The organism is Serratia sp. B501, from assembly GCF_051172315.1.
GTDB lineage: Bacteria > Pseudomonadota > Gammaproteobacteria > Enterobacterales > Enterobacteriaceae > Serratia > Serratia ureilytica.
Genome location: NZ_JBPIZB010000004.1, coordinates 397,632 through 509,493, shown reverse-complemented (window position 1 = coordinate 509,493; position 111,862 = coordinate 397,632). Strand labels below are relative to the sequence as shown.

The following is a 111,862-nucleotide window of genomic DNA, read 5'->3' as shown; positions in this document are numbered from 1 at the left end:
CGACATTCTGGCAATTGTTGAAGCGTAATTGCGCTTTATCTTCTGAACTGAACGAGTTGAAGGGAAATACCAATGGCAGCTAAAGACGTAAAATTCGGCAATGACGCTCGCGTGAAAATGCTCCGCGGCGTGAATGTTCTCGCTGATGCAGTAAAAGTGACCCTGGGCCCGAAAGGCCGTAACGTAGTGCTGGATAAATCTTTCGGCGCACCGACCATCACCAAAGACGGCGTTTCCGTTGCGCGTGAAATCGAACTGGAAGACAAGTTCGAGAACATGGGCGCACAGATGGTGAAAGAAGTGGCCTCCAAAGCGAACGACGCGGCGGGCGACGGCACCACCACTGCAACCGTACTGGCTCAATCCATCATCACCGAAGGCCTGAAAGCGGTTGCTGCAGGCATGAACCCGATGGATCTGAAGCGCGGCATCGACAAAGCGGTTGTCGCTGCGGTTGAAGAACTGAAAAAACTGTCCGTACCTTGCTCCGATTCCAAAGCTATCGCTCAGGTCGGCACCATCTCCGCCAACTCCGACGAAACCGTGGGTAAACTGATCGCGGAAGCGATGGAGAAAGTGGGCAAAGAAGGCGTCATCACCGTTGAAGAAGGCACCGGCCTGCAAGACGAGCTGGACGTGGTTGAAGGTATGCAGTTCGACCGCGGTTACCTGTCCCCATATTTCATCAACAAGCCGGAAACCGGTTCTGTTGAGCTGGAAAGCCCGTTCATCCTGCTGGCTGACAAGAAGATCTCCAACATCCGCGAAATGCTGCCGGTGCTGGAAGCCGTTGCCAAAGCAGGCAAACCGCTGCTGATCATCGCTGAAGACGTTGAAGGTGAAGCGCTGGCGACCCTGGTGGTCAACACCATGCGCGGCATCGTGAAAGTGGCTGCCGTTAAGGCGCCTGGCTTCGGCGACCGTCGTAAAGCCATGCTGCAGGACATCGCTACCCTGACTGCCGGTACCGTTATCTCTGAAGAGATCGGTCTGGAGCTGGAAAAAGCCACCCTGGAAGACCTGGGTCAGGCGAAACGCGTTGTCATCAACAAAGACACCACCATCATCATCGATGGCGTGGGCGACGAAGCGACCATCCAGGGCCGCGTTGCTCAAATTCGTCAGCAGATCGAAGAAGCGACCTCTGACTACGATCGTGAAAAACTGCAGGAGCGCGTAGCGAAACTGGCCGGCGGCGTTGCCGTTATCAAGGTTGGCGCAGCCACTGAAGTTGAAATGAAAGAGAAGAAAGCCCGCGTTGAAGACGCCCTGCACGCAACCCGCGCCGCAGTGGAAGAAGGCGTGGTTGCCGGCGGCGGCGTAGCGCTGATCCGCGTTGCAGGCAAAATCGCCGCGCTGAAAGGCGACAACGAAGACCAGAACGTGGGTATCAAAGTTGCGCTGCGCGCAATGGAAGCCCCTCTGCGTCAGATCGTGGTCAACGCCGGTGAAGAAGCTTCCGTTATCGCCAACCAGGTGAAAGCGGGCGAAGGCAGCTACGGCTACAACGCTTACTCTGAAGAATACGGCGACATGATCGCGATGGGTATCCTGGATCCAACCAAAGTGACCCGTTCTGCTCTGCAGTACGCGGCTTCCGTGGCTGGCCTGATGATCACCACCGAATGCATGGTCACCGACCTGCCGAAGGCTGACGCACCGGATCTGGGCGCAGCAGGCGGCATGGGTGGCATGGGCGGCATGGGCGGCATGATGTAATCATCCCCCACACGCTTGTGTGCTGAAAACCCCGGTCATTTGACCGGGGTTTTTTTTAGCTTAAAAATCAATAAAAAGAATGTTTATTTAGCTTGTTATTAGTTCACTGAATGAATTATTGCATTATTTTGCTTTTACCCTAAACCGTTGTCGTTTCGTACCGATATAGCCCTTACCGAGCGGGGAATTTCCCCTCGCCGGTGTGACTGTCAACGGAGACGACTTATGCTGAAAAATATGAAAATAGCCACCTGGCTGATGTTGATGCTGTTGCTGCTGGGCTTGATGCCCATGGGAACCGGCGCCATCGCCTTCTATTTCATGCAGCAAAACGGCCACAGCATCGACAGGATGAGCACCTTCTCCGACGAGGAAGCGGCGCTGAACCGCAGTTGGCGTGCTTTGCTGCAAACGCAGACGCTGATCGACAACATGGCGTTCGAGCGCTGGGCGCAGACCAGCAGAGCCGATATTCAACAGGGTATCGATGAGGCGCGCGGTGAGCTGCGCAGCGCCGACGTCGCGTTCAACCTGTTTTGGGAGACGCCGGGCCTGACGGTATCGCGCCCGGATCTGGGCGAGGCGATGAAAAAGGTCTACCTGGCGCAGCAGGCGGTGCTGAAGCAAGAACTGACGCTGTTGGCCGACACGCCGCAGGCGGCGCTGATCGAGCGGCTGCACGCCATGGCGGCAGAGAAGCGCCAGGTGCGCCAGCGGCTGGATAACCAGTTTGCCGACTACATGCGGGCCACGGTGGCTGCCCACCGTCTGGCAGTGGAAGAGGCGGAGCAGACCCAAAAAGTCTTCGCTCGCCTGCTAAGCGGCACCCTGGCGGCGATCCTGCTGCTGCTGGTCGCCGTGCAGCGTGATTTCCGCCGGCGCTTGATTCTGCCGCTGCGCCAGATCGCCGAACATTTGCAAAAGGTTGGGCGCGGCGATCTACGCAGCGAGATCGCGGTACGCAACAACAATGAGATCGGCATGCTGTTCGCCAGCCTACGCACGATGCAGCAGGAGCTGAGTGCCACCGTGCAGCAGGTGCGTGACGGCGTGGAGTCGATCAACCACGGTACGCACGAGATCGCCGTCGGCAACGCCGATCTCTCCAGCCGCACCGAAGAACAAGCCAGCGCGCTGACGGAAACCGCCGCCAGCATGGAGCAGATCACCGCCACGGTGCGGCAAAACGCCGATAACGCCACTCAGGCCGCCGGCATGGTCAATCAGACCGCCGCCATTGCCCGCAACGGCGAAACGCTGATGGCCAGCGCGGTCGACAAGATGCGGGCGATCAACGACAGCGCGCGTCAGGTGGGGGATATCACCAGCGTGATCGACGGCATCGCCTTCCAGACCAACATTCTGGCGCTGAACGCCGCCGTCGAGGCCGCGCGTGCCGGGGAGCAGGGGCGGGGTTTTGCGGTGGTAGCCGGCGAAGTGCGCAATCTGGCGCAGCGCTGCGCGACTTCGGCCAAGGAGATCAGCGGTCTGGTCGACGGCGTAACCGGCGATATCGCCGCCGGCGTGCGGCTGGTGGAACAGGCGGGCGAGACGATGAATGCCATCGTCGGCTCGGTGAACCAGGTGACGTCGCTGATGGATAACATCTCCTATGCGTCGGAAGAGCAAAGCAAAGGCGTCGAGCAGGTCGGGGTGGCGGTGACCCAGATGGATCAGGTGACCCAGCAGAACGCCGCGCTGGTGGAGGAGGTGGCGACCACCGCCGTCGGCGTGGAGGAACAGGCGGCCCTGCTGGCGCAGGCGGTGGCGGTATTCAAACTGGCGGAGGGGGAACCGCGCCAGGACGAAGAGCAGGCGCAGCCATCGGCGGCCGGTGCCGGTTGGGTATAACGCCGCCGCACTGTATTTGATGATATTTTTGCCGCCCGGGGCGATTTAGCTGGTAAACTGGTAAGTCATCAGCTGTCGCTCAAGACGTTGGCCCGCTCGCGTGGCAACGGATGCTTAAGAGATGGCATCGCTTTCTGATATACCCTATGAATTTCAAGTTGTAGCTAGGCGGCCAGCTCGTGAGTCCCCAGGCGCTTACTTGAGTAAGTAACTGGGGTGAGCTAGTGCAGTCAACAACGCTACAGCTTGAAAGGCGACGGGTAGAAGATTTTGCGTAATTCTCAACATCGAATGGGGAACAAGATGCGGATTAAAGCCTTACTGGGTCTTTCGGCAGCGATGCTGCTGGCGGGTTGCAGCACCACTCATGAACTGACCGCTGCGGGTCAGCAGATCAAGTTCACCGACAGCAAGCCGGCGGCGGAATGCCAGCTGCTGGGGGAAGTGACCGGCACCCAGAGCAACTGGCTGTCCGGCAACGGCGGTGAAGGCAGCTCCATGCGCGGTGCGGCCAACGATCTGCGCAACAAGGCAGCGGCGATGGGCGGCAACGTCATTTACGGCGCCAACAGCCCAAGCCAGAACCTGCTCTCCAGCTTCGCGCCGCTGGACAGCAAAATGGTCGGCCAGGTTTACAAGTGCCCGTAAGGCGCTGAGGCCTAACGCCGCGAAGAGATAAAAAAGAGGAATGCCACGGCATTCCTCTTTTCGTTTCGTCGAGCCCTGTGGCGCGCGTCACTCCTGCATCAGGCGCAGGTCGATCGGCGTTTTGCTCGGTTCGCCGCCCACTTCACGCGTCAGGCGCGGCACCAGATAACCGGACACCTTGCTCAGCAGCGCCTGCATGATGACGCGCGCTTCATCGTCGCTGACCATGAAATGCGCCGCGCCCTGCACTTTGTCCAGCACGTGGATGTAATAGGGCAGGATGCCGGCGTCGAACAGCGCGTTGCTGAGCGCCGCCAGCGTATCGGCATCGTCGTTGACGTCGCGCAGCAGCACGCTCTGGTTGAGCAGCGTGACGCCGGCGAGGCGCAACTGGGCCATGGCGCTCTGCAGCTCGCGGTCGATTTCGTTGGCGTGGTTGATGTGCGTGACCATCAGCACCTGCAGGCGCGAGGCCGACAGCAGGCGGCACAGCGCCGCCGTAATGCGCGCCGGGATCACCACCGGCAGACGGGTGTGAATGCGCAGGCGTTTCAGGTGCGGGATGGCCTCCAGCTCGCCGACCAGCCACTCCAGCTCGCTGTCTTTGGCCATCAGCGGATCGCCGCCGGAAAAAATGATCTCGTCCAGTTCCGGGTGTTGGCGGATATAATCCAGCGCCTGCCGCCAGTTGTTCTTGTTGCCCTGATTATCCTGATAGGGGAAGTGACGGCGGAAACAGTAACGGCAGTTGACCGCACAGCCGCCTTTGACCAGCAGCAGCGCGCGATTGCGGTATTTGTGCAGCAGGCCCGGCACCACGCTGCGCTGTTCATCCAGCGGATCGGTGGTGAACCCTGGGGCGTTGATGAACTCCTCTCTGGCGGTCAGCACCTGGCGCAGCAGCGGGTCGTTGGCATCGCCGGGGCGCATGCGCGCAGCGAAGGCGCGCGGCACGCGCAGGGCAAACAGCCGACGGGCATCGCGCCCCTGCGGCAGTTCCGGGTGCGTATTCAGTGACAAAAGCTGCAGTAATTCATCGGGATCGGTAATAACATCGGCGAGTTGATGCAACCAATCTTCTCTATGTGCCGTACTTTGGGTTATAATGTGTGCCATTTTTTTGGCTAAGCTACCAGTTCAAATATTCAGAGGGCCATCATGGCGACTTATTCTAGCAACGATTTCCGTCCGGGTCTTAAAATCATGTTCGAGGGCGAACCTTACGCCGTCGAAGCCAGTGAGTTCGTTAAGCCGGGCAAAGGCCAGGCGTTCGCGCGCGTGAAAATGCGCCGTCTGCTGACCGGCACCCGCGTGGAAAAAACCTTCAAGTCTACCGATTCTTGCGAAGGCGCAGACGTGATGGACACCAACATGAACTACCTGTACAGCGACGGTGAGTTCTACCACTTCATGCACCCTGAGTCTTTCGAACAGCATCAGGTTGACGGCAAAACCGTCGGCGACGCGGCCAAATGGCTGCAGGATAACGCAGAGTGCATCATCACCCTGTGGGATGGCCGTCCAATCGCCGTTCAGCCGCCGAACTTCATCGAAGCGGAAATCACCGATACCGATCCTGGCCTGAAAGGCGATACCGCAGGGACTGGCGGCAAGCCGGCTACCCTGAGCACCGGCGCCGTGGTAAAAGTGCCGTTGTTCGTCCAGATCGGCGAAGTGATCAAGGTTGACACTCGCTCTGGCGAATACGTCTCTCGCGTTAAGTAAGTTTCAAAACAGAGGAACCCCCGCGGTTCCTCTGTTTTATCCCATCCCCGTTCGTTGGCAGAAAATCCGCATGTTCAAGAAAACGCTGTTGGCCGTGCTCTCCCTGTTGTTCCTTTTCTCCCTCAGCAGTTGCAATACGTTTCGCGGTTTTGGCGAAGACGTTCAGCATCTCGGCGGCGCCATCTCCCGCACGGCCAGCTGATCCCGCCTTTAACCCGATGTATTTGCGCCACAAAGCCGGTCACGATCCCACACCCTCCGTCAATTTTGACTACGCTTAGAAAGCCGTACTTTTTCATCAACGACAAATAAGGACTTTCTTATGCTGAAGAAAAGTATTATCGCGATCTTCTCTTTGATGATTTTGAGCTCGCTGACCGCCTGTAATACCACCCGCGGTGTGGGTGAAGACATTCAGGCCGGCGGCAAGGCTATTCAGCGCAGCGCGGAATAATCCGCATTCCACCCGGCGGCGTTCCGGCTGCGGAGAGCCGCCACATTTCTATCCCTTGCCTGAGCGTTAACGCTGCTGCTATCCTGCCGCAGTGCGGGTGAGGTTACCCGTCATGCATCACCTCGCTAAACGGGACGACCCGTTTACGCGTCATTTTATCGGGGACGACCCCAGTGGTAGGGAGGCCGTCTCATGGCCTGGATTATTCTGCTTATCGCCGGTTTGCTCGAAGTGGTTTGGGCTATCGGTCTGAAATACACCCACGGTTTTACCCGGCTGACGCCGAGCATCATCACCATCGCCGCGATGGTGGTCAGCATGTTGCTGTTGGCCAACGCCATGAAAACGCTGCCCGCCGGCACCGCCTACGCGGTGTGGACCGGCATCGGCGCGGTGGGTGCGGCCATCATGGGCATGGTGCTGTTGGGCGAATCGACCAATATTGCGCGCATCATCAGCCTGTGCCTGATCGTGGTCGGCATACTCGGGCTGAAGTTCAGCAGTCACTGATCGGCGGACTGCTGCACCCAAATCAGCTTGTTGGTGGCGAAACCGTAGCCTTTGGCTGTCTGCAATAAGCGGTCGCGCACGGCGGCGTCAAGCGTCGGCGTGCGCGACAGGATCCACAGATAGTCGCGGTTCGGGCCGCAAACCAGCGCGTAGCGATACGCCGGATCCAGGGCAATCACGTTGTAGCCGCCATAGAAGGGGCCGAAGAACGACACTTTCAGCGCCGCGACCTGCGGTGAACCGATAAAGTAGGCTTTGCCTTCGCTTTCTTGCCATTGCTGTTTCTGCGGATTGAAGCCGCGATTGATGACTTTCAGCCCGCCGTCGGCGCGTGGGCTGTAGTGGGCGGTCACCTGCTGCAAACCGCGTTCAAAACGATGATCCAGACGTGCGATCTCATACCAGGTGCCGAGATAGCGCTGGCTGTCGAAATTGTTCACGACCTTGATGTCTTTAGCCGGAGAGACGCTGCAGGCGACGGAGATCAGGGCGGAAAGCATGACGCAACGCTTTGACCATAAACGCATCGGTGACTCCTGTTTACCGGGGGCGAGTAGACAGTGTAGCCGATGAGAAAAGGGCGGCCAACGGGCGTTGGCCACCTGAGCGGTTTACAGGGTGACGACGCCGATAACGGTGACCACGCTGAGGATCGCCGCCAGACCGTAGAACACCCATTTGCCGGCCGGTACGTGGATCTTCAGATCGTGCATCGCATGGTGGATGCGGTGCAGGCCGCACCACAGCGGCAGAATGATCATCAGCAGCAGGAACAGGCGGCCGATCAGGCTCTGGCAGAACGCCAGCACGCGCTCGTAACCCAGCGCTTCACCGGGGAACAGCCCCAGCGGCAGCAAAATGCCGATCAGCAGCACGATAGCCGGCGCGACGATCGCGCCCCACATGCCGCCGGCGCCGAACAATCCCCAGAAAACCGGCTCGTCGGAGCGTTTAGGTGCTTGATTTATCATGTTTCCTCCGGATTAGAACAGGGCCACGGCCAGGATGACCACGCTGACGACGATCGTGACGGCCCACAGCCCTTTCACGATGGGGCCCGGTCCCATTTTCTCGCTGTTGACCACGATATTGGCGGCCTTCGGCGCCAGATCGAACCAGGTTTTGGTGTGCAGCGCCGCCGCCAGCAATGCGACGACGTTGATTAACAGCACCAGCGGATTCTGCAAGAAACCGACGAAGCCGGCCCAGCTCTCGGCGCCGCCCTTCAGCGCGAACACGCCGTAGAGCAGCACGATGCTGAACCAGACGGCCAGCACCGAGGTGCCTTCGCGCAGCATGTAGAAACGGTAGAAGCCGAGCTTTTGCCACCAGGTGGGCGTCATGGTGTGCACATAGGGCTTACGTTGAGTTGTCATGGCAATTTTCTCCCTTATTGCGGCTTCAACATGGCGATCATGAAGTCTTTGGCGCTCTCCACCTTGCCTTGCTGGATAGCGGCGGCGGGATCGACGTGTTTCGGACAGACTTCGGAGCAATAGCCGACGAAGGTGCAGCTCCAGACGCCGTTTTGGCCGTTGAGCTGCGGCATGCGCTGTTTCTTGCCGTGGTCGCGGTTGTCCAGGTTATAGCGGTGCGCCAGCGTGATCGCCGCCGGGCCGATAAACTCGGGGTTGAGGCCGAACTGCGGGCACGCCGCGTAGCACAGGCCGCAGTTGATGCAGCCGGAGAACTGGTGGTATTTGGCCATCTGCGCCGGAGTCTGCACGTTCGGGCCATCCTCCGGTTTGCGATCGTTGCCGATGATGTACGGTTTGATCGCCTCCAGGCTTTCGATGAAGTGGGTCATGTCGACCACCAGATCGCGCTCGATCGGGAAGTTGCCCAGCGCTTCGACCTTCATGCCGCCGACGTAGTCGCGCAGGAAGGTTTTGCACGCCAGCTTCGGCACGCGGTTGACCATCATGCCGCAGGAGCCGCAGATCGCCATGCGGCAAGACCAGCGGTAGGAGAGGTCCGGCGCCAGGTTATCCTTGATATAGCCCAGCGCGTCGAGCAGCGAGGTCTGTTCGTCGTAAGGCACGGCGTAAGTGACGAAATGCGGCTCGGCGTCGCTTTCCGGGTTATAGCGCATGACTTCGATCTTCAGGGTTTGCATCTCAGCCATTTGCCTGCTCCTTATTCTTTTTCTCCTGCGCTTCGGCTTCTGCGCCGTAGACGCGTTTGGCCGGCGGCAGCTTGGTGATTTTCACGTCGCTGTATTCGAGACGCGGCGCGCCCTGCGGATTGTGGAACGCCAGCGTATGCTTGAGGAAGTTGACGTCGTCACGCTCGGTGCAGCCTTCGTCCAGGCGCTGGTGGGCGCCGCGCGACTCTTTGCGGTTAAATGCGGAGTGCGCCATGCATTCAGCGACGTCCAGACCATAACCCAGCTCGATGGTGTACAGCAGATCGGTATTGAACACGCTGGTGTTGTCGGTGATTTTGACGCGCTTGAAACGTTCTTTCAGCTCGGCCAGCTTATCGATGGTTTTTTGCATCAGCTCCGGCGTGCGGTAGATGCCGCAGCCTTCTTCCATCGACAGCCCCATTTCGTCGCGGATCTTCGCCCAGTTTTCGTTGCCTTCCTGCTTCATCAGGTTGCTCAGGCGGGTTTCGACGTCGCGGGTTTGCGCATCCAGCGCGCTGCCGTTGGCCGGCGCGGTTTCCAGCGCGCGGCGCGCGGCGTGTTCACCGGCGACGCGGCCGAATACCACCAGTTCCGCTAGCGAGTTGGAGCCGAGACGGTTGGCGCCGTGCAGGCCGACGGAGGAGCATTCGCCGACTGCGAACAGCCCTTTGATGCGGGTTTCGCAGTTCTGGTCGGTTTCAATGCCGCCCATGGTGTAGTGCGCGGTAGGGCGCACCGGGATCGGATCTTTCACCGGATCGACGCCGACGTAGGCTTTGGCCAGTTCACAGATGAACGGCAGCCGCTCCAGCAGCTTTTTCTCGCCCAGGTGGCGCAGATCGAGGTAGACCACGTCGCCGCGCGGGGTGGCGATGGTGCGGCCGGCGCGCCATTCGTGCCAGAAGGCCTGGGACACTTTATCGCGCGGGCCCAGCTCCATGTATTTGTTCTTCGGCTCGCCCAGCGGGGTTTCCGGGCCCATGCCGTAGTCTTGCAGGTAACGGTAGCCGTCTTTGTTCACCAGAATGCCGCCTTCGCCGCGGCAGCCCTCGGTCATCAGGATGCCGGAACCGGGCAGGCCGGTCGGGTGATACTGCACGAACTCCATGTCGCGCAGCGGTACGCCGTGGTGGAACGCCATGCCCATGCCGTCGCCGGTAACGATGCCGCCGTTGGTGTTGTAGCGATAAACGCGCCCGGCGCCGCCGGTGGCCATCACCACCGCGTTGGCGCGGATCTGCACGCGGGTGCCTTCCATCATGTTGAGCGCCACCAGGCCGCGCGCCTGGCCGTCATCCACCAGGATATCCAGCACGAAGTGCTCGTCGAAGCGTTGGATTTGCGGGTATTTCAGCGAAGTCTGGAACAGGGTGTGCAGCATGTGGAAGCCGGTCTTGTCGGCGGCGAACCAGGTGCGTTCGATCTTCATGCCGCCGAAGCGCCGCACGTTGACCGAACCGTCCGGTTTGCGGCTCCATGGGCAGCCCCACTGCTCAAGCTGGGTCATCTCGCGCGGGCACTGATGCACGAAGTGATCGACCACGTCCTGCTCGCACAGCCAGTCGCCGCCGGCGACGGTGTCGTGGAAGTGATAGTCGAAGGTATCGTGATCCTGGGTGACGGCGGCGGAGCCCCCCTCGGCGGCGACCGTGTGGCTGCGCATCGGGTAGACCTTAGAGATCAGCGCGATTTTCAGTTGGGGATTGGCTTCCGCTGCGGCTATTGCTGCACGTAAACCAGCGCCCCCGGCCCCAATAATGGCAAGATCGGCGTTAAAGGTTTGCACTGCATTCCTCCAATGTTCTTGTTAAGAACGGCAAGTTAAATATCTATGCTTAAAATTTAGCGAACTCTTCGGGTGCTAACTAATTGAACCGATTAATGTTGCTTAAAGGTTAAGGATAGATATCTCCCACCAATAATGGGGAATTAACTATACCTAAAGTTAAGTAGTCGAAATTTGATGTGATCGATTGTTTTGTCGATTAACGCCTGCCCGGCAGGCTTGTCTGTTTTTTTGCGCGTTCGGCCGGCTTTACCCTTTTTAACGCGCTTTTGCCGCCCTTTTATCGGAAATTGGCGTTATCGCCGGTTGCGCATCGTGAAGAATTTGTTTGGCTGCAAGGATGCGAGTAGACTGCATCCCCTGTTTGATTTCGGAGTTAATTACCATGAGCGAAACGGCAAGCTGGCAGCCTAGTGCACCCATCGCCAATTTGTTGAAACGCGCAGCGATTCTGGCTGAGATCCGGCGTTTCTTCGCCGATCGTGGCGTGCTGGAAGTTGAGACGCCCACCATGAGCCAGGCGACGGTCACCGACGTTCACCTGTTCCCGTTCGAGACGCGTTTCGTCGGGCCGGGAGCGGCAGAGGGCCTGACGCTATACATGATGACCAGCCCGGAATATCACATGAAGCGCCTGTTGGCGGCGGGCAGCGGCCCGATCTACCAAATGGGGCGCAGCTTCCGCAATGAAGAAGCCGGGCGGCATCACAACCCGGAATTCACCATGCTGGAGTGGTACCGTCCGCACTACGACATGTACCGCCTGATGAATGAAGTGGACGATCTGCTGCAACAGGTGCTGGACTGCGAGAGCGCGGAGACCCTGTCCTATCAGCAGGCGTTCCTGCGCCATCTGGACATCGATCCGCTGTCGGTGGAGAAGGCGCAGCTGCGCGAAGCGGCGGCCAAACTCGATCTGAGCAACATCGCCGATACCGAAGAAGATCGCGATACGCTGCTGCAGCTGCTGTTCACCGTGGGCGTGGAACCGCATATCGGCCGTGAAAAACCGGCGTTCGTGTACCACTTCCCGGCCAGCCAGGCGGCGTTGGCGGAGATCAGCACCGAAGACCACCGCGTGGCGGAGCGTTTCGAGGTGTACTTCAAGGGCATCGAGCTGGCGAACGGTTTCCGCGAGCTGACCGACGGCCGTGAACAACAGCAGCGTTTCGAGCAGGACAACCGCAAACGCGCGGAGCGCGGCCTGCCGCAGCAACCGATCGACTACAACCTGTTGGCGGCGTTGCAGCACGGCATGCCGGAGTGTTCCGGCGTGGCGCTGGGCGTGGATCGTCTGGTGATGCTGGCGCTGGGCGCCGAGAGCCTGAGCGACGTATTAGCCTTCCCGGTCGGGATCGCCTGACGTTTCAGGACGGGTCAAAAGCAAAAAAGGGGGTCGGCATTTGCCGGCCCTTTTTTTATCGCGAGAAACGCTTACAGCCCCCCGGCGTCGCGCTTGGTGTTCGGCGCCGGCGTGGACGGCGGCGTGCGGCCGTTGTTGGTTAGCCGCGACAGCGTCTCGGTACGCACCTGGAACGGCGGGTACGGCAGCGTGATGCCGTGCTCGCGGTAGCCCGCCAGGATCAGCTGATGGATCTCATGGCGCAGCGGCATACGGTGGCCCATCTCGGCGGCGTAAATACGCATCTCGAAGATCTGAATGCCTTGCTGCAGATCGACCAGATAGACCTCCGGCGCCGGGTTATCCAGCACCAGCGCGCAGCGCTCGGCGGCGTTCATCAGGATCTTGGTCACTTCTTCGCTGTTGGCCTCGCCCGGCGCCGGTACGGTCAGCACCACACGGGTCAGGGTATCCGACAGCGACCAGTTGACGAACTGTTCGGTGATGAACGCTTTGTTCGGCACGATGATCTCTTTGCGGTCCCAGTCCGAGATGGTGGTGGCGCGGGTATTGATCTTGGTGACGGTGCCGGTCAGGTTGCGGATCGTCACGGTGTCGCCGATGCGGATCGGTTTCTCGAACAGGATGATCAAGCCGGAGATGAAGTTGGAGAAGATCTCCTGCATGCCGAAGCCCAACCCCAGACTGAGCGCGGTAACCACCCACTGCAGTTTCGACCATTCGATGCCGATCCAGGCAAAGCTGAGCACCGCGCCGAACAGCAGCAGCAGGTACTTGGTGATGGTGGTGATGGCGTAGCCGGTGCCCGGGGACAGATCCAGGTGCTGCAGCACCGCCAGCTCCAGCAGCGCCGGCAGGTTGCGCACCAGCTGCATGGTGATGATCAACACCAGAATGGCGATCAGAACCGCGCCGAGGGTGATCGGATGGGCGGTTTCCACGCCGTTCACCGTCGAGGTTACGTCCCACAGCGAGATATTTTCCAGGAAGGCGAACGCGGAGTGGATCTCCGACCACAGTACGATCACCGACACCAGCGCGATCAGCGTCAGGATCGAACGCACCAGCCGCAGCGACTGGGCGCTGATGGTGTCCAGATCGAAGTCCGAATCGTCCGGATCGATGGCGCCTTCGGTGCTGTTCGGGGTATGTGAAGTTTCGTCTTCGCCGCGGGCGCGCTGGGCCAGGATGTCGGCGCGGCGCTGCTTGGCGCGATCGAAGGCGATGCGCCGCCGCTGGATCAACATCCAACGGCGGATGATGTGGTAGACGACCAGCAGCAGGAACCAGATCGCCACCGAAGTTTCCAGACGCGCCAACAGTGCCTGCGCGGTGGTGAGGTAACCGACGGTCGAGGCCAGCGCCGCCAGCAGCGGCGCCGACAGCAGCAGCCCCCAGAAGGCGCTGTTGAGCATGTTGTCGCCGGAGCCGTTTTTATCCAGATACAGCGGAATGCCGGCGCGTTTCAGGCTGTGGGTGACCAGCGCCAGCGCCAGACACAGCAGGATGAAGCACAGCCGCCCCAGGGTGTTGGCGAACTCGCGTTCTTTCAGGCTATCGAAGGTGATCAGCGCCATGATCAGCGGCACGATCAGCCAGATCGACATCTTGTAGTAGCGCATGGCGCGCGAAACCTGCTTCGCCGGCCAGCGGAAGTGCACGATGAACAGCCCCTGCGGGTGGGCGAAGGCGGCGCAGATCATGCAGATCCACAGGATCGGCAGCGTGGCGGTTACCCCTTTGCCGATCGCTTCCGCCACCGGGTAGTTCCAGGCGCTTTGCAGGCCGTAACCGAGCGCGGCCCACAGCACCGGCAGCGGCATCGCCACCAGAATCGACCAGAACACGGTGCGCACCGTCAGGAAGAATTCGTCCTGCGTCACCTTGCCGACGCGGCTGCTCGCGCGCTCGAGGAAGGCGTGGTAGTGCTTGCGCGAGCTGATGCTGAAAATCACCAGCAGCAGGGCGCCGAAGATCGGGATCAGCGTTTCGCGGCTGGTCACCATCATCATGAAGGCGCCGCCGAGTTGAGACAGCGTGTCCAGCGACAGGACGCGCGTCAGATCGTGCGCCACGTTGAGCGGGTAGGAGAAGTTGATCGGATTGACGTCCGGCACCCAGAACAGATAGCGGTGGGTGGCGTCGCGAATTTCGTTCAACGCTTCGATCAGCTGGGTGTTGGCCACCTTCAGCTTGGTCAGCTCGAGGATTTGGGTGTCGCACCCGGATAACAACGAGTTGAGCAGCTCGCGCTGGGTGCGCAGCTGGGCATCGACGATGCGTTGCTCCTGATTGGTCAGCGCGCTGCCGTCGTCGCGTTTGAATTCGCGCTGCGACAGTTTTTCCAGCTGGTTTTCAAACTGCAGGCGCTGCACGCGCAGCTGGGCCATGTCGCCGTCCAGCTGTTGCGGCTTGGGCATTTCCGGCAGTGTCGCCACCTGGGCGCGCAGGGTTTCCCCCAGCGCCGACGACGAACCGAGCCACTGGGCCTGCTCGATGATGGTGCTCAGCGCCTGGCGCACCTGCAGCGTCTGCGCCGCCGCCTGCCGCTGCTGCGATGAAATCAGATCCATGCGCTGCGCCTGGCTGTTCAGCGCGGCGGACAGTTCGCGGTTGATCTGCAGCTGCTGGCTGATGCTTTTTGGCAAATCGCCGTTCTGCTCGGCCAACTGCTCGGTTTTTTCCAGCGCCAGCTCTGCTTCGCGTTGTCGTTGGGCGTTGAGGTTGTTGCGCAGCGCCTGCAGCTGAACGTCTATTTTCTCGTGGCGCTTTTTATAGACCTCGGCGCGCATGCGCGCCAGCTCCTGACGGTTGTTGGCCGACAGCTGCGCCAGCTCCAGCTCGTCCACTTTGGCTTTGCGCGCCGCGGCTTCGGCCTGCAGCAGGGCCAGGGCGGCCTGCGCATAAGGCGTGGTCGGGTTGGCGGGCTGCGCCTGCAGGCGGCGCTGCACTTCCGTCAGCGCACGGCGGGCGTCGGTCTGCTGCTGCGGCAGCTGGCCGAGCGAATCGCTGATCTCCCGCGTGCGATCCTGTTCTTGCTGCAGCAGGCGCGCCTGTTCCAGCAGCAGGCTGCTGGTTTGCAGGATCTGCTGTTCCAGCTCGGCGGCCGGCAGATCGTCGCCGTTAGGCAAGATCTTGTTGCTTTCCAGCACCAGCTGACGGCGCAGCTCCTGCGTCATCTTCGGAAAATCGTCGATCACCCTCTGATACTGCTCGGAGCGAGTCTGCGACTCTTTGCGCTCCGTCAGCCAGTTGAGGGCGCTTTGCAGCGCCTCGGTGGTTTCCGCCTGATTCGGCGCGTTTTTGCTGCTTTCCGCCTGCTTCAGCTCCTGTTTGAGCTGGGTCTCGGTCGGCACGGGGGCGGCCAGCGCCGGTTGCCACAGCAGGCAACCGAGCAAAAGCGTGATGAAAAGGCGCACGGCGTCGATTCCTTTAGAGCGGGGTCTGTGGCGTTTCAGCGGCGGCCGGGATTTCGGCGAAGGCTTCACCCATGCGGGTGACGGTGCCGTTATGCAGCTGCGGCGCAAACTGCACGCTGCCTGCGGTAAACAGGTTGATCACCGTGGAGCCGAGTTTGAAACGGCCCATCTCGGCGCCTTTTTCCAGCGCGATAGCGCCTTCTTCGCCGGCGGCCGGGTAGGTCCAGCGCTTGATGATGCCTTCGCGCGGCGGCGTGACGGTGCCGTCCCAGACGGTTTCGATGCTGCCGACGATGGTGGCGCCGACCAGGATTTGCACCATCGGCCCGATGTCGGTGTCGAATACGCAGATCACGCGCTCGTTGCGCGCGAACAGGTTAGGCACGTTGGCGGCGGTGAGCGGGTTGACCGAGAACAAATCGCCCGGCACATAGATCATTTCGCGCAGCACGCCGGCGCACGGCATGTGTACGCGGTGATAGTCGCGCGGCGCCAGATAGGTGGTGGCGAACAGGCCGTTGCGGAACGGCTCGGCCAACAGATAGTTGCCGGCCAGCAGCGCTTCGAGGCTGTAGTGGTGGCCTTTGGCCTGGAAGATTTGATCGTCGCGGATCGGGCCGAGCTGGCTGATGGCGCCATCGGCAGGCAGCGCCAGCCAGTTGGCGTCGGCGACGATCGGGCGCGCGCCGTCGCGCAGCGGGCGCACGAAGAAGTCGTTGAAGGTGGCGTAAGACGCCAGGTCCGGATTTTGCGCTTCCTGCATGTCCACGCGGTAGAAGCGGGCGAAGGTTTTGACCACCAGTTGGGTCAGCCAGCCGGCCCGTTTGTCGGCGCCCCAGCCCGCCAGGCGGGTCAGCGCCAGCTTCGGCAGCCAATATTGCAGTTTAATCTTGATGCTATCCAGCACGTTAACCTCGTGAATCAGGGTAAAGGGCGCGCATTGTAACGAGGGCTCCGCCGTCGTCAATGCTCGCTCGTCAGTGTCAGTCTGCGGCGTCCGTGAAGTTCTTGCGAACCTTCACCTGCGCCATGCTTTCCAGAATACGGTGATAGTTGTCGAACCGCTCTTGCGCGATATCGCCTTTCTCCATCGCCGCGCGAATGGCGCAGCCGGGATCGGTATCGTGGCGGCAGTCGCGGAATTTGCAACCGCCTAAATAATCACGAAATTCGACAAAGCCGCGGGTGATTTGTTCCGGCTCCAGGTGCCACAGGCCAAACTCGCGCACCCCTGGGGAGTCGATCACGTCGCCGCCGTGCTGGAAATGGTACAGCCGCGCGGCGGTGGTGGTATGTTGCCCGAGGCCCGAGACGTCGGAAACCTGATTTACCAGAATTTGCTCTTCAGACGGCGGCAGCAGCGCGTTCAGCAAGCTGGACTTGCCGACCCCGGACTGACCGGCGAAGATGCTGATGCGCCCGGCCAGCGCCTGTTCGAACTCCGCCATGCCTTCCCGCGTTTGGCTGGAGACTTCCAGCACCCGGTAGCCAATCTTGCGATAGATATCCATCATGCCGTCGACCAGCTTGCGCGCTTCGGCGTCCAGCAGGTCAATTTTGTTGAGCACGATCAGCGGCTCGACTTCGAGCGTTTCGCAGGCCACCAGATAACGGTCGATGATGTTCAGTGACAGCTCGGGCAGGATCGCCGACACGATGACGATCTGATTGATATTGGCGGCGATCGGCTTCACGCCGTCATAGAAGTCCGGGCGCGTCAGCACCGAGGTGCGTTCGTGCACCGCTTCCACAATGCCTTTTACCCCTTCATGGGCGCCCAGGCCGGGGCGCCACACCACGCGATCGCCGGTCACCAGCGAACGCAATGTGCGGCGGATGTTGCAGCGGTGCTGAGTGCCATCCGGCGCCTCAACGTCGGCGTGCATGCCGAAACGGCTGATGACGACGCCTTCCTGCGGCTCGCCCAGCTGGGAATCATCCGGTTCCGGTTTGTTATCGGCGCGCTTCAGACGGCGCTGATGGTTCGCCTGCACGCGGCGTTGCTGACCTTTGGACAGTTTGTTCTTACTCACTGCGCCTCACTTGAATCGGTTTTATACCTTTACGTATACGCATAGCCGCGGCGGGGGACTTGCCCCGGGCGCAGCCTTGAACCCGTCAGGGTATATGTCGCCCATGGCGACCAAAAAGACTATGATACACGCTATTTTATATTAAATAACCGTTGTTAGCCGCCGGCTGCGGCGTGTCGCCATCGGCGGCGGCCGTCGTCTCGTCCGCACAGCGTTTTTCTCTCGGCTTTTAGGCAGGAAACATCATGACAGCAAACGAAAATAACCTGATTTGGATCGATTTGGAGATGACCGGGCTGGATCCCGAGCGTGACCGCATTATCGAGATCGCCACGCTGGTCACCGACGCCAATCTGAACATCCTGGCGGAAGGGCCGGTGATCGCCGTGCACCAATCCGACGAGCAGCTGGCCTTGATGGACGAGTGGAACGTGCGCACCCATACCGGCAGCGGGCTGGTGGAGCGGGTGAAAGCCAGCCGGCAGGACGATCGCGCCGCCGAGCTGGAAACCATCGCCTTCCTGCAGCAATGGGTGCCGGCCGGTAAATCGCCGATCTGCGGCAACAGCGTGGGCCAGGATCGCCGTTTCCTGTTCCGCTACATGCCGGAGCTGGAGGCCTACTTCCATTACCGCTACCTGGACGTCAGCACGCTGAAAGAACTGGCGCGCCGTTGGAAGCCGGAAATTCTCGGCGGCTTTAAGAAGCAGGGCACCCATCAGGCGCTGGATGACATCCGCGAATCGGTGGCCGAACTGGCTTATTACCGCGAGCATTTCATTCAGCTTTAAGGCGATGGCGGCCTCTGCGGGGAAAAAACGCCGTTTTTAGCCGCTTAATTCGCCAATCTGGCGCTTTAATCGGCAATCAAACAAAAATCGCGTTTTTTTGCTTTCAGGGGCTTGCGACAAAAAGGATTTCTCGTATAATGCGCACCCCGTACCGATGAAGAATTTCGTAAAGTTCCACCATCGATACGCCGGGCGGGAATAGCTCAGTTGGTAGAGCACGACCTTGCCAAGGTCGGGGTCGCGAGTTCGAGTCTCGTTTCCCGCTCCAAATTCAACAATGTCGCGATGCGGCATGATGAATAAATAAAGCAGTATCAAGCAGTACCTATGCGACGCGGGAATAGCTCAGTTGGTAGAGCGCAACCTTGCCAAGGTTGAGGTCGCGAGTTCGAGCCTCGTTTCCCGCTCCAAAAATTCAAAGGTCACGCCAGTGTTTGGTGACCGGATGCCAAAAGCATCTCAATGCGGGAATAGCTCAGTTGGTAGAGCACGACCTTGCCAAGGTCGGGGTCGCGAGTTCGAGTCTCGTTTCCCGCTCCAATTTTCTCTTCGTTTCAAACTCAAATCCAACGCCTTATCCGGCGCGGGTTTTTGTCCCGTTTTACACACCTGCTAAAAACGTTGTGAACAGAGTTATCCACAGCCTCTGTACATAAACCCGCCAGCCTGAAAAATCAACGTCATACAAATTAAATATTTATACATTTGATTTATAAGCTTATTTATTTATCCCAAAACGTTATGCCGATCACTTGCTCTTTTTGTTGCAGTTGAAAGACAACGTGTTTTTATTTTTATGCACAAATCCACAGAGTGAGATTTCGGGCGATACGCCCGTGCGGCGCACCCCGTCAGGCATCCCTTGGCAAACCTTTTTCCACAGCCCGTATCAACCGTTTTTTCTGCGCCGTTTGCACCTCGATGCCCTGCGCTTCACGGCGAGCGAGCTGTTGCGCCAGCGCCCAGTGGATATGTTCGTCCAGCATGGCGTCCTGGTCCAAACGCGTGCGCAGCGCGAGCACGATGCTGTCCTCATAAGGCGCATTGCCCAGCGCCACGGCGATATTGCGCAGCCAGCGCAGGTGACCGATGCGGCGTATCGCCGAGCCTTCGGTGATGCGCAGGAATTTTTCTTCCGTCCAACTGAACAGATCGATCAGCTGCGGCGCATGCAGCGCGGCGCGCGGGCTGAAATCGTCTTCGTCGGTGAGTTGCGAAAATCGGTTCCACGGGCAGATCAGCTGGCAGTCGTCGCAGCCGTAGATACGGTTGCCGAGCAGCGGCCGGAATTCCTCCGGGATCGCGCCTTCCAGTTCGATGGTCAGATAGGAAATGCAGCGCCGGGCATCGACGGTGTAGGGCGCGACGATGGCCCCGGTCGGGCAAGTGGTGATGCAGGCGACGCAGCGGCCGCACTGCTCTTCCTGCGGCTGATCCACCGGCAGCGGCAGGTCGATCAGCAGTTCGCCGAGGAAAAACCAGGATCCGGCTTCGCGGTTAAGAATTAGTGAGTGTTTACCAACCCAGCCGATGCCCGCCTTGGCGGCCAGCGCGCGCTCCATGACCGGCGCCGAGTCGACAAAGGGGCGGAAATTCAGTTCGCCGCAGTAGGCCTGGATCTGATCGCCCAACTTTTTCAGGCGCTGACGCAACAGCTTGTGATAATCGCGCCCCAGCGCATAGCGGCTGACGTAGCCCAATTGCGGGTTCTGCAGGGTGCTGGCGAACGCCGCCTTGGCCGGCAGGTAGTTCATGCGCACGCTGATCACCCGCAGCGTGCCCGGCAACAGCTCGTGAGGGCGTGCGCGCAGCATGCCGTGGCGCGCCATCCACTCCATCTCGCCGTGGTACTGTTTGTCGAGCCAGGCCTGCAGCTTCGGCTCTTCCAGGCTGAGATCGGTATCGCAGATGCCAACCTGCTGGAATCCTAGCGATTGCCCCCATTGCTTGATATGTTGGGCGAGTTGATGGAGATCGAGGGGGTGCGTCATGACGGGCCACAGTGAAAAAGCACACGCTGACAGTTTACCACACTCTGTCTGGCCTGCGGATTGGATCCGTCGTTCGGAACCTGCGGCGGCGGCCTCGCTCGGTCTTTCTCTTTACGATTTAATGCTGCGCGCCGGTCAGGCGGCCTACGTACTGGCGCGCGACACTTATCCCTCCTGCAACCACTGGCTGGTGCTCTGTGGCCACGGCAACAACGGCGGCGACGGCTATGTAGTGGCGCGTTTGGCGAAGGCGGCGGGCGTGCAGGTGACGGTGATCACCTGCGAAGGCGCACGCCCTTTGCCGCCGGAGGCCGCAGCGGCCCGCGAGGCCTGGCTGGCCGCCGGCGGCGATATTCTGCCGGCGAACAGCCGCTGGCCGGCGTCCGTCTCTCTTATTATCGACGGTCTGTTAGGCACCGGCCTGGGCAGCGCGCCGCGCGCGCCTTACGATGCGCTGATCGAGGCCGCCAACCGCCATTCGGCGCCGGTGGTGGCGCTCGATATTCCGTCCGGGCTGCTGGCGGAAAGCGGCGCGGCGCCGGGCGCGGTTGTGCGTGCCGCGCATACCGTCACGTTCATCGGCCTCAAGCCGGGTTTGCTGACCGGGCAGGCGCGCGACTGGGTCGGGCAACTTCATCAGAATACGCTAGGCTTAACGGATTGGTTGGCGAAGCAACCGGAACAGATTCAGCGGCTTACCGCCGAGGCGTTGCCGCGCTGGCTGCATCCGCGGCGCCCCTGCGCCCATAAGGGCGAGCATGGCCGTCTGCTGCTGGTGGGCGGCGACCGCGGATTCGGCGGCGCCATTCGCATGGCGGCGGAAGCGGCGCTGCGCAGCGGGGCTGGATTGGTGCGAGTGCTTACTCACATTGAGCACGTCGCGTCGCTGCTGGCGGCCAGGCCGGAGTTGATGGCGCAGGCGCTGGACGAGACGACCTTGCGGCAGGCGATGCAATGGGCGGACGTGCTGGTGATTGGCCCGGGGCTGGGCCAGGCTGAGTGGGGCAAAAACGCCTTGAACGTGCTGCAAACCAGCGATAAACCGGCCTTGTGGGACGCCGATGCGCTGAACTTGCTGGCATTAAATCCCGAGAAACGGCAGAATCGCGTGATGACTCCGCATCCCGGAGAGGCGGCGCGGCTGTTGAGCTGCAGCACTGCCGACATCGAGAGTGATCGCTTACTTGCCGTGCGTAACTTGACGGCGCGCTACGGCGGCGTGGCGGTGCTGAAAGGCGCCGGCACGCTGATCGCCGATGAGCAGGGCCAGATGGCGATCGCCGACGTCGGCAACGCCGGCATGGCCTCCGGCGGCATGGGCGATGTGCTGTCGGGCATCATCGGCGGTTTGCTGGCGCAAAAGCTCTCGCTGTATGATGCCGCCTGTGCGGGCTGCGTCGTACACGGCGCGGCCGGCGATCGCGTAGCGGAAAGACAAGGAACAAGAGGCATGTTGGCGACCGATTTACTGCCGGACATCCTTCATTTCGTTAACCCTGAGTGGGCAAAATAGACTTTATCGAATGAAAGAACTCGTTTTACCTCTGCCGGACGAGGCAGCGACTGTCGCTTTGGGCACCACTTTGGCCAAGGCCTGCGATCGCGCCAGCGTCATCTATCTCTACGGCGACCTGGGCGCCGGTAAAACCACCTTCAGCCGTGGCTTCCTGCAGGCGTTGGGGCATCAGGGCAATGTCAAAAGCCCGACCTACACGCTGGTGGAGCCCTATGCCTTGCAGCCCTTGGCGGTATATCACTTCGATCTGTATCGCCTGGCCGATCCGGAAGAGCTTGAATTTATGGGCATTCGCGATTACTTCGCGCAAGACGCCATCTGCCTGGTCGAATGGCCGCAGCAGGGCACCGGCGTGCTGCCGGAGCCGGATCTGGCGCTGCACCTCAGCTATCAGGGCGAGGGGCGAGAGGCGAAGATCGAGGCGATTTCTGCTTACGGCAGCCAGCTGTTAGACCGTATTCATGGATCACAGGGATGATGCTGCAATGACGCATGCGTTGAAAAAATTTGCGGTCATCATGCTGATCGCCGTGCTGGGGTCGCTCGGCGCGTTGAACGCGCTGGCGGCGTCCTCGCTGTCCGATATCAAAGTGTCCAACGCCCAGCGCGAAGCGACGGTGTCGGTGAGCTTCAATGGCCCGCCGGACTACGCGTTTTTCCCGCTGCACGGCCCGGAGCGCGTGGTGCTGGACGTCAACCAGAAAGGCAAGGTCGGCGGGCTGCCGCTCAATTTCAGCGGCCAAAACCTGGTGAAAAGCATTCGCTCCAGCGCGCCGAAAGACGCTCAGAGCGTGCGCCTGGTGTTTGATCTGACTCAGCGCGCTAAAACCCGCGTCTCCACCCGCCAGAACGGCGGCGTGCACACCGTGGTATTCACCCTTACGGCCGAAGGCGGCGTCAATACCGTGGCGCGTAAAGCGCCGGTCCAAACGCCTGCGCCGGTCGCGGTGCGTGAAGCGCCGGAGCCGCCGCTGCGCAAAGCGCCGACGGGATCGAATCCCTTTACCAATAAACAGAGCGTGGTCGCGGGCACCGCCACTGAGGTGACGCCGCGCAGCAGCCGCGTTTCCGCCGGTTCCGGCGATCGGGTGGTGGTGGCGATCGACGCCGGCCACGGCGGCCAGGATCCGGGCGCCATCGGCCCGAGCGGGTTGAAAGAAAAGAATGTCACCATCGCCATCGCGCGCCGCCTGCAGGCGATGCTGGACGCCGATCCGCAGTTCAAGCCGGTGCTGACGCGTAACGGCGACTACTTCATCTCGGTGATGGGGCGCTCCGACGTTGCGCGTAAACAGGGCGCCAACGTACTGGTCTCCATCCACGCCGACGCCGCGCCAAACCGCAGCGCCAGCGGGGCTTCCGTCTGGGTGCTGTCCAATCGCCGCGCCAACAGCGAAATGGCCGGTTGGCTCGAACAGCATGAGAAGCAGTCCGAGCTGCTCGGCGGCGCCGGCGACTTGCTGGCCAACAGCCAGGCCGACCCTTATCTGAGCCAGGCGGTGCTGGATCTGCAGTTCGGCCACTCGCAGCGCGTTGGCTACGATGTGGCGGTGAAGGTGCTGCAGCAGCTGCAGAGCGTCGGATCGTTGCATAAACGCCGGCCGGAACACGCCAGCCTGGGCGTGCTGCGTTCGCCGGATATTCCATCGCTGCTGGTGGAAACAGGATTTATCAGTAATAGCACGGAGGAGCGGCTGCTGGGCAGTAGCGCGTATCAGGAGAAGATTGCCAAGGCCATTCATAACGGCCTGCGCAGCTACTTCCTGGCGCATCCGCTGCAAGCCGACCCAAAGGTGGAAAACCGACCGCTGGACGTCGCAGCGGCGGTTAACACTTCAACACCAGACGTGCGCCAGCCTGAGCCTATCGTCAGCTCGGCCGGCGCGAGCCGCAGCGTAAGCGGCAAGACCCAGATCCACGTGGTGAAACGGGCGGAGACGCTGTCCGGCATCGCCGACAGCTACGGCACGACCATGGCGGCGCTGCGGGATCTGAACAAACTGAAGAAAGACGGCGTGTGGGTCGGGCAACGCCTGAAGGTGCCGGCGGGGAAAACCGCCGCCGTCACCGCCGTCGCCAAAGCGAAAACGCCGGCGAAGAAGCCGTCTAAACATAAAGTGGCCCGCGGGGACACGCTGTCCTCCATCGCTTCTCGCTACGGAGTCAGCGTCGGCGATTTGAAACGGGTCAATAATCTGAAGTCGGACGTCGCGCCGCTGGATCGGACGCTGACCATTCCGCAGGCCTAGCGCCACCGCTACAGGAGTCAGCATGCCTATCCAGGTGTTACCGCCACAGCTCGCCAACCAGATCGCCGCCGGAGAGGTGGTCGAACGCCCCGCGTCGGTCGTCAAAGAGCTGGTGGAAAACAGCCTGGACGCCGGTGCGACGCGCATCGATATCGATATCGAACGCGGCGGCGCCAAGTTGATCCGCATTCGCGACAACGGCTGCGGCATCGGCAAGGACGATCTGGCGCTGGCGCTGGCGCGGCACGCCACCAGTAAAATCAGCACGCTCGACGACCTGGAAGCGATCGTCAGCCTCGGTTTTCGCGGCGAAGCGCTGGCCAGCATCAGCTCGGTTTCCCGTTTGACCCTGACGTCGCGCACAGCAGACCAGAGCGAAGCGTGGCAAGCCTATGCCGAAGGGCGCGAGCAGGCGGTGACGGTCAAACCCGCCGCGCACCCGGTCGGCAGCACGCTGGAAGTGCTGGATCTGTTTTACAACACCCCGGCGCGCCGCAAGTTCATGCGCACCGAGAAAACCGAGTTCGGCCATATCGATGAAGTGGTGCGGCGCATCGCGCTGGCGCGCTTCGATGTGGCGATCAACCTCAGCCACAACGGCAAACTGATCCGCCAATATCGGGCGGCGAAGGAAGAAAGCCAGCACGAGCGCCGTTTGGGCAGCATCTGCGGCCCGGCGTTTTTGCAGCATGCGCTGAACATCGACTGGCAGCATGGCGATCTGAGCATCCGCGGTTGGGTGGCGGATCCGGACGGGGCGCGCCAGCTGGGTGAAATGCAGTATTGCTACGTCAACAGCCGCATGATGCGCGATCGCTTGATCAACCACGCCATTCGTCAGGCCTATCAGGATCAGTTGAAAGACGATCAGCAGCCCGCTTACGTGTTGTATCTGGAGGTGGATCCGCACCAGGTGGACGTCAACGTTCATCCCGCCAAGCACGAGGTGCGTTTCCATCAGGCGCGGCTGGTGCACGATTTTATCTACCAGGCGGTGACCACGGTGCTGCAACAGGCCGGGCAGACGCCGTCGCTGCCGCTGGCGGAAACGCCTGACGAGGCGCCTGCGCCGGTCTGGCAGCAGGAAAACCGCGTCGCCGCCGGCGGCAACCATTTTTCACAGCCGGCGCCGCGTCGCGAAACGCCGCCACCGGCCGGCGCTGCCCGCGAGCGCGCGCCGCAGCCCGGTTGGCAAACGGCGGGCGGTTACCAGAAACGCGAAGGCGAGCTGTACGGCAAACTGATGCGGCCTGCCGCCGAGCCGCAGGCTGAGGCCGCGCCGGAAGCCCCGAGTCGGCCGCCGCTGTTCCCACCGGTGAAAGCCGCCGTGGAAACGCCGTTGGCGAGCGGGCAACACAGCTTTGGTCGGGTGCTGATGATCCATCCGCCGTGCTACGCACTGATTGAACAGCGCCAGCAGCCGGCGTTGCTCAACCTGACGGTGGCCGAGCGCTGGCTGCGCCAGGCGCAGCTCAATCCGCCGACGGAAGGGCTGCGGCCGCAGCCGCTGCTGATCCCAGTCAAGCTGACGTTGGACAAGAACGAAGCGGCGGCCATCGCGCGGCATCAGGCGCTGCTGACGATGATGGGGCTGGATTTGCAGACGGATCACGGTCGTGTGACGCTGCGCGCAGTGCCTTTACCATTACGCCAACAAAATTTACAAAAACTGATACCCGAACTGTTAGGCTATCTGGCTGAGCATCAGGAGATGTCGCCCGCGGTGTTGGCCACCTGGCTCGCTCGCCGTCTCGGCAGCGAACATGAACAGTGGAACACCTCGCAAGCGATACAATTGCTGACCGACGTTGAACGACTTTGCCCGCAGCTGGTCAAATCGCCACCGAGCGGACTTTTACAACCCGTTGATTTACAGGCCGCACTGGCGGCCCTCAAGCATGACTGAAACTGAAATGACATCACGTCCCCCGGCTATTTTCATTATGGGGCCGACCGCCTCGGGCAAGACCGCGCTGGCGATCGCGCTGCGCGAGCGCCTGCCGGTGGAACTGATCAGCGTCGATTCCGCGCTGATTTATCGCGGCATGGATATCGGCACCGCCAAGCCGAGCGCCGAAGAATTGGCGCAGGCGCCGCATCGGCTGATCGATATTCGCGATCCCGCCGAAGCTTACTCGGCTGCAGAGTTCCGCGCCGATGCGCTGAAAGAGATGGCCGATATCACCGCCGCCGGCCGCATTCCGCTGTTGGTGGGCGGCACCATGTTGTATTTCAAGGCGTTGCTGGAAGGATTGTCGCCGTTGCCGTCCGCCGATCCCGCGGTGCGCGAGCGCATCGAACGGCAAGCGGCGGAGCAGGGCTGGGAGGCGCTGCATCGTCAGTTACAGGCGATCGATCCGGTCGCGGCAGTGAGAATTCATCCGAATGATCCGCAGAGACTGTCCAGAGCACTGGAAGTTTTTTTTATTTCGGGTAAAACTTTAACGGAACTGACTAAAATTTCGGGTGAATCGTTACCGTATCAAGTTCACCAATTTGCGATAGCGCCGACCAGCCGTGAGTTGATCCATCAACGCATCGAGCTGCGGTACCATCAAATGTTGGCGGCGGGTTTTGAGACGGAAGCGCGTGCACTTTTCGCACGGGGTGATTTGCATACGGACTTGCCCTCCATTCGCTGTGTCGGTTACCGCCAGATGTGGTCATACTTGTCTGGTGAAATTAGTTACGATGAGATGGTTTATCGTGGTATTTGCGCAACACGTCAGTTGGCTAAACGCCAGATGACCTGGTTACGGGGTTGGGAGTCGGTCCATTGGTTGGACAGTGAAAAGCCGGGAGAGGCTTTGGACTCGGTGACACAGGTTGTTAGTGCATAGGTTGGGTGATTGTGTACAATTGCTGAGTATTCAGCGCGCAAATTTTTTACGTCGTTTATTTTAGAGCCGACAGGTTCTTAGTTACAAACAACAAGCAAATAAGGAAAAGATAGAATGGCTAAGGGGCAATCTTTGCAAGATCCGTTCCTGAACGCATTGCGTCGTGAACGTGTTCCGGTTTCTATTTATTTGGTGAATGGTATTAAGCTGCAAGGCCAGATTGAGTCTTTTGACCAGTTTGTCATCCTGTTGAAGAACACGGTTAGCCAGATGGTGTACAAGCACGCTATCTCTACCGTTGTCCCGTCACGCCCGGTCTCGCATCACAGCAACAATCCGAGCGGCGGTTCAAGCAACTATCACCATGGTAACAATCCGTCTGCGCAGCAACAGCCGCAGCAGGAAAGCGATGACGCTGAATAAAGCGCGTTGCAAGTCAACCATGACGGGGAGCATAAGCAGCCGCGTGCTGTTTATGTCCCCCAAACTCACGGTGAGTGTCCGTTTGAGAGGTTGCACGCTTGTTTGACCGTTATGAAGCCGGTGAGCAGGCCGTACTGGTTCATATCTATTTCTCGCAAGACAAAGATACGGAAGATCTCAGCGAGTTCGAATCGCTGGTCTCCTCAGCCGGTGTCGAAGCTTTGCAAGTGGTGACTGGTAGCCGCAAAGCCCCGCATCCGAAGTACTTTGTCGGCGAAGGAAAGGCCGAAGAAATTGCAGATGCGGTGAAAGCCAGCGGCGCGTCTGTTGTCCTGTTTGATCATTCCCTTTCCCCGGCGCAGGAAAGAAACCTCGAGCGCCTGTGCGAATGCCGGGTGATCGATCGCACCGGGCTGATTTTAGACATTTTCGCCCAGCGTGCCCGCACCCATGAAGGTAAGCTGCAGGTGGAGCTGGCGCAGCTGCGTCACATCGCCACGCGTCTGGTACGCGGCTGGACGCACCTGGAGCGGCAAAAAGGGGGGATAGGCCTGCGCGGGCCGGGGGAAACCCAGCTTGAGACCGACCGTCGCCTGTTACGCGATCGCATCAGCTTGATTCTGCGCCGCCTGGAGCGGGTAGAGAAGCAGCGTGAACAAGGCCGACGCGCGCGGACCCGCGCCGATGTGCCGACCGTATCGCTGGTGGGCTATACCAACGCCGGCAAATCCACCCTGTTTAACCGAATAACGTCTGCCGAGGTGTATGCGGCGGACCAGCTATTTGCCACCCTGGATCCTACGTTGCGGCGCATTGACGTGCCGGACGTGGGGGATACCGTGTTGGCGGATACCGTAGGCTTTATCCGGCACCTGCCGCACGATCTGGTGGCCGCCTTCAAGGCGACGCTGCAGGAGACGCGCCAGGCCTCTTTGCTGCTGCACGTCATTGACGCGGCGGATCCGCGCGTCGACGAGAACATCGACGCGGTGAACACCGTGCTGGCGGAGATAGACTCGGATGAAATCCCTACACTGTTAGTGATGAACAAAATAGATATGCTGGACGATTTTGTGCCGCGTATCGACCGCAACGATGAAAACCTGCCGATCCGGGTGTGGCTGTCCGCCGCCAGCGGAGAGGGTATTCCGTTGCTGTATCAGGCGTTGACGGAGCGCTTATCGGGGGAGATCGCGCATTACGAATTGCGCTTACCGCCACGGGCAGGCCGTCTTCGCAGCCGTTTTTACCAGCTTCAGGCGATTGAAAAAGAGTGGAACGAAGAGGACGGCAGCATTGGCGTGGTGGTGCGAATGCCGATCGTCGAATGGCGTCGTCTCTGCAAGCAAGAACAGGACCTGATTGACTTTATCGTATGATCATATCCTGTTACATTTATGCTTCGCGAAAGCCTGAAGTACCCAATCACAGAATATGGAGCTAAAACATGGCGTGGAATCAGCCCGGTAATAACGGACAGGACCGCGACCCGTGGGGGAGCAGCAATAACAATGGCGGCAACTCTGGCGGTAACAACAAAGGCGGTCGTGATCAAGGGCCACCTGATTTGGATGATATCTTCCGCAAACTGAGCAAGAAATTGAGCGGTTTTGGCGGAGGCAAAGGCTCCAACAGCAATAGCGGCGGCACCGGGGCCTCCGGCCCGGGTTTCAGCGGCCGCATTATCGGTATCGCGGCGGTTGCCGTGGTGGTGATCTGGGCCGCCAGCGGCTTCTACACCATCAAGGAAGCCGAGCGCGGCGTCGTGACGCGTTTCGGTAAGTTCAGCCACCTGGTGCAGCCGGGCCTGAACTGGAAGCCGACCTTCATCGACGACGTGCGCCCGGTGAACGTGGAATCCGTGCGTGAGCTGGCGGCGTCCGGCGTGATGCTGACCTCCGATGAAAACGTGGTGCGCGTGGAAATGAACGTACAGTACCGCGTGACCAATCCGGAAGCGTACCTGTTCAGCGTCGTCAATGCCGACGACAGCCTGAGCCAGGCGACCGACAGCGCCCTGCGCGGCGTGATCGGCAAATACTCGATGGATCGCATCCTGACCGAAGGCCGTACCGTGGTGCGTAACGATACGCAGCGCATGCTGGAAGAGACCATTCGTCCTTACAACATGGGCATCACGCTGCTGGACGTCAACTTCCAGGCGGCGCGTCCGCCGGAAGAGGTGAAGGCGTCGTTCGACGATGCGATCGCCGCGCGTGAGAACGAGCAGCAATACATCCGTGAAGCGGAAGCTTACGCCAACGAAGTTCAGCCGCGTGCGAACGGCCAGGCGCAGCGTCTGCTGGAAGACTCCAAGGCTTATAAAGACCGCACCGTCCTGGAAGCTCAGGGTGAGGTGGCGCGCTTTGCCAAGCTGTTGCCGGAATACAAGTCCGCACCGCAGATCACCCGCGAGCGTCTGTATATCGAAACCATGGAAAAAGTGCTGGGCCATACCCGTAAGGTGTTGGTGAGCGACAAAGGCAACAACCTGATGGTGCTGCCGCTGGATCAGATGCTGCGCGGCCAAGGCGCGGCGACGGAGAGCGGCAACAAGGATACCAGCCTGATTCGCCTCAATCCGAATCCAGCGCCGGCTGCCAACAGCAGCACCCCGCGCACCAGCAGCGGATCGGTTATGGATCAGCGCCGGGCGAATGCGCAGCGTGACGACACCACTCGCGTAGGGAGAGAGTAATCAATGCGTAAGTCTTTTGTAGTTATTGTCCTCGCGGTGCTGGTGGTGCTGTACGCTTCGCTGTTCGTAGTGCAGGAAGGCCAGCGCGGCATCGTGCTGCGCTTCGGCAAGGTGCTGCGCGACGGCGAAAACAAGCCGCTGGTGTATGCGCCGGGTCTGCACCTCAAGATCCCGTTCATTGAGACCGTGAAGAACCTGGATGCGCGTATCCAGACCATGGACAACCAGGCCGATCGCTTCGTGACCAGCGAGAAGAAAGACCTGATCGTTGACTCCTATCTGAAGTGGCGCATCAGCGACTTCAGCCGCTACTATCTGGCGACCGGCGGCGGCGACGTCTCCCAGGCCGAAGTGCTGCTGAAGCGTAAGTTCAGCGACCGTCTGCGTTCCGAAATCGGCCGCCTGGACGTGAAAGACATCGTGACCGACTCGCGCGGCAAGCTGATGTCTGACGTGCGTGACGCGCTGAACACCGGCACCGTGGGTGACGGCGAAGAAGTGGCGACCACCGAAGCCGATGACGCTATCGCCTCTGCGGCGGCGCGCGTTGAGCGGGAAACCACCGGCAAACAGCCGCAGGTGAACCCGAACAGCATGGCGGCGTTGGGCATCGAAGTGATCGACGTGCGTATCAAGCAGATCAACCTGCCGGCCGAAGTCTCCGACGCCATCTACCAGCGTATGCGCGCCGAGCGTGAAGCGGTAGCCCGTCGCCTGCGCTCGCAGGGCCAGGAAGAAGCCGAGAAACTGCGCGCCAGCGCGGACTACGAAGTGACCCGTACCCTGGCGGAAGCCGAGCGTCAGGCGCGTATCACCCGTGGTGAAGGCGATGCTGAAGCAGCCAAGCTGTTCGCCAACGCGTTCAGCCAGGATCCGGACTTCTATGCCTTTATCCGCAGCCTGCGTGCCTATGAAGCCAGCTTCAAGGACAACCAGGACGTGCTGGTACTGAGCCCGGACAGCGATTTCTTCCGCTACATGAAGTCGCCTGATACCCTGCGCAAATAAGCGCGGCAGGCAATCTGATCGAGGGCCCGTTTTCGCGGGCCCTTTCTCGTTTTTGGGGGATGCATGAACTCAACGATTTGGCTGGCGCTCGGGCTGGTCCTGGTGCTGGAAGGACTGGGGCCGATGCTGTTTCCGCAGGCCTGGCGCAAAATGATTGTGGCGATGTCGCAGTTGCCGGACGCGACGCTGCGGCGATTTGGCGGTGGAATAGTGGTTGCGGGCTGCGTGATCTACTACATGTTGAGCGGCCGCACGGGTCTTTAAAGTCTAGCCCAAAATTTATGCAATCGTATGCTAAAAGTGCTGAAAATCGAAAATTACGGTGGTAGAATCCATTTTTAAGCAATCGGTGATTTTGAAAAATGGGTAAGAACGTCGTCGTACTGGGCACCCAATGGGGTGACGAAGGTAAAGGCAAGGTTGTAGACCTGCTGACTGAACGGGCTCAATATGTTGTGCGCTACCAAGGTGGCCATAACGCTGGCCACACTCTGGTAATCAACGGTGAAAAAACCGTTCTTCATTTAATTCCTTCAGGTATTCTGCGTGAAAACGTCACCAGCATCATCGGCAACGGTGTTGTTCTGGCGCCGGACGCATTGATGAAAGAAATGGGTGAACTCGAAGCGCGTGGCATCCCGGTACGCGAACGTCTGTTACTCTCTGAAGCTTGCCCGTTGATCCTGCCTTACCACGTTGCGTTGGATAACGCGCGTGAGAAAGCGCGCGGCGCGAAAGCGATCGGCACCACCGGTCGCGGCATCGGCCCGGCTTACGAAGATAAAGTGGCTCGTCGCGGTCTGCGCGTCGGCGATCTGTTCAACAAAGAAACCTTCGCCGTTAAGCTGAAAGAGATCGTCGATTACCACAACTTCCAACTGGTCAACTACTACAAAGTTGAAGCCGTCGATTATCAGGCGACGCTGGACTACGTGCTGTCTATCGCCGATATCCTGACCGCGATGGTGGTTGACGTTTCCGAACTGCTGGACGGCGCGCGCAAGCGTGGCGATCTGATCATGTTCGAAGGCGCTCAGGGCACCCTGCTGGATATCGACCACGGTACTTACCCGTATGTGACCTCTTCCAACACCACTGCCGGCGGCGTGGCTACCGGTTCCGGCATCGGCCCGCGTTATGTGGACTACGTGCTGGGCATCGTGAAAGCCTACTCCACTCGCGTGGGTGCAGGCCCGTTCCCAACCGAGCTGTTCGATGAAACCGGCGAGTACCTGTGCAAGCAGGGTAACGAGTTCGGCGCCACCACCGGCCGTCGTCGTCGTACCGGCTGGCTGGACGCGGTAGCGGTGCGTCGCGCGGTGCAGATCAACTCCCTGTCCGGCTTCTGCCTGACCAAACTGGACGTCCTGGACGGCCTGAAAGAAGTGAAGATCTGCGTGGGTTACCGCATGCCGGACGGCCGTGAAGTGGACACCACTCCGCTGGCGGCTGAAGGCTGGGAAGGCATTGAGCCTATCTACGAAACCATGCCGGGCTGGAGCGAAACCACCTTTGGCGTGAAAGAGCACAGCAAGCTGCCTCAGGCTGCGCTGAACTACATCAAGCGCATCGAAGAAGTGACCGGCGTACCGGTAGACATCATCTCTACCGGCCCGGATCGCAGCGAAACCATGATCCTGCGCGACCCGTTCGACGCATAATCAGGCTTTGCGGCATTAAACAAACCGGGCGCGTCCCGGTTTGTTTTTATCCTGACTCCCTCCGATTGCGGTTTCACGTCAAAAAATCCTTTCATAAACCCGCCTTAAGGCGCGGGATTCGCTAAATAATTAGCGACGAACTCTCCGGCTGGTTTATTATCCAATGAGTAATCTTTTGAATAGCGCCGAAAAGCGGCGTATCAGACGGGTAAAGTCATACCCAGAGGTAAGATGTGCAGTTAACAAGTTTTACTGATTATGGTCTGCGGGCGTTGATCTACATGGCCTCGTTGCCGCAGGACAAGATGACCAGTATCTCGGAAGTGACCGAGGTGTATGGCGTGTCTCGCAACCATATGGTGAAGATCATCAATCAGTTGAGCCGGGTCGGTTTTGTCACGGCGGTGCGCGGCAAGCATGGCGGCATCCGTTTGGGCAAACCGGCCGAGAGCATTCGCCTCGGCGATGTCGTGCGGGCGCTGGAGCCGCTTGCGCTGGTTAACTGCAGCAGCGAGTTTTGCCACATCACCCCTGCCTGCCGATTGAAGCAGGTGCTCCAACAGGGCGTACAGAATTTCCTTGAAGAGCTGGATAAGCATACGTTGGCCGACATGGTCGAAGACAATCCGCCGCTCTACAAGCTATTGCTTGTCGAATAAAACGACGTTGAGAAGACAAGGCTCAACGTCATCCTGCTGATGACAACGGAGGAACCGCAATGTCACAAGATCCATTCCTGGAACGAGAAGCAGAAAAATACGAATCTCCCATTCCCAGCCGTGAATATATCCTGGCCCATTTGGCGAAACGAGAAACGCCGGCCAGCCGCGAAGAACTGGGCAACGAATTGGGCCTCAGCGGCGAAGAACAGCTGGAAGCGCTGCGCCGCCGCCTGCGCGCCATGGAGCGCGATGGCCAGTTAGTGTTTACCCGCCGCCAGTGCTACGCGCTGCCGGAGCGTTTGGACCTGCTGCGCGGCACGGTGATCGGCCACCGCGACGGCTATGGCTTCCTGCGCGTTGAAGGCAGCAAAGACGATCTGTATCTGTCCGCCGAACAGATGAAAATGGCGATCCACGGTGACGTGGTGCTGGCGCAGGCGCTGGGCGCGGATCGCAAAGGGCGTCGCGAAGCGCGCATCGTGCGCGTGCTGGTGCCGAAAACCAGCCAGATCGTCGGTCGCTTCTTCATGGATGCCGGTACCGGCTTCGTGGTGCCGGACGACAGCCGTCTGAGCTTCGATATTCTGATCCCGGCGGACAGCGTCAGCGGCGCGCGCATGGGGTATATGGTGGTGGTGGAGCTGACTCAACGCCCAACCCGCCGCACCAAAGCGGTCGGCAAGATCGTCGAGATCCTCGGCGACAAAATGGGCACCAGCATGGCGGTGGATATCGCGCTGCGCACCCATGAGATCCCGCATACCTGGCCACCGCAGGTGGAAAAGCAGGTGGCCGATCTCAGCGAACAGGTGCCGGAAGCGGCCAAGAAGGGCCGCGTCGATCTGCGCAAGCTGCCGTTGGTCACCATCGACGGTGAAGACGCGCGCGACTTCGATGATGCCGTGTACTGCGAGAAAAAACGCGGCGGCGGCTGGCGCCTGTGGGTCGCGATCGCCGACGTCAGCTACTATGTGCGTCCACGCACCGCGCTGGACGACGAAGCGCGCAGCCGCGGCAACTCGGTGTATTTCCCGTCGCAGGTGATCCCGATGCTGCCGGAAGTGCTGTCCAACGGGCTGTGCTCCCTGAACCCGCAGGTCGATCGCCTGTGCATGGTGTGCGAGATGACCATCTCCGCCCAGGGGCGCCTGTCCACGGCCAAGTTCTACGAGGCGGTGATGAGCTCCCACGCCCGCCTGACCTACAACAAGGTGTGGCACATTCTGCAGGGCGATCAGGAGCTGCGCGAGCATTACCACCCGCTGGTCAAGCACCTGGAAGAGCTGCACGCCATGTACAAGGTGCTGGATAAGGCGCGCGCCGAGCGCGGCGGCATCGCGTTTGAAACCGAAGAAGCCAAATTCATCTTCAACGCCGAACGCCGCATCGAGCGCGTGGAGCCGACGGTGCGCAACGACGCCCACAAGCTGATCGAAGAGTGCATGATCATGGCCAACGTGGCGGCTGCGCGCTTCGTCGAGAAACGCAACGAGCCGGCGCTGTACCGCGTGCACGATCGTCCGAGCGATGACCACATCTCCGCGCTGCGCAGCGTGCTGAGCGAGCTGGGGCTGACGCTGGGCGGCGGCAACAAGCCGCAGCCGAAGGACTATGCGGTGCTGATGGATGAAGTGTCCGAGCGCCCTGACCACGAAATGCTGCAAACCATGTTGCTGCGCTCGATGAAGCAGGCGATTTACGATCCGGAAAACCGCGGCCACTTCGGCCTGGCGCTGGCCTCTTACGGCCACTTCACCTCGCCGATCCGCCGTTATCCGGATCTGGCGTTGCACCGCGCGATCAAATACCAGCTGGCCAAAGAGCATGGCGAGCCGAAAGAGCGCTGGACGCCGACCGGCGGCTGGCACAGCGAATTCGAAGAGATGCTGCAGCTGGGTGAACACTGTTCGATGACCGAGCGCCGCGCGGACGAAGCGACGCGCAACGTCGCCGACTGGCTGAAGTGCGACTTCATGCAGGATCACGTCGGTGAAGTGTTCAGCGGCATTATCTCCAGCGTGACCGGCTTCGGCTTCTTCGTGCGCCTGAACGATCTGTTCATCGACGGGCTGGTGCACGTATCAACGCTGGATAATGATTACTATCGCTACGATAATATCGGCCAGCGCCTGATCGGCGAGTCTTCCGGCACGGTCTATCGCCTGGGGGATACGGTGGAGATCCGCGTGGATGCGGTGCATATGGACGAGCGCAAGATCGACTTCGCGCTGGTGTCCAGCACCCGCAAAGCGCGCGGTGAAGGCAAAACCGAGCGCGATCGCGCCAAGAAGGGCGGCCAGCGCACGCTGCGCGACAATGGTAGCGCGGGGCGCGGCAAGCGCCGCGGCGGCAAACCGCCGGCCAACTTCGAGCCGGACAGCGCCTTCCGTAAGCAGGATGACGCCAAGCCCGCGGACAACGTGAAGAAGGCGAAAAAGAAAGCCAAGAAAGCGTCCGACAAAACGCGGAAAATCGCGGCGGCGACCAAAGCCAAACGCGCAGCCAAGAAGAAAGGTGCCGAGCAGGCTTAACCTGCCGCACATCGTTACCATCGGCCGGTTATCGCCGGCCGCACGACTTTAAAAGAGCATCATGAGCGAAATTATTTACGGCATCCACGCCGTCAAAGCCCTGTTAGAGCGCGATCCGCAACGCTTCCTGGAAGTGTTTATCCTGAAAGGCCGCGAAGATCGCCGCCTGCAGCCGCTGATCGCCGAGCTGGAAGCGACCGGCATCGTGATCCAGGTGGCGAATCGCCAATGGCTGGATGACAAGGTTGAAGGCGCGGTGCACCAGGGGATCATCGCCCGGGTGCGCGAAGGGCGTCAGTATCAGGAGAACGATCTGCCGGGCCTGTTGGAGAGCGTGGAAACGCCATTCCTGCTGGTGCTGGACGGCGTGACCGACCCGCATAACCTCGGCGCCTGCCTGCGCAGCGCCGATGCGGCCGGCGTGCACGCGGTGATCGTGCCCCGCGATCGTTCCGCCCAGTTGAACGCCACTGCCAAGAAAGTGGCCTGCGGCGCCGCCGAAAACGTGCCGTTGATCCGCGTGACCAATCTGGCGCGCACGCTGCGTCTGCTGCAAGAGATGAATGTCTGGGTCGTCGGCACCGCCGGCGAAGCCGACCATACGCTGTATCAAAGCAAAATGACCGGCCCGATGGCGCTGGTGATGGGCGCGGAAGGCGAAGGCATGCGCCGCCTGACCCGCGAACACTGTGATGAGCTGATCAGCATCCCGATGGCCGGTACCGTCTCTTCACTGAACGTGTCGGTCGCCACCGGCATCTGCCTGTTCGAAGCGGTGCGCCAGCGCGGCTGATTCTTCTGACGGGGGCGCCGTGCTCCCGTTAATTCCCCCTCTTGTGATCCCGCCTGCGGCAGAAATCTCTGCGCCGACCATACTTACTCCTGACGCTTTTTTCAGGGAGCACTCTCATGGTCTGGACTACGCACACCGTTTTTAACCAACCCAAGCCGCTGGGCAACAGCAACCTGTTTCTCTCCGATACGCCGCTGCGCGAAGCGTTGCAGCGTGAACAAGGCGGTTGGGACGCCGAGGTATTGGCCTCGCTGGGCCAGCAGCTCGGTACCCAGGAGTCGCTGGAGCTGGGGCGGCTGGCTAACGCCAACCCGCCGGAACTGTTGCGCTACGACGCCACTGGCCAGCGGCTGGATGACGTTCGCTTTCACCCCGCCTGGCATATTCTGATGCAGGGCCTGATCGCCAATCGGGTGCACAACCTGCCCTGGCAGGAGGATGCGCGCATCGGTTCCTTCGTGGCGCGCGCCGCGCGCTTTATGCTGCATGCGCAGGTCGAGGCCGGCACGCTGTGCCCGGTGACCATGACCTTCGGCGCCACGCCGCTGTTGCTGCAGGCGTTACCGGCCGAGTTTCGCTCCTGGCTGACGCCGCTGCTGTCGGACCGTTATGACGCTCACCTGCTGCCGGGCGGGCAAAAGCGCGGCCTGCTGATCGGCATGGGCATGACGGAGAAACAGGGCGGCTCCGATGTCTTGAGCAATACCACCACCGCCACGCCGCTCGGCGCGCGCGGGCCGGGCGAAGCCTACCGGCTGGTGGGGCACAAGTGGTTCTTCTCGGTGCCGCAGAGCGATGCGCACCTGGTGCTGGCGCAGGCCGAAGGCGGGCTGTCCTGCTTCTTCCTGCCGCGCATTTTGCCGGACGGCAGCCGCAACGCCATTCGCCTTGAGCGGTTGAAAGACAAGCTGGGCAACCGCTCCAACGCCAGCAGCGAGGTGGAGTTTCAGGACGCCACGGCCTGGCTGCTGGGCGATGAGGGCGACGGCGTGCGGCATATCCTGAAGATGGGCGGCCTGACCCGTTTCGACTGTTCGTTGGGCAGCCACGGCCTGATGCGCCGCGGGCTGTCGGTGGCGCTGTATCATGCGCTGCAGCGGCAGGCGTTCGGCAAGCTGTTGATAGAACAACCGCTGATGCGCCAGGTCTTGGCGCGCATGGCGCTGCGGCTGGAAGGGCATACCGCGTTGCTGTTCCGGCTGGCTCGCGCCTGGGAAAGCCGCAGCAATGAAGGCGAACTGATCTACAGCCGTCTGCTGACGCCGGCGGCCAAATACAGCATTTGCCGCCAGGGCATGCCGTTCATCGCCGAGGCGATGGAGGTGCTGGGCGGCATCGGTTACTGCGAGGAGAGTGAACTGCCGCGCCTGTACCGTGAAATGCCGGTGAACAGCATCTGGGAGGGCTCCGGCAACATCATGTGTCTGGACGTGTTGCGCAGTCTGCATAAACTGCCGGGCGCGCTCGAGATGTTGCAGTTCGAGCTGCAGCCGGTGCGCGGCCAGAATCGGTTGTTCGATCACGCCTGGCGGCAGTGGCAGCAGCGTGCCCGGCAACCGAGCGAGGAGATGGGGCGGCGGCTGACTCAACAGCTGTTCGACCTGTGCTGCGCCGCGCAGCTGCTGCAGCACGCCAGCCCGCTGATCGCCGACGCCTGGTGTCATCTGACGCTGGATCACCGCGGCGAGAGCCTGCTGTCGGCCGAGGCGTGCGAACTGCTGCTGAACCGCGCCATCGGCGGTTAGGGAAAAGGGTGGCGCCCGGCGGCGAAAACCTTTTTAATTCAGCCTCACTCTGACAGGAAAATGCACATGGATATTCTCAGCGCGTTGGCGGCGTTCGCCTCTTACTTCTTCAGCGGCTTCGCCATGATTTTGGTGTTTCTGTTCGTCTATACCCGCATCACCCCGCACGACGAATGGGCGCTGATCAAGGCCGATAATCAATCCGCCGCCTTTGCTTTTATCGGCGCTTGCCTGGGATATGTGATCCCGCTGGCCAGCGCGGCGATCAACTCGATCAGCCTGCTGGATTACCTGCTGTGGGGCGTGGTGGCGCTGGTGGTGCAACTGCTGCTGTTCGCCGCCGTAAAGATCTACATGCCGCGCATCAGCGACAAGATAGAAGCGAATCACCTGGCCGCCGGGATTTTCCTGGGGGGCGTCTCCGTCAGCGGCGGGGTGTTGAATGCGGCTTGCATGAGCTACTAAAGGTATAAGATGGCCGAGGCGCGCCAGCCAAGCGGGTGCGCCTGCTCTTCCATCCGCAGAATGCGGTAATAGCTGGCGCCGTGTTGGTCGGCGGTGCGGGCGATGGCCAGTTCCGCCTCCTGCGGTGAGCCGGGCAAATCGTTGAAGGTGATCTCGGCGATTTCACTGAGCGGCGTCACGCGATCGGCGGGCGCCAGCTCGGCGGACTGTGCGCCGGTGCTGAGCAATCCCATGGAAAGCAAGAGGGAGGTGAGTGCGGTGGAGCGTTTCATGGCGTTCCCCTTCGTCAGATCCTGAATCGACACCCGCAACATGCGGCATGCTGTCCCTCAGTGTGCAACACCCTTCTTCAGCCAGTGCAAAGCCAGTGTAAAGCTGCTTAAAAAATCCCCGCCTTAGCGATACAGGATCGCCTGGGAATACCATTGGCCCGGCACGACGGTTTCGCTGTTCATGATGATCACGTAATAACGGGCGCCGGCGGCGGTGGCCTTGCGTTGGATCTCCGCTTCCACGTCCATCGGGCTGCCGCGCACCACGGCGGTGACGGTGCCCATTTTCACCAGCTCGGCGGTCTGCGCGCGGACGATCTCCTGCGCCTGAGCGGTGGGGGGCGGCGGCGGTTTCGGCGTGGTGGTCATGATGCCGCAGGCGGAAAGCTGTGCGGCCAGCGTCAGGGTAATGAGTGTGCGGGCAATCGTCATGGTGACCTCGTAAGCGCCGGTGCGATGGCTTCAGTGTAACGCAATATAAGCTGTAACAGATTGAGCTAACGCTGCTTCGCGCAAGTTTGTCATGATGAATGCCAACAGGTGAGTTGAGGATGAACGGATGATCGAAATTCATGACGAGCGGGTTGGCGATATCGCGGTGATCCATGCGGTGCCGGCGGGGCAGTATCATCGGCCGCTGCCGACGGTGTTCTTCTGCCATGGCTATACCTCGTCGAAAGAGGTGTACGCTTATTTCGCCTATGCGCTGGCGCGCGCCGGTTTTCGGGCGGTGTTGCCGGATGCCGATCGGCACGGCGAGCGATTTGACGGCGATGAGGCGCGGCGCCTGGCGTCATTCTGGGAGATCCTGCGCAGCAATATCGACGAACTGCCGCAGATCAACGCGCATTTTGAGCGGCTTGGCCTGATCGCCGACGGCCGCATCGGCGTCGCCGGCGCCTCAATGGGCGGCATGACCGCGCTTGGCGCCTTCGCGCGCTTTCCGTGGATCCGTGCGGCCGCCAGCCTGATGGGCTCCGGCTATTACCGTGCGCTGGCGCAAACGCTGTATCCGCCGTTGGGCGAGACGGGCGAGGCGCTCTCGCCGGCGGCGTTTGCGGCGCGCACCGCCGTGCTGGCGGAGTATGAGCTGGAAGGACGTTTGGCGCAGATTGCAGGGCGGCCGCTGCTGCTGTGGCACGGCGAGACGGACGACGTGGTGCCGGCGGCGGACAGCCTGCGTTTGGCGGCTGAACTGCGGCAGCAAGGTGCGGACGGCCGTTTGACATCGCTCGTCGAGCCGGGCGTGAAGCATCGCATCACGCCGCTGGCGCTGTCCGCCACCACCGATTTCTTTCGCCGCGAATTGTAATGCGCCTCCGGGCGCGATGCGTGGAATTGCGGTGCTCTCTGTAGGCTGTTTCGGTCATTGTTTGACGCATGGCGGAGGAGAATGTCAGCGTGAATTCTTTCAGGGGCGGCAAGGAGCGGAGAGCATGATAAAGGGTATCAGCAATACGGCCGAGACAGCGCGCGGGCTGGCGGGAACGATGAAAGCGCGCGCCGATCTTAACTCAATGGCCTTCAGTGAGATGCTGGGGGCAGCCGACGGCAAGGCGCGGCAAAACAAGGCGAATCCGCTGTCGCGCATCACCGCGCATACGGTGCAAAACATGACGGCGCTGTTCGCCTCCGCGCCGAAAGCGGTGTCCACGCAAACCGCGAAGGCCGGCTCGCTCTCCTTCGAGCAGCGGGCGACGCTGGAGGAAAGCGCCGAACTGCTGCAGGTACGGACAAACTATCTGCGGATGGCGCTGCAATTGCACAATCCGGGCAAGGCGTTCAGCGCGCCGACGTTGCTCAAACTGTGATGGGTGAGGAAGTGGAGCGCCCGACAGGCGGCGCTCCGGTGCGGACTGAACGGGCTTTCTGATGAAGCCCTGGGGATTTCCCTGGCGTGGCGCGTCTTTTTAACGGTACAGCTCGGCGCTGACGTGCATCGTGCTGTTGTCGCCCGGTTCGTGCAGGGCGATGATGCGATAAGAGCTTGCACCGCGTTGATCGGCGATTTTACTGACCTGGCTGCTGGCGTCATCCGGCGAGACCACGTTCTGGTTCAGAGTGACGAAGCCAACGCTCTGGCGTTGATCGGCCTGGTGCGAGGAGATCTCCGTCGCGGCCATCACGTTGGCGGAGAACAGGGCGGCAAGCGCCGTCGCGAGAATGATGTGTTTCATAGTGCCTCTCTTACTTTTTGCCGTTACGGCCTGACAGCGAGTGTCGCTGCGGCAAAAAGTCATTTATCTGCATTGAATAACCTGGAATCTTTTTCGTCGCGCTGTCTGCGGCGGATAAGGTTAATTTTAGTCGGTTGCGGCGGATTAAAAAGCGGGGCGTTTTGATGACTTCTTTCAAAAAAAATGAAATAGATTTGTGACTCAGCGCTGATTTCATTGAAAGATTTTTGAAACTGATGGATCGGCGTACATAGGTTTCCTCGCCAGCAAATCGTGCTATTTCCCATACCCCCTCTCAATAACGCGAATAAAACCCACGCAGTCCTTGAGTTTCCCGCCCTGCGTCAGTATGATTACGCGTCATTTTTCAGCCGCACACTAAACACGTTCCTTGCTTCCATGGGCCGCGGTTGACCCTGACAGGAGGCTGAATAATCCGTAAGGAGCAATTCGATGCGTCATTACGAAATCGTTTTTATGGTCCATCCTGACCAAAGCGAACAGGTTCCGGGCATGATCGAGCGTTACAGTGCTACCATCACTAACGCGCAAGGTCAGATTCACCGTCTGGAAGACTGGGGCCGCCGTCAGCTGGCTTATCCGATCAACAAACTGCACAAAGCTCACTACGTTCTGCTGAACGTTGAAGCGCCGCAGGAAGCGATCGATGAGCTGGAAACTAACTTCCGCTTCAACGACGCCGTTATCCGCAGCATGGTTATGCGCGTTAAGCACGCGGTAACTGAAGCATCTCCGATGGTTAAAGCGAAAGACGAACGTCGTGGCGATCGCCGCGAAGACTTCGCTAACGAAACCGCAGATGATGCAGATGCTGGGGATTCTGAAGAGTAATTGCCGCCGTGACGGCTAATCGTCTGGTTTTGTCGGGCACTGTGTGCAAGGCGCCGGTTCGAAAAGTGAGTCCTTCCGGGATACCGCACTGCCAATTTGTGCTAGAGCACCGTTCGCAGCAGATGGAAGCCGGATTCAGCAGACAAGCATGGTGCCGAATGCCCGTGGTTGTCAGCGGACAACAGTCACAAGCACTAACTCAAAGATTAACGGTCGGCAGTCAGATTACCGTGCAAGGCTTTGTAAGCTGCCATCAAGGGCGCAACGGGCTGAGCAAATTGGTTCTGCATGCCGAGCAGATTGAATTGATAGATTCTGGAGACTAGCCAAATGGCACGTTATTTCCGTCGTCGCAAGTTCTGCCGTTTCACCGCGGAAGGCGTTCAAGAGATTGACTATAAAGACATCGCTACGCTGAAAAACTACATCACCGAAAGTGGTAAAATTGTACCGAGCCGTATCACCGGTACTCGTGCAAAATATCAGCGCCAGCTGGCCCGTGCTATCAAGCGCGCGCGCTACCTGTCTTTGTTGCCGTACACTGATCGTCATCAGTAATCGGCCACTGTCCATTAACGACTTTGAGAGGATAAGGTAATGCAAGTTATTCTGCTTGATAAAGTAGCAAACCTGGGCAGCCTGGGTGATCAAGTTAACGTTAAAGCGGGCTACGCTCGTAACTTCCTGGTACCACAGGGCAAAGCTGTTCCTGCTACCAAGAAAAACGTTGAGTTCTTCGAAGCACGCCGTGCTGAACTGGAAGCCAAACTGGCTGACGTTCTGGCTGCTGCTGAAGCTCGCGCAACCAAGATCAACGAACTGGGTTCAGTGACCATCGCTTCCAAATCTGGCGACGAAGGTAAACTGTTCGGCTCTATCGGCACCCGCGACATCGCTGACGCAGTGACTGCGGCAGGCGTTGAAGTTGCCAAGAGCGAAGTTCGTCTGCCGAACGGCGTTCTGCGTACCACTGGTGAGCACGAAGTGCACTTCCAGGTACACAGCGACGTGTTCGCACAGCTGAATGTAGTTGTGGTTGCAGAAGCGTAATTTACGCTGCTGTTAACCCGGTTAAAACGCCAGCCTCGCGCTGGCGTTTTGCTTTTCTGCGCCCGGCAAAACGCGCTACGCTAGAAGACGGGATGAAAAGGGAGAGCGTGTGATGGCAACGATTACGCTACAGCGGGTTTACGATTTCAGCGCGCCGGCGCCGGCGCATTGCTATCTGATAGACAGGCTATGGCCGCGCGGCATCAGCAAGGAGAGGCTGGCGGGCGTGCAGTGGTTGAAACAGGTGGCGCCGGATGACGAGCTGCGCAAGTGGTTCCATCAGCATACCGACCAGTGGGAAGCCTTCGAGGCGCGTTACCGCCAACAGCTGGCGGCCAACGACACCTGGCAGCCGCTGGTGGCGCTGTTGCGGCAGGGGGAGGCGCTGACGCTGCTGTATGGCAGCAAAGATACCGCGCACAACCAGGGCGTAGTGCTGCGCGAGTTTCTGCTGGCGCAGCTTTAGCGATTAACGTTCCCGGCGGTAGCTGCCGTCGGCCTGGCGGCGGAACAGCGCCTGGCTGTTGTCCACGGTGGTGACCGACAGCGCGTTAATCACGCCGTTGGCGTCGCGTTCGATGCGCACTTCCTGACCGGCTTTCATGTTGCTCAGCGGCTTGTCGCCGCCTTCCACCTGCGCCATGGCGAACACCTCATTCACCGGCAGATTGTTGTCGCGAAACAGCTGGGCCAGCGTCTGGCCGGGCTGGATCTGATAACGCTGCCAGTTGCCCGCCGGCGTCGGTTCGTTGGCCGGCGTGGCGGCGCCACCGCCGTTTTGCAGCTCAGCCTGCAGCGGCACGCTGGTTTCCTGCTGAGAGACCGGGAACGGCTGTCTTTCGGGCGAGTAGGGCCACAGCAACGCCAGCAGCAGAATGATGCCGAAGATCAGCACCCAGCGGCGGTGAAAGTAGGGCAGTGGTTCCATCCAATGGAAACCGTCCGGCAGATGCCAGACTTTGGCCAGCAGCGCTTTGACCCGCTGCATCTTGTCGTTGGCCGACGGCGGTTCCGATGGCGACTCCGCGTCTTCCTGCGTGGGTGCGGCGCCGGGTTTCAGGCGCTGGCTGATGTTCAGCCAGGTGCGCAGCAGCGGCTGGTAGATGCGGGTGGTTTTCCTTCTCCTGGGCGCGATTCTGCCCATGGTGACCTCTCTTCGACGGCGTAATAATAAGCGCGGCGCGGCAAGCGCGTCGCCTGCCCGATATCCTGCTTTCAGTATAGTCCGCTAACTGATTGAAGTGAAAGGCGGCTGAGCGGCAGGGCCGGGGTTTGCGGCTGCGGGCGTTAACAGAAGGTTATTGTTTCTTTTTCTACGACAAAAGTCATCATTCTCCACACAAGATTTTACCCGGCATTGACGCGCTGTTATGCTGCGCTTTCGACTTTTTACAGACTTAAGGAAAACCCCATGACAACCCCTTCTTTTGACAGCGTTGAAGCGCAAGCAAGTTACGGGATTGGTTTACAGGTCGGCCAGCAGCTGCAAGAGTCCGGGCTGGAAGGTTTGCAACCGGAAGCTTTGCTGGCGGGTCTGCGCGACGCGCTGGAAGGGAATGCCCCGGCGGTTCCGGTAGACGTGGTGCACCGTGCGCTGCGTGAAATCCACGAGCGTGCGGATGCGGTGCGCCGCGAGCGCCAGCAGGCGATGGCCGTTGAAGGCCAGAAATTCCTGGACGACAACGCCAAGCGCGACGACGTGACGCTGACCGAGTCTGGCCTGCAGTTCTCCGTACTGGAGCAGGGCAACGGCCCAATCCCGTCCCGTCAGGATCGCGTGCGTGTGCACTACACCGGCCGTCTTATCAACGGCGACGTGTTCGACAGCTCGGTTGAACGCGGCCAGCCGGCAGAATTCCCGGTCAGCGGCGTGATCCCAGGCTGGATCGAAGCGCTGACCCTGATGCCGGTCGGTTCCAAATGGCAGCTGTATATCCCGCACAACCTGGCCTACGGCGAGCGTGGCGCAGGCGCGTCCATCCCGCCGTTCAGCGCGCTGGTGTTCGACGTCGAGCTGCTGGAAATCCTGTAATCCCACCGAGGATTACTCTGGGCGCCTTCGTGGCGCCCTTATTTTATGCGCCGCGCAAACGGGTGATGAATGGCCGGGCGAGCCGGCCAGTGACAGTGAGTTACTTACCGCTTAAATCGATGCGATAAACCGCGAAGCCGATGCTGTCGCTGCCTGCGGCGCTCATCGGGTATTGGGCGTGCTCTTTGATAAACTTCGTCGCTTTGTCCGAAGGCGAGGTCTCGAAGCGGATATCCAGCGGCTGCTTGCTGCTGAAGTTAGCCAAACGCCAATTGTTGTCCGCCTGCGGGCGCACCGCGCCATGCCGCTGGGTTTCGGCGGTGATGTAGGCCGCCAGCACCGAGCGGTTTTCATCCGGCGAAGCGAAGGCGATATGTTTGTCGCCGGTGCCGGCAAACTTGCCGCCGTAGGCGCGGTAGTTGTTGGTGGCAACCAGGAAGGTGGCGTTCGGATCGATCGGCTTGCCGTTGAAGGTCAGCTGCTTGATGCGCTCCGCCTTAGCGTTGATCAGCTGGCATTCGCCGTCGTAGCGCGCCGGTTGGCTGACGTCGATCTGGTAGTTGACGCCGTCGATCACGTCGAAGTTATAGGTGCGGAAGCCGTCCCAGTTGATCAAGCCTTGCGGCTTGGCGCTGTTGACGTCGATCTGGTTGAACTGGCCGGCGGAGCACTCCAGCCACTCTTTCACCTCTTTGCCGCTGGCCTTCACCACCACCAGCGTATTGGGATAGAGATAGAGATCGGCGGCGTTGCGGAAGGTGAGCTGACCTTTTTCCACTTCGACGAAGCTGGCGGGGTCGTTCTTGCGGCCGCCGACCTTGAACGGGGCCGCCGCGGACAGCACCGGCAGATCGGCCAGGTCCGGGTCGCCCTGGATGTAATGTTCGACGTAGGCCTTCTGCGCATTGTTGACGATCTGCACCGTCGGATCGTCCTGCACCAGCGCCAGGTAGCTGTACATGTTGCCGTCGGATTTACCGATCGGCTGGCTGACGAACTCGCGCGTGCCTTTGTGATCGTCCGCCAACACCTTCACCAGCGCGGCATCTTCCGCCGCCAGCGATTTCTTGTTCTCTTTGTCGTAGATCGGCCGCGCTTCCGCTTTGGCGGCGGTCACTTTCCAACTGCCGCCATCGTTGTTGAGCTGCAGATCGACCACGCCGAGATGGTCGCCCCATTGGCCCGGCATCACCGCCGGTACGCCATTCAGCAGGCCTTTGTCGATATCCGCGCCTTTGATGTTGGCGAAGTCCTTGCTCGGGAACACCGCGTGGGCATGGCCGAACATGATGGCGTCGATGCCGGGCACCTGGCTGAGGTAATAGACCGAGTTTTCCGCCATCGCCTTGTAAGGCTCGCTGGACAACCCGGAATGCGGGATCGCCACCACCAGATCGGCGCCCTGTTTACGCATCTGCGGCACGTAGCGCTTGGCGGTGGCGGTGATGTCGTCCACCGTCACTTTGCCCTGCAGGTTGGCTTTGTCCCACACCAGGATCTGCGGCGGCACGAAGCCGATGTAGCCGATGCGCAGCGTATGCGCCTTGCCATCGCGATCCTTCACCGGGGTATCGACGATGATGTATGGCGTGAACAGCGGTTTTTGCGTTTTGGCGTCGATGACGTTGGCGTTGATGTACGGGAATTTGGCGCCGGCGATGGCGTTCTTCAGGTAGTCCAGCCCGTAGTTGAACTCATGGTTGCCGATGTTGCCGACCACATAGTCCAGCGTGTTCATCGCCTTATAGACCGGGTGCACGTCGCCCGGTTTCAGCCCCTTGGCCGCCATGTAATCCCCGAGCGGGCTGCCCTGAATGATGTCGCCGTTATCCACCAACACCGCGTTGGCGGCCTGCTGGCGCGCCTGTTGGATCAGGCTGGCGGTGCGCACCAGGCCGAACTTGTCGGTCGGCGTGTCCTTGTAGTAATCGAAGTCCATCATGTTGCTGTGCAGATCGGTGGTTTCCAGCACGCGCAGATCGACGGTGGCCGCCTGCGCCGAGGCGCACACCAGCAGCGCAAGCGCGGACAGCGTCAGTGGATGCTTCATCATTTGGGGTTCTCTCCATTCCATTATTCGAGTGTTATCGCAGAGGGAAATGTAATTAACACTGCTTGCCACAGTAAACTGTGAAGTGTGGCAGAAAACGGCGGCGGGTAACGCGGGGAAGTTCACAGTTGTGCCCAACAAGATCTGAGGAATTCCCGCGGCTTAGCCGGTTGAGATGGATATTCGGCGTAAAAAAAACTAGTCTGCTAGCAGAGACAGAGGGAAATTTCCCACGGAGATGCAGAGTTGAGGTGCATGATGTTAGAGCGAATTTGCCAACTGTCCCGCGAGGCGGGGGCAGCGATCATGGCGGTGTACGACGGTGAACAACCGCTTGATGTCGCAAAGAAAAAAGATGACTCACCGGTGACGGCGGCCGATCTGGCGGCGCATCACATCATCAAGCGCGGCCTGGCGGCCCTGACGCCGGAGGTGCCGCTGCTGTCGGAAGAGGATCCGCCGGCGTGGGAAGAGCGCCGCAACTGGACGCGCTACTGGCTGGTCGATCCGCTGGACGGCACCAAAGAGTTCTTGCATCGCAATGGCGAGTTCACGGTCAATATCGCCCTGATTGAAGACGGGCAGGCGGTGATGGGCGTGGTGTACGCCCCGGCGATCGACGTGTTGTACCTGGCGGAGCGCGGCAAGGCCTGGAAAGAAGAGAAGGGCGTGCGGCAGGCGATCGGCGTCAGCAACGCGCATCCGCCGCTGGTGGTGGTGAGCCGCTCGCATATCGACGACGAATTGAAAGACTATCTGCAGCAGTTGGGCGAGCACCAGACCGTGTCCGTCGGTTCCTCACTGAAGTTCTGCCTGGTGGCGGAAGGCAAGGCGCAGCTCTATCCGCGCTTCGGGCCAACCAATATTTGGGATACCGCCGCAGGACACGCGGTGGCGGTGGCCGCCGGGGCGCAAATTCACGATTGGCAGGGCAAGCCGTTGCTCTATACCCCGCGTGAATCTTTCCTCAACCCCGGCTTCCGGGTTTCGCTGTTCTGAGTCAGTTCGCCAACAGCTGGTGCAGCTTGGACATCACCTGCTGCACCTCTTCCGGCGTCAGCGCGCCGTCTTTGGCGAACTGAATGCGCCCTTGCTTATCCAGCACCACGATGGCGGAACCTTTCGGCTGCAGATCCCAGGCTTTGCGCACGTTGCCGTCGCTGTCGACGATAAACTGCGACCACGGGAACTCTTTCTTGCTGTCTTCGATGCTGCTGCGCACGAACATGGCGGTGCCCATCAGGGCATCGTCGGTGTTGACGATTGTCGTCGTTTGGTAACGATCGTGTGGTAGCTTCGCCTTCTTGATCGCTTCAATCAGTGGGTCGTTCATGTCTTTGGCGGAGCTGCGGCCGGCAATGTGCTGTATCACCCGCACTTTTCCACTGAGCTGCGCGCTGTTCCAATTCTGGTAGCTAAAATTACCGTCAGCGTAATTGAGCTCTCCTTTATCGCTGACGCCAACCGGCGCCACGCGCTGCTGGAGCTGGAAGTTGTGCGCGGAAGCGAAAAGCGGGGCGAGCAGCAGGGATACCATCAGCATGCGACTTGTTTTCATGCTTTCTCCTTGTAAATGGGGGAATTTGTGCGACAGCACTTCGACAGCCTAAAGCATAGGATGTGATAAGAGGTCTGTCCTGTTAACCGGATCGCAGTTTTTCCCTTGGTTCGCTAATCATCAGATTTTGAAGGGATATCCTGAAAACGTTATAAATCATCATATACAATTCTGTCAAAAAGTGTAAATCCAGTGCAGATCACCGGGCGGAAGTGAACGATCTGGTCTTTACTGGGTCTACTACATGCAATCAAGTTGCGTTCTGAATTTCGAGGCTGCCACCTTTGGCGGCTCGCTGAGCGCATGGATCAACGGGAGGAGCGTAAAAGAATGAGAATCTTCCAGCGTTATAACCCTTTGAAAGTGGCGAAGTACGTTAAGACCCTGTTTCGCGGAAGGCTGTATATCAAGGACGTGGGCGCATTTGAATTCGACGAGGGGAAAATCCTGCCGCCGAAGATTCGCGACAAGCGCCATTTCAGCGTGATGTCCGAAGTGAACCGCCAGGTGCTGCTGTTGCAGACCGAGATGGGTTGAACACCATGCTGACAGCGGTAAAAAAATGCGGCCCCGATGGGGCCGCTGACGTTTTTGCCGCCTGCCGTCAGGCCGCAGGCGTGTCGTCCGGCGCTTTCGGCAGCACCGCCGCCGGTTTGTCGCTCAGTCGGGTGACCAGCAGCTGATCTATCTTGTAGCTGTCGATATCCACCACTTCGAACTTGTAGCCGGCGTATTTGACGAAGTCGGTGCGTTTCGGGATCTTGCGCAGCATGTACATCATAAAGCCGCCAATGGTTTCGTAGTTGCCCGCCTGCGGGAACTCGTCGATATCCAGCACGCGCATCACGTCGTCGATCGGCGTGCCGCCTTCAATCAGCCATGAGCTTTCGTCGCGCGCCACGATCTGCTCTTCCTGGCCCTGGCCGACCAGATCGCCCATCAGCGTGGTCATCACGTCGTTAAGGGTGATGATGCCCACCACCAACGCATATTCATTGAGGATCACCGCGAAGTCTTCGCCGGCGGTTTTGAAGCTTTCCAGCGCTTCGGACAGCGTCAACGTGTCCGGCACGATCAGCGCCGAGCGGATCTGCACGCCGCTGCTCAACACCAGGCTCTGGTTGCCCAGCACGCGGTTCAGCAGGTCTTTGGAATCGACATAACCCACCACCTGATCGATATGGCCGTCGCACACCAGGAACTTGGAGTGCGGATGGGTCGAGACCTTCTCCTTGATGCTCTCTTCGCTTTCGCGCAGATCGAAGTACACCACGCTTTCGCGCGAGGTCATCGAAGACGGCACGGTGCGCGACTCCAGTTCGAACACGTTTTCAATCAGCTCGTGCTCCTGCTTGCGCAGCACGCCCGCCAGGGCACCGGCTTCCACCACCGCGTAGATGTCATCGGAGGTGATGTCGTCTTTACGCACCATCGGCAGCTTGAACATGCGGAAGATCAGGTTGGCCATGCCGTTGAAGAACCACACCAGCGGGCGGAAGATCATGATGGAGAAACGCATCGGGTTGATGATCCGGACGGCGACCGTCTCTGGTGCAATCATACCGATGCGCTTCGGGGTCAAATCGGCGAACAGGATAAACAGGCTGGTCACCAGCACGAAGGAGCAGATGAAGCTGACCTGTTCCGCCAGTTCGGGCGACAGGAAGCGAATAAAGAACTGTTGGAAGGTGCCGGAAAACGCCGCGTCGCCGACGATACCGCCGAGGATGGCCACGGCGTTCAGGCCGATCTGCACCACGGTGAAGAAGATGCCAGGGGTTTCTTGCAGTTTAAGCACTCTGGCGGCGTTGATGTTGCCTTCGTCCGCCATCAGCTTCAGTTTGATCTTGCGCGAGGCGGCCAGAGAGATTTCCGACAGTGAGAAAAACGCACTCACCGCGATCAGAAAAAGAATCAGTAAAATACTGTTTAACATAATCTATCCATACGTGCCGACGGGATGCCGGCGCTCTTGAGGAAGGGTAGTACATAGTAAAAAAAGCAGCGATAACAACCAGAAGGGAAGCTATCGGGCCGCAGAAGCGGCCCGTACAGTATAGCAGTTGCCCCACAGGGGCCGCCAGCGGTTAAAAAAGTGCCGCCGGCCGGCATCGGATCAGCCCTGTGGCGGCAGGCAAACGCCGATGCCGCCCAGCCCGCAGTAACCTTCCGGGTTTTTGAACAGGTACTGCTGGTGATCGTCTTCCGCATAATAGAACGGCAGCGCCGGCGCGATCTCGGTGGTGATGACGCGCTTGTCGCCCGCCGCCGCCATCGCCTGCTGGAAGCGTTGCAGGCTGCTTTCTGCCTCGGCCTGCTGCTCTGGGCTCAGCGTGTAAATCGCCGAGCGGTACTGCGTGCCGACGTCGCCGCCCTGGCGCATGCCCTGCGCCGGATCGTGATTTTCCCAGAACACCTGCAGCAGCTGCTTGTAGCTGACGACCTGCGGATCGAACACCACGCGCACCACTTCGGCGTGGCCGGTCTGGCCGCTGCACACTTCGCGGTAGGTCGGGTTCGGCGTGTAGCCGCCGCTGTAGCCGGCGGCGGTGCTGTAGACGCCCGGCTGTTGCCAGAACAGACGCTCAACGCCCCAGAAACAGCCCATGGCGAAGATCGCCACTTCCATGCCGGCCGGCACCTGAGTCATCGAGTGTTCGGTGACGACGTTGAGCGTTGCGACAGGCATTGGCGTGGTGCGGCCAGGCAGCGCGCTTGCCTTATCGACGGTTTGTGATTTATCAAAAAATGGCACCACGGTTGACTCCTGTTGTCACAGTAAGAATTGACCCTACATGGCGGCGGTTCGGTTGTATCTCACCGCGTCTTTGCCCACAATAAGCGGCAAGTGGGATTTTGTATAAGCTTAACGCAGTATTTTGAGCGCCAAAAGTGAAGAATTCGCCTGTTGCGCGGCGGCAAAGCGCGGCGGGCGGCGTCCGGAAGAAGGTTGAAGAGGGCTGCCGTCATGATAGCGCGGAGTCTGCCCTGGCCCCGGAGCGAACACCATAACAGGAAAGTAAAATCAATAAGGAGAACACGTGCCAAAGTACCCGGTCATGTGCTTGATATCTGTGTTGCTTGCGGCACCTGCAGCCTATGCGGCCAACGTGCGGCTGCAGGTGGAGGGGTTAAGCGGAGAGTTGGAAAAAAACGTCCGGGTGCGGCTGTCGTCGATCACGCCTGAAGAGGTCGGCACCGACGGTCGCTTCCGCGCACGGGTGGATGAGGCGGTGCGCCAGGGGCTGCGCGCGCTCGGCTATTACCAGCCGACCATCGAGTTTACGCTGGACGATCGGCCGGGGATGTCGCGTCCGGTGCTGCATGCCAAGGTCAATCCGGGCGAACCGGTGCGCATCGCCGGCGCCAACATCGTGCTGGAAGGCGGCGCGAAGACCGATGAGGACTACCTGGCGCTGGTAAAGAAGGATCGGCCGACCATTGGCGAGATCCTCAACCACGGCAAGTATGACAGTTTCAAAGGCTCGCTGACCGGCCTGGCGCTGCGCAAAGGCTACTTCGACGCCGACATGACCAAAAGCCAACTTGGCGTGGCAGAAGATCTGCACAAGGCGTTTTGGGATATCGATTTCAACAGCGGCGAACGTTACCGCTTCGGCAAGGTGAAATTCACCGGTTCGCAAATCCGCGAAGACTATCTGCAAAATCTGGTGCCCTTTCATCAGGGGGATTACTACAGTTCGGAGGATTTGGCCGAGCTGAACCGCCGTTTGTCCGCCACCAACTGGTTCAACTCGGTGGTGGTGTCCCCTGATTTCAACGATGCCAAAGAGAACAAGATTTTGCCGTTGGACGCGCTGGTAACGCCGCGTACGCGCAATACCATCGAAACCGGTATCGGTTACTCCACCGACGTCGGCCCGCGGGTGAAAGGCACCTGGAAAAAGCCTTGGCTCAACGATCGCGGCCACAGCCTGGAAACCAGCGCCAGCGTGTCGGCGCCGGAGCAGCAGCTGGATCTGACCTATAAGATCCCGCTGCTGAAGAATCCGCTGGAGCAGTATTACCTGCTGCAGGGCGGGCTCAAGAACGTCGATCTTAACGACACCAAATCCGTGACCTCCAAAGTGGTGGCTTCGCGCAACTGGGATCTCTCCAGCGGCTGGCAGCGGGCGATCAACCTGACCTGGCGCTGGGATAACTTTACCCAGGGCAACGTCAGCAACACCACCATGCTGCTGTATCCCGGCGTCAGCTTCAACCGCACCCGCTCGCGCGGCGGCCTGATGCCGACCTGGGGCGACAGCCAGCGCTACTCCATCGACGTATCCGACACCACCTGGGGCTCGGGCGTGGACTTCGCGCTGATGCAGGCGCAGAACGTCTGGATCCGCACGCTCGCCGACAAGCATCGTTTCGTGGCGCGTGGGCAGGTGGGATGGATAGAAACCAACGACTTCGACAAGGTGCCGCCGGATTTGCGCTTCTTCGCCGGTGGTGACCGCAGCATTCGCGGCTACAAGTACAAAGACATTTCGCCGCGCGGCGACGACGGCAAGCTGACCGGCGCCTCCAAGATGCTGACCGGCTCGCTGGAGTATCAATACAACGTGACCGGCAAATGGTGGGGGGCGATGTTCGTCGATTCCGGTGAAGCGGTGAACGATATCAAGCAGAGCAACTTCAAGACCGGCGCCGGCGTAGGCGTGCGCTGGCAGTCGCCGGTGGGGCCGGTGAAGCTGGATATCGCCGCGCCCGTGGGAGACAAGGACACTCACGGGATGCAGTTCTACATCGGTTTGGGGCCTGAACTATGAGCCTGGTTAAAAAGATTTGTCTCGGATTTCTGGTCGTTCTGCTGCTGCTGATCGGCGGGCTGGCCTTTCTGGTGGGGACCACCACCGGTTTGCATATGGTCATCAACGGCGCGGCGCGCTGGGTGCCGGGGCTGGAGATCGCCGGCGTCAGCGGCGGCTGGCGCGATCTGACGCTGAAGGGCGTGAAGTATCAGATGCCGGGCGTGACGGTCAACGCCGGGCAATTCCATCTGTCCCTCGATCTCTCCTGCTTTAAACGCAGCTCGCTGTGCGTCAACGCCTTGACTGCTCAGGACGTGGACGTGGCGGTGAACACCAAAGAGATGGCGCCCTCCGCGCCGGTGGAGGAGAGCAGTGAGCCGACCACCAATCTCAGTACGCCTTATCCGATCACCCTGCGCCTGCTGGCGCTGAACAACGTCAAGGTCACCGTCGACGATACCGCCATCTCTCTGGCCGAGTTCCGCACCGGCGCGCAGTGGCAAGAGCGCGCGCTGACGCTGATGCCGACCAAGATCGGCTCGTTGCTGATCGCCTTGCCGAAAACGCCGCAAAATCCGTTGCCGGAAGCGGTGCAACCGGCGGTCGAGGTGGCGAAAAAGGTCGGTGAGCAGGTTACCGACGCGGCGAAACCGGCGCCGCAGCCGGAAGAGAAGCCGCTTGGCGAAACGCTAAAGGAACTGTTCGCCAAACCGCTGTTGCCGGATCTGCCGGACATCCGCCTGCCGCTGGATATCACCGTGAAAGAGATCAGCGGCGAACAGCTGCGCTTGACCGGCGATACCGACGTGCTGATCACGAGTCTCTTGCTGCAGGCCAGCACGCAGGATCAGCATATCCAACTGGACAACTTCGACGTGAAGTCGCCGCAGGGTACGCTGTCGGTGCAGGGGCAGGCGACCCTGACCGGCGATTGGCCGGTGGCCCTGACCGCTAACAGCGCATTGAACATCGAGCCGCTGAAGGGCGAGAAGGTGAAGCTGAACATCGGCGGCGGGTTGCGTGATGAGCTGAAGGTCGCGCTGAACCTGTCCGGCCCGGTCGGTGCCCAGCTTGATGTGCAAACCCGGCTGGCCGAAGCCGGCCTGCCGCTGGCGCTGACGCTGCAGAGCAAACAGCTGAAATGGCCGCTGAGCGGCGAGGCGCAGTACCAGGTTAACGATTTCCGCCTGCGCTTTAACGGCAAGGCGACCGACTATGCGTTGTCGACGCGCGCCAATCTGAAAGGTCAGGATCTGCCGCCGGCGGTGCTGACGCTGGACGGCAAAGGCAACGTCGAGCAGTTCAAGCTGGAGCGCCTGCGGCTGGCGGCGCTGCAGGGCAATACCGATCTCACCGCGCTGGTGGACTGGAGCAAGGCCATCAGCTGGAACTCTCAATTGACGCTGAGCGGCATCAATACCGCCAAGCAGTGGCCGGAATGGCCGGCGAAACTCGACGGCAAGATCACCACGCGCGGCAGCCTGCACGGCGGCAGCTGGCAGCTGCAGGTGCCGGTGCTGCAGCTGGACGGCAACGTGAAGCAGAACAAGGTCACGGCGCGCGGCACGCTGAGCGGCAACGCCGCCGGGCAGTGGAAAATCCCCGGCATCGATCTGACGTTGGGGCGCAACCAGCTGAACGTCAAAGGACAGCTGGACGAGAAAAGCTGGAACCTGGACGCCAACATCGACGCGCCGCGTCTGGACGGCGCGCTGCCGGGCCTGGGCGGCACCGCCAAAGGGCTGCTGAAGCTGCGCGGCAATCTGCAGGCGCCTCAGCTGCTGGCGGATTTGACCGCCTCCGGTTTGCAGTGGCAGGCGCTGCGCATCAATCGGGTGAAGATCGACGGTGACGTGCGCTCCACGGATCAGATCCAGGGGCAGCTGGCGGTACGCGTCGAGCAACTGAAGCAGGACGCGCTGGAAGTCAGCCTGCTGACCCTCGACGCCAAAGGCAGCGAGAAGCAGCATCAGCTGCAGTTGAAGATCGACGGTAAGCCGGTCTCCGGCCAGCTGGCGCTGCAGGGCAGCTTCGATCGTCAGCAGCAGCGCTGGCGCGGCAATCTGAACAATACCCGCTTCGATACGCCGGTGGGGGAGTGGCGCCTGACGCGCGCCATCGCGCTGGACTACCTGAACACCGCGCAGAAAATCAGCATCGGGCCGCACTGTTGGCAGAACCCGAACGCCGAGCTGTGCGTGCCGAAGACCATCGAAGCCGGCCAGAGCGGCCAGGCCAGCGTGGTGCTCAACCGGTTCGATCTGGCGATGATCAAGCCGTTCCTCGGCCCGGAGACCGCCCTGAGCGGCGTGTTCACCGGCCGGGCCGACGTCAGTTGGAAACCGGGCGGCGCGCTGCCGGAGGCGAAGGTCACGTTGGCCGGCAACGGCGTCAAGGTGGTGCAGCAGGTGCAGGGCAACGCGCTGCCGATCGCCTTCGATACGCTGACCCTCAACGCCGGTCTGAACAACGGCCGCGCGCAGGCCGACTGGCGGATCAAACTGACCAACAACGGCCAGTTCGACGGCAATATTCAGGTGGCGGATCCGCAGGTGCGGCGCACCATCAGCGGCAACGTCAATATCACCAACATTTCGTTGGCGCTGATTAACCCGGCGCTGATGAAGGGCGAAAGCGCTGCAGGCATGCTGAACGCCAACCTGCGTCTGGGCGGCAGCGCGCAGAAGCCGCTGGTGTTCGGGCGTCTGGCGTTGGATCGGGCGAAGGTGCAGGGCCACTGGATGCCGTTCGATATGACCGACGCGCGGCTGGCGGTGAATTTCAATGGCATGACATCGACGCTGGAAGGGCTGCTCAGCACCACGCGCGGCCAGCTGAATCTGGCAGGCGATGCCGACTGGCGTGACATCAACGCCTGGCGTGCGCGCATTGCCGCCAAGGGCGACAAGCTGCGGGTGACGGTGCCGCCGATGATCCGCATCGACGTGTCGCCGGATCTGGTGTTCGAAGCCACGCCGCAGCTGTTCTCGCTCAACGGCAAGGTCGACATCCCTTGGGCGCGCATCACGGTGCAGGAGCTGCCGGAAAGCGCGGTGGGCGTCTCTTCCGACGAAGTGATGCTGGACGACCAGTTGAAGCCGATTCAACCGAAGACCGCCTCGATTCCGATCAACAGCAACCTGATGATCCACGTCGGCAATGACGTGCGGCTGGACGCCTTCGGCCTCAAAGCCCGCTTGAAGGGTGATTTGAAAGTGGTGCAGGACAAGAAAGGGCTGGGCCTCAACGGCCAGATTGACATCCCTTCCGGTCGCTTCCATGCTTATGGTCAGGATTTGATCGTGCGTAAAGGGCAGCTGATGTTCTCCGGCCCGCCGGATCAGCCGCTGCTCAATATCGAAGCGATCCGCAACCCGGAATCCACCGAGGACGACGTGACCGCCGGCGTGCGCGTGACCGGCCTGGCGGATGCGCCGAAGCTGGAAGTGTTCTCCGATCCGGCCAAATCGCAACAGGAAGCCCTGTCTTATCTGCTGCGCGGCCAGGGCTTGAACAGCTCAGGCGCCGACGGCAACGCCATGACGTCGATGTTAATCGGCATGGGGGTTGCACAAAGTGGTCAACTTGTGGGTAAAATCGGCGAGGCATTCGGCGTGAGTAATTTGGCTCTGGACACTCAAGGGGTTGGCGACAATTCCCAGGTTGTCGTGAGCGGCTATGTCCTCCCAGGCTTACAAGTAAAATATGGGGTGGGCATTTTCGACTCGCTGGCCACGCTGACGTTGCGTTATCGCCTGATGCCTAAGTTGTATCTTGAAGCGGTGTCTGGTCTCGACCAGGCATTAGATTTGCTCTATCAGTTTGAGTTTTAGCGATGCGAATAATTGTCTACGGCAGTTTACGACGCAAACAGGGAAACAGCCATTGGATGACCAACGCCCAATGGCTCGGCGAGCACGAGCTCGAAGGCTATCAGATTTACAATCTGGGCCATTACCCGGCGGCGATCCCTGGAGAGGGCACGATACATTGCGAGGTGTATCGTATTAACTCATCGATTCTGGCAGAGCTGGACGAACTGAAAAGCAACACCAAGGACTATAAGCGCGAGCTGATTCAGACGCCTTATGGGAGTGCGTGGATCTACCTGTACAAACACAGCGTGGACGGTTACCCGCGAATTACCAGCGGTGACTGGCTGAAGCGTCTCGAAGAACAGTAAGAAAAAAACACCGCTCAATGAGCGGTGTTTTTTCATCGGACGGCGGCTGGAATTACTTCTTGGCAGCGCGTTCGAAGGAGGCGATGATTTCCGCTTTAGCTGCGGCAGCGTCTGCCCAGCCTTCCACTTTCACCCATTTGCCTTTTTCCAGATCTTTGTAGTGCTCGAAGAAGTGAGCGATCTGGGCTTTCAGCAGTTCCGGCAGGTCGTTCACGTCTTTCACGTGATCGTACTCTTTGGTCAGCTTGCTGTGTGGCACCGCAACCAGCTTGGCGTCTTCACCGGCTTCGTCGGTCATTTTCAGCACGCCAACCGGACGGCAGCGGATCACGGAGCCCGGCTGCAGCGGGTATGGGGTTGGAACCAGCACGTCAACCGGGTCACCGTCCAGAGACAGGGTGTGGTTGATGTAGCCGTAGTTGCACGGGTAGAACATCGCGGTGGACATGAAACGGTCAACGAACAGCGCGCCGGTTTCTTTGTCGATTTCGTATTTGATTGGATCGGCGTTGGCCGGGATTTCGATTACTACGTAGATGTCTTCCGGCAGGTCTTTGCCAGCAGGGACCAGATTCAAGCTCATGTCGGTTTCCTTTAATCATCAAACCAGAAATGGAGTGGCGGCTATTATAGCGGACTCTTTTGCGATTTCCTGCCCTTTTCATCGTCGAAAACCCCGCGCGCCGACGCAGGGATAATTTCCAGATTAATCCCGCCGCGGCATGAAGTTTTGCCTCCGCCTGCCGATAACTTCAACAAACAATAATGAGCCAGCAAAGCTGGCTCCGCGTTTTGCCACCCCTACTACGTCTGATCTCACTATTCTGAAGCCGGGAAGAACTCATGCTAAAAAAGATTACGGTGAAGGCTGGGCTGATCGCCCTGCTGAGCCTGATGACCATGCTGCTGATCATGGTCAGCGTTATTGGCGTCAACGCGATTAACGAAGGATCGCGCTCGATCCATACCTTAAACCAGATCCTCGGCGAAGAGCTGGGCTCGCTGGCCAACAGCTCCAACCTGACGCTGCGCGCCCGAACCGCCGCTTCGCTGGCGGTGCGCCAACGGGAGATCGGCCAGACTGATGTCTCCGACGCCACCGTGGGCCGCATCTACGGCTACCTCGAGCAGTCGAACAAGGAAATGGCGCGCTTTGTCGGCGTCGGCACCGTGACCGAGCGCGGCCGCGAACTCTCCAGCCGCCTGCAAAACAGCTATCGCGCCTATCTGGAGCAGGGCGTGAAGCCGATGGCCGCCGCCATCAAGGCCGGCAAGATCGATGAGTATTACCATATCCAGGAGACGCGCATTTCCGCCTTGAGCATCGCGTTTGAAAAGGATCTCACCGATTTCCGCAGCTTCGCCATGAAGCTCGGCGAGAAGCAGGTGTATGAGGCGGAAAGCAACGCCAGCACCAAGATCTCGCTGATCGTGGTGGCGGGCCTGCTCAGCGTGCTGTTGGCGTTGCTGGCCTGGTTCGCGCTGCGCGTGATCATTTTGCGTCCGCTGGATGAGTCCATCGCGCAGCTGGAACACATCGCCGGCGGCGATCTGACCCACGAGATCCGCGGCGAGGGCGATACCGAGATGGGGCGCCTGGTGCGGGCGATGCAGCGCATGCAGCAGGCGCTGGCCAGTTCGGTCAGCAAAGTGCGCGACGCCAGCAGCCAGATCGACACCGGTTCGCGCGAACTGGCTGCCGGCAACCTGCATCTGGCGCAGCGCACCGAAGAATCGGCCGCGTCGCTGGAAGAGACCGCCGCCAGCATGGAACAGCTGACCTCGACGGTGAAAATGAACGCCGAGAACTGTGAACAGGCCAATCAGCTGGCGTTGAGCGTGTCCGATATCGCCAACCAGGGCAGTGAGGTGGTCAGCCAGGTGATGAGCAAGATGCAGGCGATCACCGACAGCTCGCGCCGCATCGCCGATATCATCAGCGTGATGGACGGCATCGCCTTCCAGACCAACATCCTGGCGCTGAACGCGGCGGTGGAAGCCGCGCGCGCCGGCGAACAGGGCCGCGGTTTCGCGGTGGTGGCCGGTGAAGTGCGCAACCTGGCGCAGCGCAGCGCCCAGTCGGCGAAAGAGATCAAAGGGCTGATCGAAGCGTCGCAAAACCGGGTGCAGGAAGGCGAACAGATGGTGGAGTCGGCGGCGCAGACCATGAGCGGCATCACCGGTGAAGTGGGCCGGGTGACGGCGTTGATGCGTGAGATCTCGGCGGCGACGCGCGAACAAAGCAGCGGTATCGAACAGGTGAACCTGGCGGTGGCGCAGATGGATCAGGTGGCGCAACAGAATGCGGCGCTGGTGGAGGAGTCTGCGGCGGCGACGCGCTCGCTGGAAGATCAGGCTCAGCTGCTGGCGCAGAGCATGGCGGCGTTCAAGCTGTAAGGTAATAAGGGTTCGGCAAGGCGCCGAACCCTGGCAAAGAACGCGTTACTCGTCCGGGTTTTCGGCGATGAAGCGTTCTGCGTCTTCCACCATCGACTTGGTGCCGACGAAGAATGGCGCGCGCTGGTGCAGTTTCACCGGCGTGATGTCCAGAATGCGGTTTTTGCCGTCGCTGGCCTTGCCGCCGGCCTGTTCGGCCAGGAACGCCATCGGGTTGCATTCGTACAGCAGGCGCAGCTTGCCTTGCGGGTGGCTGGCGGTGCTTGGGTAGATGTAGATGCCGCCTTTCAGCAGGTTGCGGTGGAAGTCCGCCACCAGAGAACCGATGTAGCGCGAGGTGTAAGGGCGCTGCGTCGCTTCATCCTGCTCCTGGCAGTACTTGATGTATTTCTTCACGCCGAGAGGGAACTTGATGTAGTTGCCTTCGTTGATGGAATACATGTTGCCGCTCGCCGGGAAACGTACTTTCTCGTGAGAGAGACAGAACACGCCCAGAGACGGATCGTACGTGAAGGCGTGGACGCCGTAACCGGTGGTGTACACCAGCATGGTGGACGAACCGTAAACCACGTAACCCGCTGCGACCTGGGCGCTGCCCGGCTGCAGGAAGTCTTCTTCGGTCACCGGCGTGCCGACCGGCGTGATGCGACGATAGATAGAGAAAATCGTACCGACCGAGACGTTGACATCGATGTTGGACGAACCGTCCAACGGGTCCATCAATACGACATACTTGGCATTTTCAGCTCGCTCGCCGTCGAATATCACGATTTCATCTTCTTCTTCGGAAGCGATACCCGCAACTTCACCACGCGCTTTCAACGCCGCTTTCAGTTTTTCGTTCGCGTACAGGTCCAGTTTCATCTGAACTTCGCCCTGTACGTTGGACACCCCGCTGGTCCCCAGAATATCAACCAGGCCGGCCTTGTTGATATCGCGGTGAATGATTTTGGCGCCCAGTTTAATGGCAGAAAGTAACGCGGTCAGCTCGCCGGTGGCGTGCGAGAAGTCGTGCTGTTTCTCGACGATAAATTCGCCTAACGTTTTCATGACACAATCCCTGAATCTACGGATGGATAGCGGCCTGTTAACAAACCGCCAACGTTTTCGCGAGCAGTGTAGCCCAAAGATGCGCGCCATTCATAGGCAAATCCATTTCTTCTGGACGATTCTGAGCGTTAGAATATGCCGACATTCGATGCACTCACATGAGAAACCTATGCGCATTCACATTCTTGGGATCTGTGGCACCTTTATGGGCGGGCTGGCGATGCTGGCGCGCTCACTGGGGCATGACGTCACCGGTTCGGACGCCAACGTCTATCCGCCGATGAGCACGCTGCTGGAGAACCAGGGGATCGATCTTATTCAGGGTTATGATCCGGCCCAGCTGGATCCGGCGCCGGATCTGGTGATCATCGGCAACGCCATGACGCGCGGCAACCCGTGCGTGGAGGCGGTGCTGGAGCGTGGTATCCCTTACGTTTCCGGCCCGCAGTGGCTGCACGACGCCGTGTTGCGCGATCGCTGGGTACTGGCGGTCGCCGGCACCCACGGCAAAACCACCACCGCTGGCATGGCGACCTGGATCCTCGAAGCCTGCGGCTACCAGCCGGGCTTCGTCATCGGCGGCGTGCCGGGCAACTTCGACGTCTCGGCTCGCCTCGGCGGCAGCCCGTTCTTCGTGATCGAGGCCGACGAGTATGACTGCGCGTTCTTCGACAAGCGCTCCAAGTTCGTGCACTACAGCCCGCGCACGCTGATCATGAACAACCTGGAGTTCGACCACGCCGATATCTTCGACGATCTGAAAGCCATTCAGAAACAATTCCACCACCTGGTGCGCCTGGTGCCGGGCAAAGGCAAGATCATCCTGCCGGACAACGACAGCCACCTGAAGCAGGTGATGGCGATGGGCTGCTGGAGCGAACAGGAGCTGGTGGGCGAAGAGGGCACCTGGCGCGCGCAGAAGCTGACGCCGGACGCCAGTCATTACGCGGTGTTCCTCGACGGCGAGCAGGTTGGCGAAGTGAACTGGGCGCTGGTGGGCGAGCACAACATGCATAACGGCCTGATGGCCATCGCGGCGACCCGTCACGTTGGCGTGCAGCCGGCGGACGCCTGCCGCGCCTTGGGCGACTTCATCAACGCCCGTCGCCGCCTGGAGCTGCGTGGCGAAGCCAACGGCGTCACGGTCTACGACGATTTCGCGCACCACCCGACGGCGATCCTGGCCACTCTGGCCGCGCTGCGCGGCAAGGTAGGCGGCACGGCGCGCATTCTGGCGGTGCTGGAGCCGCGATCCAACACCATGAAAATGGGCATCAGCAAAAACGATCTGGCGCCTTCGCTCGGCCGTGCCGATGAAGTGTTCCTGTTCCAGCCGCATCACATTCCGTGGCAGGTTGCGGAAGTGGCGGATGCCTGCGTGCAGCCGGCGCACTGGAGCGCGGATCTCGACACGCTGGTGGAGATGGTGGTGAAAACCGCACAGCCGGGCGACCACATTCTGGTGATGAGCAACGGCGGTTTCGGCGGCATTCACGATCGCCTGTTGGACGCGTTGGCGAAAAAGCAGGAACCGAAGGTGACCTACTGATTGTTCAGCCGCATAAGCCAACCTAAGGGCCGCATTCGCGGCCTTTTTTACGCCCATAAAAAAGCCCTCGCGAGCGAGGGCAACGGGGTTCGTCGGATAGGACGACGAGAGGGTCTCTGGGAAATCGGCGTTTGCGTCAGAACTCGGCAGTGGCAGTGACGAGGGTAATCAGCTCTGCAAAGCCGTTCCCAGAGTTGTTATTTGTAAATCTCGGCGGTGGCGTGGTAGTTGCCTTCGTTACGCGCTTCGATCACGCGGTAGGCGGTCGCGCCTTTAGCATCGGCTTTCTCCGACAGCGCCTGGCGAATGTCGGTCGGTGCGCCGTCGATACCGCTGACGGTAATGGTGCCGATAGATTGCAGATTGGCGGTCTGATCATTAGTCACCAACTGGGCGGCAGACGCGCCAAAGGAGATGACAGACAGCAAACCGAGTGCAGCGAGAGTAGTTTTCATGTTCATGATAGCGATCCTTGGTCATAACAGCCTGGAAGGGCTTGGCAGCGATTTTTATTCTTGAAGGCCGTTATGACAGCGTTTGATTCCAGAGATGTATTGCCCGTTGCCGGGTAATGCCGGTACTTATTTGTAGATTTCAGCGGTCGCGTGGAAGTTGCCGTCGTTGCGCGCTTCGATCACGCGGTAAGCGGTCGCCCCTTTGGCGTCGGCTTTATCGGACAGCGCCTGACGAATGTCGGAAGGCGCAGCGGCGACGCCGCTCACGGTGATCACACCGGCGGGCTGCAGTTTTGCGGCCTGGGTTGCGTCAACAGATTGTGCTGCGAATGCACCAAAGGAAAGCATGGACAGAACGCTCAGGGTTGCAACGGTAGCTTTAATTTTCATCATCTCACCTCATCGTATTCTTTTATCAGTTCCAACGAACTGTGATTCAGTTCACGGAAATGAGTATACAGCTAGTAACGCCAAAAATTAATAGTTCGCTAACAGTTGCTAGTGAAACTTTAAACCGATGAACCTTATTTTTTATAACTACAAGGAATAAAAAACGCTCATAAAACGATCTTTCGATGTTAAATTTATGTAATTTCAATAAGGTAAGTGCTTTTGACCAAAAGTGCGGAAGATCACAGTGGGTACTGCTGGTTACATGGATATGTCATGGAAATGTGTTGTTGCGGGATAAAAAAGCAGTGTTAAACGCGGTTGAAGGCCGGAAAGGTAACGCGAGGGTTAAAGAAGCGCTAACAAAATGCGGGCGGTAGCCGCACTTTGTTAGCGCCAGGTTTCACAGCTCTTGCTCGAACACGCCCAGGATCGCTTCATGCAGCTTCTGAGCGGTAAAGCTGCTGGACGGCGTGACGAAAATCGTGTCGTCGCCGGCGATAGTGCCGAGGATACCCTGGGATTTGCCCAAGGAGTCAAGCAGGCGGGCGATCAGCTGTGCGGCGCCCGGACTGGTGTGGATCACCACGACGGCGTCGTTATGGTCGACGTCCAGCACCAGGTTCTTCAGCGGGCTGGTGGTGGTCGGCACGCCGAGTTCGGCAGGAAGGCAATACACCATTTCCATTTTGGCATTGCGCGTACGTACCGCACCGAACTTGGTCAGCATGCGCGATACTTTGGATTGGTTAATGTTTTCGAAGCCTTCTTCTTGCAGCGCCAAAACGATCTCGCCTTGAGAACTGAATTTTTCTTCTTTCAATAACGCTTTGAACGTCTTGATCAGATCTTCCTGTTTTGCGGGATTACGCATTTTGCACCGTGGAATGTTGATAATGGAAGTCATGATTATGCATATAGATGAATTTTTATGCAACAAAGGCCGACCCAAAGAAAATAAACATGACCGGGCGGCGAGGAAAGGGCGGCATTTTAACAAAATCCGGCCGTGATGAATATGCCCTTTTGACGTCGGAAAATCGGCCTGCGCTGGTAAATAAAATGTTATTAAAATGATGTTGTTCTGATGTTGCGTAAGGGTGTAATGTAACGGCCGGTTAACTTGCTCGTGAATAACCTCGCACTATTTTTGATTAGTGTGCGCTATGCCCTTCATGCGTAAGCGATTTAATCTAAAATGGGCGCGACAGCGGTCATTTTATTGCACCTGCAGGCAACAATTAGCTAATTTATTGTTTTTAAAGGTGTAATAATTTAAGGTCCGTCACCAACACATTCACGGCGCTTTATATATTTAAGACAATAAAGGAGTATAGGATGAAAGTTGCAGTTCTCGGTGCTGCTGGCGGTATCGGCCAGGCCCTCGCCCTTCTACTCAAAACCCAGCTTCCTTCAGGTTCTGAACTCTCTCTCTACGACATTGCCCCCGTTACCCCAGGCGTTGCCGTCGACTTAAGCCACATCCCAACCGCAGTTAAAATCAAAGGCTTCAGCGGCGAAGACGCGACCCCGGCTCTGCAGGGTGCGGACGTGGTGCTGATTTCCGCCGGCGTGGCCCGTAAGCCAGGCATGGATCGCTCTGACCTGTTCAACGTTAACGCCGGCATCGTGCGTAACCTGATTGAGCAAGTGGCGAAAACCTGCCCGAAAGCCTGCATCGGCATCATCACCAACCCGGTTAACACCACGGTCGCCATCGCGGCGGAAGTGTTGAAAAAAGCCGGCGTTTACGACAAGAACAAACTGTTCGGCGTGACTTCGCTGGATATCATCCGTTCCAACACCTTCGTGGCCGAGCTGAAAGGCAAGCAGCCGGAAGAGCTGAACGTGCCGGTCATCGGCGGCCACTCTGGCGTGACTATCCTGCCTCTGCTGTCGCAGATCCCTGGCGTGAGCTTCACCGATCAGGAAGTGGCGGATCTGACCAAACGCATTCAGAACGCCGGCACCGAAGTGGTGGAAGCCAAAGCCGGTGGCGGGTCTGCTACGCTGTCCATGGGCCAGGCGGCCGCGCGTTTCGGTCTGTCTCTGGTGCGCGCACTGCAGGGCGAGAAAGGCGTTGTGGAATGCGCTTACGTTGAAGGCGACGGCAAATACGCTCGCTTCTTCGCACAGCCGCTGGTGCTGGGTAAAAACGGCGTTGAAGAACGCAAGGATATCGGCACGCTGAGCGCCTTCGAACAGAAAGCGCTGAATGAGATGCTGGACGTGCTGCACAAAGATATCGAACTGGGCGAGAAGTTCATCAATAACTGATCGTCGCCGATAGTCAGCCGATAAACGCCGCCGGACGCTGTTCCGGCGGTTTTTTTTGCCCCGCGTTCACGATTTGATGCGGGCTTTTCGATCCAGCAGGCAATCGCTGTGCGGATCATAATAGCGGCTTGGCCAGATCTCCGATGGGTGGATGCCGATTGCTTCGGCGATCAGCCATTCCCCCTTCGGCCAGGGACGCGACAGCGCGTTGGCCAGCGTTGATGAGCTTAATCCGGCCTTGCGCGACACCGCCGCCAGCGTGGTGCCCTGTTTGCGTAACGCTGCGATGATATCTGCCGGATGCCAATCTGGGTTCCTTGAATTCATGTTTACATTCCTTTTCTGATTAGCCAAAGTTGCGTTAGTGGTATAACTAACGGATCAGGGTTAGGCGTTTGAACAACGTGAAACGCTTATTCGGAAACAAGAATACCATTAAATTTCCTAAAAAATACTCAAGTAATTTCCAAAAATGACTTTGCCCACTATTGCCCAGAGATGATGGCTATGAAAAACGAGTGGTTTGCCGCCAAGGAACTGACAGGCATCGCAGGATTACCTTCCTCACCACAGGGAATCAATCTGATGGCCCGGCGCGAAGGCTGGATAAGCCGCAGGCGTAAAGGCGTGCAGGGAAAAGCGTTGGAGTATCATATCGACAGCCTGCCGCCTGGCGCGCGCAACCTGCTGATGCTGAAAGAAGATGGGGCGGCGTATGACGTAGAACGCCAGGATCCGTTAGCGGTATGGATCGAGTATTACTACCATTTGACGGAGAGCGAGCGCGAGAAAATGGTGGCTTTCCTGATGCGGGAAGGGATAGGCGGCCTGCTGGCGCGCATTGACGAAGAGAATAATACCTAGACAGGCCCGCCTCAGCGGGCCTGATAAGAACGTTAAGAAACTTTTGTTTCTTAAAAGTCGCGTTGCACTGCCAGATGCGCCAGGCCTTCCAGCGCCGTGCGGTGCTCCGAGGCCGGCAAGACCTGCAGCGCGGCGATCGCCTTGTCGGCCTCTTCCTCGGCGCGTTGGCGAGTGTATTCCAGCGAACCGCATTGTTGCATCGCCTGCAATACCGGCTCCAGCAGATGACGACCGTTGCCTTGCTCAATCGCGCCGCGGATCATCTCACGCTGTGCGTCGTCGCCGTTGTGCATCGCGTGCAGCAGCGGCAGGGTCGGTTTCCCTTCATTCAGATCGTCACCGGTGTTTTTGCCCAGGGTGCTGCCGTCGGCGCTGTAGTCGAGCAGATCGTCGATCAGCTGGAAAGCGGTGCCGAGGTAGCGGCCATAATCTTGCAGCGCCTTCTCTTGCTCGGCGTTGGCGCCGGACAGGATCGCCGACGATTGCGCCGCCGCCTCAAACAGACGGGCGGTTTTGCTGTAGATCACCCGCATATAGCTTTCTTCGCTGATGTCAGGATCGTGCACGTTCATCAACTGCAGCACTTCGCCTTCGGCGATGACGTTGACCGCCTCCGACATCAGCGCCAGCACGCGCAGCGATTCCAGGCTGGTCATCATCTGGAAGGCGCGGGTATAGATAAAGTCGCCGACCAGCACGCTGGCGGCGTTGCCGAACGCGGCGTTGGCGGTGGCTTTGCCGCGGCGCATGTCCGATTCGTCGACGACGTCGTCATGCAGCAGCGTGGCGGTATGGATGAATTCGATCAGGGCGGCGACGGTGACGTGCTTGTTGCCTTCATAGCCCAACGCTCGCGCCGCCAGGACGGCGATCATCGGCCGGATGCGTTTACCGCCACCGCTGATAATGTAATAGCCAAGCTGATTGATGAGCGTGACATCGGAATTCAGCTGTTCGAGAATTGTTGCGTTCACGGCCGCCATATCTTGCGCGGTTAACTCGGTAATTTGCTCTAGGTTCATTGTGTTTTTTTCAGCTGTGTTTCTCTTCACCGCGTTGAGATCGCTGCTCACATCGGTACATGGCGGTAACTGTCCCTATGATTGTACTTGAAAAACGGTTCAGATAAACGCCACGAAAGAAACTGTGTTTTTTTTCTTCTTTTTTGTACATCTGGTCTTATTCTGCTCTTGTCATGCGCCGCTTTTTTGCGTAGAATTCGCGCCCTATTGTGAATATTTATAGCGCGCTCTGAACTAACACAGTCGGGCACGCGGAAAGCGGAGTTTTATATGTACGCGGTTTTCCAAAGTGGTGGTAAACAACACCGAGTAAGCGAAGGTCAGACCGTTCGCTTGGAAAAGCTGGACATCGCAACTGGTGAAGCGGTTGAGTTTGACCAGATTCTGATGATCGCTAATGGCGAAGATATCAAAATCGGCGTTCCTTTCGTCGATGGCGGCAAGATCAAAGCTGAAGTCGTTGCTCACGGTCGTGGCGAGAAAATTAAAATTGTTAAGTTTCGTCGTCGTAAACACCACCGTAAGCAGCAGGGCCACCGTCAGTGGTTCACTGACGTTAAAATCACCGGCATCAGCGCTTAAGTTAGGAGAGCGGATTAATGGCACACAAAAAGGCTGGCGGCTCGACTCGTAACGGTCGCGATTCAGAAGCTAAACGTCTGGGCGTAAAACGCTTTGGCGGCGAAGCAGTACTGGCAGGCAGCATCATCGTTCGTCAGCGCGGCACCAAATTCCACGCTGGTACCAACGTGGGTTGCGGCAAAGACCACACTCTGTTTGCTTTGAAAGACGGTAAAGTCAAATTCGAAGTTAAAGGCCCGAGCAATCGTAAATTCATCAGCATCGAAGCTGAATAATTTTTCGAGCCTTACGAAATAGATGTAAGCCCCGCAATTCGTTGCGGGGCTTTTTACATTTATGGGTTGCCTGCGGGCAGCCCCGTCAGCGTTGGCGAAGATAATATGGATACGAAGCAGCAGGTGGGCGTGGGTATTTCCCTGGCGTTAACCACGGCGGTTTGCTGGGGCGCGTTGCCGATCGCGATGAAAGAAGTGTTGGCGGTGATGGAGCCGTTTACCGTCGTTTGGTATCGCTTTACCATGGCCGCCATCGGTTTGGGCGTGATCCTCGCGGTGCGCGGCAAGCTGCCGCCGCTGAAGATGTTCCGTCAACCGCGTTGGCTGCTGCTGTTGGCGATCGCCACGGCGGGGCTGTTGGGCAACTTTGTGTTCTTCAGTTCCTCGCTGCAATACCTGAGCCCGACGGCGTCGCAGGTGATTGGCCAGCTGTCGCCGGTGGGCATGATGTTCGCCAGCGTGCTGATTTTAAAAGAGCGCATGCGCATCACCCAGGTCATTGGCGCCTTGATGCTGATTTGTGGACTGATGTTGTTTTTCAACGTCAGTCTGATAGAGATCTTTACCCGGCTGACGGACTACACGCTGGGCGTCATGCTGGGCGTGTGTGCGGCGATGGTCTGGGTGAGCTACGGCGTGGCGCAGAAGGTATTGCTGCGACGGCTGGCTTCGCCGCAGATCCTGGTTATGTTGTACACTTTATGTGCGATAGCGTTGTTCCCTCTGGCCAAACCCGAGGTGATTTTCCAGCTTAGCGGCTGGCAATTGGCGTGCCTGCTGTTTTGCGGCGCCAACACGTTGATCGGCTATGGCGCGCTGGCGGAAGCGATGGCTCGCTGGCAGGCGGCGCAGGTGAGTGCGTTGGTGACGCTGACCCCGTTGTTTACCCTGCTGTTTTCTGATTTATTGGCGCTGGCCTGGCCCCAGGCGTTCGCCGCGCCGACGTTAAATCTCGTCGGCTATGTTGGCGCGTTTGTGGTCGTGGCGGGCGCTATGTTTTCCGCAATTGGTCACCGGTGGTGGCCGCGACGGGCAGAACCCCCCCAGGTTGCTCCTTTGAAGCAGCCCGGTGAATGATTTACGGAGACGGTAAATGAAGTTTGTAGATGAAGCAGCGATTCTGGTCGTTGCAGGCGATGGCGGCAACGGATGCGTCAGCTTCCGCCGCGAAAAATATATCCCTAACGGCGGGCCTGACGGCGGCGACGGCGGCGACGGCGGCGACGTCTACCTGCTGGCGGACGAGAACCTCAATACCCTGATCGACTACCGCTTTGAGAAGTCTTTCCGCGCCGAGCGCGGTCAGAATGGCCAGAGCCGCGACTGTACCGGTAAACGCGGTAAAGACGTCATCATCAAGGTGCCGGTCGGCACGCGCGTGAAGGATCAGGGCACCGGCGAGATCCTCGGCGACATGACCCGTCACGAGCAGAAACTGATGGTCGCCAAAGGCGGCTGGCACGGTCTGGGGAACACCCGTTTCAAATCGTCGGTCAACCGTGCGCCGCGTCAGAAGACGCTGGGCACCGCCGGCGAAGCGCGCGATCTGCTGCTGGAGCTGTTGCTGCTGGCCGATGTGGGCATGCTGGGGCTGCCGAACGCCGGCAAGTCGACCTTCATCCGCGCGGTGTCCGCCGCCAAGCCGAAGGTGGCCGATTATCCGTTTACCACGCTGGTGCCAAGCCTGGGCGTGGTGCGCATGGACCACGAGCAGAGCTTTGTGGTCGCCGACATTCCGGGGCTGATCGAGGGCGCCTCCGAAGGCGCGGGCCTGGGCATTCGCTTCCTGAAACACCTGGAGCGTTGCCGCGTGCTGTTGCACCTGGTGGACATTGCGCCGATCGACGAATCCGATCCGGTGGAAAACGCCAAAGTCATCATCAACGAGTTGAACCAATACAGCGAAAATCTGGCGCAGAAGCCACGCTGGCTGGTGTTCAACAAAATTGATGTGATTGGTGAGGAAGAAGCTGCCGAACGCGCCAAGGCGATTGTGGAAGGCATGGGCTGGGAAGGAAAGTACTACATGATCTCCGCCGCCAACCGCGAAGGCGTCAACGCGCTGTGCTGGGACGTGATGAACTTCATCAACACCCAGCCGAAAGCGATGGCGATCGAAGAAAGCGCGCCGGAAAAAGTCGAATTCATGTGGGACGACTATCACCGCGAACAGCTGGCGGAGATGGAATCGGAAGCGGATGACGACTGGGATGATGACTGGGACGAAGACGACGACGAAGGCGTCGAAATCATTTACCAGAAGTAATTCGATGATAAAGGGCTCAGCAACGCTGGGCCCTTATTATTTGAGCGCTTTTTCCGGCAGCCAACACTGGGCATTCAGGCCGCGCGCATCGCGGCGGTTTTCCAGCGTCAAGCGCCCCTGGTGCAGCTGCACGATGCGGATCACGATATTCAAGCCCAGTCCGCTGCCGCCGTAGCGTTGATCCATGCGGCGAAACGCCTGCGTCAGCTCCCCGACCATCTCTTCCTTGATCCCCGGGCCATCGTCGATGACCTGCAGCAGATAACCGCGGTCCTGCGGCGTTAACCGCACCTGTATCGCGCCGCCTTCCGGGCCGTATCGGTGGGCGTTTTCGACCAGGTTGCGCAGCAGCAGCCGCAGCAGCACCGGATCGCCGTTCACCGCGGCGGCGGCCGGCAATTGCCAGGCCAGCGTTTGCCCGCGTTGGGCGGTCATTTCGTCGAGCTCTTCACGCAGCGGCTGGATCACATCGGCTACCCAATCGAAATGCTGGTAATGGCCGCTGGCAAAGTCTTGCCCGGCGCGCGACAGCATCAGCAGTTGCTCGACGGTGTGCATCAGTTGATCGATGCGGGCGATCAGCGCCTGGCTGCCCTTGACGCCCTGTTTTTCCATCAGTTCCAGATGCAGGCGGATGCCGGCCAGCGGCGTGCGCAGCTCGTGGGCGGCGTCGGCGGTGAACAGGCGTTCCTGCTGAATGGTGTTGTCCAGCCGCGAGAACAGCTGATTGAGCGCATTGGTGACCGCCACCATTTCCTGGCTGTCGCTGGTGATCGGCAGCGGCGTCAGGTTATCGGCAGAGCGCTTTTCCAGCCGCTGCTGCAATTGGTTGAGCGGGCGGGTGATCCAGCTGATGGCCCAGAAAGACGCTAGCAGGGTCACGATCATCATGATCAGCGAAGGCGCCAACAGCGAGGCGATGGCCTCGGCGATCTCGGTATCGACGCGCTCGCTGCGCACTTTGGCGGACAGGGTTTCGTCCACCAGGAAGCTGATCTGTTCCTGGCTTTCGTGCCACAGCCAGAAGGCGCTGATGAGCTGCGTGACCAACAGGATCAGCGCCAACATCAGCAGCAGGCGGCGGCGCATGCTGATCATGAGGAAGGTTCCAGGCGGTAGCCGATGCCGCGCACGGTGCGGATGCGATCCTTGCCCAGTTTGCGACGCAGGTTGTGGATGTGCACTTCCAGCGTGTTGGAGCCCAGATCGTCTTGCCAGGTGTAGAGATCTTGTTGCAGGAGCTCACGGTTGACCGTCTGCCCGGCACGCATGATCAGGCGCGACAGAATGGCGAACTCTTTTGGCGTGACCTCCACCGGTTGTTGCTGCAGGTAGACCTGCTGGCTGGAGAGGTTCAACTGCAGGTCATCCACCTGCATCAGATTGTCGCTGTGGCCCTGGTAGCGCCGCAGGAGGGCGCGCACGCGCGCCTGCAGCTCAACCAGCGCGAAGGGTTTGACCAGATAGTCGTCGGCGCCGGCGTCCAGCCCGTCGACGCGATCTTCCAGGGCGTCGCGGGCAGTCAGGATCAGCACCGGCAGATCGATCTGCTGGCGGCGCCACTGCCGCAGCAGCGCCGCGCCGTCCATATCCGGCAGGCCGAGATCCAGGATCACCATGCTGTATTGGCTGGTGATGAGCAGGCTGTTGGCCTCCGCTGCCGTGGTGGCGCAGTCGCAGACGTAACCCTCGCCGGTCAGCGCCAACGCCAGCCCCTGTTGCAGCAGTTCATCATCTTCAACGACCAGCAGCTTCATGACGATCCTCAGTTGTTTTGGTAAATATCCCGATACAGGCGGCTTTCGAAGCGCACCAGCGGCGCGCGGCGCTGTTTCTGATCTTCCGGCGGCACGGCGTAGCCGGAGAGATACTGCACGAAGGCCATGCGCTGGCCGCTGGCGGTCGTGATGAAGCCCGCCAGGTTGTAGACGCCCTGCAGCGCGCCGGTCTTGGCCGACACCTTGCCGTCGACGCCGGCTTCATGCAGGCCGCCGCGGTAGCGCAGGGTGCCGTCATAGCCGGACAGCGGCAGCATCGAGATAAAGTTCAGCTCGTTGTCGTGCTGCGCGATGTACTGCAGCGCTTGCATCATGGTCGCCGGGGCCAGCAGGTTGTGGCGCGACAGGCCGGAACCGTCGGCGATGATGGTATTGCCCAGATCGATACCGGCCTTTTGGCGCAGCACCTGGCGCACCGCATCGGAGCCCGCTCGCCAGGTGCCCGGCACGCCGAAGCGCTCATGGCCGATGGTGCGGAAGACGGTATCGGCAATCATGTTGTCCGACTTCTTCAGCATGATCTTCAACAGATCGTGCAGCGGTGCCGACTGGGTTTGCGCGATCACCGTGCCGGTAATGCCGGGACGCGTCTGGCGTTTCAAATGCCCGTCGATCTGGATGCCGGCCTGCGTCAGCTCGTCTTTCAAGATGGCGCCCGCATAGCTGGCGCCGTCCTGGATGGCGAAGGCCAGCGGCAACGGCTCGCTGCGCTGCGTCAGGCAGCCGGTCAGGGTAAAGCGGTTCAGCTCGCCCGGCACCACGTCCAGCTCGCAGTACTGCGCGTCTGCCGAGCCGCGCGCCAGGGTGCGCACCTGGCTAAACATATTAACCGGATAATAGGAGGCGACGCGGATAAACGCCATGTCGCCCGGATTCGGCGCGCTGTACAGCGAGACCGAGAAACAGTTGCGATCGACGATGGCGGCGGCCGGCGGCGCGCTGAAGCACTGCGTCAGATCGTTCCACGGCCAACCGGGCGCTTTGTCATGGCTGGCGAAGACCGAGGTATCGACCAGCACATCGCCGCTGATTTGGCGCACGCCTTGCTTTTTCAGGACGGCCACCATATTGCGCAGGCTCTGGCGTTTGAAGGTCGGATCGCCGCTGAAGCGAGCGATCAGGTTGCCGCGCAGCACGCCGTCGCGGATATCGCCCTGGCTCTCCAGCGTGGTGGTGAAACGGTAATCGGGCCCGAGTTGCAGCAATGCCGCCAGCGCCGTCAGCACTTTTTGGGTACTGGCCGGCAGCGCCATTTGCTGAGAGTGGTAATCGATCGTCGGCGAGCCGGCGCCGATCTTCTGAACGACCAGGGCAAGGTTGGCCCCATCAGGCAGATATTGTGTGTACTCTTCAACCGGGGCCGCATTCGCATTCAGAACAAATGCGCAAGCCAATGCACTGACAATTCGTGAAAAACGCATAATCTCGGGATAACAGCTGGATAACGTGCCGTCATACTACGGTGCAATCAGGGAAAAAGTAAACGATGACCCTCAAGGAACTCTAGGCTAAAATGCGTATCAAAATGCAAAACCGATCTTGGCTTGGGCTCCGTTCCGAGTCAGGTTTCTTTTGTTTGTCGCCTGGAGGCGGGGGGCGGTATGCCAACCGTGTTTTCATACGAATACGTCAGGATGACGGTTATTTGAACAGGAAAGATTTAGAGGTATTTATACGATGAACCAAATTCCGATGACCTTGTTTGGCGCTGAAAAACTGCGCGAAGAGCTCGAATATCTGAAAAGCGTGCGCCGCCCGAAAATCATTGCGGATATCGCTGAAGCGCGTGAACACGGCGACTTGAAAGAAAATGCCGAGTATCATGCCGCCCGCGAACAGCAGGGTTTCTGTGAAGGCCGCATTCAGGAAATCGAAGCCAAGCTGTCCAATGCTCAGGTGATCGACATCACCAAGATGCCGAACACCGGTCGGGTGATCTTCGGCGCCACCGTATCGGTGATGAATCTGGACAGCGAAGAAGAAGTGACTTACCGCATCGTTGGCGACGATGAGGCCGATTTCAAGAAAAATCTGATTTCGGTAAACTCGCCGATGGCGCGCGGCCTGATCGGCAAAGAGCAAGACGATGTGGTGGTGATCAAAACCCCAGGCGGCGACGTGGAATACGAGATCCTGAAGGTCGAGTATCTCTGATCGCGACCGTTGGTCATTAATGCACCAACGTTTTGTAAAGATAGGAAAAAGGCCGCAAGCGGCCTTTTATCTTGGTCAGGCGCATGGCACCTTTTCGTTAACCTGATGGTTATTAACGCGGTAGACTGATCTTGCGCTCTTTCGACGGGCGGTAAAGAATAAGCGTACTGCCGATAACTTGCACATTGCAGGCGCCCGTTTCACGCACGATAGCGTCGGCGATCAGGGTCTTGGTTTCGCGATCTTCAGCGGCGATTTTTACCTTGATCAGCTCATGATGCTCCAGAGCCTGTTCAATTTCAGCCAGCACCCCTTCGGTAAGACCGTTATTGCCCAGCATCACCACCGGTTTTAACGGATGCGCCAGGCCTTTCAGGTGCTGTTTTTGTTTATTATTCAGATTCATTGTCTTTTTTGCTTAAGTTGGGATTGAAAACGGTACATTCTACCGCCATCTCATGTATATCACCAAATCGGTCTTCACCGGTGTGAGTCTACGTGAGCAGCGACCCTGACATAAGACTCTTTTTATGATAGTTGGAAAACGAGATGGCTAATAAAAAGCGTTCGGCTAGCTCCAGTCGCTGGTTACAAGAACACTTTAGCGATAAATATGTACAGCAGGCGCAGAAAAAGGGACTGCGTTCCCGTGCCTGGTTTAAACTTGATGAAATACAGCAGAGCGACAAACTGTTCAAACCGGGCATGACCGTGGTTGATCTGGGCGCCGCACCGGGCGGCTGGTCGCAGTATGTGGTCACCCAAATCGGCGGTACCGGGCGCATCATCGCCTGTGATATTTTGCCAATGGATCCTATCGTTGGCGTCGATTTCCTTCAGGGCGATTTTCGTGATGAACTGGTGCTGAAGGCACTGTTGGAACGAGTAGGCGAGAGTAAGGTTCAGGTGGTCATGTCCGATATGGCCCCGAATATGAGTGGCACCCCGGCGGTCGATATTCCAAGGTCGATGTATCTGGTGGAGTTGGCGCTGGATATGTGTCGTGATGTCCTCGCACCAGGCGGAAGTTTCCTGGTGAAGGTGTTCCAGGGAGATGGCTTTGACGAGTACCTACGGGAAATTCGCTCCCTGTTTACGAAGGTTAAGATTCGTAAGCCAGACGCTTCCCGCGCCCGTTCGCGCGAAGTGTACATTGTAGCGACAGGGCGCAAACTGTAGTACCCTAACGCTGTTTGTTAACACAGTTGTAAGATGAGGTTAATCCCTTGAGTGACATGGCGAAAAACCTAATTCTCTGGTTAGTCATCGCGGTAGTGTTGATGTCTGTATTCCAGAGCTTTGGGCCCAGCGAGTCGAATGGCCGTAGGGTGGATTACTCTACCTTCATGTCCGAACTGACCCAGGACCAGGTTCGCGAAGCGCGAATCAACGGACGTGAAATTAACGTTACCAAGAAAGACAGTAACAAATACACGACCTACATCCCTGTCAACGATCCTAAGTTGCTGGATACGTTGTTAACGAAGAATGTGAAAGTTGTCGGCGAGCCGCCTGAAGAGCCGAGCCTGCTGGCTTCTATCTTTATCTCTTGGTTCCCGATGCTGTTGCTGATCGGGGTCTGGATCTTCTTTATGCGGCAAATGCAGGGCGGCGGCGGCAAGGGCGCGATGTCCTTCGGCAAGAGCAAGGCCCGCATGCTGACGGAAGACCAGATCAAGACCACTTTCGCCGATGTCGCCGGGTGTGACGAAGCGAAAGAAGAGGTGAGCGAACTGGTGGAATACCTGCGCGAACCGAGCCGTTTCCAGAAGCTGGGCGGCAAGATCCCGAAAGGCGTGCTGATGGTTGGCCCGCCGGGGACCGGTAAAACGCTGTTGGCGAAAGCGATCGCCGGCGAAGCGAAGGTACCGTTCTTCACCATTTCCGGTTCCGACTTCGTCGAAATGTTCGTCGGCGTGGGTGCATCCCGCGTGCGCGACATGTTCGAACAAGCGAAGAAAGCCGCGCCGTGCATCATCTTCATCGATGAAATCGACGCCGTCGGTCGCCAGCGTGGCGCCGGCCTGGGTGGCGGTCACGATGAGCGCGAGCAGACCCTGAACCAGATGCTGGTTGAGATGGACGGTTTCGAAGGCAACGAGGGCATCATCGTCATCGCGGCGACCAACCGTCCGGACGTGCTTGACCCCGCGCTGCTGCGCCCGGGCCGTTTCGACCGTCAGGTCGTGGTCGGGCTGCCGGATGTGCGCGGCCGTGAGCAGATCCTGAAGGTGCACATGCGCCGCGTGCCGTTGGCGGCCGACATCGACGCCTCCGTCATTGCGCGCGGTACGCCGGGCTTCTCCGGTGCCGACCTGGCCAACCTGGTCAACGAAGCGGCGCTGTTCGCCGCCCGCGGCAACAAGCGCGTGGTGTCGATGGTGGAGTTCGAGAAAGCCAAAGACAAGATCATGATGGGTGCGGAACGTCGCTCCATGGTGATGACTGAAGCGCAGAAAGAGTCGACCGCGTATCACGAAGCGGGCCACGCCATCATCGGCCGCCTGGTTCCTGAACACGATCCGGTGCACAAGGTCACCATTATTCCTCGTGGCCGTGCGCTTGGCGTGACCTTCTTCCTGCCGGAAGGGGATGCGATCAGCGCCAGCCGTCAGAAGCTGGAGAGCCAAATCTCCACCCTGTACGGCGGTCGTCTGGCGGAAGAGATCATCTACGGGCCGGAAAAAGTGTCTACCGGTGCGTCGAACGATATCAAAGTGGCGACCTCCATCGCCCGCAACATGGTGACCCAATGGGGCTTCTCCGAGAAGCTGGGGCCGCTGCTGTATGCGGAAGAAGAGGGCGAAGTGTTCCTGGGCCGTTCCGTGGCCAAGGCGAAGCACATGTCGGATGAAACCGCGCGTATCATCGACCAGGAAGTGAAGTCGCTGATCGAACGCAACTACACGCGTGCTCGCTCGCTGCTGATGGAAAACATGGACATCCTGCACTCGATGAAGGATGCGTTGATGAAGTATGAAACCATTGATGCGCCGCAGATCGACGATCTGATGAACCGCAAAGACGTGCGTCCGCCGGCGGGCTGGGACGATGCGAACAAAGGCAACAGCTCCGACAACGGCGGCACCCCAAAAGCCCCGACGCCGGTAGATGAGCCGCGCACCCCAACGCCGGGCAACACCATGTCCGAACAGCTCGACAAGTAACAGCGGCTGTGTAATAACATCAAACCCCGGCATGCCGGGGTTTTTTTTTGCCCGGCGGGCAGTGAACCAGGCAACAGTAAGGTGGACCAACCATGCAGTTAACCGTGCGCGACATGACGCTCAATCTCTCCCATCCGCAGGTGATGGGCATCCTCAACGTGACGCCGGATTCGTTTTCCGACGGCGGCCGCCACAACACCCTGAACCAGGCGCTGGTGCATGCGCATGCGCTGATTTCGGCCGGCGCCACGATGATTGATATCGGCGGCGAATCGACAAGGCCGGGGGCGGCGGAAGTGAGCGAAGAGGAGGAGCTTGAGCGGGTCGTGCCGGTGGTAGAAGCGCTGGCGCAGCGCTTTGAAGTCTTTATCTCGGTCGATACCTCGAAAGCGGGTGTGATCCGCGAATCGGCGCACGCCGGCGCACACTTGATCAACGACATCCGTTCGCTGCAGGAGCCGGGCGCCCTGGCGGCGGCGGCGGAAAGCGGTTTGCCGGTCTGCCTGATGCACATGCAGGGGCAGCCGCGCACCATGCAGCAGGCGCCGCACTACGACGATCTGATCGCCGACGTTCAGACGTTTTTCGAGCACCATATCCGGCGCTGTAACGAGGCGGGGATAACAAATCAGAAATTGCTGCTCGACCCAGGCTTCGGTTTCGGTAAAAATTTGTCGCACAACTATCAGCTTCTGGCCCGGTTGTCGGAATTTCATCGTTTCGGTTTGCCGCTGTTGGTCGGCATGTCGCGCAAATCGATGATTGGACAACTGCTGAACGTGCCGCCGGATCAACGGGTTATCGGCAGCGTGGCCTGCGCGGTGATCGCGGCGATGCAGGGTGCGCAGATTGTCAGAGTGCATGACGTTAAAGAAACCGTCGAGGCGATGCGTGTCGTCGAGGCAACACTTTCAGCTAAGGGACAGTAGAGACATGAGCGAGCGCAAATATTTTGGCACCGACGGCATCCGTGGCAAGGTCGGGGACAGCCCCATCACGCCTGACTTCGTGCTGAAGCTGGGCTGGGCGGCCGGTAAAGTGCTGGCGCGTCACGGTTCCCGCAAGATCATCATCGGTAAGGATACGCGCATCTCCGGATATATGCTGGAGTCCGCTCTGGAAGCCGGCCTGGCGGCCGCCGGATTGTCCGCCTCCTTCACCGGGCCGATGCCCACGCCGGCGGTGGCCTACCTGACGCGCACCTTCCGCGCGGAAGCGGGCATTGTCATCTCCGCTTCGCACAACCCGTTCTATGACAACGGCATCAAGTTCTTCTCGATCGACGGCGCCAAATTGCCGGACAACGTCGAAGAGGCGATCGAAGCCGAGATGGAAAAACCGCTGACCTGCGTGGAGTCCGCCGAGCTGGGTAAAGCCAGCCGTATCATCGACGCCGCCGGCCGCTATATCGAATTCTGCAAAGGCACTTTCCCGAGCGAGCTGAGCCTGAAGGGGCTGAAAATCGTGGTTGACTGCGCCAACGGCGCGACTTACCACATCGCGCCGAGCGTGCTGCGCGAGCTGGGCGCCACGGTGATCGCCATCGGCGTTGAGCCGGACGGGATGAACATCAACGAAAAATGCGGCGCTACCGATGTGCGTCAGCTGCAAGAGCGCGTACTGAAGGAAAAAGCGCACGTCGGCCTGGCGTTCGACGGCGACGGCGATCGCGTGATGATGGTGGACCATTTGGGCAACAAGGTGGATGGCGATCAGATCCTGTACATCATCGCGCGTGAAGGCCTGCGTCAAGGCCAGCTGCGCGGCGGCGCGGTCGGCACCCTGATGAGCAACATGGGGCTGGAGCTGGCGCTGAAGCAGCTGGGCATTCCGTTCGCTCGCGCCAAAGTGGGCGACCGCTACGTGCTGGAGAAGCTGCAGGAGTTGGGCTGGCGCATCGGCGCGGAAAACTCCGGCCATGTGATCCTGCTGGACAAAACCACCACCGGCGACGGCATCGTGGCCGGGCTGCAGGTGCTGACCGCCATGGTGCGCAACCACATGAGCCTGCATGACCTGTGCAGCGGCATGAAGCTGCTGCCGCAGATCCTGGTCAACGTGCGCTTCGCCGGCGAGCACAACCCGCTGGAGTCCGACGCGGTGCGCAAAGTCACCGAGCAGGTGGAGGCCGAGCTGGCCGGCCGCGGCCGGGTGCTGCTGCGCAAATCGGGCACCGAGCCGCTGATCCGCGTGATGGTGGAAGGCGAAGACGAGCAGCAGGTGACCGCGCTGGCGCATCGCATCGCCGACGCGGTGAAATCCGCAGGTTAAAACAGACAGTTAGCCGCCGGGCTTGGCATCGCTGAGCCCGAACAGGCGATTGTTGGCGTTTTTTTCCGCAAACGCGCCGGCGGCTGCAAATTGCCCTTGCGCGGGTTGGCGGCTTTGGTTAGTATTCACACCCGCTTCAGTAGGCAGTTTATAAAAACGCCTGCTTGATGAGTGTGAAGCATTTGGCATGCGGTAAGGCCGCAAGGATACGGGTACTACTATGTACGAAGCTCTTCTGGTAATTTTCCTGCTGATCTCAATCGGGCTGGTTGCTCTGATTATGTTGCAGCAAGGTAAAGGCGCTGATATGGGAGCCTCTTTCGGAGCAGGTGCATCAGGCACATTGTTCGGTTCGAGTGGTTCCGGTAACTTTATGACCCGCATGACTGCTGTGCTGGCGACGCTGTTCTTCGTCATCAGCCTGATTCTGGGCAACCTCAGCAGCAACCAGAGCAAGAAAGGCAGCGAGTGGGAAAACCTGGGTCAGCCAGTGAAAACTGAGCAGACGACCGCGCCGGCGGCACCAGCCAAGCCGAGCAGCGATATCCCGCAGTAAGCCGTAACAAAGTTTGAAAACGGTGGTTGTGAACTCGAAAGAACAACGGCCGTTAGCAGTAAGAATCAGTACCGAGGTGGTGGAATTGGTAGACACGCTACCTTGAGGTGGTAGTGCCCTAACGGGCTTGTGGGTTCGAGTCCCATCCTCGGTACCAAATCCCAGAGATAACTTGCAATTTTGCGATTATCGGCGTAGTATTTGCCACGTTTTCGGACGCGGGGTGGAGCAGCCTGGTAGCTCGTCGGGCTCATAACCCGAAGGTCGTCGGTTCAAATCCGGCCCCCGCAACCACTTTCCTTTAAGTGTTTATTTTCAAATACACTTTTCGATTGAAACCCGCTTTTCTCGATCAACATTTGAAAATGACACTTGCTCGAAAGTTGTACCGAGGCCGCCTAGCGGCAAACAGGGTCCAGTTGCATAAAGCCCCGATTTTTCGGGGTTTTTTGTTATTTGGCAACAGAATCACTGGGCTATTTAGCCCTTTTTTTATGTCTTGGGGGTGGGCTTGTCCACATTAGAGCAAAAGTTAACAGAGATGCTTTCGGCACCGGTAGAAGCGTTGGGCTTTGAGCTTGTAGGCATCGAATTCATTCGTGCGCGCCAATCGACGCTCCGCATCTATATTGATAGTGATAACGGCATCAATGTTGATGATTGCGCTGATGTCAGCCACCAGGTCAGCGCTGTATTGGACGTCGAAGATCCAATCACGGTCGCTTACAACTTGGAAGTCTCCTCTCCTGGCCTTGATCGCCCGATGTTCACCGCAGAACACTATACGCGTTACCTCGGTGAAGAAGTCAGCCTGGTCCTGCGCATGGCGGTACAGAACCGTCGCAAGTGGCAGGGTATTATCAAGTCTGTCGAAGGCGAGATGATCACGGTTACTGTGGAAGGGAAAGATGAAGTGTTCGCGCTGAGCAACATCCAGAAAGCGAACCTGGTACCCCACTTTTAAAGTTTGGAAGAGGCAACTAGGATGAACAAAGAGATTCTGGCTGTTGTTGAAGCAGTTTCCAATGAAAAATCCCTTCCGCGCGAGAAGATTTTCGAAGCGCTGGAAACTGCATTAGCCACCGCAACCAAGAAAAAATACGAGCAGGAAATCGACGTGCGCGTCAGCATTGACCGCAGAACCGGCGATTTCGATACCTTCCGCCGTTGGGTCGCCGTAGACGAAGTGACTCAGCCGACGCGTGAAATCACGCTGGAAGCCGCTCAGTTTGAAGATCCGAGCATCGAGCTCGGCGGATACGTCGAAGATCAGATCGAATCCGTGACCTTCGACCGCATCACCACCCAAACCGCCAAGCAGGTTATCGTGCAGAAAGTGCGCGAGGCCGAGCGCGCGATGGTGGTCGACGCTTTCCGTGAACACGAAGGTGAGATCGTCACCGGCGTGGTGAAGAAAGTGAACCGTGACAGCATCGCGCTGGATCTGGGCAACAACGCCGAAGCGGTCATTGGCCGTGAAGACATGCTGCCGCGCGAAAACTTCCGTCCGGGCGACCGCATTCGCGGCGTATTGTATGCCGTACGTCCCGAAGCTCGCGGCGCGCAGCTGTTCGTCAGCCGTTCCAGCCCGGAAATGCTGAAAGAGCTGTTCCGCATCGAAGTGCCGGAAATCGGCGAAGAAGTGATCGAGATTAAAGCGGCAGCCCGCGATCCAGGCTCCCGTGCGAAAATTGCAGTGAAAACCAACGACAAGCGCATCGACCCGGTCGGCGCCTGCGTAGGTATGCGCGGTGCGCGCGTTCAGGCCGTGTCGAGCGAGCTCGGCGGCGAACGCATCGATATCATCCTGTGGGATGATAACCCAGCGCAATTCGTCATCAACGCCATGGCGCCGGCCGACGTCGCGTCGATCGTGGTAGACGAAGATAACTGCACCATGGATATCGCCGTTGAAGCCAGCAACCTGGCGCAGGCGATCGGCCGTAACGGCCAAAACGTGCGTTTGGCTTCCCAGCTGCTGAAACAACACCGCGGCGACGATCGTTGGGAACTGAACGTGATGACGGCGGACGACCTGCAGGCCAAGCACCAGGCCGAGGCTCATGCCGCTATTGATACCTTCACCAAGTATCTTGATATCGACGAAGATTTCGCCACCGTACTGGTTGAAGAAGGCTTCTCCACGCTGGAAGAGCTGGCCTACGTGCCGATCAAAGAGCTGTTGGAAATCGACGGTCTGGATGAAGATACGGTTGAAGCATTGCGCGAACGCGCCAAAGCTGCATTGACCACGCTGGCCCTGGCACAAGAAGAAAGCCTGGGCGACAACAAACCGGCCGACGATTTGCTCAACCTGCCGGGTCTTGAGCGCAGCATGGCCTTTAAACTGGCCGCGCGTGGGGTTTGTACGCTGGAAGATCTTGCCGAGCAGGGTGTTGACGATCTGGCTGATATTGAAGGGCTTAGCGATGAGCAAGCCGGCGAGCTGATCATGGCTGCACGCAATATCTGTTGGTTTGGCGACAACGCGTAATAACTGTAGCAGGAAGGAACAGCATGACGACAGATGTAACCGTAAAATCGCTGGCAGCAGAGATTCAGACTCCGGTTGATCGCCTGGTACAGCAGTTTGCTGATGCAGGGATCAACAAGTCCGAGTCGGACTCTGTTACCCAGCAAGAAAAAGAAACATTACTGGCGCACCTGAACCGTGAACACGGCAGCGCGCCGGGTAAACTCACTTTGCAGCGCAAAACGCGCAGCACCTTGAATATCCCGAGCACCGGCGGTAAAAGTAAATCGGTGCAAATTGAGGTCCGCAAGAAACGCACTTATGTAAATCGCGATACGCAGGAAGCCCAGTTGGCTGAAGCGGCAGAGCAGGCACAGCGTGAAGCGGAAGAGCAGGCACGGCGCGAAGCGGAAGAGCTCGCAAAACGCGAAGCGGAAGCGAAGCGCGCAGCCGAAGAGCAAGCCAAACGTGAGGCCGCGGAGATTGCTAAGCGTAATTCAGCGGAAAAAGAAAAAGTGACCAATCAACATACCGACGAAATGACCAAGCCAGCTCAGGCGGAAAAAGCACGCCGTGAAGCCGAAGCCGCTGAACTGAAACGTAAAGCGGAAGAGGAAGTGCGCCGCAAGGTTGAAGAGGAAGCCAAGCGCGTGGCGGAAGAAGCCCGTCGCATGGCCGAAGAGAACGGCGAGAAGTGGGCCCAGGCCGACGCGGCTAGCGCTGCGGTTGAAAGCGCCGACTATCACGTGACCACCTCTCAGCACGCCCGTGCCGCTGAAGACGAAAACGACGCCAAAGTTGAAGGCGATCGTCGCAGCCGCACCCGCGGCGGCAAAGCCACCAAGCAGAAGAAAGGCAACAAGCTGTCCGAATCCAAAGCGGATCGTGAAGAAGCGCGTGCCGTTACCCGTGGCGGCAAAGGCGGCAAACGCAAGCCTAGCGCTCTGCAGCAGGGCTTCAACAAGCCGGCGCAGGTGGTTAACCGTGACGTGGTGATCGGTGAAACCATCACCGTGGCCGAGCTGGCCAACAAGATGGCGGTCAAAGGTTCTCAGGTCATCAAAGTGATGATGAAACTGGGCGCCATGGCCACCATCAACCAGGTTATCGACCAGGAAACCGCACAGCTGGTTGCCGAAGAGATGGGCCACAAAGTTATCCTGCGTCGTGAAAACGAGCTGGAAGAAGCGCTGATGAGCGACCGTGATACGGGCGCTGCGGCCGAGCCGCGCGCGCCGGTCGTGACCATCATGGGCCACGTTGACCACGGTAAAACCTCTCTGTTGGACTACATCCGCTCCACCAAAGTGGCGGCGGGCGAAGCCGGCGGCATTACCCAGCACATCGGTGCCTACCACGTAGAAACCGAGAATGGCATGATCACCTTCCTGGACACCCCGGGCCACGCCGCGTTTACCTCGATGCGTGCTCGCGGTGCTCAGGCGACTGACATCGTGGTTCTGGTGGTGGCGGCCGACGACGGCGTGATGCCACAAACCATCGAAGCTATCCAGCACGCGAAAGCGGCGCAGGTGCCATTGGTGGTTGCGGTGAACAAAATCGACAAACCGGAAGCCGATCCGGACCGCGTTAAGCAGGAACTGTCTCAGTACGGCGTTATGCCGGAAGAGTGGGGCGGCGAAGCGCAGTTCGTTCACGTGTCCGCGAAAGCCGGTACCGGTATTGACGAGCTGCTGCAGGCCATCCTGCTGCAGGCCGAAGTGCTGGAGCTGAAAGCGGTTCGCAGCGGCATGGCGAGCGGCGTAGTGATCGAGTCCTTCCTGGATAAAGGCCGTGGCCCGGTTGCTACCGTGCTGGTTCAGGAAGGTACGCTGAACAAGGGCGACATCGTCCTGTGCGGCTTCGAATACGGCCGTGTGCGTGCGATGCGCGACGAGCTGGGTCGTGAAGTGACCTCCGCCGGTCCGTCTATCCCTGTGGAAATCCTGGGTCTGTCCAGCGTGCCTGCAGCGGGTGACGAAGCGACCGTGGTGCGTGACGAGAAGAAAGCGCGTGAAGTGGCGCTGTACCGTCAGGGCAAGTTCCGCGAAGTCAAACTGGCGCGTCAGCAGAAGTCCAAGCTGGAAAACATGTTCGCCAACATGACCGACGGCGAAGTGTCCGAGCTGAACATCGTGCTGAAATCCGACGTACAGGGTTCTTGCGAAGCGATCAGCGATTCGTTGCTGAAACTCTCCACCGACGAAGTGAAGGTGAAGATTGTCGGCTCCGGCGTAGGTGGGATCACCGAAACCGACGCGACGCTGGCTGCGGCTTCCAACGCCATCATCCTGGGCTTCAACGTGCGTGCCGACGCTTCTGCGCGCCGCGTAATCGAAGCGGAAAGCCTGGATCTGCGTTACTACTCCGTGATCTATAACCTGATCGACGAAGTGAAGCAGGCGATGAGCGGTATGCTGGCGCCGGAATACAAGCAGCAGATCATCGGCCTGGCCGAAGTGCGCGACGTGTTCAAATCGCCTAAGTTCGGCGCTATCGCCGGCTGTATGGTTACCGAAGGGACCATCAAGCGTCACAACCCAATCCGCGTACTGCGCGACAACGTGGTTATCTATGAAGGCGAGCTGGAATCCCTGCGTCGCTTCAAAGATGACGTTAACGAAGTCCGTAACGGCATGGAATGTGGTATCGGCGTTAAGAACTATAACGACGTGCGCGTCGGCGACATGATCGAAGTGTTCGAAATCATTGAGATCCAACGCACCATCGCTTAACGATTGCACATCTGCTTATATCTGTTTACGGGGGGCCTTTGTGCCCCCCGATTTGTCTGGAGAATCCAAAATGGCAAAAGAATTCAGCCGCGGTCAACGCGTGGCGCAAGAGATGCAGAAAGAGATTGCGATCATTCTGCAGCGTGAAGTGAAAGATCCGCGCGTCGGCATGGCGACCGTTTCCGGCGTGGAAGTGTCCCGCGACCTGGCGTATGCCAAGGTTTACGTCACCTTCCTGAACGTGCTGACCGAGAACCACGATCCGGATCTGGTCACCAACGGCATCAAAGCGTTGCAGGACGCTTCCGGCTATATCCGCACCCTGCTGGGCAAAGCGATGCGCCTGCGCGTGGTGCCGGAGCTGACCTTCGCTTACGACAACTCCCTGGTGGAAGGCATGCGCATGTCCAACCTGGTGACCAACGTGGTGAAGAACGACGCAGAGCGCCGTTCCGCCTCAGGCGATGACAAGGAGGATTAATGAGTCGCCCTCGTCGCCGCGGCCGTGACATCCACGGCGTGCTGTTGCTGGACAAGCCGCAGGGGTTGTCGTCCAACGATGCGCTGCAAAAAGTAAAACGTCTGTACAACGCCAACCGAGCGGGCCATACCGGCGCGCTCGATCCGTTGGCGACCGGCATGTTGCCTATCTGCCTGGGCGAAGCGACCAAGTTTTCGCAATACCTGCTCGATTCCGACAAGCGCTATCGGGTGATCGCCAAGCTGGGGCAGCGTACCGATACCTCCGACGCCGACGGGCAGATCGTGCAGGAACGCCCGGTGAACTTCACCCAGGCGCAGCTCGACGCGGCGCTGGACACCTTCCGCGGCGACATCCAGCAGGTGCCGTCGATGTATTCGGCGTTGAAATACCAGGGCAAGAAACTCTACGAGTATGCGCGCCAGGGCATCGAAGTACCGCGCGAAGCGCGGAGCATCACGGTGTACGAGCTGCAGTTTATCCGCTGGGAAGGGGATGAACTCGAGCTGGAGATCCACTGCTCGAAAGGCACCTACATCCGCACCATCACCGACGATCTCGGCGAGCTGCTGGGCTGCGGCGCGCACGTGATCTATCTGCGCCGCCTGCAGGTGGCGACTTATCCCATCGCGCGCATGGTGACGCTGGAACAGCTGAACGCCTTGGTGGCGCAGGCGCAGGAACAAGCGATCGCGCCCGGCGAGCTGCTCGATCCGCTGCTGATGCCGATGGACAGCCCGGTTGAGAACTATCCGGAAGTGAATTTGCTGCCGGTGGTGGCGGGTTACGTCAAGCAGGGGCAACCGGTGCAAGTGGCCGGCGCGCCGGCATCCGGCCTGGTGCGCATCACCGAGGGTGAAGAGCGGAAATTCATCGGCGTTGGCGACATCGCCGAGGATGGTCGCGTGGCGCCGCGCCGCCTGGTGGTTGAGCATTTCGACTGACGGCGGGGCACTGCGTCGCCTTGCGATCGCACTGCGCTAAGAGTAGAATGGCGCAGCTTATGCATTGGGTTGCTGAATTAGAGATCGGCGCCTGTTTTTATTATCTATAATCTGGAGTATTACAATGTCTCTAAGTGTTGAAGCTAAAGCTCAAATCGTAGCTGATTTCGGTCGTGGTACTAACGACAGCGGTTCTACCGAAGTTCAGGTTGCCCTGCTGACTGCGCAGATCAACCATCTGCAAGGCCACTTCTCCGAGCACAAAAAAGATCACCACAGCCGTCGTGGTCTGCTGCGTATGGTTTCTCAGCGTCGTAAGCTGCTGGACTACCTGAAGCGTAAAGATGTAGCACGTTACACCAGCCTGATCGAGCGTCTGGGTCTGCGTCGCTAATCTAGCAAGTTTCAGTGGAAAGGGGCCTATTTTGGCCCCTTTCTTCTAGGAAGCATAAGCAAATCAGGTTAATGTATTACTGATGTTTCCAAACAGGTTCTTCCGTTACAGAGGTTCGCGCGGCTAATGAGAGGCTTTATCTCCCGCCTGAGATAAGGATTGTCATTAGTCGCGAGGATGTAGTGAGAAGGCAAATCGAGTCACAGGCGTGTCGAGTCGTCAATACGATTGCGCGCCGCTAATCAAGGATATAATTTTGCTGACACCGATCATTCGCAAATTCCAGTATGGCCAGCATACCGTCACCATTGAAACCGGTATGATGGCTCGTCAGGCCACCGCCGCCGTTATGGTGAGCATGGATGACACCGCCGTATTCGTTACCGTCGTTGGCCAGAAAAAAGCCAAGCCGGGCCAGAGCTTCTTCCCGCTGACCGTGAACTACCAAGAGCGTACCTACGCCGCCGGCCGCATCCCGGGCAGCTTCTTCCGTCGCGAAGGCCGTCCGAGCGAAGGCGAGACCCTGACGTCCCGTCTGATCGACCGTCCGATCCGTCCCCTGTTCCCGGACAGCTTCCTGAACGAAGTTCAGGTGATCGCGACCGTGGTTTCCGTTAACCCGCAGGTGAACCCGGACATCGTTGCGATGATCGGCGCCTCTGCCGCCCTGAGCCTGTCCGGTATTCCGTTCAACGGCCCAATCGGCGCCGCGCGCGTAGGTTACATCAACGATCAGTACGTACTGAACCCAACGACCGACGAACTGAAAGAAAGCCGTCTGGATCTGGTGGTTGCCGGTACCGCTGGCGCGGTGCTGATGGTGGAATCCGAAGCTGACGTGCTGAGCGAAGATCAGATGCTGGGCGCCGTGGTGTTCGGCCACGACCAGCAGCAAGTGGTTATCGAAAACATCAACGCGCTGGTTGCCGAAGCCGGCAAGCCGAAGTGGGATTGGCAGGCGCCTGCGGTCAACGAAGCGCTGCACGCGCGCGTGGCTGAACTGGCCGAAGCTCGCCTGGGCGACGCTTACCACATTACCGAAAAACAAGAGCGTTACGCTCAGGTTGACGCGATCAAAGACAGCGTGGTTGAAACCCTGCTGGCGCAGGACGAAACGCTGGACGCCGGCGAAATCCAGGACATCCTGGGCACCGTCGAGAAGAACGTGGTGCGCAGCCGCGTACTGCGTGGCGAGCCGCGTATCGACGGCCGTGAAAAAGACATGATCCGTGGCCTGGACGTGCGCACCGGCGTACTGCCGCGCACCCACGGTTCCGCGCTGTTCACCCGTGGCGAAACTCAGGCGCTGGTTACCGCGACCCTGGGCACCGCGCGCGACGCACAGAACCTGGACGAGCTGATGGGCGAGAAGACCGACAGCTTCCTGTTCCACTACAATTTCCCTCCGTACTCCGTAGGCGAAACCGGCATGGTCGGTTCTCCTAAGCGTCGTGAAATCGGTCACGGTCGCCTGGCGAAACGCGGCGTATTGGCTATGATGCCTAAACCGGAAGATTTCCCGTACACGGTTCGCGTGGTGTCTGAAATCACCGAATCCAACGGTTCTTCTTCCATGGCTTCCGTGTGCGGCGCGTCTCTGGCGCTGATGGACGCCGGTGTGCCAATCAAGGCTGCCGTTGCGGGTATCGCGATGGGCCTGGTGAAAGAAGCCGACAACTATGTGGTTCTGTCCGACATTCTGGGTGACGAAGATCACCTGGGCGACATGGACTTCAAAGTGGCCGGTAGCCGCGACGGTATCACCGCGCTGCAGATGGACATCAAAATCGAAGGCATCACCCGCGAAATCATGCAGGTGGCTCTGAACCAGGCCAAGGGCGCGCGTCTGCACATCCTGGGCGTAATGGAACAGGCTATCAGCACTCCGCGCGGCGATATCTCCGAATTCGCACCGCGTATTCATACTATCCGCATCAACCCGGATAAAATCAAAGACGTGATCGGTAAGGGCGGTTCCGTTATCCGCGCGCTGACCGAAGAGACTGGCACTACCATCGAAATTGAAGATGATGGTACAGTTAAAATCGCTGCGACCGACGGTGAGAAAGCGAAATTCGCTATCCGTCGCATCGAAGAGATCACGGCAGAGATCGAAGTGGGCCGTATCTACCAGGGTAAAGTGACCCGTATCGTTGATTTCGGCGCATTCGTCGCTATCGGCGGTGGTAAAGAAGGCCTGGTGCACATTTCTCAGATCGCCGACAAGCGCGTTGAGAAAGTGACCGACTATCTGCAGATGGGTCAGGAAGTGCCGGTTAAGGTACTGGAAGTTGACCGTCAGGGCCGCGTGCGTCTGAGCATCAAAGAAGCGATGGCGCCGGAAGCAGGTTCACCTGCGCCTGAAGCAGAATAACTGTATAGATAGTTTTACAGCTCCCCGCCACGGGGTTGGGAGCTGTTCGTATCGCGCGGGTAGGATGCCCGCGTTTTAGCAAACGGAGGACAGGACGTTCATCCAATGTTTGTCTTCGGGAGTGGGAAATGAAGCCTTTCTTGCGCTGGTGTTACGTTGCGACAGCACTCATGCTGGCAGGATGCAGCAACCATGATTGGCGTAAAGACGAAGTTTTGGCAATCCCGTTGCAGCCTACGTTGCAGCAGGAAGTGATCCTGGCGCGCATGGAACAAATTCTTGCCAGCCGGGCACTGACGGATGACGAACGCGCACAGCTTTTATATGAGCGCGGTGTGCTGTATGATAGCCTCGGGTTACGTGCATTAGCGCGCAATGATTTCTCGCAGGCGCTGGCGATACGTCCCGACATGCCGGAAGTTTTCAACTACCTGGGCATTTACTTAACGCAGGCAGGCAATTTTGATGCTGCCTATGAAGCGTTTGATTCTGTACTAGAGCTTGATCCAACTTACAATTACGCGCGTTTAAACCGGGGCATCGCACTGTACTATGGCGGCCGCTTCCCGTTGGCGCAGGATGATCTGCAGGCGTTTTATCAAGACGACCCAAACGATCCCTTCCGTTCGTTATGGCTGTATCTGGTGGAGCGAGAAATCGATCCCAAGAAGGCCGAGGTAGCGCTTCAGCAGCGCTATGACAAAGCGGACAGAGGGCAATGGGGATGGAATATTGTCGAATTCTACCTGGGCAAGATCAGCGAAAAAACGCTGATGGAACGCCTCAAGGCAGATGCAACGGATAACACTTCGCTCGCTGAGCATCTCAGTGAAACTGACTTCTATTTGGGTAAACACTACCTGAGTCTGGGGGACAAGGACACCGCTTCGGCGCTGTTCAAACTGACGGTGTCTAACAACGTTCACAACTTCGTTGAGCACCGCTATGCATTGTTGGAATTGGCGCTTTTGGGCCAAGAGCAAGACGACCTATCGGAATCGGACCAGCAATAGCTGACGAACACCTATCAGCCTGATGAACATTGGTTTTTAACCAAAGTTATCGCCTTAACGGGCGAGGGCTTTTTTGTTCGTTTTATAATCTAATTTGAGCCGGTTCACACTTTTCAATGAAAATGACTGAAAATTTTCTCGACGAGTTATGTAGACTGGCTGCCATTATTAATGAGGCACGTGTACATGACGACTGAGTTTGAAACCTCTTTTGCTGATCTGGGGCTGTCTGCTCCAATCATTTCCGCCCTGAACGATCTGGGCTATGAAAAACCATCTCCGATCCAGGCTGAGTGTATTCCTCACCTGTTGAACGGCCGCGACGTGCTGGGCATGGCACAGACCGGTAGTGGTAAAACTGCAGCGTTCTCGCTGCCGCTGCTGCACAACCTGCAGGCAGACCTGAAAGCACCTCAGATCCTGGTGCTGGCACCGACCCGCGAACTGGCGGTTCAGGTTGCCGAAGCGATGACCGATTTCTCCAAACACATGAACGGCGTCAACGTGGTAGCCCTGTACGGCGGCCAGCGTTACGACGTGCAGCTGCGCGCTCTGCGCCAGGGCCCGCAAATCGTTGTGGGTACCCCAGGCCGCCTGCTGGACCACCTGAAGCGCGGCACCCTGAACCTCTCCAACCTGAGCGGTCTGGTGCTGGATGAAGCCGACGAAATGCTGCGCATGGGCTTTATCGAAGACGTAGAAACCATCATGGCTGAGATCCCGGCTGAACATCAGACCGCGCTGTTCTCCGCCACCATGCCGGAAGCGATCCGTCGCATTACCCGCCGCTTCATGAAAGAGCCGCAGGAAGTGCGCATCCAGTCCAGCGTCACCACCCGTCCGGACATCAGCCAGAGCTACTGGTCGGTCTACGGCATGCGTAAAAACGAAGCGCTGGTGCGTTTCCTGGAAGCCGAAGACTTTGACGCGGCGATCATCTTCGTTCGTACCAAGAACGCGACCCTGGAAGTGGCCGAAGCGCTGGAGCGCAGCGGTTACAGCAGCGCCGCGCTGAACGGCGACATGAACCAGGCGCTGCGTGAGCAGACCCTGGAGCGCCTGAAAGACGGTCGTCTGGATATCCTGATCGCCACCGACGTTGCGGCCCGTGGCCTGGACGTTGAGCGCATCAGCCTGGTTGTCAACTATGACATCCCGATGGACTCCGAGTCTTACGTTCACCGTATCGGCCGTACCGGTCGTGCGGGCCGCGCCGGCCGCGCGCTGCTGTTCGTGGAAAACCGCGAACGCCGCCTGCTGCGCAACATCGAACGCACCATGAAGCTGACCATCCCGGAAGTGGAGCTGCCGAACGCAGAACTGCTGGGCGAGCGTCGTCTGGCCAAGTTCGCCGCGAAAGTTCAGCAGCAGCTGGAAAGCAGCGATCTGGATCTGTACCGCGCACTGCTGACCAAACTGCAGCCGGAAGAAGAGCTGGATATGGAAACCCTGGCCGCAGCGCTGCTGAAAATGGCTCAGGGCGAACGTCCGCTGATCCTGCCGCCGGATCCGGTCTTCAAGCCGCGTCAGCGTCGTGAGTTCAACGACCGTGACGATCGCCGCGGCGACCGTCGTGACAGCCGCGACAGCCGTGACGGCGATCGTCCGCGTCGCGAACGTCGTGACGTTGGCGAAATGCAGCTGTACCGCATCGAAGTGGGCCGTGACGATGGCGTAGAAGTCCGTCATATCGTTGGCGCTATCGCTAACGAAGGCGACATCAGCAGCCGTTACATCGGCAACATCAAGCTGTTCGCTTCCCACTCCACCATCGAGCTGCCAAAAGGCATGCCGGGCGAGATCCTGAATCACTTCACTCGCACTCGCATCCTGAACAAGCCGATGAACATGCAGCTGCTGGGCGATGCACAGCCGTTCGAACGTCGCGAGCGTCGTGACGGCGGCAACGGCGGCGAGCGTCGCGGCAACGGTCGTCCGTTCAACGGCGAACGTCGCGAAGGCGGCCCACGTCGTTCCTTCGGCGAACGTCGTGAAGGCGGTAACGGCGGCGAGCGTCGTGGCGGTAACTACAACCGTGACGGCAAGCCGGCGCCACGCCGTGATGACGGCGCACCGGCGGCACCACGTCGTCGTTTCGGCGACGCGTAATCGCCGATTCTCCGTTCGCGGTGAGCGCTCTGAAAAACCAGCCTGCGGGCTGGTTTTTTTATGCCTGAAAATTGCCGTCAAACGCCCCTGAATGGCGTATCATTCATAAGGTTTTTTCTTACGGATGATATGCACGGGAGATGCCATGAGTTGGCAGCAGTTCAAATCTCAATACCTGGTGCGCTTTTGGGCGCCGCTGCCGGCGGTGATCGCCGCCGGGATCCTCTCTACCTACTACTTCGGCATGACCGGCACCTTCTGGGCGGTGACCGGCGAATTCACCCGCTGGGGCGGCCATGTGCTGCAGTGGTTCGGTCTGCACCCTGAACAGTGGGGCTATTTCAAGGTGATCGGTTTGCAGGGCACGCCGCTGGAGCGCATCGACGGGCGCATGATCATCGGCATGTTCGCCGGCTGCATCGCCGCCGCGCTGTGGGCCAACAACATCAAGCTGCGTCAACCGCAGCATCGTATTCGCATCGTGCAGGCGCTGCTGGGCGGCATCATCGCCGGTTTCGGCGCGCGCCTGGCGATGGGTTGTAACCTGGCGGCATTCTTCACCGGCATTCCTCAGTTCTCGTTGCACGCCTGGTTTTTCGCGCTGGCGACCGCCGCCGGTTCTTACTTCGGCGCCAAATTCACGCTGCTGCCGATGTTCCGCATCCCGGTCAAATTGCAAAAGGTGAAGGCCGCCGCGCCGCTGACGCAGAAGCCTGAGCAGGCGCGCCGCCGCTTCCGGCTGGGCATGGCCGTCTTCGGCCTGGCGGTGGCCTGGTCGCTGTGGACGCTGTTCGATGCGCCGAAGCTCGGCATCGCCATGCTGTTCGGCATCGGCTTTGGCCTGCTGATCGAACGCGCGCAGATCTGCTTCACTTCGGCGTTCCGCGATCTGTGGATCACCGGCCGCACTCACATGGCGAAAGCCATCATCATCGGCATGGCGGTGAGCGCCATCGGCATCTTCAGCTATGTGCAGCTTGGCGTGGCGCCGAAGATCATGTGGGCCGGCCCGAATGCGGTGCTGGGCGGTTTGCTGTTCGGCTTCGGCATCGTGCTGGCCGGCGGCTGCGAGACCGGTTGGATGTACCGCGCCGTGGAAGGGCAGGTGCACTACTGGTGGGTGGGGTTGGGCAACATCATCGGCGCTACGCTGCTGGCCTATTACTGGGACGACCTGGCGCCGGCGCTGGCGACCGACTACGACAAGATCAACCTGCTCGATACCTTCGGCCCGATCGGCGGCCTGCTGGTGACTTACCTGCTGCTGGCGCTGGCCTTCGCCGCCATGCTGTGGTGGGAGAAACGCTTTTTCCGCGCCCGGCCTGAGGCGCAGGTGGTGAATTTGAGGAGCATGCCATGAAAGCGACAACGATAGTGCCGGACTACCGGCTGGACATGCTGGGCGAGCCTTGCCCGTACCCGGCGGTGGCGACGCTGGAGGCGATGCCGCAGCTGAAGCCGGGGGAGATCCTGGAGGTGATCAGCGATTGCCCGCAGTCGATCAACAACATCCCGCTCGATGCGCGCAACCACGGCTACAAGGTGCTGGATATCCAGCAGGACGGGCCGACCATTCGCTACCTGATCCAGCGTTAACGCCAGGGCGGTGGGGATCCCACCGCCTCTTCGCTTTTTAGCCCTTCACGATGTCGCCCTTCACGCCGGCGACGATCTCGAACGAACGCAGCCGCGCCTGATGATCGAAAATCTGGCCGTTGACCATGATCTCGTCGGCATCGGTTTCACGCAGCAGCGTTTGCAGCCCGTGGCGCACCGTTTTTTCATCGCCGACGATCGACATCCGCAGCGCCTGCTCGACGCCGTATTGCTCGCCGGCGGTCCACAACGCGTGAATGTTATCCACCGGCGGCGGCAGCGGGCCGGGCGAACCGCGACGCAGATTGATGAACTGCTGCTGCATCGAGCTGAACAGGAAGCGCGCATCGCGGTCGCTGTCGGCGGCGATCACGTTGACGCACACCATGGCGTGCGGCTGCGCCAGCTGTTTGGACGGTTTGAAGTTCTCGCGGTACAGCTGCAGCGCCTGGAACAGCATATCCGGGGCGAAGTGCGAAGCGAAGGCGAACGGCAGGCCGAGCTGCGCCGCCAGCTGCGCGCTGTAGAGGCTGGAACCGAGCAGCCAGAGCGGCACGTGCAGCCCCTGGCCCGGCACCGCCTGCACCGGCTGGCCGGGCTGCGCGTCGCAGAAGTAGTTTTGCAGCTCCTGCACGTCGCGCGGGAAGGTATCCACATCGCCGGACAGGTGGCGGCGCAGCGCCATCATGGTGCGCTGATCGGTGCCGGGCGCGCGGCCAAGCCCCAGATCGATGCGCCCCGGATAGAGCGACTCCAGCGTGCCGAATTGTTCGGCGATCACCAGCGGCGCATGGTTCGGCAGCATCACGCCGCCGGAGCCGAGGCGAATGCTCTGGGTGCCGGCGGCCAGATAGCCCAGCAGCACCGAGGTGGCGGCGCTGCCGATGCCGGTCATGTTGTGGTGCTCGGCCAGCCAGTAGCGCCGGTAGCCCCAGCGTTCTGCGTGCTGCGCCAAATCCAGCGAACAGTGGAAAGCGTCGCGCGCCTTGGCCCCTTGCGGGATTGGCGATAAATCCAGTACCGAAAGCGGTACGGCAGTGTGTTCAGTCATGACATCGTCCATCAGAGAGTGGATCGCTTAAAGGGCGATTGCAGGAGTCTGCATACTAAAAGGCCGAAAAAAAGATGCTTTTTAGTGTTAAAAGCATAATCCAATTTATAGTTATAAAAGAGGAGATATGTGCTTGTGATATCCTCATGAGTGCAATGGTGTTTTTTGGAGCAATTTGAAACATGGAAATGATGATCCCCGCCCGCCGCTTACCGTTCCGGGAGCCGATATAATGAAAAAAAAGACGCTGTTTACCCTGTTGCTGATGTTGGCGGCGATCGCATTGGCGATCCTGTTCCGCGCGCACAATCAGGATCTGTTGCTGCAGGGTGAAGTGGATGCCCCCGAAGTGATCGTCGCATCCAAGGCGAAAGGCCGGGTCGTTGAACGCCTGATCGAACGCGGCGACGACGTGAAAAGCGGCCAACTGATCATTCAACTCGATAGCCCCGAACTGATGGCGCAACTGCGTTCCGCACAGGCGACGCGCGACGAGGCCAAGGCGCAGCTCGAGCTGTCGCTGCACGGCACCCGTGAAGAGAGCATCCGCAACCTGCGCGCCAACCTGGCGCAGGCCGAGGCGCAGTACCGCAATGCGCAAAACGACTACAACCGGAACCTGAGCGTGGCCGGCAAGGGCTATATCTCGAAGTCCGAGCTGGACGCTTCGCGCCGGTCGCGCGACACCGCCTTCCAACAGGTGCAGGCCGCCAAGGCCAATCTGGATGAAGGCATCAACGGCGACCGCGTCGAGCAGCGGCAGCAATATGCGGCGGCGCTGCGGGCGGCGGAAGAGAACCTGCTGCAGATCCAGGCGCAGAGCGACGATCTGCAGGTGAAAGCGCCGGTAGACGGCGAAGTGGGGCCGATCCCGGCCGAGGTGGGCGAATTGCTGAACGCCGGCAGCCCGCTGGTGACGTTGATCCGGGTGCCGGACGCCTACTTCGTGTTTAACCTGCGTGAAGACATCCTGGCCCACGTGCGCAAAGGCGACAAGGTCAAGCTGCGGGTGCCGGCGCTGAAGGACAAAATGATCGACACCGAGGTGCGCTACATCGCGCCGCTGGGGGATTACGCCACCAAACGCGCCACCCGCGCCACCGGCGACTTCGACCTGAAAACCTTCGAAGTGCGCCTGTATCCGTCACAGCCGGTGGACGGCCTGCGTCCGGGGATGAGCACCTTATGGCAATGGAAAGAGTAAGGGCTGGCTGGCGCTGCTTCAGTCACGCGTTCGACAAAGAGTGTCGCGTCGCCTTTCGCAGCCCGGTGGTGCACTGGCTGAGCTGGATCTTTCCGCTGATCCTGTTTGCGCTGATCAGCAGCAACTTCTCCGAAGGCACGCTGCTCGATCTGCCGGTCTCGGTGGTGGACAGCGATCACAGCCCGCTGTCCAAATCGCTGACGCGTCGGCTGGATGCCGGTTCGCACGCCCACGTCGAGGCTTACGGCGGCGGGTTGCCGGAGTCGCTGAGCCGCCTGCGCAGCGCGCAGGATTACGCGTTGCTGTATATCCCGCCGGACCTTGAGGCCAACGCGCTGTCGGGCAAACAGCCGAGCGTGGTAATGTACTACAATGCGTTGTTCTACGGCGCCGGGCTGTACTCCACCCAGGACTTTGGCGGCCTGATGAACGAAATCAACGCCAGCACCCGCAGCATCATCGCCACCGAGATGGGCAAGACGCTGCCGCCGTTGGCGGACGTGACGCTCTCCTACGGCAGCCTGTTCAACGCCAGCGGCAGCTATATCTATTACCAGCAGTTCGCCGCCACCATCCATCTGCTGCAGCTGTTCGCGGTGACCTGCATGATCTACGTGCTGGCGCGCAGCAAGTCGCTGCTGCAGGCCAAGCCGTTCAGCCTGGCGCTGCTCGGCAAGCTGGCGCCGTACACGCTGTGTTTCACCACCCTGCTGATGGTCGAGATCGCGGCGCTGGTGGGCATCTTTGACGCCCGCGTCAGCGGCAATCCCCTGTTTATGCTGATGATCGGCCTGTTCTACGTGATGGCGGCGCAGAGCATCGGCCTGCTGCTGTACACCTTTACCGGCAGCACCATCACCGCGTACAGCCTGATCGGTATTTTGGTCAGTATCGCGATGACCTTCTCCGGCATGGCGGTGCCTGAGCTGTCGATGCCGTTGCCGGCGCGCATCATTTCCAACATCGAACCGCTGACCCACGCGCTGTACGCGATGTTTGACGTGTTCCTGCGGCAGGTGCACGCCAGCGCCATCTTCAGCGTGTGCGCGCTGCTGGCGGTCTATCCGCTGGTGGCCGCGCTGCTGGTGCGCAATCGCCTGCCGGCGCGGCTGGAAAAAGAGGGGAACGCCGGATGAAGCTCTATTGGCAAACCTTCGTTAAAGTGCTGCTCGGCATGCTGGAGCGGCCGGTGTGGCTGATGCTGATCCTGTCGCTGTGCATCATGAGCCTGGTGTACGCCAACCGCACGGTGTGGGATCTGCCGGTGGGAGTGGTCGATCAGGATCACAGCACCGCCAGCCGGCAGCTGATCCGCCAGCTGGACGCAACCTCCAAGATAGCGATTGAAACCTACGACAGCCTGGAACAGGCGCAGCGCGATCTCAGCTGGCGCAAGCTGTTTGCGGTGATCATCATGCCGGTGGATCTGGAGAAGAAGATCCTCAGCGGGCAGAACATCGTGGTGCCGGTCTACGGCGACGCCACCAACCGCCTGGCCAACGGCCAGATCCAACAAGACGTGGTGGCGGCCTATCAGCAGCTTCTGACGGAGTACAACAACGGGCTGCTGCTGCGCAGCGGCTTCAGCGAACGGCAGGCGCAGATACTGCTGACGCCGATACTGGGACAAACGCTGGACGTGTTCAACCCCGGCATCAGCTTTGCGGCGATCATCTTCCCCGGCCTGCTGGTGATGCTGTTGCAGCACTCGTTGCTGATCGCCTGTATCCGCGTCAACATCGCCATGAAGAGCATGCCCGGCGGCAAGGCGCCGCTGGCGGCGCACCTCGGCGGGCTGACGGCGCTGCTGCCGATCTGGCTGTTTCTGTCGATCGTGCTGTTCGTGCTGTGGCCGTGGGTATTGGGCTATAGGCAGACGGCGAACATCGCTGAACTGCTGCTGCTGACCTTCCCATTCCTGCTGGCGGTATTGGGGCTGGGCAAGCTGGTGACCGAGTGCCTGCGCAGCGTCGAGATGATCTACCTGACGCTGGCGTTCATCACTACGCCGGTCTTCTACCTGTCCGGCACCATCTGGCCGCTGCAGTCGATGCCGGCCTGGGTGCGCGCCATCTCGTACAGCATTCCCTCCACCTGGGGCACCAAGGCGATCGCCGGCGTCAACCAGATGGGGCTGTCGCTGAATGAAGTGTGGGGCGACGTGGTGATGATGCTGATACTCGGCGTGGTCTACACCCTGCTGGGCTTCGGCGTGGCCTTCTTGCGCAACAGCGTGGCGCTGCGCGGGATGTTCAGGAAGCGGCGGGCGTAAGGGGGAGGCATTGATGCCTTTCCCGGTGACGTCAAAAGATAATTAATCCAATGGGTTATTGCGTTATTCCCGCGGACGGCGGGGATAACGCAAAGCGACCACAACCCGGCAATCGGGTTTTGGCCGCGCATAAACTCTCCTCGCTAACGGCACGCAGCAACCCCTTCTTGAAATTCGGTCTGGCCCGCCGACAATCACGCACGCCTTCAATCACGCCTGTTTGTGTTGCAGTGGTATGTTCTCTTTTTGATAAGGCTATTCCTAATTCTTTCAACCTTATCATCCCTAAAAAATAACCATTCGACTATTTAGCCAAAAGTGATATTTGCCGGGATAGAACATTGCTTATCCAATTTTAATTGTTATATTTCTATTTCGCCCAAAATGATTAAGTTTTCTTAATTGTTTATGTGTGTGATGAACTCCTCGGGATTTACGATCTTAGCGTGCGGAAATCATTAATTGTAGGATAATTAAATGGATTGCTCGCTCATAGTCACGAGATTGGTCTGTAAACGGGATGTTTCAGATAGGTGCCGTTATGTAACAAATATGAAGGAGCATGATGTATGACGGGTAAATTAAGCGTTCAAACGGTTCTGTTTGAATATCATGGACAAAAACATAAGGTCTTCCTGGCATGCGATAAACGGCATGTTGGGTGCAACGAATTAAATCCGTTGTATTTTTTAGATGCCAACAGACACTTTGAGACCCTAATTAAGGCGGGTTATCACGGTGATGATGTATCCCCTGTGCTTTATATTGGAATCGGTTATCAGGAGGGGGTCGATATTAAGGCGGCTCGCACATTCGACTATACGGTGAGCGATGGCAGCGAGCGCTTTAAAGACGGGGGCGGAGCGGAGCAATTTTATCGATTTATTCAGGATGTCGTCAAACCGTGGGTCGAATGTCGTTTTAAGGTCAATAAGCAAATGCAAACGCTGGCGGGGCATTCGTTTGGCGGGCATTTCACCTTATATGTGGCGTTTCATCATCAAACGGCTTTTCAGCGCTATGTTGCCGCCAGTCCCGCGCTCTGGTGGGCGAATGGCGCGGTGCTGCCCGAAGGCGACGTTAAGCTTGCCGCAAGCATTGATTGGTTATCGCTGCTCTTAGGCAGCCGCGAGGAGCGGGCGGAGCCGGACAGTACCGATCTTGAGAAAGAGATCTTCCAGCGCATAGGGGATAACCCAAGGTTGAATGTCAGGAATCTGGCGTCGCAGTTAGTGAAAGACGGCGAGCGCTGCAGCTTCGAGTTTCTTCCCGGGCGCAAACATCCGGCGGTGGCAAAAGATTATGCACGCATAGCGAATTTCGTTGCGAGCCAAAAACCACTGCCAACAGGGCTGTGACAGGAGAGGTTAAATGGATTTTAAAGTGACGAGAGGGTTGCTGCTTTTGGCTGGATTATTTTTCTCTATCACGGCGGTGGCAAAGCCTGTTCAAACCGACGAGACCGCCTCATTGATTAACCAGCGATTGTCTTACATGAAAGACGTTGCCGGGTATAAGGCAAACAACCATCTGGCCATTGAGGATTTGCCTCAGGAGGCCAACGTATTGGCCAACTCAGTCCGCGAGGCGGAAGCATTGGGATTGGATGGCAAGTCGGTGGCTCCTTTTATACAGGCGCAAATGGATGCGGCCAAAGCGATTCAGTATCGCTACCGGGCAGACTGGCTGTCGGCGCCGGAAAACGGCTGGCAGCCTGAATCGCTGGACAGTGTGAGAGCGAAAATCAGCCGGCTGAATACCCAGATTTTGACCAGCGTCAGCAATAAATTGAAGAAAGGCGAGCGCTTTAATGACAGGTTTGTTTTTATGAAATCCCTGGAACAAACCCACCTGAAAGTTGGCGATAAAGAACGCCTGTGGCAGTCATTAAAGCGAATTGCGTTGAAAGGGTAATCGCCTGCCGTTGTTCTGACTGAATGCGCCCGATGTGTGGTTTCGGGCGCATTCTCCTCACGGGCGGCCAGCCGAATAATGGCGTTGAAAGGCTCCTCTGGCGAGGGAAAGCCCGGTGCCGGCCTCCATCACCCCACCAACGCCAACCCGGCCACGCGGCGCCAGTAGCCGTTGCAGTCGGCGTGGTCGGTCAAGGCCAGCGGCTGCTCGCCGCGCTCGTTGGCGCGGAAGGCATCGATCTGCGCCAGCGTCTCGGCGCCCTGCGGCGACAGCCGCACGATGTCCACCAGCCCCTGCATGTTCGGCAGCTCGTTACCGAGGTTATAGCAGTAACCGCTCATCGTCTGGATGCCGTTGAGTACGAACACCTGCTGTTGTTCCTGCGAACGCATCATGCGGCCCTGCGGATACTTGATGCAGCAGGTTTCGCACTCGTCCTTGCCGCGGTTCTCCGAGCGGGCGGTGAAGCAACGCGCGGAATAGGCCAGCGGCAGATGGCCGTAGCTCAGCACCTCCACCTCGAAGTCGTGGCGGAAGCCCAGCTCGTCGCACTGCGTCAGCAGATTGGCCAGCCAGTCGCGCGACAGCTCGACCGGCATGCACCAGCGGATCATGCCCTGGCGGCGCAGCAGGCGCAGGGTATAGGCGTTGTAACAGTTCAGCGCATGGCCGGCGACGAACGGCAAGCCGCGCTCCGCCGCCATGTTCACCGCGCCCAGATCGTTGGCTTCAAACAGGAACTCGCCGTTTTCCACATAGCGTTTCAGCTCATTCAGTTCGGACGGCGCCTGCAGCAGCGCCAGCGTGGAGATCACCACCTGTTTACCGCTGCGGGCGATTTCGCGCGCCAGCGCCAGCCAGTCGCTGACCTTCATCTCGCGGCGCTTGGCGCAGACGCTCTCGCCGAGATAAATGATGTCGGCGCTGCTGTCCGCCGCCTGTTGATAGAACGTTGCGATGTCGTTTTTCGGCCAGTAGTAGAGTACCGGCCCGAGTGCGTATTTCATGTTTCCTCCGGCTACTGCCATTTGCGGTGATAAGCGCCCAGCGTGGTTTGGGTGCCTTCGGACATCGCGCCCAGCGTCTCCATCCAGGCGGCGTCGGCGCGGTAGGCGGCCGGATCGGCCTGGCAACGGTCGATCGCCTGGCGCCAGACGCGCGCCACCTGGCTGACGTAAGCCGGGCTGCGCTGGCGGCCTTCGATCTTCACCGAAGCGATGTTGGCGGCCAGCAGCTCCGGCAGCAGCTCCAGGGTATTGAGGCTGGTGGGCTCTTCCAGCGCGTGGTAGCGCACGTCGTCCACCAGATAGCGGCCCTTGCAAAGCGTCGGGTAACCGGCGTTTTCGTGGTCCTGATAGCGGTCGATCAGCACGTCGTTCAGGCGCGACTCCATGCCCTGTGCGGTTTGCTGCCAGCGCACGAAACGCGCCGGCGAACAGGCGCCGACGGTGTTCGGCGACTCGCCGGTCAGGTAGGAGGAGAGGTAGCAGCGCCCCTCGGCCATGATGCACAGGCTGCCGAAGGCGAACACTTCCAGCGGCACCGGGCTGGTGCGCGCCAGCTGTTTCACCTGGTGCATCGACAGCACCCGCGGCAGCACCACCCGGCCGACCTCGAAGTTGCGTTGGTAGAAACGGATCGCCTCCTCATTGGTGGCGGAAGCCTGTACCGAAACGTGGCGCTCCAGCTGCGGGTAGCGTTGGGCGGCGTATTCCAGCATCGCCAGATCCGCCAGAATCAACGCGTCGGCGCCCAGTTGGGCGGCCATGTCCACCGCGCGCTGCCAGCGGGCGTAGCCGTCGGGATGGGCGAAGGTGTTGATGGCGATATGCAGTTTGCGGCCGTGGCGATGCACGTAATCGACCGCTTCCTGCAGCTTTTTCTCGGTGAAGTTGAGGCCGGCGAAGTGGCGCGCGTTGGTATCGTCTTTCAGCCCGATGTAAACGGCATCGGCGCCGTTATCCACCGCGGCCTTCAGGGCCGGCAGGTTGCCGGCGGGACAAAGCAGCTCCATAGATTTATCCTGGCTTAGCCGTGCGCCCGGCCGGGCGCACGCTGTCTTTAAAGGTTGCCGGCGGCGGTGTTCCGCCGGCAAACGCGAATCGGGGAGGCCATTTTAGGCAAAGGGGCATGCACAGGTTTTGATTTGAGGCAGCTTATGGCGTATTGATAAACATGGCGGTGAAATGCACTATTTGTTGATATAGACCGCTGAAGCCGCGCGCTAGTGTGGCAAAATAGCGGTAGTCCGTATTGAAAGGAGTGGATGACCGTGTTGGAACAACTACGAGCACGTCTTGTGCGCCAGGGGCCGTCGCTGCTGCGCATCCCGCTGAAATTCACGCCGTTCGCACTGCAGCGCCAGTTGCTGCAACAGGTGCTGAGCTGGCAGTTCCGCCAGGCGTTGGCGGATGGCGATCTGGAGTTTCTCGAATCGCGCTGGTTAAAGATCGAAGTTCGCGATCTGGCGCTACAATGGTTTATGACGGTAGAAAACGACAAACTGGTGGTCAGCCAGCACGCCGAAGCGGACGTCAGCTTCAGCGGCGATGCCAACGATCTGATCCTGATCGCGGCGCGTAAGCAAGATCCGGATACGCTGTTCTTTCAGCGTCGTCTGCAGATTGAAGGGGATACCGAATTGGGCCTGTACGTGAAAAATTTGATGGACGCCATTGAGCTGGAAAGCATGCCTGCGCCGCTGCGCATGGGGCTGTTGCAGTTGGCTGATTTTGTCGAGGCAGGGCTGCAGGAGGGCACGGCGTCGGCTTCCCGTGTGGCGGCATCATGCTGATCCGCGTAGAGATCCCGGTAGACGCGGCGGGCATCGATGCCTTGCTGCGCCGCGCCTTTGGCCGCGACGACGAAGCCGATCTGGTGCAGCAGCTGCGCGAAGACGGCCTGCTGACGCTGGGCGTGGTCGCCACTGACGACGAAGGCGGCGTGGTGGGTTACGCCGCGTTCAGCCCGGTAGACGTGGCCGGCGAAGACCGCCAATGGGTGGCGCTGGCGCCGCTGGCGGTAGATGAAAGCCTGCGCCGCCAGGGGCTGGCTGAAAAGCTGGTGTACGAAGGCTTGGATTCGCTGAACGAATTCAGCTACGCCGCGGTGGTGGTGCTGGGCGATCCGGCCTATTACGGCCGCTTCGGCTTTAAACCGGCCGCCGCCTATGGCCTGCACTGCCGCTGGCCGGACACGGAAAGCGCATTCCAGGTGTATCCGCTGGCGCAAGACGCTCTGAATGGCGTCAGCGGCGAAGTGGCTTTTTCGGCGCCGTTTAATCGCTTTTAACGACCGGCAATAGATACTCCAACGACAGCGGCGGGTGATTCACCAGCCGCTCTTTTTGTATTTTGCTCAGCTGCTTGACGCGGTATTCCAGCTTCAGCGCCGTTGAGCGATCCCCCACCTGGCAGTGAAACGCCAGCGTCAATTCCCCTTTGCCGCGCAGCGCCTTGGCGCCTTTGCCGGCCTGATGCTGCGCCAGGCGGCGCGCCACGTCGGTGGTGATGCCGGTATACAGCATGCCGCTCGGTAAACGCAGCATGTAGAGGTGCCAGGGAGTGGGGGTAGTGTCGGTCATCGTACGCCGTTTCGGTGGCCAGGGTCGGCGTATGATGGCATGTTCGCCGTCACAATCCCATCCCCGGCCGCCGGAGCCTTACCGCTTTACCCCTTTTTTCCCGCCAGCTCGAAGCGCGGCGAGACGATGCCGTACAGCGTCCAGCCGAGGAAGGTGGCGATGGCGCCCCACATCATCGCTTCCTCACCGGAGCTGTAAAGCGCATAGAAGCTGTACAGCGCGCCGATGCCGGCGATGATATTGGCGATGCGCGCCTTGTTGTCCGGTACCTTCGCCACTTTCTGAATAATGACCAGCGCCGCCATCGACAGGATGTAAGGGATGATGTTGGTCACCACCGCCAGGTTCACCAGCACGTTGAACTGCTTGTTCAGCGACGGGCTGATGGTCATCAGAGACAAACCGCTCTGGATGACGACGATGGTCAGCATGCCTTTAACCGGTGCGTCGGCCTTGCTCAGCTTGGAGAAGATTTTCGGGAAGAAGCCGCTGTCGGCGGAGGATTTGAACACCTGGGCGATGGTGAACTGCCAGCCGAGCAGCGAGCCGACGCAGGACATCACCATCAACGCCATGATGATCTTGCCGACCGTCGGATTGAACATGTGGGAGAACGCCAGCCCGAACGGGGCGGTGGAGTTGGCCAGATCCATGTTTGGCACGATGCCGGCGATCACGTTGGTCGAAACGATATAGATCACCGCCGCGCTGAGTGTGCCGCCCAGTACGGCGATCGGCACGTTGCGCTCCGGATTTTCCACCACGTCGGTGTTGGCGCAGGCGGATTCCAGCCCCAGGAACGCCCACAGGGTCATTGAGATCGAGGCGCCAATGGCTTCGAAGGTCGGCACCTGATGCGGGTTCCAGGCGGCGACGTAGGCACTGCCGCTGAACCAGTACCAGCCGATGACCGAGATGCCCACTACCGGAATGATCACGCCCCAGACGGTGATGCCGCTGATTTTGCCGGTGATGCGCGCGCCGCCGAAGTTAGCGACGGTCGCCAGCCACAGTACGCCGATGGTGGCGATACAGATACCGAGCGGGCTGAGCGTGGTGTCGAACAGCTCGGTGCCGTAGCCGACGGCGGAAATGGCGATGGCGATATTGGCGATCAGCAGCGAAACGCCGTAGGTGTAGTTCGCCATGAAGTTGCCTGATTTACCGAAGGCGTATTCGGCGTAGCCGCCCATGCCGCCGGATTTACGGCTGAACATGCCGCATTTGGCGAACGCGTAGGCCAGCGCCATCGAGCCGACGGCGGTCACCAGCCAGGAAACGATCGAAATCGTGCCCACTTCGGCCAGCTTGGTCGGCAGCATAATTATGCCGGAACCCATCATATTCACGGCGGTCAGGATCGTTAATTGCACGACCCCCATTTTATTGTTGGACTTACTCATGATCATTTTCTCTTTTAGGATGCGATCCGGGCGGCGAGAATAATCGCCGCCCCGTAAGGTGATTAATTTTTCATGACGTAGCCGTAAGCGCGGTTCCAGCCGTCCTCATCCTGTTGGATATAAACGCCCTGCAATTCCGGCGCGAATCCCGGCAATAAGTTGATGCCTTCTTCCAATGCCAGGAAATAACGCTGCGCGGCGCCGCCCCAAATTTCACCGGGAACCACGCACAGCACGCCAGGAGGGTAAGGCAGGGCGCCTTCGGCGGCGATGCGCCCCTCGGCCTTGGCCAGCGAGACCAATTCCACGTTGCCGCGTACAAACTCGGTATTGGCGTCCTGCGGATTCATCACCACGCGCGGGAAATAACTTTTGCGGAACATCTCTTTTTGCAGTTCTTTAACGTCGTAGCTGACGTAAAGGTCGTGCATTTCCTGGCACAGCTGGCGGATGGTGTAGTTTTTGTAGCGCTGCTGGTGGTTTTTATAGACCGCAGGCAGCACCTCGCTGAGCAGGGAGTTTTGCTCGATGTGCTTCTCGAAGCGGGCGATCAGGGCCACCAGGTGTTGCATCTTGGCGATGTCTTCCGCCGGCGTCAGCAGGAACAGGATCGAGTTGAGATCGCATTTTTCCGGCACGATGCCGTTTTCGCGCAGGTAGTTGGCCAGAATGGTCGCTGGGATGCCGAACTCGCTGTAGCTGCCGGTCGCGGTATCGATGCCCGGCGTGGTGAGCAGCAGTTTGCACGGATCGACGAAGTACTGCGATTCGGCATAGCCCTCAAAAGCGTGCCATTTTTCGCCGGGCACGAAGTTGAAGAAGCGCAGATCGTTGGCCATCGCCGCGGTGTCATAGGCTTGCCACGGCTTGCCGTCGATCTGATCCGGCACGAACGGTTTGATCATCGTGCAGGTATCCAGCAGCATTTTGCGCGCTTCGATGCCCACGCGCACACATTCTTGCCACAGGCGCTGGCCGCTCTTGCCCTCGTGCATCTTGGCGTTGACGTCCAGCGCGGCGAACAGCGGATAGAACGGGCTGGTGGAGGCGTGCAGCATAAAGGCGTTGTTGAAGCGCTTGTGGTTGCAGTAGCGGCTCTGCCCCTTGATATGCTTGTCTTTTTTGTGGATCTGCGAGGTTTGCGAGAAGCCGGCCTGCTGTTTGTGCACCGACTGGGTGACGATGATGCCGGGATCGTTCTCGTTCAGCTCCAGCAGCAGCGGAGAGCAGTCTTTCATCATCGGAATGAACTGTTCATAGCCCACCCAGGCGGAGTCGAACAGGATGTAGTCGCACAGGTGGCCAATCTTGTCGACCACCTGGCGGGCGTTGTAGATGGTGCCGTCGTAGGTGCCGAGCTGGATGATCGCCAGGCGGAACGGGCGGGCTTCGTTGGCGCGTTCCGGCGCCACTTCGCGGATCTGCTGGCGCAGGTAGCGTTCGTCGAAGCAGTGCGCGTCGATGCCGCCGATAAAGCCGAACGGGTTGCGGGCGGTCTCCAGATACACCGGCGTAGCGCCGGCCTGGATCAACGCGCCGTGGTGGTTGGATTTATGGTTATTGCGGTCGAACAGCACCAGGTCGCCGCGCGTTAGCAGGGCGTTGGTCGCCACCTTGTTCGAGGCCGAGGTGCCGTTGAGCACGAAGTAGGTTTTGTCGGCGTTGAATACCTTGGCGGCGTGCTGCTGTGCGGCGCAAGGCGCGCCTTCGTGGATCAACAGATCGCCCAGTTTGACGTCGGCGTTGCACATGTCGGAGCGGAAAAGCGTTTCGCCGTAGAAGTCGAAGAACTGGCGGCCCGCCGGGTGTTTGCGGAAGAACTCGCCGCCCTGGTGGCCGGGGCAGGCAAAGGTGGCGTTGCCCATTTCCACATACTGCGTCAGCGTGTTGAAGAACGGCGGCAGCAGCTCGCTCTCATATTTGGCGGCGGCGGCCTCCAACTGTTTGCCGTAGAACTGGGTATTCTTGCCGCACAGCTCAAACACGCCGTGCAGCGCCGGCAGTACGGCGTTATCCAGCTCTTCTTCGCAGCAGACGGCGACGAACAGCGGAATGTTCAGGCCGTGCTCTTCGATGCGCGCCACCATGCCTTGCGCGACGTCGTCTACCGACAGCACGATGGCGGCGACGTCATTGAAATCGCTGTGATGCACATCGACGATGTCGCGTTCAGTTTCAAAGCAGCCGAGGGTTTGGGTGTTGGCGGCAATTTTTAATTTTTTCATTTTTCTCATTCTTCAGGCAAAGGCCGTCCGCCGGCAAATAATTCCATTTGCCGTTAACGCCTTCACGAAAATAAAGGTGTGCGAGAACCCAGCGATGCCGAAAGGCATTAACTGTGTTCGCTGTTTTATTTAGTTTGGATGCGCTTGGCCGAAATTAAAAATGAATTGCGTGTCCTTCCCGGTTAGCGAGAAAAAGACATTATCACCGGAGTACGGAGAATAAATTGAAACGCAAAGACACTCTTATTAACGGCGTAAGAGCGAGGGGGAGGGTTATCTGTAGTTGAAGAATGCGAAGCTAAAGCAGCTGCGATGAGCCATCATCATAATATGGGTTGTGCGCCTGATGTGCGCCATTTTTCGGTTATTGTTTTCCATTTTCTAATCCACCTTGCTGAGTGAAAAGATGGCGCTATTTTAACGCAAGATGGGCAGGAAATCGTGATTTTCATCACATAAATGCCGGTGATTTTAAATAACTATTCACTCGTTATGCAGTGCGTTGCATAAAAGCCGTTTAAATGCGCATGTGGGCATGTAAATAAATTGCTAATCGGCACCGGGCAGACGCGCTAAATTTGCGTGCCGTCTGGATAGGAATAAAAGAACGGCGCAATTAATCGGTTACCTAACGATCAAATAAATCCGGTTTGTTTTTTTTATGTTATAAGCCCGCCTGACGCTTGAGTGAGTAAAAATTCATGTATAGTGATTTTGTATTCATGGGTGATTTTTGAGGATTATCGTTATTTGTGACTCGCCTCAACAACGCAGGGTAAGATGCGGCGAGTGAACCGGGAGGCGATTGACTTTGAATACCCCAGAACAACGGCAGCAGATTGCGGATTTCATCGGCAAACAACATGTCTTGACGCTGTGCGCCGGCGACGGCCTCGACATGTGGTGCGCCAACTGTTTTTACGTGTTCGACGCCGCGGCGATGGCGCTGTGGCTGATGACCGAACCGCACACCCGCCACGGCGGGCTGATGCTGAACAACGGCCGGGTGGTCGGCACCATCGCGCCGAAGCCGAAAAGCATCGCGCTGATCCGCGGCGTGCAGTACCGCGCCGAGGCGGTGCTGCTGAGCGGCGAAGAAGCCGAGGCGGCGCGCGCGCGTTACTGCAAGCGCTTCCCGATCGCCAGGGCGATGAAGGCCGCGGTTTGGCGGTTGGATCTGCACGAGGTGAAGATGACCGACAACACCCTCGGCTTCGGCAAGAAGCTGCATTGGGCGCGGTCTATACTTTAAGTCGACGTATTGATTACAACGGGAGATTGCATGGCGCGAGCACTGTTAGTCGGCGCAACCGGGCTGGTGGGGCGCGAGTTGTTGCAGCTGTTGCAAAGCGATCCGCAGGTAACGGCCATCGTGGCGCCGACGCGCACGCCGCTGCCGCCGCACGGCAAGCTGACCAATCCGGTCGGCGATGCGCTGTTCGAGCTGCTGAGCGGCCTGCAGCAGCCGGTCGATCTGGTGTTCTGCTGCCTGGGCACCACCCGCCGGGCGGCGGGCAGCGCCGATGCCTTCCGCTATGTCGATTATCAACTGGTGGTGGAGAGCGCGCTGACCGGCCGCCGCTTGGGGGCGCAGCACTGTCTGGTGGTGAGCGCGTTGGGCGCCAACGCGGATTCTACCTTCCTGTATAACCGCACCAAAGGCGAGATGGAGCAGGCGCTGCGCGAACAGCGCTGGCCGCGCCTGACGCTGGTGCGTCCTTCCATGCTGGTGGGGGATCGCCCTGCGCCGCGCCTGATGGAGCGCCTCACGCTGCCGCTGTTCAGATTGCTGCCCGGCAAATGGCGCGCCGTTTCCGCCAAAGACGTGGCGCAGACGCTGCTGCAGCAGGCGTTTACGCCGGGCGAAGGGGTCAGGGTGCTGGAGTCGGATCGGCTGCACTGCTACCGAGGCTGACGCTGAGGTGATCGAACGCCAGCTCCAGCCCGGCGGGCAGTTCGTTGTCCAGCAGCCACCGATCGAGATGATGGCTGATGTGCGTCAGCAGCGTGCGGTTGGGCTGCAGCAACCGCTGCGTCTCCTGAGCGCGGGTCAGATCGTTGTGGTTGCGCGGCGCCTGCGGCTGCGGCGGCAGGCTGCAATCGAGCACCAGCAGATCCAGCGCCACGTTTTGCAGATAGTCGGCGGTGGCCGGCGGCAGGCCGACGGTGTCGGTCAGGTAGGCCAGCGCAGCGCCCGCCGCCTGGATCAGATAGCCGTGGGTCAGTTTGGAGTGTTGCAGCGGCAGCGGGGTGATGCGCATGCCGCCCAGCTCGACGGTGGCGAAGGGCGCTAACGGCGGCTGAAACGCCAGAATGCCGGGGTGTTTGAACAGATCGTCGCAGCCCTGTTCATCCGGCGGGCCATACACCGGAATGGAATTTCCGCACCCCCAACGCAAAGGAAATAACCCCTGAACGTGATCCATGTGGTAATGTGTCAGTAAAAAACGTTGAATTTGCCCCGCCGAAAATCGCCGCTCCAAAGCCGGCAATCCTGCATCCAATAAGGTCGTTTCCCCCTGATAGTTGAGCATGGCGCTGCACGCTCGCCGCCGAAATGCCGGCTCGCGCCGCGCCCGTTGGCAGCTCAGGCAGTCGCAGCCGAACACCGGCACCTGCTGCGCGCCGCCGGTGCCGAGAAAGGTCAGTTGCATCGCTCCCCCCTCCGTTAAAGGTACTTCTGCGCAAAGCGGTTGATGTCGCGAAAATCCGCCAGCCGCGCCTGCAGCGTGGCGTGATCCCAGTGCCACCACTGGCTGCGTTCGATACGCTCTATCAGCGCATCGTCGAAGCGCATGCCGATCTTTTTGGCCGCCACGCCGGCGACGATGCTGTAAGGCTCCACGTCCTTGGTGACCACCGCCGCGCTGCCGATCACCGCGCCGTTACCGACGCTGACGCCCGGCATCAGGATGGCGTTATGGCCGATCCACACGTCGTGGCCGACGGTGACGTGGTGCTCGCGCCGCCAGTCGAAGAACGCCGCGTCGTCTTCCCCCAGCCCGTATTCGGAAGCGCGATAGGTGAAGTGGTGCTGCGCGATGCGCTGGTAGGTCGGGTGGTTGCCGGGATTGATGCGCGCATAGGAGGCGATG

The 111,862-nt window shown here is 59.4% G+C and carries 113 protein-coding genes and 5 tRNA genes (2 of these 118 only partly in view); 79 read left to right on the top strand and 39 right to left on the bottom strand.

Going from position 1 to position 111,862, the window contains the following annotated elements; genetic code table 11:
- The 4 genes from ACSBQV_RS16000 to ACSBQV_RS15985 all read left to right on the top strand — a co-directional run.
- Positions 1–28, top strand: the 3' portion of a protein-coding gene (locus ACSBQV_RS16000) for a co-chaperone GroES (RefSeq protein WP_004929661.1). The gene continues 266 nt to the left of window position 1, outside the view; the window shows 28 of its 294 coding nt (coding positions 267–294); its start codon lies beyond the left edge, outside the window; its stop codon occupies positions 26–28.
- A gap of 44 nt (positions 29–72) precedes the next feature.
- Positions 73–1,719, top strand: coding sequence for a chaperonin GroEL (gene groL, locus ACSBQV_RS15995; RefSeq protein WP_004929662.1), 1,647 nt, complete (start codon positions 73–75; stop codon positions 1,717–1,719).
- 225 nt (positions 1,720–1,944) lie between these two features.
- Entirely contained in the window at positions 1,945–3,570 is a 1,626-nt protein-coding gene (locus ACSBQV_RS15990; RefSeq protein ID WP_099783318.1) for a methyl-accepting chemotaxis protein, read from the top strand.
- A 303-nt stretch (positions 3,571–3,873) separates the two neighbouring features.
- Positions 3,874–4,218 carry a DUF4156 domain-containing protein gene (locus ACSBQV_RS15985; protein ID WP_025305007.1) on the top strand — a complete coding sequence of 115 codons (345 nt, stop codon included), beginning with the start codon at positions 3,874–3,876 and terminating at the stop codon, positions 4,216–4,218.
- Positions 4,219–4,305: 87 nt separating this feature from the next.
- On the opposite strand, the gene epmB is transcribed toward ACSBQV_RS15985, so the two are convergent.
- A complete protein-coding gene (gene epmB / locus ACSBQV_RS15980) occupies positions 4,306–5,334 on the bottom strand; it encodes an EF-P beta-lysylation protein EpmB (protein ID WP_099783316.1) in 1,029 nt (342 codons plus the stop codon).
- A gap of 42 nt (positions 5,335–5,376) precedes the next feature.
- Here epmB and efp point away from each other — a divergent pair, with 42 nt between their 5' ends.
- The 4 genes from efp (at position 5,377) to sugE (ending at position 6,907) form a co-directional block, all read left to right on the top strand.
- On the top strand, positions 5,377–5,943 hold the full coding sequence (efp, locus tag ACSBQV_RS15975; RefSeq protein WP_004929666.1) for an elongation factor P: 567 nt from the start codon (positions 5,377–5,379) through the stop codon (positions 5,941–5,943).
- 70 nt (positions 5,944–6,013) lie between these two features.
- Positions 6,014–6,145 (top strand): entericidin A/B family lipoprotein, encoded by a 132-nt coding sequence (locus tag ACSBQV_RS15970; RefSeq protein WP_004929667.1) that lies wholly within the window; start codon positions 6,014–6,016, stop codon positions 6,143–6,145.
- Positions 6,146–6,265: 120 nt separating this feature from the next.
- Positions 6,266–6,397: an entericidin A/B family lipoprotein gene (locus tag ACSBQV_RS15965; protein ID WP_004929668.1), complete on the top strand. Its 132-nt coding sequence runs from the start codon at positions 6,266–6,268 to the stop codon at positions 6,395–6,397.
- Between the two features lie 192 nt (positions 6,398–6,589).
- Positions 6,590–6,907, top strand: a complete 318-nt coding sequence (sugE, locus tag ACSBQV_RS15960; protein ID WP_004929669.1) for a quaternary ammonium compound efflux SMR transporter SugE — start codon at positions 6,590–6,592, stop codon at positions 6,905–6,907.
- On the opposite strand, the gene blc is transcribed toward sugE, so the two are convergent.
- The 5 genes from blc to frdA form a co-directional block, all read right to left on the bottom strand.
- Entirely contained in the window at positions 6,901–7,434 is a 534-nt protein-coding gene (gene blc / locus ACSBQV_RS15955) for an outer membrane lipoprotein Blc (RefSeq protein ID WP_434991464.1), read from the bottom strand. The two genes, sugE and blc, sit on opposite strands and share 7 nt — an antisense overlap.
- A gap of 84 nt (positions 7,435–7,518) precedes the next feature.
- The gene (frdD, locus tag ACSBQV_RS15950) at positions 7,519–7,878 is read right to left on the bottom strand and encodes a fumarate reductase subunit FrdD (protein WP_042783508.1); all 360 of its coding nucleotides are present in this window, start codon (positions 7,876–7,878) and stop codon (positions 7,519–7,521) included.
- Positions 7,879–7,890: 12 nt separating this feature from the next.
- Positions 7,891–8,283, bottom strand: a complete 393-nt coding sequence (gene frdC / locus ACSBQV_RS15945; RefSeq protein WP_099783312.1) for a fumarate reductase subunit FrdC — start codon at positions 8,281–8,283, stop codon at positions 7,891–7,893.
- A 14-nt stretch (positions 8,284–8,297) separates the two neighbouring features.
- A complete protein-coding gene (locus tag ACSBQV_RS15940) occupies positions 8,298–9,032 on the bottom strand; it encodes a succinate dehydrogenase/fumarate reductase iron-sulfur subunit (protein ID WP_033648713.1) in 735 nt (244 codons plus the stop codon).
- Entirely contained in the window at positions 9,025–10,821 is a 1,797-nt protein-coding gene (gene frdA, locus ACSBQV_RS15935; RefSeq protein ID WP_042783510.1) for a fumarate reductase (quinol) flavoprotein subunit, read from the bottom strand. Before frdA ends, ACSBQV_RS15940 begins: the two co-directional genes overlap by 8 nt.
- A 385-nt stretch (positions 10,822–11,206) precedes the next feature.
- Between frdA and epmA the strand changes: the two genes are divergently transcribed.
- A complete protein-coding gene (gene epmA, locus ACSBQV_RS15930) occupies positions 11,207–12,184 on the top strand; it encodes an elongation factor P--(R)-beta-lysine ligase (protein ID WP_099783310.1) in 978 nt (325 codons plus the stop codon).
- Positions 12,185–12,255: 71 nt separating this feature from the next.
- Here epmA and mscM read toward each other — a convergent pair whose 3' ends face one another.
- From mscM to rsgA, 3 genes are all read right to left on the bottom strand, one after another.
- Positions 12,256–15,603 (bottom strand): miniconductance mechanosensitive channel MscM, encoded by a 3,348-nt coding sequence (mscM, locus tag ACSBQV_RS15925; protein WP_042783512.1) that lies wholly within the window; start codon positions 15,601–15,603, stop codon positions 12,256–12,258.
- 13 nt (positions 15,604–15,616) lie between these two features.
- Entirely contained in the window at positions 15,617–16,510 is an 894-nt protein-coding gene (gene asd / locus ACSBQV_RS15920) for an archaetidylserine decarboxylase (RefSeq protein WP_099783308.1), read from the bottom strand.
- Between the two features lie 76 nt (positions 16,511–16,586).
- A complete protein-coding gene (rsgA, locus tag ACSBQV_RS15915; RefSeq protein WP_033641617.1) occupies positions 16,587–17,636 on the bottom strand; it encodes a small ribosomal subunit biogenesis GTPase RsgA in 1,050 nt (349 codons plus the stop codon).
- 245 nt (positions 17,637–17,881) lie between these two features.
- Here rsgA and orn point away from each other — a divergent pair, with 245 nt between their 5' ends.
- From orn to ACSBQV_RS15895, 4 genes are all read left to right on the top strand, one after another.
- A complete protein-coding gene (gene orn, locus ACSBQV_RS15910; protein WP_033641618.1) occupies positions 17,882–18,427 on the top strand; it encodes an oligoribonuclease in 546 nt (181 codons plus the stop codon).
- Positions 18,428–18,619: 192 nt separating this feature from the next.
- A tRNA-Gly gene (locus tag ACSBQV_RS15905) sits at positions 18,620–18,695 on the top strand.
- A 66-nt stretch (positions 18,696–18,761) separates the two neighbouring features.
- A tRNA-Gly gene (locus ACSBQV_RS15900) sits at positions 18,762–18,837 on the top strand.
- 54 nt (positions 18,838–18,891) lie between these two features.
- Positions 18,892–18,967, top strand: a tRNA-Gly gene (locus ACSBQV_RS15895).
- 311 nt (positions 18,968–19,278) lie between these two features.
- Here the strand turns inward: ACSBQV_RS15895 and queG are convergent.
- Positions 19,279–20,418, bottom strand: coding sequence for a tRNA epoxyqueuosine(34) reductase QueG (gene queG, locus ACSBQV_RS15890; RefSeq protein WP_033651499.1), 1,140 nt, complete (start codon positions 20,416–20,418; stop codon positions 19,279–19,281).
- Here queG and nnr point away from each other — a divergent pair.
- The 16 genes from nnr (at position 20,417) to ACSBQV_RS15810 (ending at position 39,009) form a co-directional block, all read left to right on the top strand.
- Positions 20,417–21,931, top strand: coding sequence for a bifunctional ADP-dependent NAD(P)H-hydrate dehydratase/NAD(P)H-hydrate epimerase (gene nnr, locus ACSBQV_RS15885; protein ID WP_434991463.1), 1,515 nt, complete (start codon positions 20,417–20,419; stop codon positions 21,929–21,931). The genes queG and nnr overlap by 2 nt on opposite strands.
- 10 nt (positions 21,932–21,941) lie before the next feature.
- The gene (gene tsaE, locus ACSBQV_RS15880) at positions 21,942–22,412 is read left to right on the top strand and encodes a tRNA (adenosine(37)-N6)-threonylcarbamoyltransferase complex ATPase subunit type 1 TsaE (protein ID WP_025305017.1); all 471 of its coding nucleotides are present in this window, start codon (positions 21,942–21,944) and stop codon (positions 22,410–22,412) included.
- A gap of 7 nt (positions 22,413–22,419) precedes the next feature.
- A complete protein-coding gene (gene amiB, locus ACSBQV_RS15875) occupies positions 22,420–24,183 on the top strand; it encodes an N-acetylmuramoyl-L-alanine amidase AmiB (protein ID WP_434991462.1) in 1,764 nt (587 codons plus the stop codon).
- A 22-nt stretch (positions 24,184–24,205) separates the two neighbouring features.
- Positions 24,206–26,089, top strand: a complete 1,884-nt coding sequence (gene mutL / locus ACSBQV_RS15870; RefSeq protein ID WP_099783302.1) for a DNA mismatch repair endonuclease MutL — start codon at positions 24,206–24,208, stop codon at positions 26,087–26,089.
- Positions 26,082–27,023: a tRNA (adenosine(37)-N6)-dimethylallyltransferase MiaA gene (gene miaA / locus ACSBQV_RS15865; protein ID WP_047025079.1), complete on the top strand. Its 942-nt coding sequence runs from the start codon at positions 26,082–26,084 to the stop codon at positions 27,021–27,023. Before mutL ends, miaA begins: the two co-directional genes overlap by 8 nt.
- Before the next feature lie 114 nt (positions 27,024–27,137).
- Entirely contained in the window at positions 27,138–27,446 is a 309-nt protein-coding gene (gene hfq, locus ACSBQV_RS15860; protein ID WP_004933678.1) for an RNA chaperone Hfq, read from the top strand.
- Between the two features lie 98 nt (positions 27,447–27,544).
- The gene (hflX, locus tag ACSBQV_RS15855; RefSeq protein WP_033641625.1) at positions 27,545–28,825 is read left to right on the top strand and encodes a ribosome rescue GTPase HflX; all 1,281 of its coding nucleotides are present in this window, start codon (positions 27,545–27,547) and stop codon (positions 28,823–28,825) included.
- A 68-nt stretch (positions 28,826–28,893) separates the two neighbouring features.
- Positions 28,894–30,144: an FtsH protease activity modulator HflK gene (gene hflK, locus ACSBQV_RS15850; protein WP_033641626.1), complete on the top strand. Its 1,251-nt coding sequence runs from the start codon at positions 28,894–28,896 to the stop codon at positions 30,142–30,144.
- 3 nt (positions 30,145–30,147) lie between these two features.
- Complete coding sequence (gene hflC / locus ACSBQV_RS15845) at positions 30,148–31,152, top strand: protease modulator HflC (RefSeq protein WP_004933669.1); 1,005 nt, start codon at positions 30,148–30,150, stop codon at positions 31,150–31,152.
- A 63-nt stretch (positions 31,153–31,215) separates the two neighbouring features.
- The gene (locus ACSBQV_RS15840; RefSeq protein WP_004933666.1) at positions 31,216–31,416 is read left to right on the top strand and encodes a DUF2065 domain-containing protein; all 201 of its coding nucleotides are present in this window, start codon (positions 31,216–31,218) and stop codon (positions 31,414–31,416) included.
- A gap of 98 nt (positions 31,417–31,514) precedes the next feature.
- Positions 31,515–32,813 carry an adenylosuccinate synthase gene (locus ACSBQV_RS15835; RefSeq protein WP_025159583.1) on the top strand — a complete coding sequence of 433 codons (1,299 nt, stop codon included), beginning with the start codon at positions 31,515–31,517 and terminating at the stop codon, positions 32,811–32,813.
- Positions 32,814–33,046: 233 nt separating this feature from the next.
- Positions 33,047–33,472 (top strand): nitric oxide-sensing transcriptional repressor NsrR, encoded by a 426-nt coding sequence (gene nsrR / locus ACSBQV_RS15830; protein WP_015376391.1) that lies wholly within the window; start codon positions 33,047–33,049, stop codon positions 33,470–33,472.
- 59 nt (positions 33,473–33,531) lie between these two features.
- Complete coding sequence (gene rnr / locus ACSBQV_RS15825; protein ID WP_094143639.1) at positions 33,532–36,006, top strand: ribonuclease R; 2,475 nt, start codon at positions 33,532–33,534, stop codon at positions 36,004–36,006.
- Positions 36,007–36,067: 61 nt separating this feature from the next.
- A complete protein-coding gene (gene rlmB, locus ACSBQV_RS15820; protein ID WP_004933653.1) occupies positions 36,068–36,799 on the top strand; it encodes a 23S rRNA (guanosine(2251)-2'-O)-methyltransferase RlmB in 732 nt (243 codons plus the stop codon).
- A gap of 116 nt (positions 36,800–36,915) precedes the next feature.
- On the top strand, positions 36,916–38,544 hold the full coding sequence (locus ACSBQV_RS15815; RefSeq protein ID WP_099783300.1) for an isovaleryl-CoA dehydrogenase: 1,629 nt from the start codon (positions 36,916–36,918) through the stop codon (positions 38,542–38,544).
- A gap of 66 nt (positions 38,545–38,610) precedes the next feature.
- Positions 38,611–39,009, top strand: coding sequence for a DUF350 domain-containing protein (locus tag ACSBQV_RS15810; RefSeq protein WP_015376394.1), 399 nt, complete (start codon positions 38,611–38,613; stop codon positions 39,007–39,009).
- Here the strand turns inward: ACSBQV_RS15810 and ACSBQV_RS15805 are convergent.
- Both ACSBQV_RS15805 and bsmA read right to left on the bottom strand, forming a co-directional pair.
- Positions 39,006–39,281, bottom strand: coding sequence for a DUF1471 domain-containing protein (locus ACSBQV_RS15805; RefSeq protein ID WP_025305027.1), 276 nt, complete (start codon positions 39,279–39,281; stop codon positions 39,006–39,008). The genes ACSBQV_RS15810 and ACSBQV_RS15805 overlap by 4 nt on opposite strands.
- A 123-nt stretch (positions 39,282–39,404) precedes the next feature.
- Positions 39,405–39,713 carry a biofilm peroxide resistance protein BsmA gene (bsmA, locus tag ACSBQV_RS15800; RefSeq protein WP_033651492.1) on the bottom strand — a complete coding sequence of 103 codons (309 nt, stop codon included), beginning with the start codon at positions 39,711–39,713 and terminating at the stop codon, positions 39,405–39,407.
- Between the two features lie 127 nt (positions 39,714–39,840).
- Here bsmA and yjfP point away from each other — a divergent pair, with 127 nt between their 5' ends.
- The gene (yjfP, locus tag ACSBQV_RS15795) at positions 39,841–40,593 is read left to right on the top strand and encodes an esterase (RefSeq protein WP_033641630.1); all 753 of its coding nucleotides are present in this window, start codon (positions 39,841–39,843) and stop codon (positions 40,591–40,593) included.
- 124 nt (positions 40,594–40,717) lie between these two features.
- The gene (locus ACSBQV_RS15790) at positions 40,718–41,092 is read left to right on the top strand and encodes a hypothetical protein (RefSeq protein WP_099783298.1); all 375 of its coding nucleotides are present in this window, start codon (positions 40,718–40,720) and stop codon (positions 41,090–41,092) included.
- Between the two features lie 99 nt (positions 41,093–41,191).
- Here the strand turns inward: ACSBQV_RS15790 and ACSBQV_RS15785 are convergent, their stop codons facing one another.
- On the bottom strand, positions 41,192–41,458 hold the full coding sequence (locus ACSBQV_RS15785; protein WP_099783296.1) for a DUF1471 domain-containing protein: 267 nt from the start codon (positions 41,456–41,458) through the stop codon (positions 41,192–41,194).
- 10 nt (positions 41,459–41,468) lie between these two features.
- Entirely contained in the window at positions 41,469–41,675 is a 207-nt protein-coding gene (locus tag ACSBQV_RS15780; RefSeq protein WP_143557062.1) for a hypothetical protein, read from the bottom strand.
- Between the two features lie 236 nt (positions 41,676–41,911).
- Here ACSBQV_RS15780 and rpsF point away from each other — a divergent pair, with 236 nt between their 5' ends.
- The 5 genes from rpsF to ACSBQV_RS15755 all read left to right on the top strand — a co-directional run bounded on the left by rpsF (position 41,912) and on the right by ACSBQV_RS15755 (position 43,826).
- Positions 41,912–42,310, top strand: a complete 399-nt coding sequence (gene rpsF, locus ACSBQV_RS15775; protein WP_004933634.1) for a 30S ribosomal protein S6 — start codon at positions 41,912–41,914, stop codon at positions 42,308–42,310.
- A gap of 8 nt (positions 42,311–42,318) precedes the next feature.
- Positions 42,319–42,636, top strand: a complete 318-nt coding sequence (priB, locus tag ACSBQV_RS15770) for a primosomal replication protein N (RefSeq protein ID WP_049233092.1) — start codon at positions 42,319–42,321, stop codon at positions 42,634–42,636.
- Between the two features lie 4 nt (positions 42,637–42,640).
- Complete coding sequence (gene rpsR / locus ACSBQV_RS15765; protein ID WP_000135199.1) at positions 42,641–42,868, top strand: 30S ribosomal protein S18; 228 nt, start codon at positions 42,641–42,643, stop codon at positions 42,866–42,868.
- 39 nt (positions 42,869–42,907) lie between these two features.
- Positions 42,908–43,360, top strand: coding sequence for a 50S ribosomal protein L9 (rplI, locus tag ACSBQV_RS15760; RefSeq protein WP_004933629.1), 453 nt, complete (start codon positions 42,908–42,910; stop codon positions 43,358–43,360).
- A 112-nt stretch (positions 43,361–43,472) separates the two neighbouring features.
- A complete protein-coding gene (locus ACSBQV_RS15755) occupies positions 43,473–43,826 on the top strand; it encodes a DUF488 domain-containing protein (RefSeq protein ID WP_099783294.1) in 354 nt (117 codons plus the stop codon).
- 3 nt (positions 43,827–43,829) lie between these two features.
- Here the strand turns inward: ACSBQV_RS15755 and ACSBQV_RS15750 are convergent, their stop codons facing one another.
- Positions 43,830–44,504 (bottom strand): OapA family protein, encoded by a 675-nt coding sequence (locus tag ACSBQV_RS15750; RefSeq protein WP_033651489.1) that lies wholly within the window; start codon positions 44,502–44,504, stop codon positions 43,830–43,832.
- A 267-nt stretch (positions 44,505–44,771) separates the two neighbouring features.
- Here ACSBQV_RS15750 and fklB point away from each other — a divergent pair, with 267 nt between their 5' ends.
- Positions 44,772–45,392 carry an FKBP-type peptidyl-prolyl cis-trans isomerase gene (fklB, locus tag ACSBQV_RS15745; protein WP_004933618.1) on the top strand — a complete coding sequence of 207 codons (621 nt, stop codon included), beginning with the start codon at positions 44,772–44,774 and terminating at the stop codon, positions 45,390–45,392.
- A gap of 100 nt (positions 45,393–45,492) precedes the next feature.
- On the opposite strand, the gene ACSBQV_RS15740 is transcribed toward fklB, so the two are convergent.
- A complete protein-coding gene (locus tag ACSBQV_RS15740) occupies positions 45,493–47,445 on the bottom strand; it encodes a bifunctional 2',3'-cyclic-nucleotide 2'-phosphodiesterase/3'-nucleotidase (protein ID WP_033651488.1) in 1,953 nt (650 codons plus the stop codon).
- Between the two features lie 255 nt (positions 47,446–47,700).
- On the opposite strand from ACSBQV_RS15740, the gene cysQ reads away from it, so the two are divergent.
- Entirely contained in the window at positions 47,701–48,441 is a 741-nt protein-coding gene (cysQ, locus tag ACSBQV_RS15735; protein ID WP_168177224.1) for a 3'(2'),5'-bisphosphate nucleotidase CysQ, read from the top strand.
- Position 48,442: 1 nt separating this feature from the next.
- On the opposite strand, the gene ACSBQV_RS15730 is transcribed toward cysQ, so the two are convergent.
- Positions 48,443–49,000 carry a YtfJ family protein gene (locus tag ACSBQV_RS15730; protein ID WP_025159587.1) on the bottom strand — a complete coding sequence of 186 codons (558 nt, stop codon included), beginning with the start codon at positions 48,998–49,000 and terminating at the stop codon, positions 48,443–48,445.
- Positions 49,001–49,330: 330 nt separating this feature from the next.
- Between ACSBQV_RS15730 and ACSBQV_RS15725 the strand changes: the two genes are divergently transcribed.
- The gene (locus ACSBQV_RS15725) at positions 49,331–49,537 is read left to right on the top strand and encodes a DUF1107 domain-containing protein (RefSeq protein ID WP_004933604.1); all 207 of its coding nucleotides are present in this window, start codon (positions 49,331–49,333) and stop codon (positions 49,535–49,537) included.
- Positions 49,538–49,604: 67 nt separating this feature from the next.
- Here ACSBQV_RS15725 and ACSBQV_RS15720 read toward each other — a convergent pair whose 3' ends face one another.
- Together ACSBQV_RS15720 and msrA are read right to left on the bottom strand one after the other, a co-directional pair.
- Positions 49,605–50,936, bottom strand: a complete 1,332-nt coding sequence (locus ACSBQV_RS15720) for a hemolysin family protein (protein WP_033641641.1) — start codon at positions 50,934–50,936, stop codon at positions 49,605–49,607.
- Positions 50,937–51,116: 180 nt separating this feature from the next.
- Entirely contained in the window at positions 51,117–51,755 is a 639-nt protein-coding gene (msrA, locus tag ACSBQV_RS15715) for a peptide-methionine (S)-S-oxide reductase MsrA (protein WP_089195519.1), read from the bottom strand.
- A 304-nt stretch (positions 51,756–52,059) separates the two neighbouring features.
- Here msrA and tamA point away from each other — a divergent pair, with 304 nt between their 5' ends.
- Genes tamA through ACSBQV_RS15700 form a run of 3 tightly spaced genes read left to right on the top strand, consistent with a single transcriptional unit; the run spans position 52,060 to position 57,943 of the window.
- Positions 52,060–53,778: an autotransporter assembly complex protein TamA gene (gene tamA, locus ACSBQV_RS15710; RefSeq protein WP_169539905.1), complete on the top strand. Its 1,719-nt coding sequence runs from the start codon at positions 52,060–52,062 to the stop codon at positions 53,776–53,778.
- Positions 53,775–57,593: an autotransporter assembly complex protein TamB gene (gene tamB, locus ACSBQV_RS15705; protein ID WP_099783292.1), complete on the top strand. Its 3,819-nt coding sequence runs from the start codon at positions 53,775–53,777 to the stop codon at positions 57,591–57,593. The genes tamA and tamB overlap by 4 nt, the downstream gene beginning before the upstream one ends.
- A 2-nt stretch (positions 57,594–57,595) precedes the next feature.
- Positions 57,596–57,943, top strand: a complete 348-nt coding sequence (locus ACSBQV_RS15700; protein WP_025159589.1) for a gamma-glutamylcyclotransferase family protein — start codon at positions 57,596–57,598, stop codon at positions 57,941–57,943.
- Positions 57,944–57,995: 52 nt separating this feature from the next.
- Here the strand turns inward: ACSBQV_RS15700 and ppa are convergent, their stop codons facing one another.
- The gene (gene ppa, locus ACSBQV_RS15695) at positions 57,996–58,526 is read right to left on the bottom strand and encodes an inorganic diphosphatase (RefSeq protein ID WP_004933594.1); all 531 of its coding nucleotides are present in this window, start codon (positions 58,524–58,526) and stop codon (positions 57,996–57,998) included.
- Positions 58,527–58,786: 260 nt separating this feature from the next.
- Here ppa and ACSBQV_RS15690 point away from each other — a divergent pair, with 260 nt between their 5' ends.
- On the top strand, positions 58,787–60,340 hold the full coding sequence (locus ACSBQV_RS15690; RefSeq protein ID WP_033651483.1) for a methyl-accepting chemotaxis protein: 1,554 nt from the start codon (positions 58,787–58,789) through the stop codon (positions 60,338–60,340).
- 45 nt (positions 60,341–60,385) lie between these two features.
- Here ACSBQV_RS15690 and fbp read toward each other — a convergent pair whose 3' ends face one another.
- The gene (gene fbp, locus ACSBQV_RS15685) at positions 60,386–61,390 is read right to left on the bottom strand and encodes a class 1 fructose-bisphosphatase (RefSeq protein WP_004933587.1); all 1,005 of its coding nucleotides are present in this window, start codon (positions 61,388–61,390) and stop codon (positions 60,386–60,388) included.
- A 169-nt stretch (positions 61,391–61,559) separates the two neighbouring features.
- Between fbp and mpl the strand changes: the two genes are divergently transcribed.
- On the top strand, positions 61,560–62,939 hold the full coding sequence (gene mpl / locus ACSBQV_RS15680; RefSeq protein WP_033651482.1) for a UDP-N-acetylmuramate:L-alanyl-gamma-D-glutamyl-meso-diaminopimelate ligase: 1,380 nt from the start codon (positions 61,560–61,562) through the stop codon (positions 62,937–62,939).
- 197 nt (positions 62,940–63,136) lie between these two features.
- Here the strand turns inward: mpl and yhcN (ACSBQV_RS15675) are convergent, their stop codons facing one another.
- The 3 genes from yhcN (ACSBQV_RS15675) to argR form a co-directional block, all read right to left on the bottom strand.
- Positions 63,137–63,400: a peroxide/acid stress response protein YhcN gene (yhcN, locus tag ACSBQV_RS15675; protein WP_025305042.1), complete on the bottom strand. Its 264-nt coding sequence runs from the start codon at positions 63,398–63,400 to the stop codon at positions 63,137–63,139.
- Positions 63,401–63,520: 120 nt separating this feature from the next.
- Entirely contained in the window at positions 63,521–63,784 is a 264-nt protein-coding gene (gene yhcN, locus ACSBQV_RS15670) for a peroxide/acid stress response protein YhcN (protein ID WP_004933574.1), read from the bottom strand.
- Between the two features lie 403 nt (positions 63,785–64,187).
- A complete protein-coding gene (argR, locus tag ACSBQV_RS15665; protein ID WP_099783376.1) occupies positions 64,188–64,658 on the bottom strand; it encodes a transcriptional regulator ArgR in 471 nt (156 codons plus the stop codon).
- 464 nt (positions 64,659–65,122) lie between these two features.
- On the opposite strand from argR, the gene mdh reads away from it, so the two are divergent.
- Entirely contained in the window at positions 65,123–66,061 is a 939-nt protein-coding gene (mdh, locus tag ACSBQV_RS15660) for a malate dehydrogenase (protein ID WP_033636811.1), read from the top strand.
- A gap of 66 nt (positions 66,062–66,127) precedes the next feature.
- Here mdh and ACSBQV_RS15655 read toward each other — a convergent pair whose 3' ends face one another.
- On the bottom strand, positions 66,128–66,388 hold the full coding sequence (locus ACSBQV_RS15655) for a helix-turn-helix domain-containing protein (protein ID WP_004933567.1): 261 nt from the start codon (positions 66,386–66,388) through the stop codon (positions 66,128–66,130).
- 180 nt (positions 66,389–66,568) lie between these two features.
- Between ACSBQV_RS15655 and ACSBQV_RS15650 the strand changes: the two genes are divergently transcribed.
- Positions 66,569–66,925, top strand: a complete 357-nt coding sequence (locus tag ACSBQV_RS15650; RefSeq protein ID WP_033651481.1) for a DNA-binding protein — start codon at positions 66,569–66,571, stop codon at positions 66,923–66,925.
- A 50-nt stretch (positions 66,926–66,975) separates the two neighbouring features.
- Here the strand turns inward: ACSBQV_RS15650 and ispB are convergent, their stop codons facing one another.
- A complete protein-coding gene (ispB, locus tag ACSBQV_RS15645) occupies positions 66,976–67,947 on the bottom strand; it encodes an octaprenyl diphosphate synthase (RefSeq protein ID WP_033641648.1) in 972 nt (323 codons plus the stop codon).
- Between the two features lie 270 nt (positions 67,948–68,217).
- On the opposite strand from ispB, the gene rplU reads away from it, so the two are divergent.
- From rplU to cgtA, 4 genes are all read left to right on the top strand, one after another.
- Positions 68,218–68,529, top strand: coding sequence for a 50S ribosomal protein L21 (gene rplU / locus ACSBQV_RS15640; protein ID WP_004933561.1), 312 nt, complete (start codon positions 68,218–68,220; stop codon positions 68,527–68,529).
- Between the two features lie 17 nt (positions 68,530–68,546).
- The gene (gene rpmA, locus ACSBQV_RS15635) at positions 68,547–68,804 is read left to right on the top strand and encodes a 50S ribosomal protein L27 (RefSeq protein WP_004933559.1); all 258 of its coding nucleotides are present in this window, start codon (positions 68,547–68,549) and stop codon (positions 68,802–68,804) included.
- A gap of 105 nt (positions 68,805–68,909) precedes the next feature.
- Positions 68,910–69,881, top strand: a complete 972-nt coding sequence (locus tag ACSBQV_RS15630; protein WP_033651479.1) for a DMT family transporter — start codon at positions 68,910–68,912, stop codon at positions 69,879–69,881.
- Positions 69,882–69,897: 16 nt separating this feature from the next.
- Entirely contained in the window at positions 69,898–71,070 is a 1,173-nt protein-coding gene (gene cgtA, locus ACSBQV_RS15625; RefSeq protein WP_033641651.1) for an Obg family GTPase CgtA, read from the top strand.
- Between the two features lie 36 nt (positions 71,071–71,106).
- Here cgtA and pmrB read toward each other — a convergent pair whose 3' ends face one another.
- The 3 genes from pmrB to dacB are packed head-to-tail and all read right to left on the bottom strand — an operon-like array spanning position 71,107 to position 74,269.
- Positions 71,107–72,168, bottom strand: a complete 1,062-nt coding sequence (gene pmrB / locus ACSBQV_RS15620; protein WP_033641653.1) for a two-component system sensor histidine kinase PmrB — start codon at positions 72,166–72,168, stop codon at positions 71,107–71,109.
- A complete protein-coding gene (gene pmrA, locus ACSBQV_RS15615) occupies positions 72,165–72,827 on the bottom strand; it encodes a two-component system response regulator PmrA (RefSeq protein WP_089195390.1) in 663 nt (220 codons plus the stop codon). Before pmrA ends, pmrB begins: the two co-directional genes overlap by 4 nt.
- An 8-nt stretch (positions 72,828–72,835) precedes the next feature.
- A complete protein-coding gene (gene dacB, locus ACSBQV_RS15610; RefSeq protein ID WP_025159591.1) occupies positions 72,836–74,269 on the bottom strand; it encodes a serine-type D-Ala-D-Ala carboxypeptidase in 1,434 nt (477 codons plus the stop codon).
- A 256-nt stretch (positions 74,270–74,525) separates the two neighbouring features.
- On the opposite strand from dacB, the gene greA reads away from it, so the two are divergent.
- Positions 74,526–75,002 carry a transcription elongation factor GreA gene (gene greA, locus ACSBQV_RS15605; RefSeq protein ID WP_004933539.1) on the top strand — a complete coding sequence of 159 codons (477 nt, stop codon included), beginning with the start codon at positions 74,526–74,528 and terminating at the stop codon, positions 75,000–75,002.
- Positions 75,003–75,114: 112 nt separating this feature from the next.
- Here the strand turns inward: greA and yhbY are convergent, their stop codons facing one another.
- Entirely contained in the window at positions 75,115–75,408 is a 294-nt protein-coding gene (gene yhbY / locus ACSBQV_RS15600; RefSeq protein WP_004933536.1) for a ribosome assembly RNA-binding protein YhbY, read from the bottom strand.
- Positions 75,409–75,551: 143 nt separating this feature from the next.
- Here yhbY and rlmE point away from each other — a divergent pair, with 143 nt between their 5' ends.
- From rlmE to yedF, 19 genes are all read left to right on the top strand, one after another.
- On the top strand, positions 75,552–76,181 hold the full coding sequence (gene rlmE / locus ACSBQV_RS15595) for a 23S rRNA (uridine(2552)-2'-O)-methyltransferase RlmE (protein ID WP_004933533.1): 630 nt from the start codon (positions 75,552–75,554) through the stop codon (positions 76,179–76,181).
- Between the two features lie 56 nt (positions 76,182–76,237).
- The gene (gene ftsH / locus ACSBQV_RS15590) at positions 76,238–78,169 is read left to right on the top strand and encodes an ATP-dependent zinc metalloprotease FtsH (RefSeq protein ID WP_004933529.1); all 1,932 of its coding nucleotides are present in this window, start codon (positions 76,238–76,240) and stop codon (positions 78,167–78,169) included.
- A gap of 92 nt (positions 78,170–78,261) precedes the next feature.
- Complete coding sequence (gene folP / locus ACSBQV_RS15585) at positions 78,262–79,098, top strand: dihydropteroate synthase (RefSeq protein WP_033651477.1); 837 nt, start codon at positions 78,262–78,264, stop codon at positions 79,096–79,098.
- A 4-nt stretch (positions 79,099–79,102) separates the two neighbouring features.
- A complete protein-coding gene (glmM, locus tag ACSBQV_RS15580) occupies positions 79,103–80,440 on the top strand; it encodes a phosphoglucosamine mutase (protein ID WP_033651476.1) in 1,338 nt (445 codons plus the stop codon).
- Positions 80,441–80,660: 220 nt separating this feature from the next.
- Positions 80,661–80,996, top strand: coding sequence for a preprotein translocase subunit SecG (gene secG / locus ACSBQV_RS15575; protein ID WP_004933519.1), 336 nt, complete (start codon positions 80,661–80,663; stop codon positions 80,994–80,996).
- 70 nt (positions 80,997–81,066) lie between these two features.
- Positions 81,067–81,153: transfer RNA gene (locus ACSBQV_RS15570), tRNA-Leu, on the top strand.
- 60 nt (positions 81,154–81,213) lie between these two features.
- Positions 81,214–81,290: transfer RNA gene (locus ACSBQV_RS15565), tRNA-Met, on the top strand.
- Positions 81,291–81,507: 217 nt separating this feature from the next.
- Entirely contained in the window at positions 81,508–81,960 is a 453-nt protein-coding gene (gene rimP / locus ACSBQV_RS15560) for a ribosome maturation factor RimP (RefSeq protein ID WP_033644179.1), read from the top strand.
- 21 nt (positions 81,961–81,981) lie between these two features.
- Positions 81,982–83,490, top strand: coding sequence for a transcription termination factor NusA (gene nusA / locus ACSBQV_RS15555; RefSeq protein ID WP_004933514.1), 1,509 nt, complete (start codon positions 81,982–81,984; stop codon positions 83,488–83,490).
- 23 nt (positions 83,491–83,513) lie between these two features.
- On the top strand, positions 83,514–86,204 hold the full coding sequence (gene infB / locus ACSBQV_RS15550) for a translation initiation factor IF-2 (protein ID WP_019453339.1): 2,691 nt from the start codon (positions 83,514–83,516) through the stop codon (positions 86,202–86,204).
- Between the two features lie 70 nt (positions 86,205–86,274).
- The gene (gene rbfA / locus ACSBQV_RS15545; RefSeq protein WP_004933508.1) at positions 86,275–86,685 is read left to right on the top strand and encodes a 30S ribosome-binding factor RbfA; all 411 of its coding nucleotides are present in this window, start codon (positions 86,275–86,277) and stop codon (positions 86,683–86,685) included.
- The gene (gene truB, locus ACSBQV_RS15540; protein WP_033641660.1) at positions 86,685–87,629 is read left to right on the top strand and encodes a tRNA pseudouridine(55) synthase TruB; all 945 of its coding nucleotides are present in this window, start codon (positions 86,685–86,687) and stop codon (positions 87,627–87,629) included. Before rbfA ends, truB begins: the two co-directional genes overlap by 1 nt.
- A gap of 124 nt (positions 87,630–87,753) precedes the next feature.
- The gene (gene rpsO / locus ACSBQV_RS15535) at positions 87,754–88,023 is read left to right on the top strand and encodes a 30S ribosomal protein S15 (RefSeq protein WP_004933502.1); all 270 of its coding nucleotides are present in this window, start codon (positions 87,754–87,756) and stop codon (positions 88,021–88,023) included.
- Between the two features lie 256 nt (positions 88,024–88,279).
- Positions 88,280–90,397: a polyribonucleotide nucleotidyltransferase gene (pnp, locus tag ACSBQV_RS15530; protein ID WP_016929321.1), complete on the top strand. Its 2,118-nt coding sequence runs from the start codon at positions 88,280–88,282 to the stop codon at positions 90,395–90,397.
- A 128-nt stretch (positions 90,398–90,525) separates the two neighbouring features.
- On the top strand, positions 90,526–91,410 hold the full coding sequence (nlpI, locus tag ACSBQV_RS15525; RefSeq protein ID WP_004933495.1) for a lipoprotein NlpI: 885 nt from the start codon (positions 90,526–90,528) through the stop codon (positions 91,408–91,410).
- Positions 91,411–91,526: 116 nt separating this feature from the next.
- Positions 91,527–91,607: a protein YrbN gene (yrbN, locus tag ACSBQV_RS15520; RefSeq protein WP_099032700.1), complete on the top strand. Its 81-nt coding sequence runs from the start codon at positions 91,527–91,529 to the stop codon at positions 91,605–91,607.
- Positions 91,597–93,519: a DEAD/DEAH family ATP-dependent RNA helicase gene (locus tag ACSBQV_RS15515; protein WP_033641661.1), complete on the top strand. Its 1,923-nt coding sequence runs from the start codon at positions 91,597–91,599 to the stop codon at positions 93,517–93,519. Before yrbN ends, ACSBQV_RS15515 begins: the two co-directional genes overlap by 11 nt.
- Positions 93,520–93,664: 145 nt before the next feature.
- Positions 93,665–94,879, top strand: coding sequence for a selenium metabolism membrane protein YedE/FdhT (gene yedE / locus ACSBQV_RS15510; RefSeq protein ID WP_016929320.1), 1,215 nt, complete (start codon positions 93,665–93,667; stop codon positions 94,877–94,879).
- A complete protein-coding gene (yedF, locus tag ACSBQV_RS15505) occupies positions 94,876–95,115 on the top strand; it encodes a sulfurtransferase-like selenium metabolism protein YedF (protein WP_033641662.1) in 240 nt (79 codons plus the stop codon). The genes yedE and yedF overlap by 4 nt, the downstream gene beginning before the upstream one ends.
- Before the next feature lie 37 nt (positions 95,116–95,152).
- Here the strand turns inward: yedF and ACSBQV_RS15500 are convergent, their stop codons facing one another.
- Positions 95,153–96,166, bottom strand: a complete 1,014-nt coding sequence (locus ACSBQV_RS15500) for a luciferase-like monooxygenase (RefSeq protein WP_072626611.1) — start codon at positions 96,164–96,166, stop codon at positions 95,153–95,155.
- 232 nt (positions 96,167–96,398) lie between these two features.
- On the opposite strand from ACSBQV_RS15500, the gene ACSBQV_RS15495 reads away from it, so the two are divergent.
- The 5 genes from ACSBQV_RS15495 to ACSBQV_RS15475 all read left to right on the top strand — a co-directional run bounded on the left by ACSBQV_RS15495 (position 96,399) and on the right by ACSBQV_RS15475 (position 101,556).
- Positions 96,399–97,370 carry an HlyD family secretion protein gene (locus tag ACSBQV_RS15495; protein WP_033638900.1) on the top strand — a complete coding sequence of 324 codons (972 nt, stop codon included), beginning with the start codon at positions 96,399–96,401 and terminating at the stop codon, positions 97,368–97,370.
- Positions 97,352–98,506: an ABC transporter permease gene (locus tag ACSBQV_RS15490; RefSeq protein ID WP_033651473.1), complete on the top strand. Its 1,155-nt coding sequence runs from the start codon at positions 97,352–97,354 to the stop codon at positions 98,504–98,506. The genes ACSBQV_RS15495 and ACSBQV_RS15490 overlap by 19 nt, the downstream gene beginning before the upstream one ends.
- On the top strand, positions 98,503–99,642 hold the full coding sequence (locus tag ACSBQV_RS15485) for an ABC transporter permease (protein ID WP_016929316.1): 1,140 nt from the start codon (positions 98,503–98,505) through the stop codon (positions 99,640–99,642). Before ACSBQV_RS15490 ends, ACSBQV_RS15485 begins: the two co-directional genes overlap by 4 nt.
- A 569-nt stretch (positions 99,643–100,211) precedes the next feature.
- Entirely contained in the window at positions 100,212–101,000 is a 789-nt protein-coding gene (locus ACSBQV_RS15480) for an alpha/beta hydrolase (RefSeq protein WP_099783284.1), read from the top strand.
- Positions 101,001–101,013: 13 nt separating this feature from the next.
- Entirely contained in the window at positions 101,014–101,556 is a 543-nt protein-coding gene (locus tag ACSBQV_RS15475) for a chorismate mutase (protein ID WP_042783539.1), read from the top strand.
- 128 nt (positions 101,557–101,684) lie between these two features.
- Here the strand turns inward: ACSBQV_RS15475 and ACSBQV_RS15470 are convergent, their stop codons facing one another.
- Positions 101,685–102,563, bottom strand: a complete 879-nt coding sequence (locus ACSBQV_RS15470; RefSeq protein WP_099783282.1) for a U32 family peptidase — start codon at positions 102,561–102,563, stop codon at positions 101,685–101,687.
- A gap of 11 nt (positions 102,564–102,574) precedes the next feature.
- Positions 102,575–103,570: a ubiquinone anaerobic biosynthesis protein UbiU gene (gene ubiU, locus ACSBQV_RS15465; RefSeq protein WP_033641666.1), complete on the bottom strand. Its 996-nt coding sequence runs from the start codon at positions 103,568–103,570 to the stop codon at positions 102,575–102,577.
- A 258-nt stretch (positions 103,571–103,828) separates the two neighbouring features.
- Here ubiU and ubiT point away from each other — a divergent pair, with 258 nt between their 5' ends.
- Together ubiT and ACSBQV_RS15455 are read left to right on the top strand one after the other, a co-directional pair.
- The gene (gene ubiT, locus ACSBQV_RS15460; protein WP_033644181.1) at positions 103,829–104,350 is read left to right on the top strand and encodes a ubiquinone anaerobic biosynthesis accessory factor UbiT; all 522 of its coding nucleotides are present in this window, start codon (positions 103,829–103,831) and stop codon (positions 104,348–104,350) included.
- On the top strand, positions 104,344–104,847 hold the full coding sequence (locus ACSBQV_RS15455) for a GNAT family N-acetyltransferase (protein ID WP_099783280.1): 504 nt from the start codon (positions 104,344–104,346) through the stop codon (positions 104,845–104,847). The genes ubiT and ACSBQV_RS15455 overlap by 7 nt, the downstream gene beginning before the upstream one ends.
- On the opposite strand, the gene ACSBQV_RS15450 is transcribed toward ACSBQV_RS15455, so the two are convergent.
- From ACSBQV_RS15450 to speFL, 4 genes are all read right to left on the bottom strand, one after another.
- On the bottom strand, positions 104,834–105,139 hold the full coding sequence (locus ACSBQV_RS15450; RefSeq protein ID WP_139319749.1) for a GIY-YIG nuclease family protein: 306 nt from the start codon (positions 105,137–105,139) through the stop codon (positions 104,834–104,836). The two genes, ACSBQV_RS15455 and ACSBQV_RS15450, sit on opposite strands and share 14 nt — an antisense overlap.
- A gap of 86 nt (positions 105,140–105,225) precedes the next feature.
- The gene (gene potE / locus ACSBQV_RS15445) at positions 105,226–106,542 is read right to left on the bottom strand and encodes a putrescine-ornithine antiporter (RefSeq protein WP_033648789.1); all 1,317 of its coding nucleotides are present in this window, start codon (positions 106,540–106,542) and stop codon (positions 105,226–105,228) included.
- Between the two features lie 62 nt (positions 106,543–106,604).
- Positions 106,605–108,767 carry an ornithine decarboxylase SpeF gene (gene speF, locus ACSBQV_RS15440; RefSeq protein ID WP_015376427.1) on the bottom strand — a complete coding sequence of 721 codons (2,163 nt, stop codon included), beginning with the start codon at positions 108,765–108,767 and terminating at the stop codon, positions 106,605–106,607.
- A 273-nt stretch (positions 108,768–109,040) separates the two neighbouring features.
- A complete protein-coding gene (gene speFL / locus ACSBQV_RS15435) occupies positions 109,041–109,145 on the bottom strand; it encodes a leader peptide SpeFL (protein WP_004933443.1) in 105 nt (34 codons plus the stop codon).
- A 433-nt stretch (positions 109,146–109,578) separates the two neighbouring features.
- Between speFL and ACSBQV_RS15430 the strand changes: the two genes are divergently transcribed.
- Both ACSBQV_RS15430 and ACSBQV_RS15425 read left to right on the top strand, forming a co-directional pair.
- Entirely contained in the window at positions 109,579–110,019 is a 441-nt protein-coding gene (locus ACSBQV_RS15430) for a YhbP family protein (protein WP_086580882.1), read from the top strand.
- Between the two features lie 30 nt (positions 110,020–110,049).
- The gene (locus ACSBQV_RS15425) at positions 110,050–110,682 is read left to right on the top strand and encodes an NAD(P)H-binding protein (protein WP_099783278.1); all 633 of its coding nucleotides are present in this window, start codon (positions 110,050–110,052) and stop codon (positions 110,680–110,682) included.
- Here ACSBQV_RS15425 and phnP read toward each other — a convergent pair.
- Both phnP and ACSBQV_RS15415 read right to left on the bottom strand, forming a co-directional pair.
- Complete coding sequence (phnP, locus tag ACSBQV_RS15420; protein ID WP_099783276.1) at positions 110,639–111,421, bottom strand: phosphonate metabolism protein PhnP; 783 nt, start codon at positions 111,419–111,421, stop codon at positions 110,639–110,641. The two genes, ACSBQV_RS15425 and phnP, sit on opposite strands and share 44 nt — an antisense overlap.
- A 14-nt stretch (positions 111,422–111,435) precedes the next feature.
- A protein-coding gene (locus ACSBQV_RS15415; protein WP_015376431.1) for a DapH/DapD/GlmU-related protein crosses the window boundary here: on the bottom strand, positions 111,436–111,862 show its 3' portion. The gene runs 176 nt beyond the window's last position; only the last 427 of its 603 coding nucleotides appear in the window; its start codon lies beyond the right edge, outside the window — the gene reads right to left on this strand; the stop codon is at positions 111,436–111,438.

Excerpts from the sequence above, each read along its gene's own strand:
- groL (WP_004929662.1), top strand. The coding sequence starts at position 73 with ATGGCAGCTAAAGACGTAAAATTCGGCAATGACGCTCGCGTGAAAATG.
- ACSBQV_RS15990 (WP_099783318.1), top strand. The coding sequence starts at position 1,945 with ATGCTGAAAAATATGAAAATAGCCACCTGGCTGATGTTGATGCTGTTG.
- ACSBQV_RS15985 (WP_025305007.1), top strand. The coding sequence starts at position 3,874 with ATGCGGATTAAAGCCTTACTGGGTCTTTCGGCAGCGATGCTGCTGGCG.
- epmB (WP_099783316.1), bottom strand. The coding sequence starts at position 5,334 with ATGGCACACATTATAACCCAAAGTACGGCACATAGAGAAGATTGGTTG.
- efp (WP_004929666.1), top strand. The coding sequence starts at position 5,377 with ATGGCGACTTATTCTAGCAACGATTTCCGTCCGGGTCTTAAAATCATG.
- ACSBQV_RS15970 (WP_004929667.1), top strand. The coding sequence starts at position 6,014 with ATGTTCAAGAAAACGCTGTTGGCCGTGCTCTCCCTGTTGTTCCTTTTC.
- ACSBQV_RS15965 (WP_004929668.1), top strand. The coding sequence starts at position 6,266 with ATGCTGAAGAAAAGTATTATCGCGATCTTCTCTTTGATGATTTTGAGC.
- sugE (WP_004929669.1), top strand. The coding sequence starts at position 6,590 with ATGGCCTGGATTATTCTGCTTATCGCCGGTTTGCTCGAAGTGGTTTGG.
- blc (WP_434991464.1), bottom strand. The coding sequence starts at position 7,434 with ATGCGTTTATGGTCAAAGCGTTGCGTCATGCTTTCCGCCCTGATCTCC.
- frdD (WP_042783508.1), bottom strand. The coding sequence starts at position 7,878 with ATGATAAATCAAGCACCTAAACGCTCCGACGAGCCGGTTTTCTGGGGA.
- frdC (WP_099783312.1), bottom strand. The coding sequence starts at position 8,283 with ATGACAACTCAACGTAAGCCCTATGTGCACACCATGACGCCCACCTGG.
- ACSBQV_RS15940 (WP_033648713.1), bottom strand. The coding sequence starts at position 9,032 with ATGGCTGAGATGCAAACCCTGAAGATCGAAGTCATGCGCTATAACCCG.
- epmA (WP_099783310.1), top strand. The coding sequence starts at position 11,207 with ATGAGCGAAACGGCAAGCTGGCAGCCTAGTGCACCCATCGCCAATTTG.
- orn (WP_033641618.1), top strand. The coding sequence starts at position 17,882 with ATGACAGCAAACGAAAATAACCTGATTTGGATCGATTTGGAGATGACC.
- nnr (WP_434991463.1), top strand. The coding sequence starts at position 20,417 with ATGACGGGCCACAGTGAAAAAGCACACGCTGACAGTTTACCACACTCT.
- queG (WP_033651499.1), bottom strand. The coding sequence starts at position 20,418 with ATGACGCACCCCCTCGATCTCCATCAACTCGCCCAACATATCAAGCAA.
- tsaE (WP_025305017.1), top strand. The coding sequence starts at position 21,942 with ATGAAAGAACTCGTTTTACCTCTGCCGGACGAGGCAGCGACTGTCGCT.
- amiB (WP_434991462.1), top strand. The coding sequence starts at position 22,420 with ATGACGCATGCGTTGAAAAAATTTGCGGTCATCATGCTGATCGCCGTG.
- mutL (WP_099783302.1), top strand. The coding sequence starts at position 24,206 with ATGCCTATCCAGGTGTTACCGCCACAGCTCGCCAACCAGATCGCCGCC.
- miaA (WP_047025079.1), top strand. The coding sequence starts at position 26,082 with ATGACTGAAACTGAAATGACATCACGTCCCCCGGCTATTTTCATTATG.
- hfq (WP_004933678.1), top strand. The coding sequence starts at position 27,138 with ATGGCTAAGGGGCAATCTTTGCAAGATCCGTTCCTGAACGCATTGCGT.
- hflK (WP_033641626.1), top strand. The coding sequence starts at position 28,894 with ATGGCGTGGAATCAGCCCGGTAATAACGGACAGGACCGCGACCCGTGG.
- hflC (WP_004933669.1), top strand. The coding sequence starts at position 30,148 with ATGCGTAAGTCTTTTGTAGTTATTGTCCTCGCGGTGCTGGTGGTGCTG.
- ACSBQV_RS15840 (WP_004933666.1), top strand. The coding sequence starts at position 31,216 with ATGAACTCAACGATTTGGCTGGCGCTCGGGCTGGTCCTGGTGCTGGAA.
- ACSBQV_RS15835 (WP_025159583.1), top strand. The coding sequence starts at position 31,515 with ATGGGTAAGAACGTCGTCGTACTGGGCACCCAATGGGGTGACGAAGGT.
- rnr (WP_094143639.1), top strand. The coding sequence starts at position 33,532 with ATGTCACAAGATCCATTCCTGGAACGAGAAGCAGAAAAATACGAATCT.
- rlmB (WP_004933653.1), top strand. The coding sequence starts at position 36,068 with ATGAGCGAAATTATTTACGGCATCCACGCCGTCAAAGCCCTGTTAGAG.
- ACSBQV_RS15815 (WP_099783300.1), top strand. The coding sequence starts at position 36,916 with ATGGTCTGGACTACGCACACCGTTTTTAACCAACCCAAGCCGCTGGGC.
- ACSBQV_RS15810 (WP_015376394.1), top strand. The coding sequence starts at position 38,611 with ATGGATATTCTCAGCGCGTTGGCGGCGTTCGCCTCTTACTTCTTCAGC.
- ACSBQV_RS15805 (WP_025305027.1), bottom strand. The coding sequence starts at position 39,281 with ATGAAACGCTCCACCGCACTCACCTCCCTCTTGCTTTCCATGGGATTG.
- bsmA (WP_033651492.1), bottom strand. The coding sequence starts at position 39,713 with ATGACGATTGCCCGCACACTCATTACCCTGACGCTGGCCGCACAGCTT.
- yjfP (WP_033641630.1), top strand. The coding sequence starts at position 39,841 with ATGATCGAAATTCATGACGAGCGGGTTGGCGATATCGCGGTGATCCAT.
- ACSBQV_RS15790 (WP_099783298.1), top strand. The coding sequence starts at position 40,718 with ATGATAAAGGGTATCAGCAATACGGCCGAGACAGCGCGCGGGCTGGCG.
- ACSBQV_RS15785 (WP_099783296.1), bottom strand. The coding sequence starts at position 41,458 with ATGAAACACATCATTCTCGCGACGGCGCTTGCCGCCCTGTTCTCCGCC.
- ACSBQV_RS15780 (WP_143557062.1), bottom strand. The coding sequence starts at position 41,675 with ATGAAATCAGCGCTGAGTCACAAATCTATTTCATTTTTTTTGAAAGAA.
- rpsF (WP_004933634.1), top strand. The coding sequence starts at position 41,912 with ATGCGTCATTACGAAATCGTTTTTATGGTCCATCCTGACCAAAGCGAA.
- rpsR (WP_000135199.1), top strand. The coding sequence starts at position 42,641 with ATGGCACGTTATTTCCGTCGTCGCAAGTTCTGCCGTTTCACCGCGGAA.
- rplI (WP_004933629.1), top strand. The coding sequence starts at position 42,908 with ATGCAAGTTATTCTGCTTGATAAAGTAGCAAACCTGGGCAGCCTGGGT.
- ACSBQV_RS15755 (WP_099783294.1), top strand. The coding sequence starts at position 43,473 with ATGGCAACGATTACGCTACAGCGGGTTTACGATTTCAGCGCGCCGGCG.
- ACSBQV_RS15750 (WP_033651489.1), bottom strand. The coding sequence starts at position 44,504 with ATGGGCAGAATCGCGCCCAGGAGAAGGAAAACCACCCGCATCTACCAG.
- fklB (WP_004933618.1), top strand. The coding sequence starts at position 44,772 with ATGACAACCCCTTCTTTTGACAGCGTTGAAGCGCAAGCAAGTTACGGG.
- ACSBQV_RS15740 (WP_033651488.1), bottom strand. The coding sequence starts at position 47,445 with ATGATGAAGCATCCACTGACGCTGTCCGCGCTTGCGCTGCTGGTGTGC.
- cysQ (WP_168177224.1), top strand. The coding sequence starts at position 47,701 with ATGTTAGAGCGAATTTGCCAACTGTCCCGCGAGGCGGGGGCAGCGATC.
- ACSBQV_RS15730 (WP_025159587.1), bottom strand. The coding sequence starts at position 49,000 with ATGAAAACAAGTCGCATGCTGATGGTATCCCTGCTGCTCGCCCCGCTT.
- ACSBQV_RS15725 (WP_004933604.1), top strand. The coding sequence starts at position 49,331 with ATGAGAATCTTCCAGCGTTATAACCCTTTGAAAGTGGCGAAGTACGTT.
- ACSBQV_RS15720 (WP_033641641.1), bottom strand. The coding sequence starts at position 50,936 with ATGTTAAACAGTATTTTACTGATTCTTTTTCTGATCGCGGTGAGTGCG.
- tamA (WP_169539905.1), top strand. The coding sequence starts at position 52,060 with ATGTGCTTGATATCTGTGTTGCTTGCGGCACCTGCAGCCTATGCGGCC.
- tamB (WP_099783292.1), top strand. The coding sequence starts at position 53,775 with ATGAGCCTGGTTAAAAAGATTTGTCTCGGATTTCTGGTCGTTCTGCTG.
- ACSBQV_RS15700 (WP_025159589.1), top strand. The coding sequence starts at position 57,596 with ATGCGAATAATTGTCTACGGCAGTTTACGACGCAAACAGGGAAACAGC.
- ppa (WP_004933594.1), bottom strand. The coding sequence starts at position 58,526 with ATGAGCTTGAATCTGGTCCCTGCTGGCAAAGACCTGCCGGAAGACATC.
- ACSBQV_RS15690 (WP_033651483.1), top strand. The coding sequence starts at position 58,787 with ATGCTAAAAAAGATTACGGTGAAGGCTGGGCTGATCGCCCTGCTGAGC.
- fbp (WP_004933587.1), bottom strand. The coding sequence starts at position 61,390 with ATGAAAACGTTAGGCGAATTTATCGTCGAGAAACAGCACGACTTCTCG.
- mpl (WP_033651482.1), top strand. The coding sequence starts at position 61,560 with ATGCGCATTCACATTCTTGGGATCTGTGGCACCTTTATGGGCGGGCTG.
- yhcN (WP_025305042.1), bottom strand. The coding sequence starts at position 63,400 with ATGAACATGAAAACTACTCTCGCTGCACTCGGTTTGCTGTCTGTCATC.
- yhcN (WP_004933574.1), bottom strand. The coding sequence starts at position 63,784 with ATGAAAATTAAAGCTACCGTTGCAACCCTGAGCGTTCTGTCCATGCTT.
- argR (WP_099783376.1), bottom strand. The coding sequence starts at position 64,658 with ATGCGTAATCCCGCAAAACAGGAAGATCTGATCAAGACGTTCAAAGCG.
- mdh (WP_033636811.1), top strand. The coding sequence starts at position 65,123 with ATGAAAGTTGCAGTTCTCGGTGCTGCTGGCGGTATCGGCCAGGCCCTC.
- ACSBQV_RS15655 (WP_004933567.1), bottom strand. The coding sequence starts at position 66,388 with ATGAATTCAAGGAACCCAGATTGGCATCCGGCAGATATCATCGCAGCG.
- ACSBQV_RS15650 (WP_033651481.1), top strand. The coding sequence starts at position 66,569 with ATGAAAAACGAGTGGTTTGCCGCCAAGGAACTGACAGGCATCGCAGGA.
- ispB (WP_033641648.1), bottom strand. The coding sequence starts at position 67,947 with ATGAACCTAGAGCAAATTACCGAGTTAACCGCGCAAGATATGGCGGCC.
- rplU (WP_004933561.1), top strand. The coding sequence starts at position 68,218 with ATGTACGCGGTTTTCCAAAGTGGTGGTAAACAACACCGAGTAAGCGAA.
- rpmA (WP_004933559.1), top strand. The coding sequence starts at position 68,547 with ATGGCACACAAAAAGGCTGGCGGCTCGACTCGTAACGGTCGCGATTCA.
- ACSBQV_RS15630 (WP_033651479.1), top strand. The coding sequence starts at position 68,910 with ATGGATACGAAGCAGCAGGTGGGCGTGGGTATTTCCCTGGCGTTAACC.
- cgtA (WP_033641651.1), top strand. The coding sequence starts at position 69,898 with ATGAAGTTTGTAGATGAAGCAGCGATTCTGGTCGTTGCAGGCGATGGC.
- pmrB (WP_033641653.1), bottom strand. The coding sequence starts at position 72,168 with ATGATCAGCATGCGCCGCCGCCTGCTGCTGATGTTGGCGCTGATCCTG.
- pmrA (WP_089195390.1), bottom strand. The coding sequence starts at position 72,827 with ATGAAGCTGCTGGTCGTTGAAGATGATGAACTGCTGCAACAGGGGCTG.
- dacB (WP_025159591.1), bottom strand. The coding sequence starts at position 74,269 with ATGCGTTTTTCACGAATTGTCAGTGCATTGGCTTGCGCATTTGTTCTG.
- greA (WP_004933539.1), top strand. The coding sequence starts at position 74,526 with ATGAACCAAATTCCGATGACCTTGTTTGGCGCTGAAAAACTGCGCGAA.
- yhbY (WP_004933536.1), bottom strand. The coding sequence starts at position 75,408 with ATGAATCTGAATAATAAACAAAAACAGCACCTGAAAGGCCTGGCGCAT.
- rlmE (WP_004933533.1), top strand. The coding sequence starts at position 75,552 with ATGGCTAATAAAAAGCGTTCGGCTAGCTCCAGTCGCTGGTTACAAGAA.
- ftsH (WP_004933529.1), top strand. The coding sequence starts at position 76,238 with ATGGCGAAAAACCTAATTCTCTGGTTAGTCATCGCGGTAGTGTTGATG.
- folP (WP_033651477.1), top strand. The coding sequence starts at position 78,262 with ATGCAGTTAACCGTGCGCGACATGACGCTCAATCTCTCCCATCCGCAG.
- glmM (WP_033651476.1), top strand. The coding sequence starts at position 79,103 with ATGAGCGAGCGCAAATATTTTGGCACCGACGGCATCCGTGGCAAGGTC.
- secG (WP_004933519.1), top strand. The coding sequence starts at position 80,661 with ATGTACGAAGCTCTTCTGGTAATTTTCCTGCTGATCTCAATCGGGCTG.
- nusA (WP_004933514.1), top strand. The coding sequence starts at position 81,982 with ATGAACAAAGAGATTCTGGCTGTTGTTGAAGCAGTTTCCAATGAAAAA.
- infB (WP_019453339.1), top strand. The coding sequence starts at position 83,514 with ATGACGACAGATGTAACCGTAAAATCGCTGGCAGCAGAGATTCAGACT.
- rbfA (WP_004933508.1), top strand. The coding sequence starts at position 86,275 with ATGGCAAAAGAATTCAGCCGCGGTCAACGCGTGGCGCAAGAGATGCAG.
- truB (WP_033641660.1), top strand. The coding sequence starts at position 86,685 with ATGAGTCGCCCTCGTCGCCGCGGCCGTGACATCCACGGCGTGCTGTTG.
- rpsO (WP_004933502.1), top strand. The coding sequence starts at position 87,754 with ATGTCTCTAAGTGTTGAAGCTAAAGCTCAAATCGTAGCTGATTTCGGT.
- nlpI (WP_004933495.1), top strand. The coding sequence starts at position 90,526 with ATGAAGCCTTTCTTGCGCTGGTGTTACGTTGCGACAGCACTCATGCTG.
- yrbN (WP_099032700.1), top strand. The coding sequence starts at position 91,527 with ATGAAAATGACTGAAAATTTTCTCGACGAGTTATGTAGACTGGCTGCC.
- ACSBQV_RS15515 (WP_033641661.1), top strand. The coding sequence starts at position 91,597 with ATGACGACTGAGTTTGAAACCTCTTTTGCTGATCTGGGGCTGTCTGCT.
- yedE (WP_016929320.1), top strand. The coding sequence starts at position 93,665 with ATGAGTTGGCAGCAGTTCAAATCTCAATACCTGGTGCGCTTTTGGGCG.
- yedF (WP_033641662.1), top strand. The coding sequence starts at position 94,876 with ATGAAAGCGACAACGATAGTGCCGGACTACCGGCTGGACATGCTGGGC.
- ACSBQV_RS15500 (WP_072626611.1), bottom strand. The coding sequence starts at position 96,166 with ATGACTGAACACACTGCCGTACCGCTTTCGGTACTGGATTTATCGCCA.
- ACSBQV_RS15495 (WP_033638900.1), top strand. The coding sequence starts at position 96,399 with ATGAAAAAAAAGACGCTGTTTACCCTGTTGCTGATGTTGGCGGCGATC.
- ACSBQV_RS15490 (WP_033651473.1), top strand. The coding sequence starts at position 97,352 with ATGGCAATGGAAAGAGTAAGGGCTGGCTGGCGCTGCTTCAGTCACGCG.
- ACSBQV_RS15485 (WP_016929316.1), top strand. The coding sequence starts at position 98,503 with ATGAAGCTCTATTGGCAAACCTTCGTTAAAGTGCTGCTCGGCATGCTG.
- ACSBQV_RS15480 (WP_099783284.1), top strand. The coding sequence starts at position 100,212 with ATGACGGGTAAATTAAGCGTTCAAACGGTTCTGTTTGAATATCATGGA.
- ACSBQV_RS15475 (WP_042783539.1), top strand. The coding sequence starts at position 101,014 with ATGGATTTTAAAGTGACGAGAGGGTTGCTGCTTTTGGCTGGATTATTT.
- ACSBQV_RS15470 (WP_099783282.1), bottom strand. The coding sequence starts at position 102,563 with ATGAAATACGCACTCGGGCCGGTACTCTACTACTGGCCGAAAAACGAC.
- ubiU (WP_033641666.1), bottom strand. The coding sequence starts at position 103,570 with ATGGAGCTGCTTTGTCCCGCCGGCAACCTGCCGGCCCTGAAGGCCGCG.
- ACSBQV_RS15455 (WP_099783280.1), top strand. The coding sequence starts at position 104,344 with ATGCTGATCCGCGTAGAGATCCCGGTAGACGCGGCGGGCATCGATGCC.
- ACSBQV_RS15450 (WP_139319749.1), bottom strand. The coding sequence starts at position 105,139 with ATGACCGACACTACCCCCACTCCCTGGCACCTCTACATGCTGCGTTTA.
- potE (WP_033648789.1), bottom strand. The coding sequence starts at position 106,542 with ATGAGTAAGTCCAACAATAAAATGGGGGTCGTGCAATTAACGATCCTG.
- speF (WP_015376427.1), bottom strand. The coding sequence starts at position 108,767 with ATGAAAAAATTAAAAATTGCCGCCAACACCCAAACCCTCGGCTGCTTT.
- speFL (WP_004933443.1), bottom strand. The coding sequence starts at position 109,145 with ATGGAAAACAATAACCGAAAAATGGCGCACATCAGGCGCACAACCCAT.
- ACSBQV_RS15425 (WP_099783278.1), top strand. The coding sequence starts at position 110,050 with ATGGCGCGAGCACTGTTAGTCGGCGCAACCGGGCTGGTGGGGCGCGAG.
- phnP (WP_099783276.1), bottom strand. The coding sequence starts at position 111,421 with ATGCAACTGACCTTTCTCGGCACCGGCGGCGCGCAGCAGGTGCCGGTG.